Below are 115,343 nucleotides of genomic sequence, written 5' to 3' on the forward strand. Positions count from 1 at the left end.
CCGACCCGTCGCGCGACCACGTGATCGTCGCGGCCTGGCCGTCGGCGAGCCCGACGAGCCTCGGCTCACCACCGGCGGCGCTCACGACGTGCACCGGCGCGCGGAAGGTCAGGTCGGCGTCGCGGTCCGTGGCCGCCGCGAAGGCGAGCCGCGTGCCGTCCGGTGACCACGCGGGCGGGCCTGCGTGCCAGTCGCCGCTGGTGAGCTGCCTGACCTCGCGGCCGGCGAGCGTGAGCACGTGCAGGTGGCTGCGGACCGTGCGCAGGAACCCGGCCCCGTCGGCCTTGTAGTCGAGCCGGTCGGCCACGACGGGTGCCTTCGCGTCGCCCTCGTCGACCGGTGCGCTGAACGCGACCGCCGTGCCGTCCGGGCTCCACACCGGTGCCCCCGCACCGAGCGGCAGGGTCGTGAGCTGCTCGGGCTCGCCGCCGTTCGCGGGCAGCAGCCACAGCTGGGCGGGACCGTCCTGGGCGCGCAGGAACGCGATGCGCGCGCCGTCGGGTGAGAACGCCGGTGCGACGTCGGCCTCGCCCCTGGTGAGCCGGCTCGGCTCGCCGTCCGCTACGCGCCACAGCGACCGCAGGTCGCGGTCCCGCTCGCGGTCGGTGGTGCGCAGGACGTACACGACCTCGCTGCCGTCGGGGGAGATCGCGGGCTGCTCGGGCAGCGCGAAACCGTACAGGTCCTCGATGGTGGTCACGGTGCAGATCCCCTCGTCAGTGGTTCGGCTTGCCGAGCTCGGCGCGGAACAGGTCGAGCACGTTCGCGCCGAGCACCAGCGCGATGTCGTCGTCGGGCCACCCGCGCTCCTGCAGCGCCTCGGTGACCAGCGGCAGCCCCGCCGGCCCTTCGAGCCCGGGGAGGAACCGGTCGGTCGGCACGCCCTCGATGAACTGCGCCTCGCAGCACGGGGGAGTGACGTCCTCCAGGACCTCCTTCACGAAGTCCGGTCCCAGGCCCACGTGCCGGATGCCCATCACGCCCGCGATGTGCTCGATGTGGTCGACCAGCCGCTCGATGCGGAAGTCGGTCTCGTGCAGGAACGGCGCGAAGAAGTTCACGCACACCACGCCGCCGTTCGCCGCGATGGCCCTGAGCTGGTCGTCGCTCAGGTTGCGGTGGTGGTCGCGCAACGCCCGTGCCGACGAGTGCGTGGCGATCACCGGCCGGGTGGCGAGCTCCAGCACGTGCTCGACACCGGCCACGCCCAGGTGGCTGACGTCGAACATCATCCCGAGCCGTTCCATCTCGGCCACCGCCGCGACGCCCGCCCTGGTCAGCCTGCCGCCGGTGGCGTCCTCACCGCTGCCGTCGGCCAGCGCGGTGCGGCCGAAGTGCGCGAGCGACGCGATCCGCACGCCGAGCCGGAACAACGTCTCCAGCAGCTCGACGTCCTCACCGACACCCGGTGCGCTCTCGAGTGCGAGCACGAGCGCGATGCGGTCGTCCGCGAGAGCGGCGTCGACGGTGGTGCCGTCGTGGCAGAGCGCGACGGCGTCCGGGTTCGCCTCGGCGATGCGGTGTGCGGCCTCGATCATCCGCAACGTCTGACGCAGCGCCCCCTCCGGCCGGAACACGTCGTCCACGAACACCGGCAGCACCTGCAGGTTCACCCCGCCCGCCCGCAGCTGCGGCAGCCAGCGCTCGCGGAAGTGCGGCACCCAGCGCTCGACGGGCCGGTGCGCGATCGCGTCGAGCAGGTCGTTGTGCGTGTCGGCGACGACGCAGCGGTCGTGCAGATCCATCAGTACGCCTCCAGCAGTTCACGGGTGTAGTCGTGCCGGGGCCGCGCGAGGACCTGGTCCGCCTCGCCCTCCTCGACGATCCGGCCGCCGCGCATCACCGCGATCCGGTCGCTCACGTACCGCACGACGGCCAGGTCGTGGGAGATGAACAGCATCGACAGGCCGAGCCGCCGTTGCAGGTCGCGCACCAGGTTGAGCACCGCGCCCTGGACGGACACGTCGAGCGCGGAGGTGATCTCGTCGGCGATGACCACCTCCGGCCGCCCGGCGAGCGCCCTGGCGAGCGCGACCCGTTGCCGTTGCCCGCCGGAGAGCCGGGCGGGCAGCGCGGTCGCGCGGTCGGGGTCGAGGTGCACGAGCTCCAGCAACCGGGCGACCTCGGCGCGGCGGTCGGTGCCCCTCGGCATCGCCTCCGCGATCGACTCGCCGATGCTCATCCGCGGGTCGAGACTGGAGTACGGGTCCTGGAACACCATCTGCAACCCGCGGTCACGCCGGCGGAGCCTGCGGACGTCCACGCCGCCGAGCGAGATCGTGCCGGAGGTGGCGTCGACGAGGCCGACGGCGGTGCTCGCCAGGGTGGACTTGCCGGAGCCGGACTCGCCGACGAGGCCGACGACCTGCCCGGACGGCACGGTCAGGCTGACGTCGTCCACGGCCAGGTGCCCGGTCCTGCGGTGTCCGTAGTGGACGGACACGGACTCGAAGCGCAGCTCGCTCACGTGGTTCCCCCTCGGCTCCCGGCAGACTCGGCCAGTGCCGACCGCTGCTGCTCCTCCACCCGCCAGCACGACACCCGGTGTCCCGCCGCGACCGCGGTCAGCACCGGCTCCTCCGCGCGGCAGCGGTCGTCCGCCAGCGGGCAGCGCGGAGCGAACGGGCAGCCCGCCACCACCTCGGCCGGCTCCGGCGGCCGTCCGGGGATGACCGCGAGCGGCTGGTCGCGGTCGGTCTCCAGCGTCGGCACCGCCGCCAGCAACGCCGTCGTGTACGGGTGCCGTGCCGCGGTGAACAGCTCCGCCGTGGGCAGCTCCTCGACGATCCGCCCCGCGTACATCACGAGCACCCGGTCGCAGGTCCGCTGCACGACGCTGATGTCGTGGCTGATCAGCAGGACCGCCGTCGAGCGCTCGTCGCGGATGCGGCCGAGCAGCCGCAGCACCTCGCGCTGCACCGTGACGTCCAGCGCGGTCGTCGGTTCGTCGGCGATCACCAGCCGGGGATCGCCCATCAGGCCCATCGCGATCATGGCGCGTTGCCGCATGCCGCCGGAGAACTCGTGCGGGTACTGCTTGGCGCGTTGCCCCGGCACCCGCACCGACTCCAGCCGGTCCGCCGCCCGCTGCCACGCGTCCTTGCGCGACATCCCCTGGTGCTGCTCGGAGACCTCGGCGAGCTGGCTGCCGATGCGCCGGGTCGGGTTGAACGACGTCATCGGGTCCTGGAACACCATGGCGAGCGACGTGCCCAGCTCGCGGTCCGGCGTGCCCTCCACCGGTTTCCCCAGGAACTCCAGGCGGTCCGCGGTCACCACACCGGGGTGCTCGACCAGCCGGGACACCGCGAGCGCGGTCAGGCTCTTGCCCGACCCCGACTCGCCGACCACCCCGACCACCTCGGCCTCGCGCACGGCGAACGACACCCCGCGCACCGGCGTGACCCAGCCGTCCGGACCGGGGAACGACACCCGCAGGTTCCGCACGGTCAGCACGCCCTCGTCCGCCACCTCGTCCACAGTGGACGGAGCAGGCACAGGCCGGCCGCGCCGCACCGGCGGTGGCCGGTGGCCCAGCACGGCCGCGGCCGCCTCGCCGAACAGGTTGAACGCCAGCCCGGCGACGACCACGGCGACCGCCGGTCCCAGCGCGGGCGCGGGGGAGACGTAGATCCGGTTCAGGCCCTCGCCGAGCAGCCGGCCCCAGTCGTAGGACGGTGCCTGCACGCCGATGCCCAGGAACGACAGTCCCGCGAACGCGGTCAGCGCCGACCCCGCCGCCAGCGTCGCGTTGATCACCAGCGGCTCTGCGACGTTCGGCAGCACGTGCCGCACCAGGACGCGGAACCGGCCGACGCCGCTCACCCGTGCCGCCGCGATGTAGGACCGGCCGCTCACCGACGCCGTCAGCGTCTGGGTGAGGCGGGCGAACGACGGCGCGAGGGCGAACGCGATGGCGAGCACCGCACCCGTCGTCCCGGTGCCGAAGACGACCGCGAAGAACAGCGCCAGCAGCAGACCGGGGAACGCCACCGCGATGTTGACCGCCGCCGTCACCACGCGCCCGGCCCAGCGCGGCAGCACCGCGGGCAGCGCGCCGAGCACCACACCCGTGCCCACGCCGACCACGGTCGCCAGCAGTGCCAGGCCGATGGTCAGCCGGGTCGCCACCAGCACCCGGTGGAGGATGTCGCGCCCCAACGCGTCCGTGCCGAGCGGGTGCGCCGCGGACGAACCCTGCTGCAGCGCGTCCGTGTCGATCGCGCCGGCCTGCTCACCCCAGAGCAGCGGGGCGAACAGGGCCAGTCCCGCGAGCAGGAGCAGCAGGACGGCGGACGCGGCACCGACCGGTGTGCGGGCGACTGCGAGCCAACGGCGCATCACGCCTCCCGGATCGTCGAACGGGGGTCGAGCAGGGCGAGGACCACGTCCACGGCCAGGTTCACCAGCAGCACACCGGTGCCGTAGACGAGAACGATGCCCTGCACCGCCGGGTAGTCCTTCTGCTGGATCGACCCGACGATCGTGGAACCCAGACCCGGCCAGGCGAACACGTTCTCCACCAGCACGGTCCCCGCCACCAGCGCGGCGAGCATCATCGCGCCGAGCGTGAGCGTCGCGGTCAGCGCGTTGGGCAGCGCGTGCCGCAGGTAGACCAGCCGCGCGGGCAGCCGCTTCGCCCTGGCCGTGCGCACGAAGTCGTTGCCCAGCACGGACAGCAGCTCCACCCGCACCATCCGCGCGAGCACCGCCGCCGGGCCCAGCGCGAGCGCCAGCACCGGCAGCACCCACGAGCCGGCGGCGTCGTTGCCCGCCACCGGGAACCAGCCGAGCGTGACGGCGAACAGGCTGACCAGCGCGACCGCGAGCAGGAACTCGGGGATGGCCGCGACCACCACGCTCACCGAGGTGAACCCGAGCTCGCCGCCGCGCCGGCGACCGCCCTTCGTGAGCACCGCCATGCCGACGCCCACCGGAACCGCCACCACGACCACGACCAGGAACGCCAGCACCGCGAGCTGCACGGTGGCGGGCAGCCGGTCGCCGATCAGGTCCGCGACCGGCGTGCCGCTGACCAGCGACACGCCGAAGTCGCCGCGGACCAGGTCACCCAGGTAGTTCCAGTACTGCACGAGCAGCGGGTCGTCCAGCCCCAGCGCCTCCCGCCGCGCGGCGACCACGTCGGGCTGCGCGGTCAGGCCGAGCGCCTCCCGCACCGGGTCACCGGGGATCAGGTGGATCATCAGGAACGCGGCCGTCACCAGCGCCCACAGCGAGGTCGCGAACCGCACCGCCCGCCGCCGCGCGAACGGCAGCCACGAGGCGCCGCTCGAAGCCGTCGAGGTCGTGGCGGTGGTCACGAGGCGAGCATCCGGATCGAGGCCGGGTCGAGGCCGTCGCTCATGGTGAACCTGGCGCCCTTGACGAACGTCGGCACCACGGCGTCGAAGTACGGCAGGAGGTCGGCGTTCTTCACCAGCGCGGACTCGGCCCTGTTCCAGTTCTCGCAGCCGGCGCTGCCCGCCTTCGTCGCGGCGAGCTTCGTCTGCTCGGCGTACTCGGGGTTGGTGATGGCACCGAAGTTCACGCCCTGCGGCGGCACCGGGCCGGCCGCGAACGGCACCAGCTGGCTGGGCAGCCCGAGCGTGATCGGCGCCATCGAGACGTCCCACGCGCCGGTGCTGAACAACGCCTGGTTGAGCCCGGCGGAGTCGACCGGCTGGATGGTCACCCGCACCCCGATCTCCTGCCAGGCCTTCTGGATGAGCTCGGCGGTCGCGGTCAGCGTCGGCCCGAGGATGGTCGGCTGCATCAGCCGGATCGTCAGCGGCTTGGTGTCCTTCGACCACCCGGCGGCCTTCAGCGCGTTCTCGGCGGCGGCCTTGTCGAACTTCGGCAGGTGCGCGCTCACGTTGTCACCGGTGCACGGCCGGGGTTCGACGGTCACGAAGCTCTGCGACGGCTTGCCCTTGCCGCTCGTGAGCACCTTGCCGACCTGCCCCAGGTCGAGCGCCTGCAGCAACGCCCTGCGCACGGCCGGATCGCTGCCGGGCAGCCCCTGCGCGTGGTTGAACGCGAACATGCCCAGCGGGGTCGCGTAGTCGACGTGGTCGACCTTCTGCGCCAGCAGGCGTTCCTGGTCGGGACCGGCGACCGTGGCCGCGGTGAGCTGACCGGACAGCAGCAGGTTGACCGCCGTCGTCTCGTTCGGGATGACCCGCAGGACCACCTTGTCCGGCAGGCCCTGCTGCTCCTGCTGCCAGTCGCCGGGACCCCACGCGTAGTCCTTGCGGCGGGTCAGCGTGTAGTGGTCGTTCGGCACGACCTCGGAAATCGTGAACATCCCGGTGCCCTGCTCGCCCTTCGCGAGCAGCGACCGGTCGGCCATGCCCTTCGCGCAGACGATCGGCAGCGTGCCGACGTTGGTCAGCAGGAACGCGTCCGGCGCGCCGCTGGTGACGGTGACCGTGCGGGTGGCCTCATCGGCGGTGGCCGTGGTGCCGGGGGCGACCTGGAGGCCGGCCAGCGGCGACTTGTTCTGCGGGTCGCCGACGAAGTTGATGTTCGCGGCGACGTCGGCCGCGGTGAGCGGCGCGCCGTCGGCGCACGTGACCCCGGAGCGCAGCGTGAAGGTCGCCTTGCTGACGTCGGCGTCCCACTTCTCCGCGAGCCCGGACACGACCTCACCCGAGCGCGTGGGTTCGACGAGGCGGCCGTAGAGGAACCGGCCGACCTGGCGCGCGACGGACAGCACCGTGAGCGCCGGGTCGAGCGTGCCCGGATCGGCGCCGACGGACAGGGTGAACGTCCCGCCCTGCGCCAGCGCGCCGGACGAGGTGCCGCCGGAGCCGCAGCCGGCCACCAGGGTGATTCCCGCTAGCAGAGCGATCGTGCGCTTCATGAGGTGCTCCGGAGGTGGTCGACGGCGAGGCGTCCGGCGCGGCCGATGACCGCGTCGACGGCGGGCTGGCGCAGGACCGCGGAGTCCGCGCGGGTGAACACGGCGACCGCGTAGTCGCGGCCGTCGGGGTACGTGACGACGCCGGCCTCGTTGCGGACACCGGGCAGCGTGCCGGTCTTGGCCGCGACCCGGACGTCGGAGGGGAAGCCGGAGCTGAGCCGGTGCGGCCAGACCTGCCTGGCCATGATCGACCGAACCCGTTCGCACGCCTGCGCGACGGCGGCGCGGTCGGTCCAGATGGCGTCCAGCAGCGCGGTGACCTCCCGCGGCGTCGAGGAGGTGGTCCGCTGCGGGTCCACTATGGACAGGTTCCGCACGACCTCCCACGTCGGTGCCCCCAGCACCTCCTCCGCCTGCTCCACGCCCATGGCGAGGTCCGCGGTCATCGAGGCGAACAGGTCCTCGCAGCAGCCGATGATCCGCGTGCGGTGCAGGCCGAGGCGGTCGAGCACCCCGTCGACCGCGGCCTGTCCGATCCGGTGGAACAGCACGTCGGTGGCGGCGTTGTCGCTCATGGTCATCATGAACAGCGCCAGGTCCCGCCAGCTCATCTCGACGTCGTCGGCACACCCCGCGGTGCCGATGCCGCCGATCCGGTAGCGGGACGTGACCCGCGTGCGCTCGGTCTCGTCGAGGCGCCCGGCGGCCACCTCCGCGGCGTAGGCGACCGCCACCGGGATCTTGAACACCGACGCGAGCACGACCTGGTCGTCCGCGCCGACGCACACCTCGGGCCCGCCGGTCACGCCGACCTCGCGGGCGTGGACGAACCCCTCGGCACCGGCTTCGGCGAACGCGGCCCGGATGCGGTCGGAGATCGCGCTGCCGGTCACCGCGCCGTCCGCCACCGCGCTGTCCGTCACGGGGCCACCCGGCGGTCCGCGCGGCCGGTGTGCAGGTACAGGGCCCGGCCCTGGCCGTCGTCACCGACGAACGCGTGCGGCAGGTAGATGCCGAGCGTCGGCTCCGCGGCCACGAGCGTGTCGCCCTCCCACGGGAACAGCTCGGTGCGGCCGGCGCGTTCCGGGCTGAGCTCGGCCATGATCCCCTTGGGCACGAGCTCCATCCAGATCCGGCCGTCGTCGTCCTGCGTCACGACCCGTTCGCCGACCGAGGACGTGTAGGTGCCGACGAACCGCGCGCCGTCGGGGCGTTCGGCGGCCTGCGCCGGTTCTGGCATGGCGGGCAGGTCGACGCCGGCGAGCTCGCGCAGGACGTGCCCGACGACCTCGCGGTACAGCTCCAGCGTGTTGCCGCCGTTGGTCAGCAGGCTGACGGCGACGCCCTGCTCGGGGACCAGGCGCAGGAAGGCGTTCTGCCCGATGGTGCCGCCGTCGTGGCCGACGACCGTCGCACCGGGCAGGTGGAACAGCTCCCAGCCCAGACCCCAGGTGTCGCCCATGACCGCGAGCTTCGGCACCTCGACCTGCACCTGCTGCATGGCGGCGACGCTCTCCGGCGACAGCACCCTCGTGCCGTCCTGCGCGAGGCCGCCGTCGAGGTGCATCCGCGCGAACGCGAGCAGGTCGCGGGCGCTCATCGCGAGCATCGACCCGGCGGGGGCGTTCGAGCGCACGAGCGCCCAGACCGGTGCGAGCTGCGGACCCTGCCCGGGGTCGTGCGTGAGGTGCCCGGCCGCGGCGCGGAACAGGATCGCCTCGTAGGCGTCGGTGGCCGCGTGGGTCAGGCCGAGCGGTGCGAACAGGTGCTCGTGCAGGCAGCGGTCGTAGTGCTTGCCGCGCACCACCTCCACGACCCGGCCGAGCACGGTGTAGCCGGCGTTGTTGTAGCTGAACATCCCGCCGGGTGCGAAGAGCTGGGGCGTGTCGTGCAACGTCGCGATGTACTTCTCCACGGAGTCGTCGCCGCGGCCGGTGTCGGTGAACAGATCGCCCTCGAAGCCCGCCGTGTGGTTCAGCAGCTGCCGCACGGTGATCCGCTGCGCGGCGTCCTCGTCGGCGATGCGGAACTCGGGCAGGTAGGTGCGCAGCGGGGCGTCGAGGTCGACCAGGCCCTCGTCGACCAGCTGCATCACGAGCGTCGTCGTCCAGACCTTGGTGATCGACCCGATCTGGAACAGCGAGTCGGTGGTGGTCTCCACACCGGTCTTCTTGTTGAGCACCCCGGCCGCGGCCTCGACCAGCTCGTCGCCGGCGAGCACGGCGGCGGTGGCTCCCGGCACGCCGTGCCGTGCGACCAGCTCGGGCAGGTTCTGCTGCAACCAGTCGTTGATCTCGTTCAGCCTCGACATGCACGTGCCCCGTTCACCTCGACGTGACTCCGGTCGCGGGCAACGCTAGGTTCGGCGGCCCCGCGGACACCTCGTGCGGGCCGACGAATCTGACACCCCGGGTTCGTCCGCTCCGACGAACGCCCTGGCGTGGTGGAGCAGGCTCCACCTCCGGCCGGGCAGTCTGCGTGATCGTTCCGAAGGGGTCGCCGAACCTACGTTTCTCCTGCAAGCAGGACCTACCGAGGAGAACGTGATGAGGGCAGACGCGCTGTCGCTGCAGGCGGTGCGCAAGGTGTACGGCACCGGGGGTGGTGCGGTCACCGCGCTGTACGAGGTGACGGTCGGCATCGGCCGGGGCACCTTCACCGCCGTGATGGGGCCGTCGGGATCGGGCAAGAGCACGTTCCTGCACTGCGCGTCCGGCATGGACAAGCCGACCTCGGGACGGGTGCTGCTCGGCGACACCGACCTGGGCGCGCTGAAGGAGGCCGCGCTCACGAAGGTGCGCCGCGACCGGATCGGGTTCGTCTTCCAGGCCTACAACCTGCTGCCGTCGCTGACCGTCGAGCAGAACATCACCCTGCCGCTGCGGCTGGCCGGCCGGTCCACCGACCGCAGGTGGCTGCACGAGGTCGTCGAGCGGGTCGGGCTGGGCGACCGGCTGGGGCACCACCCCGCGGAGCTGTCCGGCGGGCAGCAGCAGCGGGTCGCCATCGCGCGGGCGCTGATCGCCCGGCCCGAGGTCGTGCTGGCCGACGAGCCGACCGGTGCGCTGGACTCGCGCACCGCGCACCAGGTGCTGACCCTGCTGAGGTCCATTGTGGACTCGATGGGGCAGACGGTGCTGATGGTCACGCACGACCCGGTGGCCGCCTCGGCCGCGCACAGCGTGCTGTTCCTGGCCGACGGACGGCTGGCCGGCGAGCTCGTCGCGCCGACGCCGGAGAAGGTCGCCGAGCGCATGACGCACCTCGGGGAGTGGTGAGCCGTGCTGATCCTGGCCTGGCAGACCGTCAAGGCCCGCACCGGCGGGTTCATCGGCGCCTTCGTGGCGATCCTGTGCGGCACGGCGCTCGTCGCGGCGTGCGGCGTGCTCATGGAGTCCGGGTTGCGCGGTGGCGTGCCGACCCAGCGGTACGCGGCGGCGGACGTCGTCGTCAGCGGTGACCGGATCGTGCGACCGGAGGGTGGGGACGTCCTCGCGTTCGAGCACGCCAGCGAACAGCCGCCGGTCGCGGCGGGGCTGGTCGACAAGGTCCGCGCGGTGCCGGGTGTGCGCGCCGCGGTCGCCGAGCAGACCTTCCCGGCCACGGTGGTCACCGCGGACGGGCAGGTGCTCGCGGACAAGCCGTCGTTCGGCCACAACTGGGGTTCGGCGGTGCTCTCGCCGTTCACGTTGAAGTCCGGGCGGGCCCCGGCGGCGGGCGACGAGGTGGTGCTCGACGCCGGGCTCGCGGCACGGGTCGGGGACGAGGTGCGGATCGCGACCCGGTCCGTGCCGGTGACCTACCGGGTCGTCGGGGTCGCGGAGGGCGCCGGGTCGAGGCAGGCGTCGGTGTTCTTCACCGACGCCGAGGCCGACGAGCTCGCCGCCCATCCCGGCAAGGTCAGCGCCATCGGCGTGCTCGGCAGCGGCGGGGACGCCGCCGGGCTCGCCGACCGGGTCGAGGACGCCCTCGCCGCTGACCACGTCTCCGTGGCCTCCGGTGCCGACCGCAGCGCAGCCGAGTTCGACGACGTCAGCCAGACCAAGTCGATCCTCGCGATCATCGCCGGTTCCTTCGGCGGTTACGCCGTCCTCGTCGCGATCTTCGTCGTCGCCAGCACGCTCGCGCTGGCCGTCGAGCAGCGACGCCGCGAGTTCGCCCTGCTGCGCGCCGTCGGTGCGACCCCGCGCCAGGTCCGCAAGCTCATCGGCGTCGAGACGCTGGTGGTCGCGGCGGTCGCCGGTGTGCTGGGCAGCGTGCTCGGCATCGCGGTCAGCCAGGGGCTGCGCAGCGCGTTCGCGCAGATCGGTGTGGTGCCGGCGGACTTCGAGCTGACGATCAGCCCGATCCCGCTCGCCGCCGCACTCCTGATCGGACTGGGCGCGGCCCGCGTCGCCGCCTGGAGCGCGGCGCGACGGCCGTCCTCGATCAACCCGGTCGAGGCGCTCGGCGAGGCCTCCCTGCAGAAGCGCGACCTCGGCCGGGTGCGGCTGGTCGTCGGCTGGGTCACCCTGGCCGTCGGCGTCGGCGCCACCGCGGTGCCGCTGTTCGTCCGCGGCCAGCTCGGCGCCGCGATGTCGGTGATGGCCGCCCTGGTGATCATCATCGGTCTGTCCCTGGTCGGGCCGCGCGTCGTGGGCGGGCTGGTGCGGCTCGTCGCACCGGGGCTCGGCCGGCTCTCCCGGGTCAGCGGGCACCTGGCAGCCGCCAACGCGCTCAAGAACTCCCGCCGCATGGCCGCCGCCGTCACGCCGCTGATGCTCGCGATCGGGTTCGCCGTCGTGAACTTCTACAGCCAGACGACGTTCACCGCCGCGGTGCAGCAGGAGACGACCAGCTCCATCACCGCCGACCACGTCGTCACCGGCGTCGCCGGGGTGCCCGCGGAGCTCGCCGGTGCCGTCCGGGACCTGCCCGGCGTGACCGGGGTGACGCCGCTCGTGCGCACCGAGGTCATCACCGCGCGCAGGACCGGTGACAGCACGGAGGTCAACCGCGGTCCCGCCCACGGCATCGACTCCGACGCCGCCGTCGACCTCGGTGTCACGAGCGGGACCATCGGGGACCTCACCACCGGCACGGTCGCGCTGAGCGACTCCTACGCGTACTGGAACGACAAGAAGATCGGTGACACCGCCGAGTTCTGGTACGCCGACGGCCAGCCCGCGCGGCTCAAGGTCGTGGCGACGTTCAAGCACGACCTCGCGTTCGGCGACCACGTCATGTCCGCCGCCGACGCTCGCGCGCACACCAACGCGGGCATGGACAGCGCTCTGCTGGTGCGCACCGACGACGCCGCACGGCTGACCGACCTGGTCGGCCGCTACCCCGGCCTCGCGCTCACCGGTGCGCTCGACGGACCGGACCGCAGCGACCAGCGGGCGCAGTTCCTGCTCAACCTGGTCGCCGTCGGCGTGATCCTCGGCTACGTCGCCATCTCGGTGTCCAACACCCTGGTGATGTCGACCGCCCAGCGCCGCCGCGAGTTCGCGTTGCTGCGCCTGGTCGGCACCGGTCGCCGGCAGGTCGTGCGGATGATGCGGGCGGAGGCGCTGCTCACCGTCGGGATCGCCGTGGTGCTCGGCACGCTGGTGGCGGCGTTGCCGCTGACGTTGCTCGCGCTCGGCGCCACCGGCACACCGCTGCCGGCCGGGCCGGGGTGGGTGTTCCCGGCCGTGCTCGCCGGTGCGGTGCTGCTGGGCACCGCGTCCATCGCGGTCGCGACCCGGTTGTCGTTGCGCGCCAAGCCGATCGACACCATCGGCATGCGCGAGTGATGATCAGTGGCCCCGGCCGGGTGCGCATCCTCTTCTCGTGCCGCCCGGCCCACGGCCACCTCCACCCGCTGGTGCCGCTCGCCAGGGCGGCACCGGCACCGTGCTCGGCGCGCTCGCGGCGGGCCTGCCCCAGCTGGTGCTGCCGCAGGGCGCCGACCAGTTCGTCAACGGCGACGCGCTGTCCGCGGCCTTGAACACCGAACGGGCGCGCCACCTCCTCGGCGACCCCACCACGCGGGAGGTCGCCGGGGAGGTGGCGCGGGAGAGCGCGGCGATGCCCGGTCCGGCGGCGGTGGTCAGGCAGCCGGCCGCGCCGGCGTCCTGGGGGCGGGCTCCACCTCCGGTTGCAGGTCCATGCCCGCGGGCAGCGAGGCGCGGTAGATCGGCATCGCGGCGGCGGTCGTCAGGATGGCGACCGCCACCAGGATCGCGAACATCTCCGGCGTCACCAGGTTGTAGGCCAGGCCGATGTTGATGAAGATCAGGATCATCAGCCCGCGCGCGTTCATCAGGCCGCCCACCGCGGAGGCGTAGCGCCACGAGTAGCCCTGCGCCCGCACGACCAGCCCGCAGCCGAGGTACTTGCCGACGAAAGCGGCCAGCATGACCACGGCGAGCTGCCACCACAGCGCCCCACCCGACCCGAACCCGGACACCTGGGTGTTGAGACCGCTGAACGCGAAGAACACCGGCAGCAGCAGGATCGAGTTCAGGTCGGTCAGCTTCGTCTCCAGCTCCCGGCGCAGCACCGGCGACTTGGGCATCGCGAGCCCGGTGATGAACCCGCCGAACACCGAGAACACCCCGATGAAGTCGGTGAACCAGCCGGCCACCAGCACGACCAGCAGGATGACCGCCATGGCGTCGCGGCTGAGCTCGCCGGTGCGCTCGGTCTGCTCGCCCAGCTTCGCGAGCCACCTGCGGCCGATCGTGAGCATGACGACCGCGAACACCGCCGCGCCGATGATCGTGCGCAGCGCACCGCCGGGGCTGCCCGACGCGCCGACCGCGATGATCAGCGCGAGGAACGCCCACGCCACCGCGTCGTCGATCGCCGCGGCCACCAGGGTCAGGCCGCCGATCGGGGTGTTCGCGATGCCGCGCTCCTGCAGGATGCGCGCCAGCATCGGGAACGCGGTGATCGACAGCGCGCCGCCGACGAACAGCATGAACACCCACAGGCTCGACCCCTGCGGGCTGAGGGAGTCGAAGAACAGCATCGCCGCGCCCGCGCCGAGCAGGAACGTCGGCACGATGCCGGACACCGCGAGCACCGACGCCCTGCGCGCGTTGGCACCCGTGGTCAGGCCGTGGTCCAAAGAGGACCCGACCAGGAACATGTAGAACGTCAGCCCGATCGTGCTCAGCACGTACAGCGTGCTCTTCACGTCAGCCGGGAACAGCTGGGCCTGCAGACCGGGGGCGACGGCACCGAGCAGCGCCGGTCCGAGCAGCACGCCCGCGACCATCTCGCCGACGACCCTGGGTTGCTTGACCAGCATGGCCAGCCGCCCGCACACCGTGGTCGCGACCAGCACGACGGCGAGCGCTGCGAAGACCTGCAACGCGAAGTGGATCTGGTTCACCGGGGATCTCCTGGGGTCAGTGGCGGACCGGGCAACCCTGCGGGTCGTTCGTCTCGAAGTAGCGCCCCGCCAGCCGCAGCCGGCGGGCGTGCACCACCATCACGGTGCCGAGCACGAGCTGGACGACGCTGCGCCAGACGTCACCCCAGCGGTCGCGCACGCGCATCAGGGCGAGCCGCCGCCGGGGCACCGGGCCGGTGCGGACGAGCAGGCACGGGCCGCGGCTGGGCAACGAGCGGGTGTGCGCCACCGGCGAGTGCGGGGTGACCTGCCGCAGGACCTCCCTGGCGGCCGCGCGCATCGCGATGGGGGAGAGCCGCCACGCCGGGCACGGCCGGTTGGCGGCGACGCCGAACGGGATGTGGTGCTCGCGGCGGGCGTTGGTGCGCTCCCAGCGGGACGGGTCGAACGCGTGCGGGTCGTCGTAGCCGGTGGCGTGGTAGGCGGGGTAGTCGAAGCACAGCACCGAACCGGCGGGGAACGACGTGTGCTCGTCGAGCACGACGTCGGCGGTCGTGATGCGGTGGGCGATGCCGAACAGCGGGTAGAGCCGGAACGTCTCGTCCAGCACGTGGCCGAAGTACCGGTCGTCGTCCGCCCGCCGGGCCGCCTCGGGGTGCTGGGCCAGTGCGAGCAGCAGGTGCGCCATCGCCTCGGACATCTGCACGACCGCGGTGTTGAAGTAGGTGCCCTGCAGGTAGTGCACCTGCTCGGTCTCCGACAACGTCTCCGGCAGCGGGTGGCGGACGTCCGCGAGCCGCACCCGCAGGTACCGGCTCAGCCGCTCCCGGCGGGCGGGGTGGCGCAGCCCCGTGCACTTCAACGCGCTCACGACGTCGTCGGCGTGCTCGACGACCAGGTCACGCGCGTACCGAGGGCAGGGTTCGCCGAACACCAGCTCGTAGAAGTACTCGGCCCACACCGGCATCATCAGGTCGCGCAACCGCACGTGCGTGACCGGTCCGGTCAGCACCTCGCCGAGGACCTTCGCCGTGCAGCGGGTGGCGAGGTCCGCGAGATCGGCGCTCGGCCCGGCGAGGAACGTCCGCGTCACGCGGGCCACGTCGTCGTAGCGCGGCCCGTCCTCCAGGTGTTCCTGGTGCACCTCGGGACCGGGGGAGAGCCAGTACCAGAACAGGTCCGACAACCCGGCGCCCCTGCTGCGGCCGTTCACGGCGGGGTGGCCGTAGAGCTCCTGGAACCGGTCGGGGCCCACCACGTCGTTCGGGAACGTGATGGCGTTGTCGCCGTTGACCTTCTCGAACACCTTGGCGCGCAACGCGACCACCCGCCCCGGCAACCACCTCAGCACCGGGTCACCACCATGTCGCCGCTCAGCTCGCCCCCGCACAGCGCCAGCACGTGCAGGTACTCGTCGCGCAGCACGTCGAGCACCCGCCGCACCCCTGCTTCGCCGTCGGCGGCGAGCCCCCACAGCACCGGCCGGCCGATGCCGACCGCGGACGCTCCGAGCGCCAGCGCCACCGCGATGTCCCCGCCGCCGCGCACACCACCGTCGAGCACGACGGGCACCCGCCCGGCGACCGCCTCGACCACCGCGGGCAACGCGTCCAGCGCCGCCGGCACGACGTCGAGCTGACGGCCGCCGTGGTTGGACACGAAGATCCCCGCCACCCCGTGCTCCACCGCGAGCACCGCGTCCGCCGGGTGCAGAACCCCCTTCAACCACACCGGGAGCGAGGTCCGCGCACGCAGCCGGTCGACGTCCTCCCACGTGAACGCCGCCATCTCGATGTCGCGCAGACCGGTGGCACCGGCGAGGTCGCGCATGTTCTCCGCCGCCAGCCCCGGTGGCAGGTCGTGGAACCCGTGCGCGATGTCCCTGCGGTGCCGGCCGAACACCGGCGAGTCGACGGTGACGACCAGCGCGGCGCAGCCGGCCCGTTCCGCCCGTTCCGCCAGCGCCTCGGTCACACCGGGGGTGGGCTGGAGGTAGAGCTGGAACCACACCGGCCCGCTCGCCGCCGCCACGACCTCGGCGATCGGCACCGTCGAGGCCATGCTGGACACCAGCACCGCCTCCCCGGCGGCACGCGCCGTCGCCAGCTCGCCGTCGGGGTGGGCGAGCCGGTGGAACGCCGTCGGCGCTACCACCACCGGGAAACCGGTGCGCACCGCGCCGCCCCGCAGCACCCTGGGCAGCAGGGCGCGCCGGGCGAACGCGGCCTCGTTCTCCGCGAGCACGACCTCGTCCCCGACCCCGCCCGCGAAGAAGTCGTAGTGGACGGGGTCGAGCACCGCGCGTGCCTTGTCGTGCAGCTCCGCGAGCACCGGGTTCACCGCAGGTACTCCCGCAGCGGCGCCCTGTGCACCGTCTCGCTGTCCCACTCGTTCTCGAGGTTCTCGGTGAGGTGGTGCTCGTCGACCAGCTCGCCGGCGCGGAACCGGCGCACGACCGGGTGCAGGTAGCGGCCGTCGAGCCCGCTGGTGTCGTCCTGCGAGGTGCGGCCGGCGGAGATGTCGAACGGGTTGACCTTGTCGTGGTCTGCGCCGTACTCCAGCGTCACCACCAGGTACGACTCCACGTCGCCGAACTCGCCGCGGGCCACCGCCTCGTGCAGGTGCGCGACCGGCACCTCCTCGACGTAGCGCACCGTGCCGTCGGCGCCGAACAGCACGACGTCGGACATGAACGCGAACAGCTGCCACAGCGCCGAGGTCCGGTTGACCCGCTCGATGATCGCGTCGGTCACGCCGTCGGCCGCGATCTCCCGGCTGGGCCAGTCCACGCCGTGGTAGCGGTGCTCGATGATGCGGTGCAACGCGCGCACGCCGTAGCGGAAGCCGTGGATGAACCCGCTTGTGGACTTCTTGAAGTCCCTGGCCTGCGTGATCGTGCCGGCGAAGAACAGGTCGGGCACGTTCACCGACTCCCACGCCGCGGTCTGGTCGGGGAAGCGGTCCTTGATCGTGAGCTGCGGGCGGCACTCCGGCGCGAAGATCGAGGCGTCGAACCGGAACCCGGTCGCGAGGATCACCCGGTCGTACCGGATCTCCTTCACCACCTCGTTCACCCGCTGGAAGCTGACCTTCACCCAGTAGTCGTCGCCGTCGCGCCGGATGCCCGCGATGTGCCCGTCCAGCACCGCGTTCTGCGACTTGAGCTGGTAGGTGTCGAGGAAGTTGTTGTTCACCGCCCGCAGGTGGCCGACGAAGTGCGTCTGCCAGGCGAGCTTCAGCGAACCGGGGCCGGCGACGTGGATGACCGCGGCGGTCTCGACCAGGTTGTCCGCGGTCTCGAACGCCGAGTTGCCGCGCCCGATGATGAGGACCTTCTTGCCGGTGAAGTCGGCCGGGTCCACCGACACGTCGTAGTAGGGCTCTGCGTGCTCGACGCCCTCGATGTCGGGGACGTACTGCTTCGAGACGCCGGTGGCGACGATGAGCCGCTTCGCCCGGTACGTGCCGCCGTGCTGGTCGTGCACCACGAAGTCGTCCGGCCGGGTCACCGAGACGACCGTGGTGTCGTAGCGGATCGGCAGGTCGTTCTTCACGGCGAAGTCGCCGAGGTAGCGGACCATGTCGTCGGCACCGGGGAAGTAGCGCGGGGTGTAGGCGGTGAACAGCAGGTCCGGGTCGTCGGTGAGCAGCGAGTTCCAGTCGGTGCGCAGGTTCAGCTCTGGGTCGTCCCAGCCGGTGTGCACCTTGTTGATGGAGATCAGCATCCGGTGGCGCGGGAAGCGGGTGAAGAACGTCCCGGCCGCCGCACCGGACTCGAGCACCAGGTGGTCGCGTCCCGCCTGCTTGAGCAGGGCGGACGCCTGCAGCCCGGCAGGACCGGCGCCGATGACGAGACAGTCGGTGGAAACCTCGCTGGACAAGGGTTTCTCCTTCACGCGGTGCCGACCGGTTCGACCAACCGGCGCTTGTCGGGTTTGCCGCTCGGGGCGACGGGGGGTTCGGCGATGGCGGTGACCCGCACCGGAGCGCAGGCGGCGCCCAGCCGTTCGGTCACCAGGTGCCGCAGCTCGGCGAGGGCGGGCACGCGGTCGGCGCGGGGGACGACGAACGCGTGCACGGCCTCGCCGGTGTCCTCGTCCGGCACGGCGACCACGTAGGCCTCGGCGACGTCCGGGTGTTCGGCGAGCACCTGTTCTATGGGGCCGATGTGGTGCAGGTTGGCGTTGACGATCACGACGTCGCGGGCCCGCCCGGTGAGGTGCAGGAAGCCATCGGCGTCGAGGTGGCCGAGGTCGCGGGTGCGGACCCAGCCGTCGACGAACACCTCGGCCGACTCGGCCGGGTTCGCCCAGTAGGAGCCGGCCTGGCCGGGTGTCCGCACGAACAGCTCGCCGTCGCGGACCTCGACGTCGACCGGTGGCCGGCCGACCGTGCCGGGCGGGTCGGCGGGCGTGGCCATCGAGATCATGCCGGTCTCGGTCTGGCCGTAGCCGTGGAACAGCACCGGTCCCAGGACCTCCAGTGCCTCGCGGTGGCGTTCGGCCGTCAGCGGTGACCCGGAGACGAGCAGCGCGCGCAACGCCGACAGGTCAGCGGGCCGCTCGCGCTGGCCGCGCACCAGCTTCGCCAGTCCGGGCACGGTGATCACCCGCGCGGTGGCGCGGTGGCGGGTGATCGACTCGACCGGCGCGGGGGTGTCGGCGACGACGACCGTGCCGCCCGCGGTGAGCGTGAGGACCGCGTACTCGAACATGACCTGGCTCGACAGCGACCCGAACACGAGGTAGCGGTCGAGGCGGCCGGCCAGGTCGCGGATCGCCGGTGGCCACGCCTCGGGCCGTGCGGTCCACGCGCGGGTCATCGCGGCGTAGGTCTGGGCACAGGCCTTGGGCGCACCCGTGCTGCCGCTGGTGTGGATGAGCCGGGCGACGTCGTCCGGGCGGCCGGCGCAGGTGAGCTCGGCGCTCCCGTGCCGCCGCAACGCGTCCACGTCGGCGTCTTCGAGGACGAGCGCGATGTCGAGGCCGAGCAGGTGCCGGACCTGGGCGTCGGTCAGGCCCGGCCGCACGCCCACGACCCGCGCGCCCACCGCGTGCCCGGCGAGGATCGTGGCGAACGCCTCCGGGGTGACGCCGAGCAGCAGCGCCAGCCCGTCACCGGGACCGATGCCGCGGGAGCGCAGTCCGTGCGCGATCCGCGCGGTGAGGTCCAGCAGCTCGTCACCGGTCACCACGCGGGTGCCGTGCTCGAAGACCGGCCGGTCCGCGGCGACGGCGAGCACGTCGAGCACCGCCCGCGGGAACGGCCCGGCCTCACGCGCCGGCAAGGCATTCCTTCACGAACACGGCCAGCGGCTGCTGGTGCACGCTCGGCACGTCCCAGTGGTTCTCCAGGTTCTCCGCCAGGTGGTGGGTCGCGACCAGCTCGCCGTTGCGGTGGTAGCGGACCACCGGGTGCAGGTAGCTCGCGTCGGCGGCGTGCGCGGCGTCGTTCTCGGCGACGCGGGGGACGTCGATGTCGAACGGGTCGACGGTGTCGTGGTGCGGGCCGTACTCCAGCGTCGCGACGAACCGGTGCTCGGCCGCGTCGAGACCGCCGTCGTGGACGTAGGCGACCGGCACCTCCTCCTCGTACCGCGCCGTGCCGCCGTCGACCGTGACGGCGTCGCCGATCACCGCGAACTGCTGCCACAGGCACGACGAGCGGTTCAGCCGGGCGATGAGCGCGTCGCTGATCGACTCCGGAGAGGCGTCGACCTCCCGCCCCGGCCACGGCGTGCCGTGGTTGCGGGCGGAGAGGATGCGGTGCAGCGCGCGGGCGCCGTAGCGGAAGCCGTGGATGAACCCGCTGGTCGACTTCTTGAAGTCGCGCGACTGCGTGATGGTGCCGGCGAAGTACAGGCCGGGCACGGTGGTCGACTCGAACGCCGAGGTGAGCTCCGGGAACCGGTCGTCGACCACCAGCCGCGGCAGTGCGCTGCCGGCGAAGATCGAGCTGTCGAACCGGAACCCGGTGCAGGCGATGATCCGGTCGTAGTCCAGCTCGCGCAGCTGCTCCTGCGTGCGCGCGTACCGGAACCGGATCCGGAAACCGCCTTCCGGCCTGCGGTCGATCTGCTCGATCGTGCCGTCGAGGACGGCGTTCTCCGACTTGAGCTGGTAGGTGTCGAGGAAGTTGTTGTTCACCGCCCGCAGGTGCCCGACGTAGTGCGTCTGCCAGGCCAGCTTCACCGAGTGCGGCCCGGCGACGTGGATGACGGCGGCGTGCTCGACGAGCGCGTCGGCGGTCTCGAACCCGGAGTTGCCCTTGCCGATCACCAGCACCCGCTGGCCGGTGAACCCCTCCGGGTCGGTGTCGAAGGTGTCGTAGCGCTCGACGTGCTCGATGCCGGGGATGTCCGGCACGTGCAGCTGCGACACACCGGTGGCCACGACCAGGTGCGCGGCCTGCCACGTCCGTCCGCTGTGGTCGGTGACGACGAACGCGTTGCCCTGCTTGGCGATCCGGGCGACCTCGACGTCATAGTGCACACGCAGGCCGGTGGCGACGTCTTCGAGGTAGCGGACCATGTCGTCGGCCGCGGGGAAGTACCGGGGGCTGTACCGGGTGAACAGCAGGTCCGGATCGTCGAGCAGCAGCGAGTTCCAGTCCATCCGCATCCGCTGCTCCGGGTCTGCGTACCCCGAGTGGACCTTGTTGATGGAGATGAGCTTGCGGTGCCGCGGGTAGCGGGTGAAGAACGCGCCCGCCCTGTTGCCGCGTTCGAGGACGGCGTAGTCGCGACCGTCGCGCTCCAGCAGTGCCGCGAGCTGCAACCCGGCCGGTCCGGCCCCGATGATCAGGTAGTCGTGCGCCATGGCCGAGGAAGCTACCCACGCGATCTCAGAACTCTCTGAGATCGACTCCCTACCTTCGACGCCGTGACCACGACCGCTTCCCGCACCACCGTGGACCTCGCCTCGCCGCTGACCGGCGAGCACCTCCTCCGCGCGGCCGCACCCGTGGAGGTGCTCGTCGGGCCGACCGTCGCGCAGCGCCTGCACCGCGGCCGCGACCACCTGCGCGGGGTCCTGGCCGACGACGAACGCCCCGTCTACGGCGCCAAGACCGGTTTCGGTGCTCTCGTGGGCTTCGCCGGTCGTGCGTCCGAGGCGGACCAGTGCGACAACACCCTGGCGCACCTCGGTGCGGGCCAGGGTCCCGACCTCCCGCCGGACGTCGTGCGCGCGGCCCTGCTGGTGCGGACCTGGTCGCTGGCGCAGGGCCTGTCCGGTGTCTCGGCGCACGTGGTGGACGGGCTGGCCGCGATGTTCGGCACGTCCTTCGTGCCCGCCGTGCCGCGCTACGGGTCGGTCGGTGCCAGTGGGGACCTGATCCCGTTGGCGTACGCGGCGCAGGCGTTGCGCGGCAGGGGGTTCGCCTACCTGGACGGCGTGCGGGTGCCCGCGGCCGAGGCGCTGGCCGAGGCCGGGCTGACGCCGTTGTCGTTGGACGGACGCGATGCGCTGGCGTTGGTGAACGGCACCTCGGTCACCACTGCCGCGCTCTCGCTCGCGTTGTCGTCCGTGCGCGCGTCGCACATCGCCGTGCAGGACCTGACCTGTCTGCTCGCGGACGTCCTCGGTGCCGACCCCGGTTTCGTGAACCCGCGGCTGATCGACGCCTACGGACACGACGGCGCTCGGGTTGTTGCCACGCGCATGCGTGCTCTGCTGGACGGCATCCGGCCCAGCGGCGACCGCCCGTTGCAGGAGCCGTACAGCCTGCGCTGCTCACCGCAGCTGCTGGGCGCGTGCGAGGACGCCCTGCGGTACGTGGACGGCGTGGTCCGCTCGGACCTGGCCGGGGTGAGCGACAACCCGCTGTTCTTCCCGGACGACGACCTCGTGGCGCACGGCGGCAACTTCTTCGGCCAGCCGGCCGCGTTCGCCGGTGACGTGCTCGCCATGGTGACGACGTCGCTGGGCAACCTCGCGGAACGCCAGCTCGACCTGCTCGTCGACCCCGTGCGCAACACCGGCCTGCCCCCGATGCTCGCGGCGGGACCCGGTCAGCAGCACGGGTTGCAGGGCGTGCAGCTGGCGACCACCGCGTTCGTCGCGGAGATGCGGCGCGGCACCGTGCCCGCGTCCACTCAGAGCCTGCCGACGAACTTGCACAACCAAGACGTGGTGCCGTTCGGGACGCAGGCCGCGTTGCGCGCCTACGACCTCGCGGAGCTGCTGCGGTTGCTGTGCGGGTCGCTGGCGCTGGGGCTGCGGCAGGCGGTGCACGTGGGCGGGCGGCGGCCGACGGCCCCCGGCTGCGCCGACCTGCTGGACGCGCTGGCCGGGGCGGTCGAGCCGGTCGACCCGGACCGCCCGCTGGACGAGGACGTGCGGGTGGCCGCCGACCTCGTCACGGGCACGCGGTCGCGACCCGCGGCGGGACCGAGCGCGGAGACGCACCCGCCATCGGGAGGAACAGTGTGAACCGCGCACCCCGTCCCAGGTTCCCGGCGGCCTCGACCGCGCCGCCGTGGCTCGTGACGATCTCCCGCACCAGCGCGAGCCCCACGCCGAACCGCTGCTCGCCCGCACCGTGCCGGAACCGCTCGAAGATCCGGTCCGCGTCGGCGGGGGCGAACCCCTCGCCGGTGTCGGCGACCTCCACCACGGCGTACCCGGCACCCGACCCGACCCGCACGTCGATCCGCCCGCCCTCCGGCGTGTGCCGCACCGCGTTGGCCAGCAGCTCGTCCACGGCCCGCCGCAACGCCGTCTCCACACCGGTCACGACCACCGGCTCGGCGGGGCGGTCGACCGCGAGCCTGATCCGCCGTTCCGCGGCGCGGTCGCCCTCGCCGGTCACCGCCGCGTCCGCCACGGCGGCGAGGTCCACCGGCCGTCCGTCGAGCTCACGGCGCAGCCGCGCCGACAGCAGCAGGTCGTCGACCACGTCGCCGAGACCGCGGATCGACTCGGCCAGCTTGCCGAGGCTGTCGCGGTGGTCGTCGGGCAGGTCGTGCGCCGCGGCCAGCCGGACGAGCACCTGCGCCCGCGTGTACGCCCGCGCGATCGGCGTGCGCAGCTCGTGGCTCGCGTCGGTGACGAACCGCCGTTGCCGCGCCAGCGCCTCGGCCAGCGGCGCGACCGTCCGGCGGCTCACGCCCAGGCCGACCAGCGCCGCGGCGACGAGACCGGCCAGCTGCGCGATCCCCAGCGCCTGCAACAGGTGCCGCCGGTCGGCGAGCTGGTACCGGGTGTCGAACACCGCCTGCACCGCCGCGCCGTCGCGGCCGGACCGGGTGAGCACGAGGTACTCGGTGCCGTTGGCGGCGACGGCGCGTTCGACCGGTGCGCCGGACGCCCGCACCGCCGCCAGGTCGTCGTGCAGCGGGAAGCCGTGCGGCACGTCGAGCACGCCGAGGTCGAGCTCACCGCCGCGCAGCGTGAACACCCAGGCGCACCGCGGCGCGGTGCCGGGCACGCCGAACTCGGCGTTGTACCGCAGTTCCCTGGCCACCAGCGACTTCTGGCCCTGCTCCATGACGACGTACGCGATGCCGCCGACGAACGCGATCATCAGCGAGATCGCCACGCCCACCAGCAGGCTGATCCGCAACCGCGCCCGCCGCAGCTCCGCGCGCTCCGCCTCGGCCCACGCCCTCACAGGGCCCCCAACCGGTAGCCGACGCCCTGGACCGTTCGGACGACCGAGCGCCCGACCTTGCTGCGCAGGTAGTGCACGTACGTGTCCACAATGGAGGGTGAGGGGGCGTCCTGGAACACCGTGCGGCGCAACGCCGCCCGCGTGTGCACCGTCTCCGGGTGGCTCGCGAGCGCCCGCAGCAGCGCGAACTCCCTGGTGGTCAGCGGCACCCGTTCCCCGTCGGGCAGCACCACCTCGTGCTGCTGCAGGTCGAGCTGACCGGACCCGATCCGCAACACAGCGGCCAGCTCCACCGCCCGCCGGCACAGCGCCCGCAGCCGCGCGCTCAGCTCGCCCAGGTCGAACGGCTTCACCAGGTAGTCGTCCGCACCGGCGTCGAGCCCGTCGATCCGGTCGTCCACCCCGCCCATCGCGGTCAGCACCAGCGCCGGCGTGCGCACGGACCGGGACCGCATCCGCACCACCAGGTCCAGCCCGTCGATCACGGGCAGCCCGCGGTCGACGACCACCACGTCGTAGGCCTGGGTGAGCGCGAGGTGCAGCCCCCGATGCCCGTCCCGCGCGACGTCCACGGAGTACCCTTCACCGCGCAGCACGGCGGCGAGCAGCTCGGCCAGCTCCCGGTCGTCCTCGACGAGCAGCAGCCGGAACGGATGTGCCTGCCAGGACCTGGAGTTCCCCCGCATTTCGCCAGAATCGCACGCAGCGGGGGAGACGGACAGATCACCGACCCGGTGCCGAGCTGTCGATCTCCGCGACCGATCGCGGCGGCGCGGGCATTCGACCACGTGAGCGCACGTGCCCGCTTCTGCGAACTGTGTTCACCGGCATATTCACGGTGAACGGCGGCAGCGGCGTGACCTGCGCTCGTGGGTGGACGGTCAACGGTGATGCCGGTTTTCCCGGTCCTTTCGTCTCGATTCGCGTTGAAGTCCAATGGTTTTCGAAAACGCGAACCAGAACGTGAACCCACCGGTGGGCTGACCGGCACCCGTCCGTTCGCGCGAATGTGCATCGGGACGGTAACGACCTGGCCGCCGGGGGAGACATCAGCCGTGGTGTCCGCGCGACGTGAGGTGTGCCGATGAAGATCGACCTGTTCAACGAGATCCAGAACCCCGGTGCCGCTCCCGAGCAGTTCCGCTTCCGCCAGGCCCTCGACCAGGCCCGTCTCGCCGACGAGCTCGGCTATGGCTGTTGGTGGCAGGTGGAGCACCACGGCGCCGGCGAGTTCAGCCTCTCGTCGGCTCCCGAGCTGATGCTCGCCGCGCTGTCCCAGCAGACCTCCCGCATGCGCCTCGGCCACGCCGCCGTCCTCGCGCCGGGCCGGTTCAACCACCCGATCCGCGTCGCCGAACGCGCCGCCACCCTCGACCACCTCAGCGGTGGCCGTGTCGAGCTCGGCCTGACCCGGTCGACGATCCCCGAGTGGAACCTGTTCGGCATCGAGCCCGCCGACGCCCGCGCGCAGACCGCGGAGGCGTTCGAGATGATCCCGAAGATGTGGACCACCGACCGCTTCTCGCACACCGGTGAGCACTACGACATCTCCGACGTCTCGATCGTCCCCAAGCCCCTGCAGCGCCCGCACCCGCCGCTGTGGCAGGCCGCCGCGTCCCCGACGTCGTTCGAGGAGGCCGGTCGCCGCGGTGTCGGCGTGCTCGGCACCACCATCTGGGAGTCACTCGACCGGGTGGCCCGCATGATCGACCTCTACCGCGCCGCCGCCGCGCAGTGCACCGCACCCGTCGGCGAGTTCGTCAACAACCAGGTCGCCTACTTCACCTTCGTGCACTGCGCCGAAACCGACGAGCAGGCCATGCGCAACGGCGCCGCCGCGGCCGCCGCCTGGTACACCGTCACCGCGCTGCGCTTCTTCAACGCCGCCGCCGAGTTCGCCGCCACCATGCAACGCCACCAGGACATCCTCGCCACCGGCGGCACCGGCCTCACCGGCGAGTTCCTGCGCGCCGAGGCCGACGCCGCCCCCACCGGCGCGCAGCTCGTGATCGGCCGGATCCTCCAGGGCGAGGACGTGCCCGACGACGAGCTGTTCGAGGTGCTCTCCGCACAGCAGTCGCTCATCGTGGGCAGCCCGGACACGTGCCGCAAGAAGCTGCGCGAGTACGCCGACCTCGGGATCGACCGGTTGATGTGCCTGCAGCAGATCGGGCCGATCGGGGCGGACGAGGTGATGACCAGCATCCGGTTGGTGGGGGAGCTGATCCCGGAGTTCGACCAGGCCTGACCGCCGACCCTGCTGTCGCCCAAGGCATCTGCAAGCACCACCAACACATGATCAAATCGCCGCTGACTACCACCAACCTGTTCGCCACTCGCCGAACCAGTCCTAAGTCCTTCGGGCGGGTGGAGGCGCTGTTGGTAGTAGAAAAGTGCCCGTTGATGTTGAGTTGGTGGTACTTGCAGATGCCATCAGAGGCAGGGGAGACGGCTCAGGCCGTCATGGGCCTTGGAGCAGGCTCACCGCCCTGATCGCCGAGGACGAGCTGCCCTCCTACCGCGCCGTCGTCCGCGCCGCGCGGTCCGGGCAGGTGGCGGTCGAGGGCCGCGAGGAGCTGCTGGACACCTTCCTGCGCGCCTTCACCCGGCCCTGACCGGGAAGGCGGCAAGGTGATCAAGGTGGACCTGGACCGCACGACCGCCCACCTCGCCACCCGCTGGAACCTCACCCTCGGCCCCCCGTTCGACGGCGGCTCGTCGGCCACCGTCGTGCGCTGCCGCTGGTCCGACGGCACACCCGCCGTGCTCAAGGTCAGCGAGGACCGCTCGCTGATCGCCGCCCAGGCCGCCGCCCTCGCCCTGTTCGCCCCGTCGGGCAAGGTGCCCGCCGTGCTGGCGGCCGACGAGGAGGCCGGTGCCCTCGTGCTGGAGGAGGTGCTCCCCGGCACGCTCGCGGAGGACCTGCCCGCCTACGCGCTGCCCGCGCTGTGGGCGGACCTGCTGGCCGGGCTGCACGCCACCGACCCGCCCGCACACCCGCTCGGCACGCTGCGGGCGCGGTGCGAGGAGGCCTTCGCCCGCATCGGGCGCCGGCTGCACGACCCCGTCGTGGCCGCGCGCATCGGGCCGATGGAGTGGGCGCGGGCGATGCAGCAGTGCGCGCGCTTGCTCGACACGACCGGCACGACCGTGGTGCTGCACGGCGACCTGCACCCCGGCAACGCCCTCGACGGCGGTCCCGCACGCGGCCTCGTGGCGGTCGATCCCAAGGCGTGCCTGGGAGATCCCTGCTTCGACGCCGTCGACCTCGTGCTCACCGGCGCTGGCCGGGAGGGCGTCACGGCCAGGTGCGCGGCGGTCGCGGGTGCCTGCGGGCTCGACGGCGACCGGCTGTTCGCCTGGGCGCGCACGTTCGCCCCGTTCTCCGTCGTCGCCCACGTCGCGAACGGCGGTCCCGAACCGGTCGTCGACGAGCTCGTGCAGCTGCTGCACTAGGGCCGCGTCAGCCCCGGGCGGCCACGACCAGCTCCTCGCCCTCCCACCGCCTGCGCAGCCACCGGTCGTGGCTCGCGACCACGACCGCCCCCGGACCCGGCCCCAGCGCGTCCTCCAGCTCGTCGCACAGCGTCGGCGACAGGTGGTTGGTCGGCTCGTCGAGCAGCAACAGCTGCGGCGGGTCGGCCACCAGCAACGCCAGGGCGAGCCGGCGGCGCTGACCGACCGACAACGTGCCGACCGCCTTGCCCAGGTCCCGCCGGTGCAGCAACCCCAGCGACTCCAGCGGGACCCGCGCCGCCCGCTCCGCCCCGAGCGCCCGCCCGTAGGTGGCACGGGCGGTGCGCCGCGGGTGCTCGAACACCGTGTCCTGGTCGAGCAGTCCGACCCGCAGATCGGGACGTCGCCGCACCCCCGTGACCGCCAGGCGGCCGGCCAGGGCGAGCAGCAGCGTGGACTTGCCGGAACCGTTGGGACCGCTCACGAGCACCCGGTCGCCCTCGCGCACGTCGAGCCGGTCGAGGTCGAGCCGGCCGGGCACGTGGACCTCCCGCAACGACACGAGGACCTCGTCGGCCGCCGACGTCGGCTCGGCGTGGAACCGCAGCGGGGGCGGGGGAGCGGGCACGGCCCGGCGTTCCAGCTCCTCCAGCCGCCGCGCGGTGGTGCGGACGCGGCGGGAGATCTGGCTCTGCACGCGGTTCGCGCGCACGCCGTAGCCCATCTTGTCGCTGTCGCGCATCGCCCGGTTCGGCGCGACCCGGTGCGCGGTCAGCTCCAGGTCGGTGCGCAGCCCGGTCAGCTCCTCCTGCTCCTCGGCGTACCGCCGTTCCCAGCGCTCGCGGTCGGCCCGCTTCTGCCCGACGTACTCGCTGTACGTGCCGCCGAACCGGACCGGGCCCTCCACGGCCGGGTCGAGGTCGACCAGGTCCGTGCACACCGCGTCGAGGAACGCCCGGTCGTGGCTTGCGAGCACCACTGCGCCGGGCAACGCGCGCAGCTGCTCCTCCAGGAACGCCGCCGCCGCGTCGTCGAGGTGGTTCGTCGGCTCGTCCAGCAGCAACGCCGCCGGCCGCCGCACCACCAGCGCCGCCAGCGCGAGCCGCCGGCGCTGCCCGCCCGACAGCGAACCCAGCGTGCGCTCCCACGGCACACCGCCCAGCCCGAGTCCACTCAGGACGATCTCGGCCCTGCGGTCCGCGTCCCACGCCTCGTGCCGCTGCGCCACCTCCAGCTGGTCGGCGTACGCCGCGAGCAGCTCCACGTCGTCGGGCGCGGCGGCCAGCAGCGCACCGAGCCGGTCCAGCGAAGCGAGGTCCTCGCGTGCGTCGGCCAGCGCGTCGCCGACCACCTCGGCCACCGTCGCCGACGCCGGGAACGGCATCTCCTGGTGCAGGAAACCCAGGTCCCGCGGCCGGTCCACCCGGCCGCCGTCGGGCTCGTCGACCCCGGCGAGCAGCCGCAGCAACGTCGACTTGCCCGCACCGTTCTCCCCGATCAGGCCGATCCGCCGGCCGGGTGCCGCGGTGAGCGACACCCCGTCGAGGACCCGGCGCCCACCGAACCCGCGCACCAGCTCGTGCGCCACCAACGCCTGCGCCGGCACCGCCTCAGCCACGAGCGGCCTCCAGCAGCTTGCCGCCCTCCAGGCGCAACCAGCGGTCGATCCGCACCTCGCCCAGGAACCGCTCGTCGTGGCTCACGACGACGAACGCGCCCTGGTAGGCGTTCAACGCGCTCTCCAGCTGCGCGGCGCTGACCAGGTCGAGGTTGTTCGTCGGTTCGTCGAGCAGCAGCAACTGCGGTGCCGGCTCGGCGAACAGGACGCACGCCAGCGTGGCGCGCAGCCGTTCGCCACCGGACAGCACCCCGACCGGCAGGTGGGCCCGCGCGCCGCGGAACAGGAAGCGCGCCAACAGGTTCATCCGGTCGGCCTGCGGCATCGCCGGTGCGGCCGCGGCCAGGTTCTCCGCCACCGTGCGGCTGTCGTCGAGCAGGTCCAGCCGCTGCGACAGGTACGCGATCCGGCCGTCCGCGCGCTTCACCTCACCGGCCTCGGGCGTGAGCGAGCCCTCGACCACCCGCAGCAGCGTCGACTTGCCCGCGCCGTTCGGTGCGGACAGGGCGATCCGCTCAGGGCCGCGGATCGCGAGGTCGGCGTCGTCGAACAGGTCCCGCACCCGGATGCCGGTGCCCAGGAACAGCGTGCGCCCGGCGGGCACGGCGGTCTGCGGCAGCTCCAGGCTGATCCGCTGCTCGTCCTTGAGCGACCGCTCCGCCTGGTCGAGGCGGGTCTTCGCGGCGCTGAGCCGGGCGGCGTGCGTGCCGTCGGCTTTGGCGGCGGACACCTCGGCGTTGCGCTTCATGGTGCCCGCGAAGATCTTCGGCAGTCCGGCGCTGGAGAGGGTGCGCTGGGCGTTCGAGGCACGCCGGGCCGCGCGTTCGCGGGCCTGCTGCATCTCCCGCTTCTCGCGTTTGACCTCCTGCTCGGCGCTGCGGATGTTCTTCTCCGCGACCTCGCGCTCGGCGGCGACGGCCTCCTCGTAGGCGCTGAAGTTCCCGCCGTGGAACCGGATCTCGCCGGCGTCGAGCTCGGCGACGCGGTCCACCCGGTCGAGCAACGCCCGGTCGTGGCTCACCACGAGCAGGCAGCCGCGCCAGTCGTCGAGCACCGAGTAGAGCCGGTGCCGGGCGTCCAGGTCGAGGTTGTTGGTCGGTTCGTCGAGCAGCAGCACGTCCGGCTGCTTCAGCAGCTGGGCCGCCAGCCCCAGCGACACGACCTGGCCGCCGCTGAGCGTGCCCAGCTTCCGGTCCAGCGCCAGGTCGCCCAGACCCAGCCGGTCGAGCTGGGCGCGGGTGCGTTCCTCCAGGTCCCAGTCGTTGCCGATGACGGTGAAGTGCTCCTCGTCGACGTCACCGGACTCGACGGCACTGATGGCGCGCAGCACCGCCGCGACGCCGAGCACCTCGGCCACGGTCACGTCCGCGGTGAGCGGCAGGTCCTGCGGCAGGTAGCCGAGCACGCCGTCGACGGTCACGCTGCCGCCGGCCGGGGGCAACGCACCCGCGATGAGCTTGAGCAGCGTCGACTTGCCGGCACCGTTCGGGGCGACCAGACCGGTGCGGCCGCCGGGGAAGGAGACGGACAGATCGTCGAAGACGACGGTGTCGTCCGGCCACGAGAAGGACAGGCCGGACACGACGACGTAGGCGTCGGAAGACATGGTGAGACCTCGGGAGGTGCGAACGCGCGGGCCACCCGCGCGGGTGGAAGAGGGGACGACGAAACGGCCATCGGAGGCGATGGCCTGTCACACCCCGGGCTCACCCGGAGATGTCGTCTTCACCCACCAGCACGTCGAGCTCCTTCGAGGAGGTTGATCTCTACCCGGTCAACGGTAGCAGCTCCCGGCGTTGCTCCGCTCGGCAGAAAGCGGCGCGACGAGCGGTTACCTTGATCGCGTGGACTTCGACGAGTACCGCGAACACGATGCCACCGGGCTGGCGCAGTTGGTCGCTTCCAGGCAGGTGTCGGCGGCCGAGCTGCTGACCGTGGCGCGGGAACGCGCCGCCGCGGTGAACCCGCGGCTCAACGCGATCGTCAGGGATGTCCCCGCGACACCCTCCGACGACCTCACCGGTCCGTTCGCCGGCGTGCCGTTCCTGATCAAGGACCTCGGCCAGGACTACGCGGGCCTGCCGACCTCGAACGGGTCGCGGTCGCTGCGGTCGTTCCCGGTCACCGAGCACTCCACGGTCGTGCGGCGCTGGCTCGACGCCGGCCTGGTGATCTTCGGCAAGACGAACCTGCCCGAGTTCGGCGCCAAGGCCATCAGCGAGTCGGCCGTGTGGGGTCCCGCGCGCAACCCGTGGAACCTCGACCACACGCCCGGCGGCTCCTCCGGCGGTTCGGCGGCCGCGGTGGCGGCGGGCATCGTGCCGTGCGCCGGTGCGAACGACGGCGGCGGCTCGACCCGCATCCCCGCGGCGTGCTGCGGCCTGGTCGGGCTGAAGCCGGGGCGCGGGCTCACGCCGTTCGGACCGGGCACCGCCGAGATGATGCACGGCGCGGCGGTGCAGGGCGTCGTCTCGCGCACGGTCCGCGACACGGCGGCGATGCTCGACGTGATCTGCGGCGGTGAGCCGTACGGGCCGTTCACCCCCGGCATGCCCGAGGCGTCCTACGCGTCGTGCGTCACCGAGGAACCCGGCAAGCTGCGCATCGGCGTGCGCGTGCCGTCGGCGATCAACCCGAACCCGCACCCCGAGGCACGCGCCGCGGTCGACGGCGCGATCGAGGTGCTGACGTCGCTGGGCCACGAGGTCGAGGAGCTGCCGGAGGCGCCGTTCGACGACGCCGCGCTGGCCCGCGACTTCCTGCTGACCTGGTTCGTGAACCTGGCCTGGAAGGTCGGCGACGCGAAGCGGCAGACCGGTGCGCCGGACATCGCGTTCGAACGCGACACGCTGCTGATGGCCGCGCTGGGCCGGGCGACCAGCAGCGTCGACTACGTGGACGCGGTGCAGCGCCGGCACGAGCACACCCGCCGCCTCAGCACGTTCTTCGACACCTACGACCTGCTGCTCACGCCGTCGCTGGCCACCCCGCCGCCCAAGATCGGTGCGTTCGACCTGCCGGTGAACCTGCAGCGCATCACCGACGTGCTGCTCAAGACCGGCACCGCGCGGTTCCTGCGCAACACCGGCATCGTGGAGAACATGATCCGCGACAACCTCGGCTGGGTGCCCTACACCCAGCTCGCGAACCTCACCGGCAGGCCCGCCATCTCGCTGCCGCTGCACTGGACCGCCGACGGCCTGCCGCTGGGCGTCCAGTTCGTCGCACCGCTGGCCGGCGAGTCGCTGCTGATCAGGCTCGCCGCCCAGCTCGAACAGGCGCTGCCGTGGGGTGACCGTGTCGCTCCGATCTGAACCCGTCGCGCCGCTCGTGCGCGGTGCCGCCGAACTGGAGCAGACCGACCGCGGCCTGCGCCCGCACCGCCTGCCCGCGTGGGTGCGCGAGCGGTACCCGGACCCGCAGCTGCTGTCGGTGGAGAGCCACCCGTCCGGTGTGCGCCTGGTCGCGGAGACCGAGGCGCGCACCGTCGAGCTGGTCCTGCACCCGACCTGCACCGCCTACGCCGGACTCGACCGGCCGCGCGGCAGCGTCGACCTCGTGGTGGACGGGGTGCCGGCGGCGAGCACCGTGCTCGCCGCCGGCGACGTCAAGGAGGTCGACCTGCGCACCGGTGAGGCCCGGTTGGTCCCCGGCCGGCCGCACACCGAGCGCCACGAGTTCCCCGAGGGCACCAAGGTCATCGAGTTCTGGTTGCCGCACAACGAGGTCGTCGACCTGGTCGCGGTGCGCGCCGACGCCCCGCTGCGCCCGCACGACCCGGGCCGGCGGATCTGGCTGCACCACGGCAGCTCCATCAGCCACGGCTCGAACGCCGCCACGCCGACCGCGATCTGGCCCGCCGTCGCCGCCCGCCACGGCGGTGTCGAGCTGCACAACCTGGGCCTGGGCGGCAGCGCGCTGGTCGACCCGTTCACCGCGCGGGTCCTGCGCGACCGTCCGGCCGACCTGATCAGCGTCAAGCTCGGCATCAACGTCGTGAACTTCGACGCCATGCGGCTGCGCGCGTTCGTGCCCGCGGTGCACGGGTTCCTCGACACGATCCGCGACGGCCACCCGGACACGCCGCTGGTGCTGATCTCGCCGATCTTCTGCGGCATCCACGAGGACATGCCGGGGCCGGGCGCGATCGACCTCGACGCGCTGGCGTCCGGGCGGCGGCTGTTCACCGCGACCGGGGTGCCCGAGCCGGGCCGGTTGACGCTGCGGGTGGTCAGGGAGGCGCTGGAGTCCGTCGTGGAGCGCAGGGACGACCCGAACCTGTCCTACCTGGACGGTCTGCGGCTGTACGGCGAGCAGGACGCGGCCGAGCTGCCGTTGCCGGACGCGCTGCACCCGGACACCGCGGCACACCGGCGGATCGGGGAGCGGTTCGCGGAGCACGCCTTCGCGCCGGGTGGTCCGTTCAGCGAGGACCCGGCCTAGCGCCCGGTGCGGCAGCCACCGCGGCCTGCCCTGGCAAGATGCCGGTCGTGGACACCGACGACGTGCTCACCGGCGTGGGGCCGCGGCTGCGCGCCCTGCGCCGGCACCGCGGCATCACCCTCGCCGAGCTTCTCCACGACCACCGGCGTCTCGGAGAGCACCCTGTCACGGCTGGAGAGCGGGCAGCGCAAGGCCACGCTGGAGCTGCTGCTGCCGTTGGCGAGCACGTACAACGTGCCGCTGGACGACCTCGTCGGCGCCCCGCGCACCGGTGACCCGCGCATCCACCTGACCCCGATCCACCGGTTCGGGATGACGTTCATCCCGCTGTCCCGGCGCCCCGGTGGCGTGCAGTCGTTCAAGATGCTCATCCCGAGCGGGCTCGCCGAGCCGACCCCGCAGACGCACGACGGGTTCGAGTGGCTCTACGTCCTCAACGGGCGGTTGCGGCTGCTCCTCGGCGACCTCGACCTGACGTTGCCGCCCGGTGAGGCCGCCGAGTTCGACACCTCTCAGCCGCACTGGCTGGGCAGCGCGGACGGGAACGCGGTCGAGCTGCTGATCCTGTTCGACCCGCAGGGACTGCGCACCCACGTCCACGGGCCCGGCCACTCCGGCCGGTCCGGTCAGGGGACGTAGACCTGGCCGGTCTGCCGCCCCTCGATCGACCGCACGTACGCCCGCACCACCTCGGCCAGCGGCACCGGCCTCATGCCGGGGAAGAAGTCGCCGTAGGTGTCGAGCGCCTCGGTGAACACGGTGGGGCTCACCGCGTTGATCCGCCGCGGTGCGATCTCGATGGCGGCGGCCCGCACGAACGCCTCCACCGCGCCGTTGACCAGCGACGCCGCCGCCCCGGTCACGATCGGCTCGCGCGCGAGCACGCCGGTGATGAGCGTGAACGAGCCGTCGGCGGTGACGTGCGAGAGGCCCTCCCGCACGAGCGACACCTGCGACAGCACCTTGCCGGTGATCCCGGCCTGGTAGTCGGCGGTGGTCAGGTCGGTCAGCGGCTTGAACGGCACCGAGCCCGCCGCCGAGGCGACGGCGTCGACCTGTCCGACGGCCGCGTACAGGTCGGCCACCCGGTCCGGGTCGGTCACGTCGTACCGCAGGTCACCGCCGGTGCGGGACACGGTGACGACGTCGTGCTTGCGTGCAACGAGCTCCTCGTGCACGGCGGTGCCCAGCAGTCCGGTGGCTCCCACGAGCAAAATCCTCATGCCGACGACGCTAGGCCCGTTCCGCGCGCCGGTGAAATGCCGATCGTGCAGCACTTATGATCGGCAGTCATGAATGTCGAGCTGCGCCACCTGCGGGCACTCGCCGCCATCGGCGACCACCGGTCGATCACCGCCGCGGCCCGGTCGCTGCACGTCACCCAGCCCGCGCTGTCCCGCACGCTCGACCAGCTCGAACGGCGGCTGGGGGTGCGCCTCGTCGACCGCACCACCCGCCACGTGGCGCTCACCGGCAGCGGGCAGCGGCTGTGGGAGCACAGCCACCGCATCCTCACCCAGCTCGACAGCGCGCTCGCCGAGGCCGTCCGGCCGCAGCCGTTGCGGCTGACGTTCGCGTGGGCGGCGCTCGGCCGGTTCACGATCCCGTTCCTGCGCGAGTGGCGGGCCCGGCACCCGGACGTGCTGGTGCGCATCCGCCGCGCCGACGACCCCGAGGCGGCGCTGCGGCGCGGTGAGGCGGACATCGCCGTGCTGCGCACCCACCCGGTGTCACCCGACGTGGAGCACGCGGCGTTGATCGAGGAACCGCGCGTGGCCGCCGTGGCGGACGACCACCCGCTCGCCGCCCGCACCGCCCTCACCCTCGACGACCTGGTGGGGGAGGCGGTGGCCGTGTGCGAGACCGCGGCGACGACCACCGCCGACCTGTGGCCGTCCGGTGCCCGCCCGCGCACGGTGGACGTGCCGGGCGTGGAGGAGTGGCTGACCTCGATCGCGACCGGGGCGACGGTCGGCGTCACGGCCGCGGGCACGATCCACCACCACCCGCACGCAGGCGTCACGTACCTGCCGCTGACCGACGCCGACCCGGTCACCGTCCACCTCGCCTGGCCCGCACTGCCCGCGCACCCGTCCACCGCGGCGTTCGTCGAGCTGGCGCAACGCCACCTGCGTCACGCGTAGAGGCGCAACCCCGACAGCTGTCCCGCGGGCCAGCCGGTGTTGCCGCTGAACACCAGCCGCACGTACCGGACCTGGCTGCCGGGCAACGTGATCGTGGCGCTGTTGCCGCTCGCCGGGTCGAACACGCGCCCGCTCGCCCCGGCCAGCGGACCGAACGCCTGCCCGTTCACGCTGCCCTCGACCGCGACCACCTGCGTGCGCCGTCCCCAGGCCGGGTCGGGCGGCAACGTCAGCACCGTCCGCCGCACCGCCACCGCGGACCCGAGGTCGACCTGCACCCACTGCGGGAACGCGTGGTTCGCACTCTCCCAGTAGGACCTCGGGTCGCCGTCGACCACGTTGCCGCTGCCGTAGTGCTGGTTCTGCGAACTTTGCGCGGTCGGCCGGCCCGCCGCCAGGTCCACGTCCGGCGCCGGCGGTCCGCCGACCCACGGCACGGTCGGGCGGGTGGCGGTCAACGCGAGCTGCCCCTTGAGCATCCGGCCGCCGTCACCGGTGAGCCGCAGGTAGTAGTCGGCCGAGCAGCGGGTCCCGTCCTCGTCCAGTGCCAGGAAACCCGACCCCATCGGCACGTCGGCCTGCGACTCGGCGGTCTTCGCGATCTGGTTGCCCTCGTTGTACTCGTCGAACATCGAGATGTAAATGCCTTGTGCGCCAAGGCGGACCATGTTGTAGAACTGCCGCCACATGAAGTCGCCGTGGACCCGTTGCCGCGCGTTGAGGTCACCGGGCAGCACGCACGGCTGGTAGTCGATGCCCCGCGCGTTGCACTCGGCCTGGTCGGGCAGGTTCACGTTGGTGTGGAAGCGGTCCGAGTCCGCGGCGGTGCCGATCCGGCCGACCATCCACGGCGAGATCATGTCGAACGAGCGGTAGACGTTCCCGAACCCCTGCCGGGAGTCCTCGACCTCGGTGCGCCAGTGCGTAGGGACGCCGCCCATGACGTAGCAGCCGCGCGCCTTGAACCAGTTCACCACGTCCTGGCAGGGCTCGGGTCCCCACGGGCGGCCGGGGTCGTTGAAGCCGAAGCCCCAGATGCCGACGACGGGCTTGCCGTTCTGCCGCGCGTAGGCCGGCGACGAGGTGTGCGCCGCCATCTTGGCCTGCCAGTCGGTCTTGATCTCCGACTGCATGTTCTGCCAGTTCGTGACGTCGTACATGATGTAGAACTTGCGGCCGGTGGCTTCGGCGGCGGCCCGCACGTGCGCCGTGACGGCGTCGCGGACCGGACCCTCACCGCCGGTGGGGTTGAACCGTTGCAGGGCGGCGGTGTCGCAGCCGTTGTCGCGCATCCAGGCGAAGTGCACGTCCACGGTCTGCCGGTCGTGGTTGGAGAACACAGCGGCGGGCCGGCCGTCACCGAGGTTCGCGAACGCGGTCGGGTAGGTGCGGGCGTAGTCGCGCACGTCCGGCCACACCTTGACCGAGCTGGTCGCCGGGGCGGGCGGTCGGCTCCAGTCGTCGTTCCAGTGCCACCAGCCGTCGATCGGCGAACCGTCACCGCGGCAGGCGAACCAGCCCTGGTAGCCGACGGTGATCTTGCCGACCACGTCGCCCGGCGGGCTGGCGGCACGCGCCGCAGTGGGCAGGAGGCCGAGCGCGGGCACGGCGAGGGCGGAGCTGAGCAGGGTGCGACGAGACAGGGACATCGCGAACTCCTTTGTCGGCGATCCGACATCAGGGTGCAACTCTGAATCAGAAGTCCGCAAGATGTTGACTGAGATGTGCAAAAGACCGGTACGTCCGGCGATCAACTACCGTGCGGGCAACGGTTGGAGGAGGACCCGATGCTGGACCTGAGCCCGCGGCCCGGTGACCTGGAGCCGATCGAGACCGCCTCGGTCGACGAGCTGCGCGCGGTGCAGCTCGAACGGCTGCGGTGGTCGGTCCGGCACGCCTACGACAACGTGCCGCACTACCGCGCCTCCCTCGACGCGGCCGGCGTGCACCCCGACGACGTGAAGTCGCTGGAGGACCTGGCCCGCCTGCCGTTCACGACCAAGGCCGACCTGCGCGACAACTACCCGTTCGGCATGTTCGCCGTCCCGCGCACCGACGTCCTGCGCGTCCACGCCTCCTCCGGCACCACCGGCCGCCCCACCGTCGTCGGCTACACCAGGGCCGACCTCGACACCTGGGCCTCGGTCGTGGCCCGCAGCATCCGCGCCGCCGGCGGCCGCGCCGGTCACGTGCTGCACAACGCCTACGGCTACGGCCTGTTCACCGGCGGCCTCGGCGCCCACGCCGGCGCCGAGCTGCTGGGCTGCACCGTCGTCCCGGTCTCCGGCGGCATGACCGAACGCCAGGTGCAGCTCATCCGCGACTTCGAGCCGGACGTCATCATGGTCACCCCGTCGTACATGCTCTCGATCATCGACGAGATGGAGCGCCAGGGCATCGACCCGCGCGGCACCTCGCTGAAGGTCGGCATCTTCGGCGCCGAGCCGTGGACGAACGACATGCGCGCGGAGATGGAACGCCGCCTCGACATGCACGCCGTCGACATCTACGGCCTCTCCGAGGTCATCGGCCCCGGTGTCGCCAGCGAGTGCGTGGAGACCAAGGACGGCCTGCACGTGTGGGAGGACCACTTCTACCCGGAGGTCATCGACCCGGTCACCGGCGAGGTGCTGCCCGACGGCGAGGAGGGCGAGCTGGTGTTCACCTCCCTGACGAAGCAGGCCATGCCGGTCCTGCGCTACCGCACCCGCGACCTGACCCGCCTGCTGCCCGGCACGGCCCGCACGATGCGCCGCATCGAGAAGATCACCGGCCGCACCGACGACATGATCATCCTGCGCGGCGTGAACCTGTTCCCGACCCAGATCGAGGAGCTGATCCTGCGCGTCCCCGCGCTGTCACCGCACTTCCAGTGCGTGCTGAACCGCACCGGCAACCTCGACGACCTGACCGTGGTGGTCGAGCACCGCGAGGACACCGGCCCCGGTGCGGCGGGCGAGACGTTGCGGCAGCTGGTGAAGAGCTCGATCGGCGTGACGGTGGCCGTCGAGGTCGTGGCGCCGGGCGGGATCGAGCGGTCGGTGGGGAAGATGAAGCGCATCGTGGACCGCCGCCCGAAGCGCTGACCGTCCCGCGGCGTCGGCGAAGCCGTGCACGGCCAGCGCTTCGGCCCACCCCCGGCACCGCCTCTGGAGCTCCACCGCAGCACACCACGCGGCGCGTACCCCAACCGCCGCAATGCGGGGCTACCGGTGGGTGGGGGAGAACAGGCCGGCGCGGCACCACCACTCCTGACCCGGCACGCTCTCACGGTGCCAGCGCGGCGGCCACCCGTGCCGAGCGGTCGGCCGGCAGCGCGAAGTGGTTGGCGGGGTTGCGGAACGAGTACCTGCCGTTGTTCGCGGAGAAGCCCGTCGTCCAGCGCACGGGGCCCGAAGCCCCCTGCCCCTCCAGGAGAAGAGCGGCAAGGGCCTCCGCGTCCTCGACGGCGGTGAGGGCGCGCAACGCGTCCGCCAGCCGGTCGGTGGCGTCGGCCGGCACCGCGTCGTCGCCGAACGCCGGCAGCAGGAGCAGCAGGCGCTCACCGGGATCGGACGTGCTGCCGCCGGGCGTGGTGTCCACCGCGGCGACGAGCTCGGGCCAGGACAGGGCCGGACCCGTGAAGTGGCCGTCGGCCTGGGCGAGCAGCTCGGCGCGATCCCAGTCGCGGTGGTGCAGCAGGTAGTCGACGCCGGGGTCGTCCTCGAACGTGCGGTAGACGACGTGCAGGCGGTGACCGGCGGCGAGCGGGATCGTGAACGCCGGCCACTCCGCCCGCTCCCACAACCGCCGCTGGTATTCGCCGGCAGCGTCGTCGTCCGCCCCGAACAGCAGCTCCTCGGCCTCCTCGCTGTGCACGCAGGAGTAGAGGTGCCCCAGCCAGAACAGCGGCTCGCCGAGCAGTTCCGGCTGGTGCATCAGAGGGCCGCCGTCGTATCCCGGGATGCGGGCGGGACACAGGTCGGCGTCGTTCGTCACGTGGACATCATGCCGGGGGTCAGTCGAGCAGCTCGACGTACCCGTCGGTCCCGTTCACCCGGATCCGCTGGCCGTCCCGGATCAGCCGGGTGGCGTTCTCCAGCCCCACCACGGCCGGCAGCCCGTACTCCCGTGCCACCACCGCGCCGTGCGTCATCAGCCCGCCGACCTCCGTCACCAGCCCGGCGATCGCCACGAACAGCGGTGACCAGCTGGGATCGGTGTGGGCGGTGACCAGGACGTCGCCCGGTTCGAGGTCGGCCTCCGCGAGGTCCAGCAGGACGCGCGCCCGCCCCTCGACCGTGCCGCCGGACACCGCCAGGCCGACCAGCGCGCCCGCGGGCAGGTCTGACCGCCGGTAGGTGCCGGTGACGGCCTCGCCGTCCGACGTCAGCACCCGCGGTGGCGTCAGCGCCTCGAACGAGCGGAACTCCTCGCGGCGCCTGTGGATCAGCGCGAGGTCGGCCTGCCCGGTCAGCACGACGTCGCGGAACTCCGGCAGCGTCAGGAAGAAGATGTCCTCTTCGGACTCCAGCACGCCGGTGAGGCGGCGGGCCTCCGCCAGCAACGCCTTCTTGTACACGAAGTACCGGCTCACCATGAAGTACTTCGGGTACTCCCGGTAGCCGATGAACGTCCGCACGCGGTCGATCATCCGCTTGGTCTCCGCGGCCTTGGCCTCGCCGTCCGGCAGCGCGCGCAACCGCTCCAGCAGCTCCTGCTCCTTCGCCCACGCCTCCTGGCGGCCCTGCTCGAAGCGCTGCTCACCGGCACCGGGCGCGAAGTTGCGGACGTTGGTCAGGATGATCGGCACCAGGGTGGACGGACGCTCGCTCCACCGCGGCCGGGTGATGTCGATCTCGGCGACGCAGCGCATGCCGTACCGGTCCAGGTACCCGTTCAACGCGGCGAGGGCCTCGGCGCCACCGGGCACCTCGGCCAGGCCGTCGAGCGAGTCGGGGCTCTTCTCCAGGAACGCCACGACCTCGGGGTGCGGGCGGATCGCGTCGGCCACGTCGAGCAAGGCCAGGCCCATCTCCGAGGTCACGTTGTGCGGCGCGGACAGGCTCAGGGCGTCGGCGGCGTTCGTCTCGCCCAGCCACTCGTGCAGGTGGCCGTTGAGCCACCAGCTCGCCTGCATGCCGGCCATGATCACCTGGGTGCTGCGCGCGTCGAACAGGACGCGGCGCAGCTCCTGGAAGTCCGCGAGGACGAAGTCGACCAGGTCCACACCGGACAGCGGCGCGATGTCGCGTTCCAGTGCGGCGACAGAGGCCTCGGCGGCGGCGATCAGCTCGGTGACGACCGCCGGGTCCGTCTCGATCGTGGCCGGGGTCGCGCCGGGGATCGGTGGCACCGGCGTGTCGTCCGGTGCGGGCAGGAAGCCTTCGCGGTCGACGACGGTCTGCAGCGCGTCACCCATCAGCGGGTCGGACTTGCCCGCCACGCCCAGGAACGCGGCACGGCTCGCCGGTGCGGTGACGATCGGCGTGACGTCGACGAACAACCGGCCGCCCGCGACGACCATCGGGCGCGGTGTCGTCAGCTGCCACACCGACAGGCCCAGCGGCTTCATGGCGTCGGTCATCATCTGCTGGTGGCCGACGGACACGAAGACGCGGTTGCCGTCGCCGTCGCCGCCGGGCACCGGGAACAGCGTGGTGATCGGGCGGCTCTGCACCACCTGGAACCCGTCGTCGGCCAGGCACCACTCGACGTCCTGCGGGCGGCCGAAGTGCGCCTCGATCCGCCGGCCGAGCCGCACGAGCTCCACGACCTGCGCGTCGGTCAGCGCCGGCAGCTCGCGCCGCGCCGGGTCCACCGGCTGCTCGCGGGTGCCGCCGGACGGCAGGGCCTCGACGGCCACGTCCTTGGCGGCGATCGACCGGCTGAGCACCTCGCCGTCGCGGACCCGGTAGACGTCGGTGTTGACCAGGCCGGAGACCAGCGCCTCACCGAGGCCGAAGGTGGCCTCCACGCACGCGACCTTGCGGTTCGAGGTCGTGGGGTCGGCGGTGAACAGCACGCCCGCCGCCCGCGGGAACACCATCCGCTGCACCACCACGGCCATGCGCACCCGGTGGTGGTCGAAACCGCCGCGCAGCCGGTACGTCACGGCCCGCTCGGTGAACAACGACGCCCAGCACCGGCTGATGTGCCGGACCACCTCCTCCGCACCCACCACGTTCAGGTAGGTGTCCTGCTGGCCCGCGAACGACGCCGTCGGCAGGTCCTCGGCCGTGGCGCTCGACCGCACGGCGTAGGCGTGCTCGGCGCCGAGCCGGGTGACCGCGCCGGTGATCGCCGCGGTCACCTCGTCCGGGACGGCGACGCCCTCCAGCACCCGTCGCACCTCGGCGCTGCCCCGGCGGATCTCCTCCCGGTCGTCCGGTGAGAGGCGGGCCAGCCGGTCCAGCAGGTCACCGACCGCCGCGTCCCGCACGACGCGTTCGAACGCCTCCGTCGTCACGCAGAAGCCGGCCGGCACGCGCACCCCGTCGATGCGCGTGAGGGCGCCGAGGTGCGCGCCCTTGCCGCCGACGACCGCGACCTGTGCCTGGTCGACCTCGTCGAGCCCGAGCACGAAACTGCTGTACGTCAACTTCGGTTCCCCCGTTTCGCCTGCGGGGCTCCAGCATCCTGCCGACGCCGGATTTCCGCAGGTCGTGACCTTCGACGGGAGAGTGTGCTGCACACGGGGGGTCTTGCGGCAAGACCCCCCGTGCGCTATACGTTGGTAGTGGCGGGCAGTACGTGTGCGCCCGTGCGGTCCGTGCTCAGGCACAGCGAGCAGACCTCACCGCCCTGCGCACTCGCGGTCATGTCCGGCCGTTCGTAGGACTCACCGCAGACCACGCAGTCGTACCTGCTGCCGCTCGGGTTGCCGTCCGCGTCCAGCAGCGGCTCCGCGATCCCGTCGTCGGTGCGGCGCAGGTAGAACCGGCCTCGCGTGAGCACCGCCATCAGCGGCGTCACCACGACCGGGACCACCACGGCCACGACCGGCGAGTACGGCTGGACCGCCGGCCCGAACAGTCCGAAGTAGACGCCGATCGACAGTCCCGAGGACGCCAGGAACGACACCACGCCCACCGGGTTGACCGCGTGGAGCATGCCGCGCCGGAACTCCGGCTGCTTCGGCGACAGCTTCAGCAGGTACTTGTTGACCGCGATGTCGGTGGCGACGGTGACGACCCACGCCATGGCGCAGTTGGAGTAGAAGCTCAGGATCTTGTTGAGGAAGCTGAACATGTCCGCTTCCATCAGCACCAGCGCGATCGCCAGGTTCACGCACACGAACACCAGCCGCCCCGGATACCGCTTGGTGACGCGCGTGAACGAGTTCGTCCACGCCAGCGACCCCGAGTAGGCGTTCGTGACGTTGATCTTCACCTGGCTGAGCACCACGAGCACCAGCGCCAGCGGCACCACCAGCCACGTCGGCATGAACTGCTTGAACACGCCGGTGAACTGCTCGATCGGCTCGACGGCCGCCACGGCGCCGACCGCGTCCAGCACGTAGACCGCCATGAACACGCCGATGGCCTGCTTGAGCGCGCCGAAGACCACCCAGCCCGGTCCGGCGAGCACCACCGACGTCCACCACACCCGCTTGTTCGCCGCGGTGCGCGGCGGCATGAACCGCAGGTAGTCGATCTGCTCACCGATCTGGCCCATCAACGACAGGCAGACACCGGCCCCCAGCACCACCGCGGCGGTGCCGACCCCGTTGCCGCCGCCGTCGTAGGAGAGGAACCGCCGCACCGACTCCGGCTCGGTGACGACCAGGAACAGCAGCGGCGCCACCATCAGCAGCAGCCACAGCGGGTTCGTCCAGCTCTGCAGCTTCGCCAGCACCTTCATCCCGTAGACCACCAACGGGATGATCACCAGCGTCGACAGCAGGTAGCCCAGCCACAGCGGCAGCCCGAGCGCGTACCGCAGGCCCTGCGCCATGATCGAGCCTTCGAGCGCGAAGAAGATGAACGTGAAGCTCGCGAAGATCACGCTCGTGAGCACGGACCCGTAGTAGCCGAACCCGGACCCGCGCGTGATCAGGTCGAGGTCGATGTTGTACCGCGCGGCGTAGTACGCCAGCGGGAAGCCGGTCACGAAGATCACGAGTGCGGCGAACCCGATGGCCAGCAACGCGTTGCCGGTGCCGTGGGTCAGCCCGATGCCCGCGCCGATCGAGAAGTCCGCCATGTAGGCGATGCCACCCAGCGCCGACGCACCCACCACCCCTGGCGTCCAGCGGCGGTAGGTGCGCGGCGCGAACCGCAGGGTGTAGTCCTCCAGGGTTTCCCCCGAGGTACCGGAAGTCTGGCTGCGCTCCACCACGTCAGCTGTCACGACCGGCAACGCTAGGAAGCCCGCGTTTCGCCCAGGGGAGAGCTTTGTGACCGCCGTGTTACCCGCTTGGCCGACTACGACGGGAGGACATGTCCGACGTCACCCGCACCCAGGGGCTCGCGCGGCTGTGCGAGCCCGGTCAGCAGGTGGGCTCCGCGGGCCAGGCGTCCTGCCGAGTACTGCTCGCGCAGCTCCTGTTCGACGTCCGGGCGTTCGAACTCGGGAGCGAGCACCACGGAGTGGTTGAACCGGGCGTCTCCGGAGATCTCCAAGGCGTCGACGTCGTGCAGGCAGACCGCTTGGTGCCGCCAGAACGCGGGAATGAAGATCATGTCCCCTGGTCCCGACACCAGTGCCACCTCCCACGTGCTCTCGTCCGGTGCGGCGAGCAGGGTCACGGCCGTTCCGGAGCGCATGACGACGATGCGGTCGTCCTCGTGGTAGTGGGGGATCACCTGCCGATCGGGCGTCAGGGCCACGCTGTAGGCGGAGAGGTCGGAAGCCCCGCACAACCCGTCGGTCGCGACGGCGCGGAAGAACTGCTTCTGCGGGCCCTCGACCACCGCACCCCGCTGGTTTCCCGCCAGGCTGATCTGCCAGGTGGCAGTGGCCGACCGGGTGGTCGACGACGGCCGGACCTCGTTCAACTGAGTCATTGTGGAGCTCCCGGTCAGGAGGTGGGGAAAACGCTGGGCGAACAGTTCTCGACGTGCTGCGAGATGAAGCCGGCCAATCTGACTAGTCCGGTGCGCAACGCCTCAGGCGTGACCGAGCTGATCGAGATGCGCAGCTGGCGACGCGGTCTTCCGTCGCCGTAGAACCGGTGGATCGGGACCCACAGAACTCCGTGCTCCGCAGCGCACTTTTCCGAGAACTCGTCCGTGGTTTCGAACGGGACGTTCACCACGATGAAGAACCCACCGCGCGGCGCGGACCAGGTGACCTCCGGTTCGGAGCCCTCCGGGAACAGTTCGGCCAGGGTGTCCAGTGCGACGGTGAGATTGCGGTGGTAGTGCCGGGCCACGGCGAGATTGGCTTCGCGCAGGCTGAAATCGTGGTGGAGGAGCTTTCCTCCGATGACCGCTTGTGCGATCGGCGAGGTGTTCAGCGTGACCATGTTCTTGATCCGGGCGAGCTCGTCCGACAACGTCTCGCCGGGGGCGCCGCCGGTGACCGGCTGGTCGGCCACCACGTACCCCACCCTGGCGCCGGGAACACCGGTCTTGGCGAACGAACCGCAGTAGACGACCTGCTTGTCCCGGTCCATCGACTTGATCGTGCGCGGGTGCGCGCGATCGGTGGACAGCAGCCCGTACGCGTTGTCCTCCACCACCAGCAACCCGAGCCGGCCTGCGAGCTCGAGCAGTCGCTGCCTGGTGTGCACGGGCATGGTCGTACCGGTGGGGTTCGCGAAGTCCGGCACGACGTAGACGGCACGGGGCCGGAGACCGGCCGCGACCGCCTCGGCGGCCACGTCCGCCAGGTCGTCCAGGTCGATCCCGTCCGCGCTGTCCTTCACCGGCAGCACCTTCAGATCGGCGAGCTCTGCCGCGCCGGTGAAGCCGAAATAGGTGGGGTGGACCGCGAGAACCGCGTCCCTGTCGGTGCGGCGCACTGCCCGCATCACCAAGAACAGCGCCTCTTGGCCGCCCACCGTCACAACAATGGAATCCGCGTCCGCGGTGATCTGTTCGTCGACCTCGAGGTGCCGGGCCACGAGGTCGTTGATCACACCTTTGACGCGGCCGTATTGAAGAATCGTCCTGGTCGCGTCGCGCTCGTCCCCGCCGTAGCTGTCCGCGAGGTGTCGGTGGAAGAGTTCCAGATGACTTCGCACGGTGTTCAGGTCGAAGTCGCTCTCGTCCGGTGTGCCGGAAGCGAGCGAGATGACATCACCCGATTTTCCCGACGTGACCCGGCGAAGAGCGGTCGCGTCGACGAATGGCATGCTCTGCGTTTCATGGAGGTCACTCAAAGCGACCGTGAAGGGTCCCACCCGCATCGCCCCGAATCAACTGGCAAATGAGCATGCGGAGGGTATGGCGGATGTCCATTGGCAAGCAATGAGACGCCGTCCGACAATGACCGCCTGGGCGCCGCCTCGACCCTTTCGAACATGCGGTTCCGAGCGTTGGGACGTCTTCTTGCCCGCAGGGCCGGTGGACCGGGTCAGCCCGTGACCAATGCGGCCACCCGGTCGCGCAACGCGTGCGCCACGGCGTCGAAACCCTGCTTCACGTAGGCACCCTGAGCGGCCACCACGGCGTCGGCGTACTTGCCGTTGAAGGTCTCACAGGTGTGGTAGCTGCACCGGGCAGGGCCCAGCGGCGTGATCCACTGGTCCCGCACCCCGAGCAGCCCCGGGAACGTGTCCCCGGTGTCGTAGCGCAACAACCTCGGTGGGACGACGGAACGCACGAACTCCCGGCTCACGAACGTGCCCGGCGAGCCGTCCGGCCGCGGCAGGGTGAGGTCGATCGGCGAGTCCACCTCCAGCGTCGTGGCCACGCTCAGCGTGTACGGGTTCCACTGCGGGTAGCCGGCGTAGTCGACCAGCACCTGCCAGACGAACTCGGCGGGTGCGCCGATCTCCACGACGACGGACTCGATCAGGTGGGTCATGCCGGCATGTACTCCCCGCCGTTGACGTCGAGCGTCGCACCGGTGACCTCGGAGGCCAAGCGGGACAACAGGAACAGCACCGCACCCGCGCACGCCTCGTCGGTGGGGATGCGGCCCAGCGGGTTGCGGGCGGCGATCTCGTCGTAGACGTCCTGCTCGCTCACGCCGCGTGCATCGGCGGTGAACTTCAGGTAGAACCGCACGCCGGGGCCGTCCAGCCAGCCCATGACGGCCTGGTTGGCGCGGATGCCGTGCTCGCCGAGCTCCAGCGCCAGGAACTGGGTCGCGGTGGCCATCGCGGCCTTCGCGATCGCGTAGCCGCCTTCGCCGCGCATCGGCTTGCGGGTGGTCATCGTGCCGATGTTCACGATCGAGCCGCGTCCCGCGGCCTTCATGTGCGGCACGACCTCGCGGGTCACGTTCAGCGCGCCGTGCAGGATGATGTCCATCGACCGCCGGACCGCCTTCTCCGGCGTGTCCAGCAGGTCGGCGAAACCGGGGTGGCCGAACGCCGAGTTGACCAGGCCGGTGATCGTGCCGAACCGGTCGACGGCGGTCTCGACCAGCCGCGCCACCTGGTCGGGCCTGCGGACGTCGCAGGACACCCCGACGGCCTCGCCGCCGGCAGCCGCCACGTCCTCGGCCACCCGGTCCATCACGCCGGTGGAGCGGGCGGCCATCACGACCTTGGCGCCCTCGGCGGCGGCGCGGAGTGCGAGCTTCGAGCCGAGGCCCGGTCCGACGCCGGTGATCACGACCACCTCGTCCTGGAGCATCACGGGTAGACCTCCGTGTAGAAGGCGAAGTCCCGTTCGAGGCGGTCCTCGGTCAGGCCGAAGTCCTCCGGGGCGTAGGAGTGCGCGCCGTGCCGTTCGGCGCGGTTCTGCCGCAGGTAGGCGGCGAACGCCTGGTCGTCGGCCGGGCCCGCGGGCAGGCCGAGCTCGCCGAGCACGACGTGGGCGACGACGAGCGGTTTGGCCACGGTGTCGGCGAACCGGACGTCCACGAACCGCTCGGGGCGGGCCTGCCGGGCCGCGGCGAAACCCCGCAGCGTCTGCGCGAACCGGCCGGACCAGTACGGGCCGATCCACAGCGGGTCGACGTTCTCGCTGTACTGCGACGACATCGTGCGCACCATCGAGGCGTACGACGGCACGGCCCGCGCGGGTGAGCGGTGGGTCATCACGACCTTGCAGCCGGGGAAGGTGTCCAGCACGGTGTCGACCGCGGTGAGGTGGTGCGGCGACTTGAGCACCCACGGCCGGGTGCGCCCCTCCTGCTGCCACTGCAACACCTGCAGCCACTCGCGCAGCTCGCGGTAGGCCGGCGTCTGGTCGGCGGCGCGCAGCCAGTCGCCGTAGGACGGCACCCGGTAGAACGAGTCGAAGCTCATGGACACGAACGTCCGGTCCAGCAGCAGCACGTCCTCCTCCGGCCCGTCCCACACGACCGTGTGCAGGTCGCCGAAGTCGGGGGAGAGCTGGGCGAAGGCCCGCATGCGTTCCTGGGCACGGCGTTTGCGCTCGGCGGCATCGGGCCCCTCCCCGGGGAACGGCACCGGGTAGGCGACCTCCCACGACAGCGTCGAGGTGAGCTGCGGCGACGCGGCCAGCAACCGGTGCAGCAGCGTGGAACCGGTGCGCGGCAGGCCGCAGATCTCCGCGGCGACCCGCACCTCGACGTCGAGGACCTCGGGGTGCTCGCGCTGCAGGGCGCGCAGCCGCAGCCGGTCGGCCAGCAGCGCGGTGAGCCGGTGCCGGGTGAGCCGCACCCCCGGCGGTGACAGGGAGGCCTCCGCGTTGAGGCTCGCGACGAGCACGCCGAGCGGTTCGCGGAACCAGTCGTCGCCGAAGTCGTCCAGGCCGGTCTTGGCAGCGGCCCCGGTCAGCAGCTCGTCGACGTCGAGCGCGGTGGTGACCGTCATCGGAGCTCCTCCAGGGCGACGACACGGCACTTCGGGATCGGGTGTTCGGTGGCGCCGAGCCAGCGCAGCAGCGCGGTGCCGGAGGTGTGACCGCAGGTGTCGATCCAGTTGCCCACGCCGGGATCGCGCTCGGCCACCACGATCGTGAGGCGGCCGGTGCGGTCGAGCACGGCCGTGTGCTTGTTGACGGTGATCTTGCGGCGGTGGTCGAGCGACTCCATCCACCAGTTGCCCAGCTGGAAGTTCCAGTACGGGCAGTCAGGCACGTCGGTCTCGACCACCCAGGCCTCGCCGGGCCGCAGCGTCCAGTAGCCGTGCAGGTAGACGATCTCCGGGTCGCCGCCCGCGCGCTGGAACACCTCCTGGCCGAAGTCGGGCAGCTCGTTGGGGCGGGCCATGAACGTCCGGGTCCAGTGCGCGAACGTGGCCGCGGTGCCGTGCACCGACAGGGCCGCCCGGTGCAGGGCCTTGGCGAGGAACTCGGGCGTCAGCGGGGCCGGCTCGGCAGGCCCGCCGACCTGTTCCACGTGCCACTGACCGGGCACCTCGGTCGTGCGGTCGAGGTAGGTCTGCCGGACCACGAGACCGGTCGAGTCGGGGGCCAGCGGCAGCCAGTTCGGCCCCTGCTCCTGTGCGCTCGCGATGATCTCGACGGTGCCGTCCGGCGCGGTCACGAGGTCGGCACCGGACAGCTCACCGGTGGAGGCCATCGTGCCGTCCTTGGCGTAGCGGTTGGCCTTCGAGCCGATGCTGAAGTAAGCGATGCTGCCGCGCGTCCCGGTGATGCGGTAGGTGCGGTCGCCCCGGATGTTCGCGGACAGGTAGACGTTGTCCGGGTTGTCGGCGCCGATCTTCACCAGGTCGAGCTCGTGGAACCGCGGGAAGTCGGGGTCGGCGTTGTCCAGGCAGGAGTACAGCATCTCGCGGGTCAGCCGGGCGAGGTAGCGGTAGCCCTCCGCGCGGTCGAGCGGGGTGTCCGGCGCCTGCTCCGACAGCACCACCCGGCCTGCCTCCTCCAGCGCCCGGCAGAACCTCGACCACGCCTGATCCGGCACACCGACCTCCCGATTAGAACGTGTTCTAGTTGAAGATACCCGATTCTGGACAACGTTCAACAGACGCCGAGCGCACGCAGTCCCGCCAGCATCCCGTCCACGGCGGCCTTCGGCGTCAGCACCGCGGTGTCGATCCGGACCTCCGGTCGTTCCGGTTCCTCGTAAGGGGAGTCGATGCCGGTGAAGTTCGGCAGCTCACCGCGTCGGGCCTTGCGGTACAGGCCCTTCGGGTCGCGCTGCTCCGCCACCGCCGGCGGGGTGTCGACGAAGACTTCATAGAACTCGTTCTTGCCGACGAGGTCCCGTGTCAGCGCGCGCGTTCGGTGCGGAACGGCGAGATGAACCAGACCGGCACGATCAGGCCCGCGTCGACCATCAGCGCGGCGACCTCGGCGATCCGCCGGACGTTCTCCGCCCGGTCGGCGGCGCTGAACCCGAGGGCGGAGCTGAGCCCGTGCCGCACGTTGTCGCCGGTGAGTCAGGAGCGGTCCGCGATCCCCCGCGCGATCTTCAGCTCCACCAGGTCCTGCGGCCGCAACCGCAGCTGGTCCGCCGTCTCCCGCGCCTGGTCCCGGTCACGCTTCAGGATCGCCGCCGCCAGCTCCGGCGAGATCACGGCGAGGTAGCTGTCCGGCGTCACCCACGTCCGGTCCGGTGCCGCGAACGCCAGCGCACCGCCCGATCCGCCCTCGCCGATCAGCAGCGTCGTGACCGGGGCGGACGCCGACGCCACTGCCGTGAACATGTCCGCTATCGCCGGCCCGGCCCCGGCCTCCTCCGCGGCCAGGTCGTTGGCCGCGCCCGGTGTGTCCACCAGCGTCAGCACCGGGATCGCGAGCCGGTCGGCCAGCCGCACCAGCCGTGCCGCCGTGCGGAAGCCCGCGGGACGGGTGGCCGTGCCGCACTGGGCCGCGAACGCGACGGCAGCGCCCTCGCGGAACCCGAAGCCGCACAGCACACCCGGATCGACGCCACCGCAGCGGTCGCCGCTGATCGGTTCGTACCAGTCGAAGTACGCCGCGAGGTACTCGGCGGCACGGGGACGGTCCGGCGCGCGGGCGTTCTCCACCGCCTCCCATCCGGTCCGCGGCAGCGTCGCCGAACCCAACGCCGGCGGCACCGCGGCGGGAACGGGCGACGGGGTGGTCAGCAGGCGCAGCCACCGCTCCAGGCGCGGCCGGAGCTCGCCCGGCGGCACCAGCTGGTCGACCGAACCCGCTGCGAACTGCTGGGCCACCGCGTAACCCGGAGGCCGCACCCGCGAGCCCGCGAACCCCACCTGCGCGTCCTCCAGGCCCAGCACGACGTCCGCGCCCGCGCCGAGCGTCGCCCAGCCACCGCCGGTCGACGGGTCGCGCAGGACCGAGAGGTGCGGCAGGCCAGCGGCGCGGGTGAGGACGAGCTGGCGCGCGATGCGGTGCAGCTGGGTGAGCGCGACGGTGCCCTCCTGCATGCGGCTGCCGCCGGTGGCAACCAGGGACACGACCGGCAGGCCCGACGAGCGGGCGTGGGAGAACGCCTGCTCGATGCGCGTGCCGGTATGGGTGCCCAGCGAGCCGCCGAGGAAGCCGAACTCGAACGCCACGACCACCGCGCGGACGGCACCGATCGACGCGACGCCGCACACGACGGACTCCCGTTCGCCGGTGCGGTCCGCGGCGGCGGTCAGCGAGGAGCCGTAGCCGGGCCACCCCAGCGGACCGTCCGACACCCCGGGCAGGTCGCCGGGCAGCTCGGTGAACGACGTGGTGAGCGCCGCGATCAGCGCCCTGGCCGGTTCACGGCCGGAGGGCACGCTTCATCACCTTGCCCATGTCGTTGCGCGGCAACGACTCCACGAACCGCACCCGCCGCGGGCGCTTGTGCGGGGTGAGCAGCCGGGCGACGTGGTCGGCCAGCTCGCGTTCGGACGGCGCGGCACCGGCCGGCACGACCCAGGCGACGATCCGCTCGCCCAGGTCGTCGTCGGGCTCGCCGGTCACCGCCACCTCCTTCACCGCCGGGTGTTCGAGCAGCGCGTTCTCGATCTCGCCGGCGCCGATCTTGTAGCCGCCGCTCTTGATGATGTCCGTGGCCTTGCGGCCGACGATCCGGTAGTAGCCGTCCGGGTCGCGGGTGCCGACGTCACCGGTGCGGAACCAGCCGTCCGCGAACGCCTCCGCCGTCGCGTCCGGGCGGTTGAGGTACTCGGTGAACAGGTTCGGGCCGCGCACCTGGATCTCGCCGATGGCACCGGTCTCGTCCAGCACGGCACCGCCGTCGTCGACCAGCCGGACCTCCACACCGGCCAGCGGCAGGCCGACCGCGCCGGGTTTGCGGTCGCCGTCGGCGCGGACGCTGGTGTTCATCAGCGTCTCGGTCATCCCGTAGCGCTCCACGACCCGCTGCCCGGTCGCCGCCGCGATGCGTTCGTGGTCGCGCACCGGCAACGCCGCCGAACCCGACACCAGCACCCGCGCACCCCGCAGCGCCGCCGCCAGCGCCGGGTTGTCACCGACCTCCTCGGCGATGCGGTGGTACATGGTCGGCACGCCGAACATCATCGTGCCGTCACCGGACAACGCCTCGGTGAGCGCGGCGGTCGAGAACTTGCCCAGGTGCACGAGGGTCCCGCCGCGCCGCAGCGGCCCGAGCACGCCGAGGATCAGGCCGTGCACGTGGAACAACGGCAACGCGTGCACCAGCACGTCGTCCCCCGTCCACTGCCACGCGTCGGCCACCGCGTCCAACGTGGACGTGATGGCGCGGCGGGGCAGCACCACGCCCTTGGGGGACCCGGTCGTGCCCGAGGTGTAGACGATCAGCGCGGGCGCCTCGTCACCTGGCTCGGCGAACGTCTCGGCGGAAGCACCGCCGAGGGTCACGTCGAGCCGCGGCACCGACCGCAGGCCCGGCGGCAGCTCGACACCCGGCGCCGCGAGCACCGCGGCCGGTGCGCTGTCCGAGACGATGTGCGCCAGCTCCCGTTCGCCGACCTTCGGGTTGAGCGGCACGGCGGGCACCCCGGCGAGCAGCGCCGCGACGACGGCCACGCACGTCTCGATCGTCGAGGTGGCCCACACCGCCACCCGCGGCAGGCCGGTGAGCCGCTGTGCCAGGGCGCCCGCGCAGGACGCGAGCTCGGCGTGGGTCAGGGCTTGGTCGCCGAAGCGGAGGGCGACGCGGTTCGAGGGCGACGAGAACAAGGCACTCACCAGATTCCGGGGACGACGAGGGCGAGCCAGACCAGCGGCGGCGCCGCCGCGACCATGATCCCGCCGTAGACCATGAGCTGCTTGAAGAACTTGTCGCGGTCCACGTCCTGCGCGCCGGCGAGCACCAGCGCGCCGTTGGTGGAGAACGGGCTGACGTCGACCACGGTCGCCGACACCGCGAGTGCCGCGATCAGCCCGACCGCGCTGACCTCGCCCTGGAGCAGGAACGGCACGGCGAGCGGGATGAGCGCGCCCATGATGCCGACCGACGAGGCGAACGCCGACACGATCGCGCCGATGTAGCAGATCAGCAGCGCGGCGACCAGCGGTGCGCCGACACCGGCCACCGAGTCGCCGGCCCACTTGATCGTGCCCATCGTCTGCAGCACGGCGACGTAGGTGAGGATGCCGCAGATCAGCAGCACGGTCGGCCAGGTGATCTGGTTGATCGCCTGTTTGCTCTGCTCCGGCCACACCACGCTCAGCAGCACCGCCACGGTGATCGCGGCCAGGCCGACGTCGAGGTCGAACACCAGCGCGGCCACGACGAGCGCGACCAGGCCGGCGAGGGTGGCGATCCGCGGCGCGGTGAGGGTGGTCCGCTCCTCGGTCCCACCGCTGTCGCCGGGGACGTCGCCACCACTGCCGGTCCGCACCAGCGCGGGTGTCTCCAGCGGCTGGCGGGCGAGCTTCAGGCCGCCGCACACCACGAACACCACGGCCGCGATGAGCAGGTTCACCACGAGACTGGCCAGGAACAGCACGACCTCGTTGCCCGGCAGGCCTTCCTTGGCCACGATGCCGTTGACGATCGTGCCGTAGATGCTGATGGGGGAGAAGCCACCGGCCTGCGCGCCGTGCACGACCATCACGCCCATGAGCAGCGGGTTGATCCGGTACTTGGCCGCGAAGCCCATGGCGATCGGCGCGATGATCGCCACCGCCGCCGGGCTCACGGCACCGATCGCCGTCAGCACGCCGGTGATCGCGAACATCACCCACGGCATCAGCGCGATCCGCCCGCCGACCACCCGGATCGCCTGGTGCACCAGCCAGTCCGTGGTGCCGTTGGCGCGCGCGATGGCGAACAGGAACGTCACGCCCACCAGCACGACGAACAGGGAACCGGGGAAGCCCTTGAAGATGTCGTCGGCCTTCATGCCGGCGACCAGCGTGCCGACCCCGAAGGCCGCGGCGAACGCGAGCGCGCCCATGTTGACCGACCGGGTCGTGGCGATCACGAACACCACGACCAGCACGAGGATCGAGATCAGTTCGGCGGACATGCGGGGCTCCCGTCGTCGGTGCTGTCCGAGCTGGGCCGGTGGTCCGGGTCAGTGGCCGAGTGGCTCAGCCACTTTCCGCCCGCGGTCCACCGGCTGTCAAGAGGTGGCCTAGTGGCTGAGCCACTTGACCGGTTACCCTGGGCAGATGTCCGAGGCGCTGCGGCCGGTGGTGAAGTCCCGCCTGTACGAGCAGGTGCTCGAACGCCTGCGCGCCCACGTCGCCGAGGCGGGTCTGAAGGCGGGGGACAGGCTGCCGCCCGAACGCGACCTCGCCGCCGGCCTCGGGGTGAGCCGCGCGTCGGTCAAGCAGGCGATCGTGGTGCTGGAGGTACAGGGTCTGGTCGAGGCCCGCCACGGCGGCGGCACCTACCTCGTGCGCGACACCCTCGACGTGGAGCCGGTCGAGCAGCTCGTCGAACGCCGCAAGCGCCTCCCGGACGTGCTGGAGGCCCGCGAGGCCATGGAGACCAAGCTGGCCGAGCTCGCCGCCGAACGCCGCACCGCCGCCGAGCTGGAGGACATCCGGCTGGCACTGGACTTCATGCGCGACGAGATCGCGGACGGCGGGGCCGGCGTGGAGGGCGACCGCCGGTTCCACGCCGCCGTCACCGCCGCGGCGCACAGCGCGCTGCTGGCCGAGTTCATGCGGACCATCGCCACGCAGATCACCGAGAGCCGCACCGAGTCGCTGCGCCAGCCCGGCCGCCCGTCGCGGTCGCTGGCCCAGCACACCGCGATCTACGAGGCCATCGCCGCCGGTGAACCGAAGAAGGCGGCGATGGCCATGCGCAGGCACGTGCGGACGGTCGCGAAGGTCAGGCTCCTGGACTGGGTCCCGGAGGACTGACCGTCAGCGGAGGTCGACCACCACCCGCCGGTGCGCCGACTTCGCCATCGCCTGTACGGTGCGCGTGGTGCCGTCGGCCCTGTGCACGACGACGGTCCAGTCCCGCTGGGACACCTTGCCGGGGAACCAGCCGCGCGCCGGGTCGATCGTCACCTTCCCGTCCTCGTGCTTGATGCGCGTGCGCGCGGACAGCTTGCGGTCGTCGTCCTCGTAGAGCGAGAACTCACCGCGAGCGCCTTCCGTGACGTGCACGGTCAGCGCGTCGGCCTTGTTCTGCACGTGGTTGGCGACGTTCCCGGTGCGCTCCACCAGCAGGCCGCCCGAGCGCAGGAACACCGGCATGGTGTCGAGGCCCGCGCTCACCGTCGCCCAGGTGTTGCCCTGGTACACCCGGCCGGTGAAGTAGTCGGTCCACTGGCCCGGCGGGAACCACACCCGCGTCTCGCCGACCTCACCCGGGGTGGTGATCGGTGCGACCAGCAGGTCGGACCCCAGCAGGAACTGCGTGTCCACGGTGGAGTACGCCTCCGGGCTGCTCGGGTACTCCAGGTACGCGGGACGCACCATCGGCACACCGGTCCGGTTGGCCTGCTCCGCCAGCGTGTAGAGGTAGGGCACGAGCCGTTCGCGCAGGTTCAGGAACTTCGTCGCCGAGGCCTGCGCCGCCGGCCCGTACTGCCACGGCAACCGGTCGCCGTGGTTGCTGTGCAGGCGCGTGATCGGCTGGAACGCGCCCAGCTGCACCCACCGCGCGTACAGGTCGTCCGGCAGCTTGGTGGTGTGGCGGAGCTGGCCGTTGTCGAGGTAGGTCTCCGAGCCGCGCAGCCCGGTGGTGTCGTTGTGACCGCCGATGTCGTGGCTGATGTTCGACATGCCGGTCGCCACGCCCTCCGCTGAGGTGAGGCCGATGGTGCCCTTCATCGCACCCCACGTCGACGAGGTGTCGCCGGTGAAGTGCAGGGTGTGCCGCTTCTCCGCCCACGGACCGGTCGGCAGCGGGCCGGACCCGCTGTAGCCGCCCGCCTGCAGCGAGCCGTAGCCGCGGGAGAACGCGAACCCGCGGTCCAGGGTGGACAGCTTCGCGTACTCCTCGTTGATCAACGTGTCCGGCGTGACGCCGCGTGCCGACGAGCCGGAGCCGTCGCAGCACCAGTCGAGCCACCAGAAGTCCGTCTTCATCGGCCGGTGCAGGTCCAGGTACGCGCGCAGCTGGTCGGGGTCCGCCCAGTCGAACGCGTAGCTGTCGACACCGCCGCGGCTGCCGTTCTTCGCCAGCTTGCCCTTCGCGGTGGCCTGGGCCTGCGCGAAGTCGGGGTCGTCGGCCTGGATGCTCGGGTGGATGTTCAGCGTGCTGTGCAGGCCCTGCCCGTGCACCCAGTCCTGGAAGTCGGCCGGGAACTTCGCCGGGTCGACCCGCCAGCCGTTCCACGCGTTGTGCGCCTTGAAGTCCGTGTCGATCACGAGGACGTCCAGCGGCACGCCGTTCGCGCGGAACGCGGGCACGATCCGGTCGCGGAAGTCGGCCGCGGTCCGGTCGATGTACTCCGAGTACCAGACGCCGTAGGCCCAGCTCGGCAGCAGCTTCGGGCCACCGGTCAGCGTCGCCAGGTCACCCAGCGCCGCCTTGTAGTCCTGGCCGTAACCGAAGACGTACCCGTCCTGGTAGGGCTGTGCGCCCCGGTCCGGCCGCACGGCCCTGGTGGCGAGAGCGGAGGTCGTGTCGTCGAGCAGGTACCAGCCGTCGCGGTGCAGCAGACCGGCGTACAGCCTCGGCGGGCCGTCGTTGCCGGAGTAGCCGTCGAGCGAACGCCGGTAGCCGCCGAGCTGGAGGTGCTGCGACGTCGAGGCGATCCCGATGGTGTCGAGGTTGACGTGGCAGCCGGTCGCCGGGCACGTGACGGCGAGCTCCGAGCTGCCCGCCGGCAACGGCACCTGCGCCGTCACCGTGCCCCAGGTCGCCCAGTTCGCCGTGGCCGGCAACGAGACCGCCGTGCCGTTGACGAACACCGTGCGCGCCTCGTGCTTGCCGTCGCCGCCGACGCCGTTGGCGTAGCGCAGCTGGACCGCGTGGGTGCCCGCCGCCGGGACCCCGCCGACCCGCTGCCTCACGCTCCTGCCGCCGACCAGCTCGGCGACGAACCCGGTGCCCGCGTACCCGGCGTGCTCGTCCGCGATGTCGGCGTCGGTCACGCCGTTCTCGGCCTCGCAGGTGGTGCCGAACCGGCACTCGTCGGTCGCCCGCTGCGTCGGGAACGCCTGGCCGGCCGTGAGGAGCGCGAGGCTGTCAACGTTGACATTGCCGGAGTCGGCCGCTCCTCGCGTCAGTGCGACGCGGTGCTCGCCGGCGGTGAGGTCGACCTCGGTCTCGGCCAGCTGCCAGTCCCGCCAGTCCGCGGTCCTGGGCAGCGTGACCTGCTTCGGCGCCTTGCCGTCGACGCCGATCCCGAGCGTGCGGCTCTCGTGCCTGCCGTCACCGCCCTGCCCGTTGGCGTAGCGCACGACGATCCGGTGCTTGCCCGCCGCGGTGGCGCGGACGGTCGCCGTGACGCCGTTGTTGAGGTACTGGAACCCGGCTGCGAACCCGCTGCCGGTGTGACCGGGGTGGTCGGCCGCGATCAGCAGGCCCTCGCGCTGCTGGTCCTCGACCTCGCAGAGCTGCCCGGTCGCGCACACGACCCGCCGCCACGGGGACGCGGTCGTGCTCGCCGTCTTGACCTCCAGGTTGTCCGCGCGGAACGGCCCGGAGTCGACGCGGTAGCGCAGCGTCATCGCCGAGGTGGTGATGACCAGCCAGCCGTTCTCGGTGCGCGAGCGGTAGGCAGTGCGGGGGAAGCCGGCGCGGTTTACAACGTTGTAAGTGGCCGCGTTCTCGAAGCGGCGGTCACCGGCGTACTCGGTGCGCACCAGGGTGGGGGAGAGGACCTGGAACCTGGCCTGCCCGGACACGACCGTGTCCGTCGGCTGTGCGGTCGCCGGAATCGGCAGGACCAGGCCCAGTAGTGCCAGCAGAGGTAGTGCTGTCGTGCGTTTCCGCATCGGGTCTCCTCGTTGACAACGTTGGCGTGCGAGGGTCGTTCAGGTTCTTGCACACACCCTGGCCTGCCGGGGTGGACCGATCAAGAGGGAATTCGGCCTGACATGATGCCGCCGTGCGCACAGCGGAAGCGATCTTGCGGGACACCGGCTGGGACGACCTGGAACACGCCTGCGGTCCCGCCTCCGACGCCCCCGGTCGGCTGGCGGCCCTGCTCAGCGAGGACCCGGAGGCCTGCGGAGACGCCCTCGGCTTCCTCGACTCGGCGCTGCTGCACCAGGGTTCGGTCTGCTCGGCGACCCTCCCGGCCGCCGAGTTCGTGGCCGCGGTCCTCGACGACCCGCGCGTGGGTGTCCCGTGTGAGAGCGCTCTGCCGTGGGATGAAAGAGAACGCCCGCTGCGCGCCGCTCTGCTGGAGTGGCTCGGCGCGTTCGCGGAGTCGGTGACGTGGGACGACGAGGACGAGGACGACGAAGAGGACGAGGACGACCCGTGGGTGGCCGGCCGGCTCCTCCTGCCGGACCTCTTCGACCGGGTCGCGCCGTTCCTGGACGACACCGACCCCGCCGTGCGCCAGGCGGCCACCGGTGCCGTGGCGCACCTGCTCCAGGCCGACGAGCTCGCCGACCGGCGGGGCGCCGTGGCCGACCGGTTGCTGCGTGCGGCGCAGGACGCGTCCCCGGCGGAGCGCGCGGGCATCGCGCTGAGCCTGGGCGGCTGGGGCATCCCGGCCCTGCTGACCGACGACCACCCCGGCGTGCGGGCGTGCGCGGCCGTCACCACCGCGCACGACGGCGATCCCGCGGCGCTCGCGGAGGTCCGGGCGGCGTTGCGCGACCCTGAGGCAGCCGACGACCTGCTCGGCGAGCACCCGCCCCAGCTGGAGGGAAAGCTGCGGTTCCAGCTGGTCGCGGCGCTGTTGCGGCGCACGACCGAGTTCGACCAGATCGCCGACGAGGCCGTGGCGGTCGCCCGGATGACCAACGAGTACACGGTGGACGCGGACTGGGGACCGCTGCTGCTCAGGGCGTTCCGCGGCGGTCCAGGTGATCGGCTCTCCGAGGCGCAGCGGCGCTTTCTCGGCGCGGTGGTGGACAACGACCGCTGCTGGGGCTCGATCGCGAACCGGGTGCTGTGGCTGCGCAGGGCCGGTCTGCCCGCCGACCGCGACGGGCTGCGCGCACTGCTCTGATCGGCCGTGGCGGGCAAGGGCCTGACCTCACCACCGTGCAGCGGCTGGTCAGGCGGAGTCCCGCCTGATCAGCGGAGCGGCGCCCAGGGCCGTCTCCAGCTGCTCCCAGCGCGTCACCAGGTCCGACATCATCACCATGAGCACGTCGGGGAACGCGTACAGGAAGCTCTGGTACCGGTAGTGGTCCAGGTAGTACACGACCACGTCGTCGGTCAGCGCCGTCGCGGACGTGGTGCGGGCGTTGAAGAACAGGTCGTGGTGGCCGAGCAGCGCGCCCCTGCCCAGCCGCGCGCGCTCGTAGATGCCGCCGAAGTCGACCTCGACCTCACCGGCGCGCACCAGGAACACGCCGTGGGCCGGGTCGTCCTCGCGGAACAACCGGTCACCGGCGCCGAACGGGATCTCGTCGAACATCGACGCCAGCGTCTCCAGTTCGGCGTCGGCCAGCGCGGTGAACAGGCGGACGCCGTGCGGGTCGGTGCTGTCGCGCAGGCACGCCACCCGTTCGGTCAGCTCGGGCTCGCTCAGGTGCGTCATCCGCATCCGCACGAACCGCAGCATCCGGTCGACGTTGCGCGTCTGGCGGCGCGGCGTGCCGGCGCTCGGCGGTGCGAACAGCGTCGCGTCACCGCTGATCCTGGCTGCCTCGCGCCGCCCGGACTCGTAGGCGCTGTGCACGCAGCCCCAGTGGTAGGGGTTCGTGCCCTCGCCGGCGAAGTGCAGCCAGTCGCCGACCGGTTCGGCGAGCGCGGCGACGTCCTTCGACGACGAGCCGACGCCGATGCACGTGTAGGAGCCGCGGGCGAACGGGTCGGCCGTCCACGCCGTGCGCGAGATGTGCTGCGGTGCGGGCACGTCCGGGCCGAAGACGTCCCGCACCACCGTGGTCGCGTACGCCTCGACGTGCTCGTCGGTCCACGTCTCCAGCTCCCGGCCCAGCGACGCACCGAGCAGCATCACCAGGATCGGCTTGCCGTGCGACTTCCACATGCTGATGACGACGGTGGGGTAGCGGTCGGTGTCGCGGCACAGGTAGCCGAACACGTACTGGTCGCGCGGCCAGAACGGCTCCGGGTAGTGCAGCGCGATCTTGTTGAGCGTGCCGAAGCCGAGCTTGTCGATCGCCGTCCGCTTGTCGCGGGGCAGCGGCGGGTCGAACCGCACCGCCCGCGCCTTGAGGACGCCCAGCGGCAGCGTCACCAGGACCCTGTCCGCCTCGAACACCCCCTGCCCCGTCGTGACGCGGCCCGGTTCGACCAGCGAGACCACGTGGCCGAGCCGCACGTCCAGCCCCTCGGCCAGAGCGTCCACAACGGACTGGTAACCCCGGTGCAACGTGCTGTCGCCGTAGCCGTACACCAGGTAGCCCTCCTCCCAGTGCTGGAGCGACAGCCGGTCCGGGTCCTCCGCCGCGTCCTCGCGCAGCAGCACGTTGAGGTGGTAGCGGACCGCCTGCTCGTCCTCGGCGGACAACGCCCTCCCGGCGAGGACCTCGCGCAACGCCTGGCCGAGCGCGACGTCGGGCAGCTCGTCCCTGCGGGCGAGCGCGGCGCGCTGTTCGAGCTCGTGCAGCACGTCGTCGGCCAGTTCCAGCGTGCGGCTCTTGTAGCGGTGGCCCACGACCCGGTTGTCCGCGCCGAACAGGTCGAGGCTGTCGAAGCCGCCGGTGTAGGCGCTGTCGCCGCCGACGTAGCTGTACGGGATGCCCAGGTCCTCGACCAGCTCGGTGACCGGGTTGCCGTCGGTGCCGTGGATCCAGTGCGCACCCAGGTCGACGCCGTGCCCATCGGTCCAGATCCGCCCGCCGACCCGGTCGCGCGCCTCCAGCACCGTGACCCGGTGCCCCCGGTCGTGCAACGCGCGCGCCGCGGCCAGCCCCGCCATACCCGCTCCGACCACGACCACGCTGGCTCTCTCCGGCATCGCACGATTGTGCGGTCGGTGGGTTGAGCCCGAACATTCCTCGATCGTGTACTTGCGTCGCAGGTCTTGCCGATACAGCAAGTTCTCGTGCCAGAACGGCCGGTCCGCCACAAGACTCCCCGGCATGATCCGCGCTCTCGTCCTCGTCCTGGCCCTCGTCACCGCCTGCGCCTCACCACCCGCCGAAGTCCCCGAGCACGCTGCTGTCACCCACGACGACCCGGTCTTCTCCCGCACGTTCCAGCACGGGTTCGCCGACGTCGACGGCATCCGCATGCACTACGTGACCGGCGGTGAGGGCACCCCGGTCGTCCTGCTGCACGGCTGGCCGCAGACCTGGTACGGGTGGTGGGAGGTCATGCCCGCGCTCGCCGAGCACCACACCGTCTACGCCGTCGACCTGCCCGGCCTCGGCGACAGCACCGGCACGCCGGCGAGCTACGACAAGGCCACCCTCGCGCGTTACGTCCACACCCTGATGACCCGGCTCGGCGTCCGCGACGCCACCGTCGTGGGCCACGACCTCGGTGCCGCCGTCGCCTTCCAGTACGCCGCGCAGTTCCCCGCCGACACCGCCCGCCTCGGCTACCTCGACCTGCCCCTGCCCGGTCCCGCCGTCGACGCCGCCGCCTACCGCTCCCTGAGCTGGCACATCGCGTTCCACATGCAGCCCCGCGTGCCGGAGGCCGTGGTGGGCAACGACGTCCGCGACTACCTCGCCCTGTTCTACCCGCAGGTCTCCTTCGGCGGCAGCGCGTTCGGCGGCACCGCGGACCGCTCGCCGTTCACCGCCGCCGAGATCGACGAGTACGCCCGCACCTACCGCAGGCCCTCGGCCCTGTCCGGCGGCTTCGACCTGTACCGCACCCTCGACCGCGACGTCCGCGACACCACGGCAGCCGCACCCGTCACCACGCCCGCACTGGTGCTCGCCGCGCAGGGGCAGGTCGAGGCCATCCGCGGCACCGCGGCGACCCGGATGACGAACGTCGTGCGGGCGGTGGACGTTCCGCGGGCCGGGCACTGGCTGGTGGAGGAGAACCCGGAGTTCGTGACCGCGGAGCTGCTGCGGTTCCTGAAGAGCTGACCACGGGAAATCGGTGGGAACGGGGAGCGGTGGCGTGGTCGAATGCGCCGGTGACCAGCAAGCGCTCCTCGACCACCGTCCGGACCCGGCACCACGCGCACCTCACCGCGCCACGACCCGGCGACGTGCTGAAGTCGGTGTCCGCGGGCCCGTCGGGCGAGGCCGTGGCGCTGTGGGTGGCGGCCGGTGACCTGCCGGAGGGCGCAGGACCCGCCAGCAGGGTGAAGCCCTCGGTGCCGGCCCACGTGACCGTGCACCAGCCGGACCAGGTGCTCACCGTCCGGCTCGCCGGCCTGAAGGTGGACTTCCCATCGGTGCAGCCGTTGCCCGGCGGCCGCTTCCTGGTGGTGGGTGCGCGGTGCCGGTGGCGGAAGAACGACCCGGAGCGCAACGCGTTCGTGTACGACGCCACCGGCGCGGTGGAGGCCGCGCACACCTTCGGCGACGGAATCGAGCACGTGCAGGCCACGCGCGACGGCGAGGTGTGGGTGGCGTACTTCGACGAAGGCGTCTACGGCAACTTCGGCTGGGGCGAAGCGGACTCCCCGGCGCCCGTCGGGTCCTGCGGGCTGATCCGGTTCTCCGCCGACCTCACCCGGCAGTGGCGGTACCCGTCGCACTGGGAAGACGAGTGGGGTGCCATCAGCGACTGCTACGCGCTCAACGTCGGCGACAGCGCGGCGTGGGCCTGCTACTACACCGACTTCCCGGTGGTGCGGATCGACGACGACGCCGTGTCCGGGTGGCACAACGAGGTGCGCGGCGCGAAGGCGCTCGCCGTGGCCGGTGACCGCATCGCCCTGTACGGCGGGTACGGACCGGACCGCCACCGGCTCGTCGTGGGGGTGCTGGCGAACGGCCGGGTCGAGGTGACCGGGAAGTTCCGGCTGGTCCTGCCCGACGGCCGGTCGCTGCCCAGGACGGCCGAGGTCGTCGGCCGGGGCTCGGACCTGCACGTGTTCGCGGGGGACGAGTGGTCGCGGCTCGGCGTCGAGGACATCGGGCGGTGACGGCGCGGGACGGTGGACCCGTGGACACGACCGAGGTTCTCGGTGCCGTGGCACATCCGGGCGGCCTGCTGGTGCACCGCCCGGAACTCGTCGTGGGTGTCGTGCGCGCGATCTCCACGCCCTGGGCCCTGGAGATCGAGCTGCAGGCCCGCCGTCCGCTCGACCACCGCGGCGCGGCCGAAGTCGCACCCCGCCGGTTGCTGCCCGCACACGACGAGGGCGTGGACCTGCGCGTGGCCTGGCTCGACGAGACCGGGCACGCGCACTGGGAGTACGCCCTCTCGTCGTGGTCCGACAGCGGCGACCACGTGGGCGGCACCTCCGGCCATCGGGTCGTGTTCCGCTTCCCGCCGGTGTTCGACGAGATGTCGCTCGTCCTCGCGTGGCCGGAGATCGGCTTCCCCGAGACAATTGTTCGCCTGCCGCTGCCGGACCGGGCCACCGTCGAGCGGACCACCACCTCGATCTGGCGGGCACCGCTGGACGTCCGGCCCCTGCCGCAGGGCCTGACCCACCACGTCGCACCGCACCACGACGCACCGGCCCTCGAAACGGGCACGATCGCCGCGCCACCGCTCGTGCTGCACCGCCGCGTCCACCGCGCCGCCGTGGTGCTCACCCGGTTGACCGTCGTGGGTCCCGTGCTGTCCGCGGAGCTGCTCTGCGTCGCCAGGGGCCACGCCGCTGACGTGGTCAACGAGCACGCCTTCTCCGATCGGCAGGACACAGCGCCGGACGACCCGGCCCGGGTCCGGACGAGTGGCCCCGGCGCCGCCGTGGCGGTCGTCCAGGGGAGCGGGGCGTTCTGGGTGCGGCGGGGGGAGCTGGTCGCCTCCGGTGGCGACCAGACGTTCTCCTGCCTCCAGCAGCTCGTCCTGCGGCGCCCGGAGGACGGGTGGCTCGACCTGGTGGTCGCGTGGCCGCTCGCCGGGCTCGGCGACGTGCTGGTGCGCGTCCCGCTCACCTCTGCCTGAAAGGTCGTCGTTTCCGCCGGTTCAGGCGAAGTGCGTACCGGCAGGTTCACACGACCGTGTGAAGGATTTGATCTTGGCGCCCGTCGTGCCCCACTCTGCCGCAATCCGACGACGTTGCGAGCGAGAGGTGCCATGGAGCACGAGGCGAACTGGTTCAGGGGCGCTGTCTTCTACGAGGTCCTGGTCAGGGCCTTCAGCGACTCCAACGGCGACGGCACCGGCGATCTGCGCGGCCTCGCGTCCAAACTGGACTACCTGGAGTGGCTCGGTGTCGACTGCCTGTGGTTGCCGCCGTTCTACGCTTCGCCGTTGCGTGACGGCGGGTACGACATCAGCGACTTCCGTGCGGTGCTGCCGGAGTTCGGCACGGTGGAGGACTTCGTCCACCTGCTGGAGGAGGCGCACCGGCGGGGCATCCGGGTGATCACGGACCTGGTGCTCAACCACACCAGTGACGCGCACCCGTGGTTCCAGGAGTCGCGGCAGAACCCGGACGGCCCGTACGGCGACTACTACGTGTGGAGCGACGACGACTCGCGCTACTCCGACGCGCGGATCATCTTCGTCGACACCGAGTCGTCCAACTGGACCTTCGACCCGGTGCGCGGGCAGTTCTTCTGGCACCGCTTCTTCAGCCACCAGCCGGACCTCAACTACGACAACCCCGCCGTCCAGGACGCGATGATCGACACCCTGCGGTTCTGGCTGGACCTCGGCATCGACGGGTTCCGCCTGGACGCGGTGCCGTACCTGTTCGAGCGCGAGGGCACCAACTGCGAGAACCTGGCGGAGACGCACGACTTCCTCCGCAAGTGCCGCAAGGTCGTCGACGACGAGTACCCCGGCCGCATCCTGCTCGCCGAGGCGAACCAGTGGCCGTCGGACGTGGTGGAGTACTTCGGTGACCCGGCGGTGGGCGGGGACGAGTGCCACATGGCGTTCCACTTCCCGTTGATGCCGCGGATCTTCATGGCGGTGCGGCGGGAGTCGCGGTTCCCGATCTCGGAGATCCTGGCGCAGACGCCGGCGATCCCGGAGAACTCGCAGTGGGGCATCTTCCTGCGCAACCACGACGAGCTGACGCTCGAGATGGTCACCGACGAAGAGCGCGACTACATGTACTCCGAGTACGCCAAGGACCCGCGGATGAAGGCCAACATCGGCATCCGCCGGCGCCTGGCGCCGCTGCTGGAGAACGACCGCAACCAGCACGAGCTGTTCACCGCGATGCTGCTGTCGCTGCCGGGCTCGCCGGTGCTGTACTACGGCGACGAGATCGGCATGGGCGACAACATCTGGCTGGCCGACCGCGACGCGGTGCGCACGCCGATGCAGTGGACCCCGGACCGCAACGCGGGGTTCTCCTCCTGCGACCCGGGCCGGATCTACCTGCCGGTGATCATGGACCCGGTCTACGGCTACCAGGGCCTCAACGTCGAGGCGCAGGCCCGCAGCCAGTCCTCGCTGCTGAACTGGACCCGGCACCTGATCGCGGTGCGCAAGCAGCACCGGGCGTTCGGCCACGGCGACTTCACCGAGCTCGGCGCGTCGAACCCCACCGTGCTCGCCTACCGCCGCACGCTCGGCGCCGACGTGGTGCTCTGCGTCAACAACCTCTCCCGCTTCCCCCAGCCCGTCGAGCTCGACCTGGCCGAGCACGTGGGCAGCGTGCCGGTGGAGCTCACCGGCGGCGTGCGGTTCCCGGCGATCGGGGAGCTGCCGTACCAGCTCACCCTGACCGGTCACGGCTTCTACTGGTTCCAGCTGACCTCCGACGTGGAAGGTGGCGACAAGAAGTGACGACGAGCGAGGCCGTCGAGGTCGTGCCGGAGCAGCTGGACCGCTGGCTGGTGACCCAGCCCTGGTTCCGCGGCCGCGGGCCGGTGGAGTGCGAACGCGTGACCGTGCTGCGCGACGGTGACCCGACGCTGGCCCACGTCGTGCTGGCGGCGGGCGGACGCCGCTACCAGCTGCTGCTGGGCGTGCGCGACGAGCTGCCGGAACGGCTGGTGCACGCCAGGATCGGCGCCGCGGGCGACCGCCAGGTGTACGAGGCGGTGTACGACCCCGAGCTCACCGCCGTGCTGCTGCGGCACTTCGAGGAGTCCGCGCAGGTGGCGGGCCTGCGGTTCCGCGGCGACCTGCCGCCGCGCTACACCGACGCGCCGGTGGGGAGGCCGTTCCCGGGCCTGCAGCGCAACTGCTCCATCGTCTACGGCCAGCGCCACGTGCTGAAGTTCTTCCGCGAGCTGGTCGCGGGCGACAACCCGGAGCTCGTGCTGCACACCGCCCTGCACTCCATCGACGACCCGCACATCGCACCGCCCCAGGGCGCGCTGGAGTCCGAGCTGGACGGGGAGCGCACCACGTTCGCGGTGCTGCACGAGTTCGTCCCGCTCGGCGCCCTGGGCTGGCCGATGGCGACCGCGAGCGTGCGGGACTTCCTCGCGAGCCCCGGCACGGACCCGCAGGCCGCGGGCGGTGACTTCGCCGCGGAGGCGCGCCGGCTCGGCCGGGCCGTCGCGCGGGTGCACGCCGACCTGCGCGAGACGCTCGGCGAGCAGACCGCGGGACCGGACGAGGAGGCCGAGTTCGTGGCGGCCCTGCACCACCGCCTGGACGCGGCACTGGCCGAGGTCCCCGCGCTGGCACCGTTCGAGGCGGGCCTGCGCGCCCGGTTCGACGCCGTCCTGGCCGCCGCGGAGCCGGTCCGCCTGCAGCGGGTGCACGGCGACCTGCACCTGGGCCAGGTGCTGCGCTCACCGCGCACGTGGGTGCTCGTCGACTTCGAGGGCGAACCCCACGGCGGTGCGGCGGAACGGGCCCGGCCACGCCCCGCGGAACACGACGTGGCCACCGCCCTGCGGTCCCTGCACTACGCGGCGGCACAGCTGCTGGTGGGCGCGGACGACGTGGCCACCCTGCTGCCGCGGGCCGCTCGGTGGCTGGACCGCAACCGCGGCGCGTTCTGCGACGGCTACGCCGAGGTGGCGCCGGACCGCCGTCCCGGTGGCGCGCTGCTGGCCGCGGTCGAGCTGGACCGGGCGGTGCTGGAGGTGTGCCACGAGCAGCGCTACCGTCCCGAGTGGACGGTCATCCCGCTGTCGGCGATCGCGGAGGCGGTGACCGGCGAGCCCGCCTGGCTGGTGTAGCCGGGTTTCGGACGGCGGCGGGCCTCAGCGGTCCGGCCGCCGTCCACGGCCGGCGTGATCGCATCGTCGGTGCGGTCGTTGTCGGCAAGCTCGTGGTGGGACCGCGAGCCAGGTCGTCGTCGGCTCTCCGCGTTCGGCACCGCCGCCCGCGGCTCAGCCGGACTTGAGCAGGTTCTGCGTGTCGCCCCGCCGCTGGGTGCCCACGGTCGCGTCCGTGCCGATCAACGGCACCGCCGTCGTCCGCACCGGTTCGAGCACCGGGGTGGCCTGGGTCCAGCTGCGCAGCAGGTGCCGGCACAGGGACGCCTCCAGGGCGATCGCGGCGGCAGCGGCGTGCAGGAGGTCCTGGGTCCGGCCGGGGTGGGCGGACAGGTGTTCGCGGCTCTCGTTCAGCATCCTGGCCCAGCGCTCGTCCGGCGCCTCCGCGACGGACCGGACCGGGCGGCCGCCGACGCGGTGCAGGCCCGCGGTGAGGCGGCGGTCGAACAGCAGCGCGATGCCCGCCGCCGCGGTCCGGTGGCCGATGGCCGTGGCGGTGGAGAGGGCCAGTGCGCTCATCGTGTTGTGGGCGGCGATGGCGACGGCGGGCACGCGGTCGATCGCGGGCTGCGGCTCGTGCAGCGACTTCGCGGTGACGAGCTCGCGCAGCTGCGTGGTGGTGGCCTTGGTCTCGATGAACGTGTACAGCGCGGTGTGGCTGCTGCGCATCAGGCTGATGAGGTGGTCGCCGATGCGGGCGGGGGAGGCGGTGTCACCGCCCGCGTCCCTGACCATCGGCGCGGTCATCTCCCGCAGGGCGGCCAGCCACCGCTCGCTCAGCAGCGCACGCCACCGCACGACCTCCGGCTCGGCCGCGCGCTCGGCGCCGACGCCGTCGAACTCGCCTTCGTGCAGGGCGATCCACAGGGCCAGCTGGAAGTCCGGGTCGGCCACCAGCCGCGCCGGCTCGTCGACCGCCGTGAGGGCGGGGGGTGCCGTGCGGACGTCGAGCAGTGCGGCGATGACGCCGGCGCTCAACGGTCCTCGGGCGGTGGGCAACAACATCAGTGCCTCCGACGGGGGTGATCGCGATCCCGTGATCACTTACCCCTCCCGGGGTTCGTCAAACGCCTTCCCGGATTCCGGTACCCGGACGTGGGTCCGCGCCCTGCCGCTGAGGCGCCGTACAGGGGCGGCGAGGTCGCGTTCTTCAGGTCGTGTCCGGCTGACCGGACACGACCTGAAGAACGCGCGAGCTGGAGCACCCGCAACCCCGATGACGGCAGGTCGGCGGTCATCTCCCCGGGGGACGACCGCCGCCGACCTCCCGGCCGACCCGGCTCAGGCCGTCCGGGACCCCAGCAGTTCCAGCATCTCCGGCAGGTCGAAGAACCGCGCCACGTCGAGCGCGGACCTCGGCCCGAGTGCCGGGTCCGCCCCGGCCTCCAGCAACAGCCGCACGGAGCGCTCGGAACGGCGGAACACCGCCGCCCCGAGCGCGGTCTGCCCGCGGTCGTTGACCCGCCCGGTGTCGGCGCCGCGCTCCAGCAGCGCGGCGACGGTGTCGGAGTGGTTGTGGTACGCGGCCAGGACCAGCAGCGAGTCACCGGCGCCGTTGGTGAGGTTCACCGGCACGCCCGCGTCGAGTGCCTCGGCCAGCCGCTCGGTGTCGCCAGTGCGGGCCAGGTCGAACATCGACTGCAGGAACGCGAGCTCCTCCTCCGTCAGCGCCCCGGTCATGCGATCGTCGCCGGGAACCGTTCCCACACGCGGTGGGCGCCGAGCAGCGTCATCAGCTCCGTGAACACCTTCGTCGCGTCCTCACCGGCCACCACGCCCGCGGCACCGGTGATCCCGGCGGCCTCCAGGGCAGCGCGGCCGGTGCCCCACGCGCCGATGGCCTTGGCGTGGCGGAAGCACTCCTCGACCATCAGCAGCACGCGCGGGTCGACGGTCGTGCCCGGCGCGCCCGCCTTCGCGTCCCTGGCCGGCACCGCGTCCGGGCCGGGCGGGGGAGCCGCGGCGAGCAGCAGGGCGTCGAACTCGATCGACCGGGCCGTGAGGAACGTGCGCTGCGCGACCAGGCCGGAGTCGCCGATGGGGCCACCGGTCGGCGCGATCAGCAACGGCACCATCCCGCCGGCCAGGATCGTCTCGCGGATGGTCCGCACGCCGTCGAGGTCGGCCGGGTCGACCACGATGCCGATGAGGCGGCCGTCGGTCGGCCAGGTCTTCCCGACCTGGGAGAGCGCCGGGCTCGGCGTGACCTTCCTCGGCCGCACGGTGGGTTCGGGCGCGGGCAGGCCGAGGCCGCGGGCGACCTCCGCGCACAGCGTCGGGTCGACGTTGGCGAGCACCCGCAGCTGGCGTTCCTTGATCGCCTGCTCGTAGCACTTGCCGAGCTCGAAGGTGAACGCGCGCACCACGTGCTCCTTCTCCACCGGCGACAGGCTCAGCCAGAACAGCCGCGGCTGCGTGAAGTGGTCGGAGAACGACACGGGCGACTGCCGCACCTTCGCCGACTTCGGCAGCGGCTGCGCCACCTCGACGAACGCCCGGTCCTCCACGCCCGCGGTGAACGGGTTGCCGCCGTCGAGCGTGTTCGGCCGGTACGGCGCCACCCCGGCGTGCACCGCGTGCTGGTGGTAGCCGTCGCGGAACATGTCGTTGACCGGCACGTGCGGGCGGTTGATGGGGATCTGGTTGAAGTTCGGCCCTGCCAGCCGGGTCAGCTGGGTGTCCAGGTAGGAGAACAGCCGCGACTGGAACAGCGGGTCGTCGGTGACGTCGATGCCGGGCACCAGGTTGCCGAGGTGGAACGCGACCTGCTCGGTCTCGGCGAAGAAGTTCATGGTGTTGCGGTTGAGCGTCAGGAGGCCGACCGGCTGCACCGGCGCGAGCTCCTCCGGCACGATCTTCGTCGAGTCCAGCAGGTCGATGCCCTCGAACGTCTGCCGCGGGGTGTCCGGGAAGATCTGCAGGCCGAGCTCCCACTGCGGGTACGCGCCGGACTCGATCGCGTCGGCGAGGTCGCGGCGGTGGAAGTCCGGGTCGAAGCCGTTGGCCATCTGCGCCTCCTCCCACACCAGGGAGTGCACGCCCAGCTTCGGCTTCCAGTGGAACTTCGCGAGCGCGGTCTCACCCTCGGCGTTGACGAGCCGGAACGTGTGGACGCCGAAGCCCTCCATCGTCCGGTACGAGCGGGGGATGCCGCGGTCGGACATGTTCCACAGGACGTGGTGGGTGGCTTCGGTGTGGGTGGACACGAAGTCCCAGAACGTGTCGTGCGCGCTCTGCGCCTGCGGGATCTCCCGGTCCGGGTGCGGCTTGCCGGCGTGGATGATGTCCGGGAACTTGATGCCGTCCTGGATGAAGAAGACCGGGATGTTGTTGCCGACCAGGTCGAAGTTGCCCTCCTGGGTGTAGAACTTCGTCGCGAACCCGCGGGTGTCGCGGACCGTGTCGGCCGAACCGCGCGAGCCCAGCACGGTCGAGAACCGCACGAACACCTGCGTCTCCACGCCGTCGCCCAGGAACGCGGCCTTGCAGACGTTGGCGGCCGTGCCATAGCCGACGAACACGCCGTGCGCGCCGTAGCCGCGTGCGTGCACCACGCGCTCCGGGATGCGCTCGTGGTCGAAGTGCATGATCTTTTCGCGCAGGTGGTGGTCCTGCAGCAACGTCGGGCCGCGGTCACCGGCCTTGAGCGAGTGGTCGGTGTCGTACAGCCGCGCGCCGGCCGACGTGGTGAGGAACTCGCCCTGCTGACCGTTGGCGAGCTTCGGGGCACCGGTGGGCGCTCCCGTCGGTGACACCGTCTCCGGACCGGTCTGGTCCTGCTTGGGCGGCAACGGGCCCCGCGGCTCGGTCGGCTCCTCGAGCGAAGGCGGCTCGCTGTTCGGCACGCCGGGGATCGGCGGGTTCACCATCTCGGTGACCTTGTCGACCGCCTTCTCCAACGCCGCCTTCACGCGCTTGCCCGGCTTCTGGGTCGCCACTTGCTTCCTCCTCGGAGCTTGAACGTCAGCCAGGCAGTACCCGCCTAAACGCCATCTATGCGTGACAACCCGTCCGAGTATTGGTCAGCGCCGCCGTTTCTTCTCCTTCGCCTTCTTCTCCTTCGCGGCGGGCGCGGGCACGATCCGCTCCGCGACCGCAGGTGGCGCGGCGGCCAGCCCCGGCCCGCCGGCCTCGACCCACTCGACGACACCGTCCACCACCTCGTCCTCCAGCACCGACCCGACCCACACCGGCCGGGCGCCCGCGGCCCGTTCCCGCGCGCCGGGCAGCACGACCACGACGTTGGACACCTCGCACGCGTCCAGGCAGTCGGCGACCCGGACACCGGACAGGCGGGAACGCAGGACCGCGAGCTGGTGGTCGTGGTCGACGTCGGGGTGCTTGCGCGCGGTACCGCAGCAGCACCCCCGGCAGACGGTGATCTTGGGCGTCATGCCCTGAGTTCTACCCACCGACCGGCCGCGAGGGGTGTGAACGTGCTGCGGTTCTCAGTCCCGCGATCCGGGCGACCGGCCGATAAAGTGCCGTACCCCTACGGATGCGGACCCTGATTGTTCCTCACCGGACACCGCCTGACAGTGATCGGCAGTGAACTGCCGCCGTCCCTGCCTGAAGGCGAGCGTTCCTGATCCGAGAGGAACTGAAGTGAACAGAACACCACGGTCCTGGGGTCTGCTGGCCCTGGTCGCCGCGGCGGCGCTGGCCCCGGTCAGCACCGCGCACGCGGCACCGGAGAACGCCCAGCGCACCGCCCCGGCGGCCACCTACCTCGGCGACACCGTCCCTGCGAACCTCGGTGACGTCTCGCCCATGTTCGCCGGCGGCCAGAACGCCACGGTGAGCGAGTTCCCCGGCATCGTCGCGGGCATCCGCGCCGGTGGCTCCCGGCCGGAGGGCCAGACCTGCACCGGCACGGTCGTCGCCCCGCGCAAGATCCTCATCGCGGCGCACTGCGCGGACGCGGAGGGGGAGAAGAAGTTCGTCTACGGCCTCGACGACCTCAAGGACTACCGGGGCGGCGCCGGTTCCGGGTTCGCCGTGAACGTCGTCAGCTACAAGAAGCACCCGCGGTACGTCAACTTCGACCAGGGCTACGACGTGGCGGTCGTGACCGTCGACCGCGACATCGCGCTCAAGGGCGGGGCGGCCTACCCGAAGTTCGCCACCTCGGCGGACGCCGGCGGCGCGGCACCGGGCAAGACGGGCCAGGGCTTCGGCTACGGCAAGAAGGACTTCAACGACACCTCGCAGGACGTCACGCTGGACAAGGCGGGCCTGCCGGTCGTCGACGGCGACCGGGTCTGCCAGGGCGTCGGCGCGGGCTTCAAGTCGGCGACCATGATCTGCGCCGGCTACTCCGACGGCCGCACCACGATCCTGCCCGGTGACAGCGGTGGCCCGCTGGTCGTCGACGGCAAGGTCTACGGCGTCGCGTCGTGGAGCCGGTCGGACTTCAAGTGGTACTCGATCTACGGCCGCCTCGACAACGACATGGGCGACTGGGTGAAGACCGAGGTCGGCGAGCAGCCCCCGGTCGGTGACTTCGGGCTGACCGTCGCGCCGGGCAGCGGTTCGGTCGCCGCCGGCAAGGCGCTGTCCGCCGCGGTCAACACGACCGCGGGCTCGGGTGGTGCGGAGAACGCGACGCTGTCCGCCTCCGGCCTGCCCAGCGGCGTGAAGGCGGTCTTCCAGCCGACGTCGGTCACCACCGGCGGCTCGGGCAAGGTCACGTTCGACGCGAGCACCACCGCTCCGAACGGCACCTACGAGATCACCGTCACCGGCACCACGTCGAGCGGCAAGACCGCGTCCGGCAGGTACTCGCTGACCGTCACCGGCGGCGGCGACCCGCAGCCGGGCGACTTCACCCTGGCGGCGACCCCGAGCAGCGTGAAGGCGGCCAAGGGCAAGTACGTCTCGACCACCGTCGGCAGCACCGGCGACGGCCAGACCATCACCCTCTCAGCCTCCGGCGTGCCCACCGGCGTGAAGGCGGCCTTCCAGCCGTCGTCGATCGCCGCGGGCAGCGCGGCCAAGCTGACGCTCGACGTCTCCACCACCGCGGCCGCCGGCACCTCGTCGATCACGGTCACCGGCACCGACGCGGGCGGCAAGACCGCCACCACCACGGTCTCGCTCACCGTCGAGGGCACCGAACCGCCGACCGGTGAGGTCACCGTCACCGCGACGCCGTCGTCAGCGACCGTCAAGCAGGGCCTGCTCGCGCAGACCCTGGTGAAGGCCGCCGGCGGCACCGGGAACCTCACGCTGACCGCGTCCGGGGTGCCCGCGGGCGCGCAGCTGTCGTTCAACCCGGCCACCATCGGCCAGAACGGCAGCAGCAACGTCTGGATCTTCACGAACTTCTCCACCCCGCCCGGCACCTACCCGATCACCGTCAAGGCCACCTCGGCGGACGGCAAGACCGGCACGACGACGTTCACGCTGACCGTCACCCGCTAGCAGCAACAACGACGTGTGGGGTGTGACCGCTTCCCGCGGTCACACCCCACACGTGTTCTCGCTGCTGAGCAGGTTGCCAGCTGTCGTGCCTTCGCCCCCGAGTTCCCGCCCCTGGCTCTGCCGGCGTCTGCAAGTACCACCAACTGGTACTTGCAGACGCCTTGGGCAAGCAAGGAGGGGAGGGGCGGACAAGACTTCTGGCCCCAGGTGTTCAGACCGTGAGAGTCCAGGAGTCGATGGTGCCGACGTCGTAGGTGTAGACGTCCTTCACCTGGAGCTTCCACGTGCCGTTGCGCGTCTCCGAGGAGAGGTCGACGGTGTAGGTCTCGTGGACCCCCGCCGAGGACGACGCGCCGCCGGCCTTCTTGAGCACGTAGGACCGGCCGGACGGGCCGACCAGGTCGATGGCCAGGTCACCGGTGTAGGTGTGGTTGATGTCGACCTTGACGGTTGCCGAGGCCGTGGAGTTGCCGGTGCAGCCCGCGATCGTGACCGAGGACGAGACCGCGGTGCCGTTGTCCGGGATGGACACGTCCTCGCCGTTCGTGCCGGGGCCGCACTCCGGTGCCGGGCCGCCGCCGATGAACCCGCTGTGGAGCAGCTTGTTCGGTGAACCCGAACCGGGGTTGGTGACCTTGCCGCTCGTGGCGCCGTTCACCAGCGCGTCGCGCAGGGCCTGGGGGCTCGCGGACGGGTTGGCCGACAGGTACAGGGCCGCGACCCCCGCGACGTGCGGGGTGGCCATGGACGTGCCGGACATGTTCGTGGCACCGCCGTTCAGCCCGAGCGAGGTGATGTTGTCACCCGGCGCGAAGATGTCGGTGCAGGTGCCGTAGTTGGAGAACGAGGCACGGGCGTCGTTCGACGAGGTCGCGTTCACGGTGATCAGCGCCGCGATCTTCGCGGGGCCGGTGGAGCAGGCGTCGGTCGAGCTGTTGCCCGACGCGACGGCCATCTGCACGCCCGAGCTCACCATGCCGGCGATGGCGTCGTTGCCGATGTCGGCGGTGTCGAACGTCCAGGAGGCGTTGACCACCGCGGGCTTGCGGGCGTTCGCTGTGATCCACTCGATCGCCTTGACACCCGCGGAGTCCGGGCCGTTGCCGGTGCAGCTGGTGCCCAGCATCCGCACCGACACCAGCTTCGCCTTCTTGGCCACGCCGTAGGTCTTCGACCCGACCGTGCCCGCCACGTGCGTGCCGTGGCCGGAGCAGTCCTGGCCGTTCTGGCCGTCCTCGATGAAGTCCGCGCCGACGGTGGCACGGCCCTCGAAGTCGGCGATGCCGGTCTTGATGCCGGTGTCGGTGACGTAGACGGTGACGTTCGACGCGCCCCCGTCCGGGTAGCTGAACCTCTTGTCCAGCGGGAGGTTCGCCTGGTCGATCCGGTCCAGGCCCCAGGTCGGGTTGCTCTGCACCTCGGTGGCCCGCGCCGTGCCGTCCTGGTAGACGGCCTTGACCGCGGGGTCGGCCGCGAGCCTGCGGGCCTGCTGCGAGCTCAGGCCCGTGACCTGGAACCCCTGCATGGCGCGGGAGAACACGGTGTCGAGGGTGCCGCCGTAGCGCTGGACCAGCGTGGAGGAGGCGGCCTGGACACCGGCCAGCGAGATGCCGCCGGCCGGTTTGAGGGAGACGATGAAGCTGTCGCCAGGGGCGGGGTTCTTGGCCCGGACGAAGTCGGCCTCAGCGGCGTGCGCCGCCGGGGCGGTGATGACCGAGAGCGACGCCAGCACGGCGAGCCCGAGAGCGGTGCGTTGCATGACAGGTCCTTCCGGGCGTCGTCAGAACGTCAGGGTCCAGGAGTCGATGGTGCCGCTGTCGTAGCTCCACACGTCCGTGACCTGCAGCTTCCACGTGCCGTTGCGGTCCTCCGCGGACGCGTCGACGGTATAGGTCTCGTGCACACCGGTCGTGGACGACGCGCCGCCCGCCTTCTTGAGGCCGTACTTCGCGCCGGACGGGCCGACCAGGTCGATGGCCAGGTCAGCGGTGTAAGGGTGGTTGATGTCCACCTTCACCTTGGTGGTGGTGGACGCCTTGCCGGTGCAGTTCGAGACGGTCACCGAGGAGGAGACGGCGGTGTTGGTGTCCGGGATGGACACGTCGTCGCCGTTGGTGGCCGCCGCGCACGGCTCGGGGTCGGGGCCGCCGCCACCGATGAAGGAGATGTTGAGCAGCTTGTTCGGCGAGCCCTTGGTGTCCGAGATCTTGTCCGGCGTCGAGTTGTTCACCAGCGCGTCGCGGACCTGGGCAGGGGTGGCAGAAGGGTTCGCCGAGAGGTACAGCGCGGCCGCGCCGACCACGTGCGGGGTGGCCATCGAGGTGCCGCCCATCGACGTGGTGCCGCCGCCGTTCTTCGTGGAGGTGATGTTCGAGCCGGGCCCGAAGATGTCGACGCACGAACCCCAGTTGGAGGCCTGGCCGCCGGTGTAGATCGAGCGCTTGTCGGCCGAGTCGCTGGCGGCCACCGTGATGGCCTCCGGCGTGCGGGCGGGGGAGGTCTGGCAGGCGTCGCCGTTGTTGTTGCCCGCCGCCACGCCGAACGTGACGCCCGCCGCGATCGCCCGCTTCACCGCGCTGTCCACAGTGGAGTCGGCGCCGCCGCCGAGGCTCATGTTCGCCACGGCCGGCTTCTTCGCGTTCTGGGCGACCCAGTCGATGCCCTTGATGATCTGCGAGTACTGCCCGTTGCCCGAGCAGTCGAGCACGCGCACACCGACGAGGTTGACCTTCTTGGCCACGCCGTAGGTCTTCGACCCGACCGTGCCGGCGACGTGCGTGCCGTGGCCCTGGCAGTCCGAGGCGTCCGGGTCGTTGTCGATGAAGTCGTAGCCGTCCTTGGCACGTCCCTCGAACTCCGGGTGCGCCTTGTAGATGCCGGTGTCGAGGATGTACGCGGTGACGTTGGAGGCGGTGTTCGGGTAGGTGTAGCGCTGGTCGAGCGGCAGGTTCGCCTGGTCGATCCGGTCGAGGCCCCAGGTCGGGTTGGTCTGGGTCTCTGACATGCGCGCCCAGCCGTCCTGCTGCACGTAGGCGACCTGCGGGTCGGCCGCGAGCCGCCGGGCCGCCGCCTCGTCGAGCTTCACCGCGAAACCGCGCACGGAGGCGACGTAGGTGTTGCTGACCTTGCCGCCGTGCTTGCGGGCCAGGGCGAGTGCCTTGGCGTTCGTGGTCGGCGCGTCGCTCGCCCCGTCCTTGAACACCACGATGTAGCTGCCCGCGACGGGCTGCGCCACCGCCCTGACCTCGGCCTGCTGGGCGAAGGCGGGGGTCGCCGCCGCAGCCGCGGCGCACAGGGCGGCCACACCGAGTCCGGCCGTGACCAGCCGGCGGGATGTGCGATCGAGTCGCATCTGAGGTTCTCCGTTCTGGGCCGCCTCGGCAGGGAGTGGGCGGCCACGTGCGGATCACCATCGGTCGCGTGCGCACCGCGAACAATCCGGATATCGCTACGTAGGGATACCCGTCTTTCGCCTAAGATCAGTCCGGATGAGTCGGACACCGAGCCAGCGCCGGCCCGGCCCCGCCGCACTGGTGCGGACCAGCTCCCCGGTGCTCGTGGGGCGGGGGGACCAACTCGGCACGCTGCGCGCCGCCGTGCCGAGGCACCCCGCCGTGGTCATGGTCGAGGGCGAGGCCGGTGTGGGGAAGTCCCGCCTGGTCCGCGAGCTGCTCGACTCCGACCTCGGTCCGATCGCCGTGCTGATCGGGCACTGCCAGCCGGTGGGGGAGCCGTTCCCGTACGGGGCGGTGCTGGAGGCGTTGCGCGACTGCGCCGAACGGCTCGCGCGCGGTCCGCGGCTCAGCCCGGTGACCGGTGTGCTGGGCGCGTTGCTGCCGGAGATCGCCGAACACCTGCCGCCGCCACCGCCGCCGACCGGCGACCCGCGGGCCGAGCGGCACCGGGTGTTCCGCGCGGTGCGGGAGCTGGTGAGCGTCCTCGGGCCGGTGCTGCTGGTCGTGGAGGACCTGCACTGGGCCGACGACGGGTCGCGGCAGCTGCTGCGGTTCCTGATGGGCGACCCGCCCGCGAACCTCTCGATCGTGGTCACCTACCGGCGCGAGGACGTGCCCGGCGGGGTGCCGCTGGGGTCGGCGTACCGGCCGCCCGGTGGGACCACCAGCGCGGTGCTGGAGCTCGAGCCGCTCGACGTGGCCGAGGTGCGGGCGCTGACCTCGGCCATCCTCGACGGCGAGCCGGTGTCCGCGGAGTTCGCGGCCAAGCTGCACGAACGCACGGCGGGCATCCCGTTCGTCGTCGAGGAGACCCTGCGCGCGCTGCGGAACCCGGCCGGTGCCGTGCACGCCGACGGTGCCACGGCGCGGCGGCTGCTCGACCACGTGGACGTGCCGGTGCTGCTGCGCGACGCGATGGCCGAGCGGCTGGCCGCGTTGCCGGTGACCGCGACCCGGCTGGTGCAGGCCGCGGCCGTGCTCGGGGTACCCGCGACGGCCGAGCTGCTCGGTGCGGTGGCCGCCATCGGGGAGAACCGGGTGCGCACGGCGTTGACCCACGCGCTGACGGGCCACGTTCTGCACGAGGCCGACGCACGCACCTACGGCTTCCGCCACGCGCTGGCACGCCAGGCCGTGTACGACACGTTGAGCGGACCGGACCGCCAGCAGCTGCACAGCCGGGCCGTCGAGGCGTTGTCGCAGGTCGAGCCGCTGCCGTTGGTGCAGCTGGCCGAGCACAGCGAACGCGCTGGTCACACCGCCGAGTGGCTGCGCTTCGGTGAGGCCGCCGCCGACCGGGCCGCCGAACGCGGTGAGGCCGGGACCGCCACGGCCCTGCTGCAACGGCTGCTGTTCGACCCGGCCGTGCCCGCGGCCGACGTGGACCGGCTCGCGATCAAGCTCGGCGAGGTCGCCCACCGCGGCCTCGACCAGCACGCCCCGACCGAGGCGCTGGAACGCCTGCTGTCCGACCGGCGGCTGTCCGTCTCGGCGCGCGGCGAGGTGCGCCTGTTCCGCGGCCTGCTGCTGATCCGCCAGGCCGGCGGCCTGGAGGAGGCCCGCGTCGAGATCGAACGCGCCGTCGCCGACCTGGGCGAACGCCCCGACCTGGCCGCCCGCGGCGCCGCCGTGCTGGGCCTGCCCTACCTCGGCACCACACCGGTCGGCGAGTGCATGCCGTGGCTGGACCTCGTCGAGGAGCACCGCGCGTCGACCGGCGACGCCGAGCTGCGGCTGTCGCTCTACGCCAACCAGCTCGGCTCGAAGATGCACACCGGCGACCCGTCCGTGCTGCGCGAGCTGGACTTCACCCCCGCCACGACCCCCGGCGAACTGCGCCAGCTCGCCCGCGCCCACTGCAACCTCGCCGACGCGCTGGCCACCACCGGCCACCTCGACCTGTGCGGTGACCTGCTGCGCGACGGCCTGCGCCTCGCCGCCGAGTGCGGCGCCCCGTTCGTGGTGAGCACCGCCCAGGCCACCCGCGTCCGCCTCGACTGGCTGACCGGCCGCTGGGACGGCCTCGCCGACCGCGCCCAGACCCTGCTCGACGAGTACCGCGACCTGTTCCCGGTGGCCAGCGAGCTGAACCTGGTGCTCGGCTCGCTGGCCACCGCGCGCGGCGAGTGGGCGGAGGCCACCAGCCACCTCACCGAGACCGGCGCGTTCGCCCCGGAGGAGTCGATCGCCCCGGTCGCCATCGCCGGCTGCGCCGCACTGGCGTGGACGGTGCTGTCGCAGGACGAGGTCACCCGCGCCTACGTGGACGTGGACCGCGGCCTCGCCGTCGTGCGCGCCAAGGGCGTCTGGGTGTGGGCCACCGAGCTGGGCCCGGTCGCCGTGGCCACGTTCCTCGCCGCCGGCCGCGAAACCGACGCCGAGACCCTGATCGCCGACATCGCCCGCGGCATCGAGGGCCGCGACGCACCGATGGCGGTGGCCGCACTGGCCCAGTGCCGCGCCCGCCTCGCCGAGGCCCGCGGTCAGCTCGACGTCGCCATGACGCTCTACCGGGAAGCCGCCGACCGCTACGCGGCGCTGCCCGCGCCGTACTTCACGGCCCTGGTGACCGAACGCGAGGCCGTCTGCCTGCTCCCGACCGACCACGAGAAGGCGACCGAGGTCCTCTCCGCCCTGGTGGACACCTTCGACGCGCTGGGCGCGACCCGCGACGCCGCCCGGTGCCGCCACCTGCTGCGCAGCATCGGCGGCGGCAAACCCTCCCGCCGCGGCCGCCGCGGCTACGGCAACGAGCTGTCCCCGCGCGAACAGGAGGTCGCCCGCCTGCTCGCCGCCGGCCACACCAACCGCAAGATCGCCGACGTGCTGTTCCTGTCGCCGCGGACCGTGGAACAGCACGCGGCCAGGGTGCTGCGCAAGCTCGGGGTGTCGTCGCGGGCGGAGCTGCAGGCGGAGGACCTGGGCTGACCGGTTGCGCGGTGGTGTTCAGCCGAGCAGCCTGGCGCACGCCCTGGCCATGCTGTCGCGGTCGCCCGCTGACAGGGCCCGTCAGCGGCTGTCAGGCCCTGCCAGCCGCACGTGCGCCCGGTGCCAGCGCCTCCCACCAGTCTTCTGGGCGTACACCCCAGAGCTGATCAGGAGTCCACCCCATGCACGTCACGATCACCGGCGCCGGTCTCGGCGGCCTCACCCTCGCCCGCGTGCTGCACGTGCACGGCATCGAGGCCGCGGTCTACGAGGCCGAGCCGTCACCGACCGCCCGCGCCCAGGGCGGCATGCTCGACATCCACGACTACAACGGCCAGCTCGCCATCACCGCCGCCGGGCTGATGGACGAGTTCCGCGCCATCGTCCTGGAGGGCCGCGAGGCCATGCGCGTCGTCGACCGCAACGGCACCGTCCTGATCGACAAGGCCGACGACGGCACCGGTGGCCGCCCGGAGGTGCAACGCGGCGAGCTGCGCACGTTGCTCATCGACTCGCTGCCCGAAGGCACTGTCCGATGGGGGCACAAGGTCAGCAGCGCGCGCACCCTCGACGACGGCCGCCATGAGGTCACGTTCGACAACGGCACCGTCATCGCCACCGACCTGCTCGTCGGCGCGGACGGCGCCTGGTCGCGCATCCGCCCGCTGCTGACGCCTGCGACCCCCGAGTACGCGGGCACGTCGTCCGTCGAGACCTTCCTGCTCGACGCCGACACCCGCCACCCGGGCGCCGCCGCACTGGTCGGCGGCGGCATGATGATGGCCGCCGCGCCGAACAAGGGCATCCACGCCCACCGGGAACGCGGGGGCACGCTGCACGTCTACGTGATGTTCACCGAAGCGCAGGAGTGGTTCGACCGCTTCGACTTCACCGACCCCGCCGCGGCCACCGCCGCGCTCGCGCGGGAGTTCGACGGCTGGGCCCCCGAACTGGTCGCGCTGATCACCGACACCGACACCCCGCCGCTGTGGCGGCCCCACTACGGCCTGCCCTCCGGCCACCGCTGGGAGCGCGTGCCGGGCGTGACGCTCGTCGGCGACGCCGCCCACGTCGCCGCACCGGACGGCGAGGGCGCCAACCTCGCGATGCTCGACGGCGCCGACCTCGCGCAGGCACTGGCCGCGCACCCGCACGACGTCGAGGCGGCGCTGGCGGAGTACGAGCGGAAGATGTTCGGGCGCGTGGAGGCGGGCGTCGACGAGGAGCAGCTGCTGCAAAGCCTGTTCGGGGAGAACGCGCCGCAGAACCTGGTGGACCTGTTCGCCGAGCACCAGGCGTCCTGACCCACGAGGAGCCGGTCCGTCAGACCAGGTCCGCCGGGGCACGGGCCGCGAGCGCCTCCGCGTCCGCCACCCCGAGCCGCCGTCCCCGGACCTGCCGTGCGCGGCCGGAACGCCGGTCGCACCCGCAGGTCTCGAAGCCCTCGTAGCGCAGCCCGGCCGCCAGCGCCGCGGCCACGGCCCTCCACCCGGAGTCGTCCGTGCGCCGCGGCGCCGTGAAGTCGTGGCCCGCGAACGCGTACCGGCACACGCCGCCGACGGTAGCAGGAGCCGCTCAACGTCCGAAGTGGACGAACCGCACCGCGGTGTGCAACGCCCGCGCCACCGGCTGAGCACGTCTTCACGACCGGCGACGTGCGCGGAGTCCACCACCCCGTTTCGGCCACCTGACCGGGTGAAGTTCCGCTCGAACGACGGCAGCGGCTGGCTTTTCGGCCGCGCGGTCCGGTAAGCCCTCCGGCGTGCGTTTGCCTCACGCGGTTTGGGTCGGCGGGCTGCTGGTGCCCGCCCTGCTCGCCGCCACCGGTGTGTTCGTCTACGGCAGTGGCGTCGAACGGTCGCTCGACGCCGATGTCCGCTCGGCGCTGACCAAGGCCGGCTACCACGGCGTCGTGGCGGTGGACGGGCGGTCGGTGGTGGTCAGCGAGGTGGCCCCGCGCGCGGCCGACGCCGTGCGCGCCGTGGTGTCCGACGTGGACGGTGTCGCCACCACCGAGATCCGCGCGGCCGGCCCCGAGCAACTGCTCGTGGCCGTGCGCGGCGCGGAGGTCCTGGTGTCCGGCGCGGTCGCCGACGACGCGGAACGCCGCGCGCTGGTCGACGCCGTCCAGACCCCCGGTCACCGGGTCACCGCGGCACTGCGCCTGGGAGGCACCCTGCCGATCCCGCCCGCGGTGGTCGGCCGGCTGGTGTCGGCCGCGTTGTCCGCCAGGGTGTCCGAGGTGACCACGACCGTCCACGGTGGACATGTCGCCGTGGCCGCCCGCGTGCCGGACGAGGAACGTGCCACCGCGGTCCGCGAGGCCATCCGCCAGGCCGCGAACGGCCTGCGGGTCACCGACCGCGTCGAGATCGGCCCGTCCACCACCGCCGGCGACCTGGACGTCGCGGCCCTGCACGACTCGATCAGCCGCATGGTCAACGGCAACGGTGCGATCCGGTTCGTGCAGGGCACCACCGCCTGGGAGGGCCACGGCCCGGTGCTCGTGCACCGCGTCGGCCGCATGCTCCTGGTCGCACCCCGCGCCTCCGTCACGCTGGTCGCCCACGGCACCGACCCGGTAACGGCCACCACACGCGGCCAGATGGTCCGCGACGAGCTCGTGGGCCAGGGCGTCTCCCCAGCCCTGATCGCCGTTGAGACCCGCCCCGCCCCCGACGGCGAGTACGACCCGGCCACCCGCCAGGTCGACGTCGTAGTCCGCTAGGAGTTCCCGTGCTCTGGTTGTTCTCGCAGATGTTCCTGCTGTGCCTGGCGTCCTTCGCCGCCGGCTGCCTGCTCACCTGGCTGGCCGTGCGCAAGCGCCACGCCGAGTCCCCGAAGCCCCGCCTCGCCCTGCCCGCACCCCGCACCGAGAACCCGATCGTGCGCCAGCAGCCGCTGCTCCAGGTCGCGGACGAACCCGTGGTGACGGTGCCCGCCGATGACGAGGAAGCGTTGCCCGTCAAGGGGAACTCGCGAACGATGGTCTACCACACGCCGGACTCGCCGTACTACCGGCGGATGAAGGGCGACGTGATGTTCGGGACCGAGACCGAGGCGCTGAAGGCCGGGTACCGGATGTGGACGACAAAGGCCCGCGTGAAGGCCTGATCGCACTTCTCCAGACCCCTCCGACGTCGAGGAAGGCCCCGTCGATCTGACTAGCAGGTAGTGACTTGCCGCACAAGCGCAGGTATAACTTGTTCTCATGCGGCAAGAGTGAGGATGATCACATGAACCACACAATGACGTGTGATAACGGTTTCAAGGGTCCCTCTCGACGTTCGTTCTTGACTGGAACAGGTTCTATTTTAGGTGGCATGGCCCTGGGTGCCGGTCTCGCACCGGCGGCCAGGGCGAGCACGATCGCCGACGCGGCGGTGGTTCCGGCGCTCGTCATCGGCACCGGGTACGGCGGGTGCGTCGCGGCGCTGCGCCTGGCCCAGGCCGGTGTCGACGTCCACATGGTCGAGCTGGGCATGGCCTGGGACACGCCCGGTTCCGACGGCAAGGTCTTCGCCAACACGACCACGCCGGACCAGCGCTCGTTCTGGCTGCGCACCAGGACGAAACAGCCTTTGAGCAACTTCCTCGGCTTCCCGATCGACAAGGCGATCCCGAGGTACACCGGCATCCTCGACGCCGAGGAGTTCGGCGGCATCACCGTCTACCAGGGCCGCGGTGTCGGCGGCGGCTCCCTCGTCAACGGCGGCATGGCCGTCACGCCCCGGCGCGAGACCTTCGGCGACGTGCTGCCCGGCGTGAACGCCGACGAGATGTACGGCACCTACTACCCGCGGGCCAACGCCGAGCTCGGCGCCGGGCTCGTCAACCCGGCCTGGTTCGACGGCACCGCGTGCTACCAGTACGCGCGGGTCGGCCGCAAGCACGCCCAGCGCAGCAACTTCCCGTACGTGTTCGTGCCCACCGTGTACGACTGGGGCTACATGGAACAGGAGGCGGCGGGCACCGTCCCGAAGTCCGCGCTGGCCGGCGAGATCCTCTACGGCAACAACCACGGCAAGAAGTCCCTGCAGAAGTCCTACCTGCCCAAGATCAGGGCGACCGGGCGGGTCACCATCTCGCCGCTGCACCGGGTCGCCTCGGTCCGGCCCACGACCGGCGGCTACGCGGTCACCGTCGAGCAGCTCAACACCACCGGTGACGTCATCGCGACCAAGTCGGTGACCGCGGCGAAGGTGTTCTTCGCGGCGGGCAGCGTCGGCACCAGCAAGCTGCTGGTGAAGCTGAGGGCCACCGGTGCGCTGCCGAACCTGAACGGCGAGGTCGGCAAGGGCTGGGGTGACAACGGCAACGTCATGTGCGGCCGGGCCAACCACATGTGGGACGCCACGGGCGCGCTGCAGTCGTCCATCCCGACGCTGGGCATCGACAACTGGGCGGCCGGGGGAGCGTTCGCGGAGGTGGCGCCGCTACCGACCGGGATCGAGACCTACGCCTCGTTCTACCTGTCGATCACCAAGACCCCGCACCGCGCCGCGTTCTCCTGGAACGCCGCCACGAACAAGGTCGACCTCAACTGGCAGACGGTGTGGAAGGAGAAGTCCATCACCGCCGCCAAGACGATCTTCGACAAGATCAACGCGAAGGAGGGGACGATCTACCGGACCGACCTGTTCGGCGTGTACAAGATCTGGGGCGACCACCTGACCTACCACCCGCTCGGCGGCGCGGTCCTGGGCAGGGCCACCGACGCCTACGGCCGCCTGCACGGCTATCCGGGGCTGTACGTCATCGACGGGTCGCTCATCCCCGGCACGACCGTGGTGAACCCGTTCGTCACCATCACCGCGCTCGCGGAACGCAACATCGAGAAGATCATCGCCACGGACCTGTGACCGGGTCTGTGAAGTCCTACGTGGACGCTCCCACCTGACTCGGCAGCACGCAGACCGCGTCGAGCCCGAGCACGTGGTTCAACCGGCCGAACGAGAGCCACGCGCCGATGCTCATGGTCAGCTCCACGATCTCCACCTGGCTGTACGACGCGGTCATGCGGGACCAGAAGTCCTCGTCGAGACCGTGGTGGTCCAGTGCGTACCGCTCGGCGTACTCGGCGGCCATCCTGGTGCGGTCGTCGAAGGCGTCGGTGGTGCGCCACTGGGTCACCGCGTCGAGGAACCCGTCCTCGACCTTCTGCCCGTCGCGCTCGGTCCGCCAGTCGAGGCAGAACAGGCACCCGTTGATCTGCGCGGTCCGCAGCCGGGCCGCCTCGAACTCGCGCAGCCCGAGCGTGGTGTGCTGGTAGACAGCGAGCGAGAAGTTCGCCGCGGCGACACCGATGCCCGGCACCATCTCGCCCCACACGTACCCGATGGGGTCCTTGCCCTGCGGGATGTCGACGTTCACCGCGCACTCCTCCCCAGCTTGCCCGCCACCGGTCGCAGCGGCACGTCCAACGCGTCATAGAGACCGGGTTCCGCCGCGGCCAGCCAGTCGATGGCGTTCACGAGCCGCCCGACCGCCGTCGCGTTGCCGCCCGCGGACCGGTTCTCGCCCTCGTCGTCGGCCTCGACGGACACCTCGATGCGCGGCCGGCCCTCGATGATCACCTTGTGCGCGCCGTCGCCGGAGGGCGGCATCGGCCAGTTCGGCGCGCAGGACGGGTGGATGCGCGTGACGTGCTCGATCACGATCAACGGCTCGCCGCCGACGACCCCCTGCACCTCGAACCGGATCGCGCCCTGCGTGCCCGCCTCGAACTCGCCCATGGTCCGCGTCGTCACCGTCTCGTCGAGCGCGCGCCGGTCGACGGTCTCGCGGATCTCGTCGACCTCCACGCCCAGCGCCCTGGCCATCAACCGGATCTGGCCGCCCCACACCATGGTCGGCACCGTGGGCATCAGCATCGGTGCCTGGTAGTCGAGCGGCTGGCCCATGCCGATCAGCCACCGCACCGCGTCGGGTTGGTCGTAGGTCGAGTAGTCGAAGATCTCCTGGCAGCGCACCGCGTTGATCCGGCTGCCCAGCCCGCTGATCAGCAACGGCAGCACGTCGTTGCCCCAGCCGGGGTCCACACCCGACACGAACAGCGACCCGCCGCCGTCAGCTATCGCCTTCAGCACCGGGTCGCGCAGCTCCGGAGGTGCACTGCGGTGGTCGTAGAGCGCGTACAGCGACGGCGTCACCACCACCGCGCCCGCCGCGATCGCCCTGGTGATGTCGGCGAGCGCCTCGGCCGGCCGCACGTCACCCGAGGCCGCGTAGACGACGGCCCGCGGACCCGTGGCGAGCACCGCGCCGATGTCGTCGGTCGCGACGATCCCTGTGTTGTAACCGGTTCCAGCAAGCTCACCGGCGTCGCGTCCCACCTTGTTGGCGTCGTGCACGACCACCGCGGTCAACTTCAACCCAGGATGAGCCTCCACGGCCCGAATTGCCGCACGCCCGACGTTGCCCGTGCCCCACACCACTGTGGCGATCATGCGCTGTAGCCTAACTAGAACACGTTCCAGTTTCTAGTGCAGTCCCGTTCCCGCTCCCAAATCCACCCGCGGGGCGTAACCCCCTGCCTTCCACGGCATCTGCAACAAGCGGGGTGGGGCTAGGGTTTGTGGAGTTGGACGGTCAGCTCCTTGCCTGGGTGCAGGAGAAGGGACACGGCCAGCGTTTCGCGTTCGACGAAATCGCGGTGCGTGTGAACGGCCGCCGCGACGTCCTCGGGTGCCGTCAGGACGACCTCGATGCGGTCGGAGACGTCGAACCCGGAGTCCTTGCGGGCCTGCTGCACCAGCCGGACCACGTCCCGCGCCAGGCCCTCCGCCTCCAGCTCCGGCGTGAGCGCGGTGTCGAGCGCGATCGTCACGCCCTGCTGCGCACCCACGACCCAACCGCTGCGCGGCGCCTCGGTGACCAGCACGTCATCCGGCGAGAGCGTGACGGACCCGGCCAGCTCGGCCGCACCCGTGGCGCGCAGGGCCTCCGCCAACGAGCGGGGGTCCGCGGCCGTGATCGCCGCCGCCACCTCCTGGGTGCGCTTGCCGAACCGCTTGCCCAGTACGCGGAAGTTCGGCCGCACCTCGATGTCGACCACCTCGCTCGCGGCGTCGAGCGGCAGCACGACCTTGACGTTGAGCTCGTCACCGACGTCGTCGAGCAGCTCCCGCGGCAACGGAACGCTGACCAGCGCGCGGCTCAACGGCTGGCGGATGCGCAGACCCGCGGACTTGCGCGCGGCACGGCCCAGCTCCGCGACCACGCGGGCACTCGCGACCTGCGCGGACAGCTCGGGGGAGACGCGGGCGGGATCGCTGACGGGCCACGTGGCCAGGTGCACCGAGTCCGCGGCGGCGAGGTCGTGCGGCCTGATCACCCGCTGCCAGACCTCCTCGGTGATGAACGGCACGAACGGCGCCAGCAGCCGGGTGAGCACCTCCAGGCACTCGTGCAGCGTCGTCAGCGCGTTCTCGTCGCCGCGCGAGAACCGTTGCCGCGACCGGCGCACGTACCAGTTCGACAGGTCGTCGACGAACCCGGCGAGCAACCGGCCGGCCTGCGCGGTGTCGTACTGCTCCATCGCAACGTCGACAGCGGCCACGAGCGCGTGCAGCTCGGAGAGCACCCACCGGTCGAGCACCGGCCGGTCGGAGCCTGCGGTCCACGTGGCACCCGAGGCGTGGAGGCTGAAGAACGAGGCGGTGTTCCAGTACGTCAGCAGCACCTTGCGCACGATCTCGTCCAGCGGCCCGGCACCGACGCGGCGTGCCGACCACGGCGAGCCCGAGCAGGCCATGAACCACCGCAACGCGTCCGCGCCATGCGTGTCCATCAACGGGATCGGCTCGATGATGTTGCCCAGGTGCTTGCTCATCTTGCGGCCGTCCTCGGCCAGGATGTGGCCCAGGCACACGACGTTCTCGTACGGCGACTTGCCGAACACCAGAGTGCCGATCGCCATCAGCGTGTAGAACCAGCCGCGGGTCTGGTCGATCGCCTCGCAGATGTACTGCGCCGGGTAGGTGGCCTCGAACGCCTCGACGCTGCCGGGCAGGTGCGGGTAGCCGAGCGAGGCGAACGGCATCGCGCCCGAGTCGTACCAGGCGTCGATGACCTCCGGCACCCGCGTGGCCACCTCGCCGCAGTCCGGGCAGGCGAACGTGACCGCGTCCACGAACGGCCGGTGCGGGTCCAGTGTGGACAGATCAGCCCCGGCCAGCCGCCCCAGCTCCGCCCGCGAGCCCACGGCCGTGACGTGCCCGCCGTCGCAGCGCCACAGCGGCAGCGGCGTGCCCCAGTAGCGCGTCCGCGACAGCGCCCAGTCGACGTTGTTGACCAGCCAGTCGCCGTAGCGGCCGTGCTTGATGTGCTCGGGGAACCAGTTCGTCGCCTCGTTCTCCCGCAGCAGCTCCGCGCGCACCTCGGTCGTGCGGACGTACCACGACGGCTGCGCGTAATAGAGCAGCGGCCAGTGGCAACGCCAGCAGTGCGGGTACGGGTGCTCGAAGTCCTCGTAGCGGAACAGCCGGCCGGTCCGGCGCAGCTCCTCGACCAGCACGGGGTCGGCGTCCTTGAAGAACGTCCCGCCCACCAGCGGCACCTCTGCCAGGAACCGCCCGTCCCGCCCGACCGGGTTGACCAGCGGCAGCCCGTTCTCCCTCGCCACGGCCAGGTCCCCGGCGCCGAACGCCGGCGCCTGGTGCACCAGACCGGTGCCGTCGGTGGTCGTCACGTAGCCGGCGAGCACCACCCGGTGCGCGTCGGGGATGTCGATGAGCTCGAACGGCCGCTCGTACCGCAGCCCGGCCAGCTCCGCACCGGTGAGCGCCGCCAGCACCTCGGCGTCGCCGAGAACGGCCTCGACCCGCGGCTCGGCCACCACGAACACGCCGTCCCCGGTGCGCGCGACCACGTAGGTGACCTCCGGGTGCACGGCGACCGCGGTGTTGGACACCAGCGTCCACGGCGTCGTGGTCCAGATCAGCAGCTCGGCGCCGTCGATGCCGTGCAGCGGCTCGACGAGGGGGAGTCGCACGTAGGCGGACGGGTCCGTCACCGTCTCGTACCCCTGCGCCACCTCGTGGTCGGACAACGTGGTCTGGTCGTTCGCGCAGTACGGCGTGACCCGGAAGTCCTCGACCAACCGGCCGTCGGCGTGGATGCGCTGCAACGACCACCAGACGCTGTCGACGTACTCCGGCGTCATCGTCTCGTACGGGTGCGCCAGGTCGATCCAGTAGCCCATCCGCTCGGTGAGCTGCTCGAACGCGCCGACGTGCCGCAGCACGGACTCCCGGCAGTGCGCGTTGAACTCGGCGACGCCCATCCGCTCGACGTCGGGCTTGCCGGACAGTCCGAGCTCCTTCTCGACCGCCAGCTCCACCGGCAGCCCGTGGCAGTCCCACCCGGCCCTGCGCGGCACCGAGCAGCCCTTCATCGTGCGGTAGCGCGGGAACACGTCCTTGAACACGCGCGCTTCGACGTGGTGTGTGCCCGGCATGCCGTTCGCGGTCGGTGGTCCCTCGTAGAACACCCACGCGGGCCCTTGGGCGGTCTGCTCGACGCTGCGGGCGAACACGTCGTTGTCCTGCCACCACCGGATGATCCGGCGGTCCAGGTCACCGAGGTCCACCTTGGACGGCAGCGGGCGGGCGTTCTCGCTCATGCCGGCCATGATCCTCCAGTCGCGCGGTCAGGCGCCGAGCGGCGTGCGGAGCTTCGCGGCCCTGGCTGCTCCGTACCTGGTGGTCAGCAGCTGGTCGACCAGCTGCTCGGAGGTCAGGCCCTCGCGGTTCTTCTGCTGGTTGAACGCCAGGTCGGAGAGGTCGAACAGGGCCGGCAGGTCGAACTTCCACACACCGTCCTCGAGGCCGAAGCCGATCATGCCCGACGCCTGCTCGCCCCGGACGGCGTAGCGGGCCAGCGCGACGCCGTTGTGGATCGTCGGCCGGCTCAGCGCGATGTCGCGGGCGTCGTCCGCGTTGACCAGACCCCGGTCGATGATCGTCTTCACGAGGTCCTGCGGCGAGCCGGTGCGCAGCACGGCGTGGTCGAGCTCGGCGCGCATCGCGTACGTGAGGAGGCGGGCGCTCGGCCGCTGGGTCGCGACCGTCTGCTCGGTGCCAGTGACCGCTTCCCGCCTGATCCCGTCGTAGATCTTGAAGGTGTTGCTCAGCAGCACGGGGAGGGCGGCGGCGCCGTCCTTGGTCAGCGCGGCTTCCCGGTAGGTCTCGAAGGCGGCGGAGATGGCCTGCGGATCACCGGCGGACGTCGGCACGGTCGTCGGCACGGTCGTCGGCGCGCCGCTGGACGCCCCGGTCGAAGGCGGTGTGGCGTCCGGAGCCGGGGTGGTGCAGGCGGCCGCTGCCAGGCACAGGACGGCCGCGATGAGTCGCTTCACGGGCGGAGCGTAGTCGACGAAGCAGGCCGGGACCGCCGGGTTTTGACAACGCAGGCTAATGGCATTAGCTTTTGGCTAACGACATTAGCCGAGGCTCTGGAGAACAGCGTGACCGAGCACCTGGAGATCGACGGCAACACCCTCGCCTACGACCTGATCGGGCAGGGGCCGCTCGTCGTGCTCGCCCACGGCATCGGCGACAGCCGCCACTCCTACCGCTTCCTCGCCCCGGCACTGGCCGCGCAGGGGTACCGGGTGGCGAACGTCGACCTCCGCGGCTGCGGTGACTCCGGCGTCGGCTGGGACGGTTACAGCCGCACCGACATCGCGGGGGACCTGGTGGCCGTCATCCGCCACCTGGGCGGCCCGGCGGTGATCATCGGTCAGTCCATCAGCGGCGGTGCGGCCACGATCGCGGCCGCCACCGCGCCCGACGTCGTCGCCGGTGTCGTGGAGCTCGCGCCGTTCACCCGCGCGCAGTCCTTCGACGTGGGCGGGCTGCTGCGGGTGCGCCGCTTCCGCGCCGGGTACGCGCAGCTCGCGAAGGTCATGATCGCGGGCAGCCTGCCGGGCTGGACGAGGTACCTCGACCTCGCGGTGCCGGTGAAGCCGGCGGACTGGACCGTGGAGCTCGCGCGCATCGAGGCCAAGCTGGGCGAACCCGGCCGGATGGGGGTGTTGCAGGCCATGTGCAAGACCAGCCCCGTCGACGCCGGTGCGCGGCTGGCCGACGTCACCTGCCCGGTGCTCGTCGTCATGGGCGACGCCGACCCCGACTGGGCCGACCCGCGGGCCGAGGGGGAGAAGGTGCTCGCCGGCCTGCCCCGGGGTCGCGGCGAGCTGGCCGTCATCGAGGGCGCCGGCCACTACCCGCACGTGCAGACCCCGGACGAGGTCCTCGCGCTGTGCCTGCCGTTCCTGGTCGCGACGCTGGCGGACCGCCCCGCCGAGCTGGGTATGTCCGACACTAGCCAGGTGTAGGCTCCCTGCATGCCCATGCAGATGAAGGGCCCGTTGGCCGCGCTGGACCAGTGGCAGCCGGACCGGTGCTCGATCGCGCTGGCGCTGGACGTCATCGGCACGAAGTCGGCGGTCCTCCTGCTGCGCGAGGCCTTCTACGGCACGACGAGGTTCGACGCGTTCGTGCGGCGCGTGGGCATCACCGAGGCCGTCGCGGCCAAGCGCCTCAAGGAACTGGTCGAGGCCGGCGTGCTCGCCAAACGCCCGTACCGGGAGCCCGGCGCGCGCACGCGGTACGAGTACGTGCTGACCGACATGGGCAACGCGCTGCTGCCGGTGGTCGTCGCCCTCATGCAGTGGGGCGACACCTACCTGCGCGAGGACGGCCCGTTGCAGGTGGTGGCCGCCGAGACCGGCGAACCGGTGAGCGTGCACGTCGTCCCCTCCGGCGCCGGGTCGCTCACGCCGGAGGGGTTGCAGGTGCGGATCAACCGAGGAGCAGGCACGTCGTGACGGCGTGCGCGATCACGCGGCCGGATGCGTCGGTGACGCGGCCCTCGGCCGTGGCGGTGCGGCGCCCGCTGGACACCACCCGGCCCTCGCACGTGAGCGTGCCGCTGCCGAGCGTGGCCGGGCGGGTGAACTTGATCGTGAGGTCCAGCGAGGTGTAGCCGGTGCCCGCGGGCAGCCTGCTGTGCACCGCGCATCCGAGCGCGGTGTCGGCGAGCGTCGACAGGACACCGCCGTGCACCGAGCCGATCGGGTTGTAGTGCCACTCGGCCGGTGTCAGCTCGAACCGCGCGTACCCGTCACCGATCTCGGCCATTCTCAGGCCGGTGGTCTCGGCGGCAGGGGGAGCGGGCAGGTCGCCGCTGCCGATCTTCTTGAGGAACTCGGCGCCGTCCAGCTCGCTCGCCGCCCGGGCGAGCAGCCGCGGGTCGCTCCAGCCGTAGGTGCGCGTCCGGTCCACCGTCAGACCCTCTCGATGATCGTCGCGTTGGCGAGTCCGCCCGCCTCGCACATGACCTGCAACCCGAACCGGCCGCCGGTCTGCTCCAGGGTGTTCAGCAACGTCGTCATCAGCCGCGCCCCGGACGCGCCCAGCGGGTGCCCGATCGCGATGGCGCCGCCGTTGACGTTGACCTTCGCCGGGTCCGCGCCGGTCTCCGCCTGCCACGCCAGCACGACCGGCGCGAACGCCTCGTTGACCTCGAACACGTCGATGTCGTTGATCGTGAGCCCGGCGCGGGCCAGCACCTTGTGCGTGGCGGGGATGATGCCGGTGAGCATGAGGACGGGGTCGTCGCCGGCGACGGCGAACGAGTGCACGCGGGCCCGTGGCCGCAGCCCGTGCCGCGCCGCCGCCTCCTCGCTGGTGACCAGCACGGCCGCGGCGCCGTCGTTGACCGGTGAGCTGTTGCCGGCGGTGATCCGCCAGTCCAGCTCGGGGAACCGCGTCTCCCAGTGCTCTGCCCGGAACGCCGGTCGCAGCCCGGCCAGCACCTCGGCGGTCGTGTCGGGGCGGATCGTCTCGTCCACCGCCAGGTCGGTCACCGCCACGACCTGCGCGTCGAAGAGCCCGTCCTTCCACGCCGCGGCGGCCTTCTGGTGCGACTCGGCGGAGAACTCGTCGAGCCGCGCCCGCGACAGGCCCCACCTCCGCGCGATCAGCTCCGCGCTGATGCCCTGCGGCACCAGCCCCTCCGGGTAGCGCGCGGCGACCTTCGTCCCGAGGAAGTCCCTGCCCAGCGCCTGCGACCCGATCGGGACGCGGCTCATCGACTCGACCCCGGACGCGACCACCACGTCGTAGGCGCCGGCCAGCACCCCCTGCGCCGCGAAGTGCAGCGCCTGCTGGCTCGACCCGCACTGCCGGTCCACGGTCACGCCCGGCACCGACTCCGGGAACCCGGCCGCGAGCGCCGCCCACCGCGCCGTGTTGCCCGACTGCTCGCCGACCTGGCCGACGGCGCCGCTGATGACGTCGTCGACCGCGGCCGGGTCGAGCCCGGTGCGGTCGACGAGTGCCTTGAGGACCGCGCTGTGCAGGTCCACCGGGTGGATCTCGGAGTACGCGCCACCGGGCTTGCCCTTGGCCAGCGGGGTGCGGACGGCGTCGACGACGACAGCCTGACTAGTGGAAGGCATAGTCAGGACGCTACCCCCTGACTGTGCTCAAGCCAAGCCAGGTTGCGAGGGAAACCGCTGTGCCGGATTTGGTTAGATCATCTCCGTGCGCCCGTTGCCGGGCGCGTGACTCCTGGGGGAAACAAGTTGAAGAAGCGCATTTGTGCTGCCGTCGTGGCGATCGCCGCCCTGGCCACGACCGCCTGCGGTGGTGAGCCGGCTGCGGCGCCGCCGGTCACGACGACCACCACGACGACGGCGCCGCCGACCGCGGCGGAGCTGGACCTGCGCGCCAAGGCGGCGATCGCCCCGCCCGGTGCGTTCGACGCCCAGGGCGGCAAGGTCGGGTCGAGCACACCCGCCACCGACACCGACCCCGGCCTGGAGGGCGAGCCGGTCACCTTCGTCTGCAAGACCAGTGAGCTGTTCGCCGACGGCATGTCGGTCTCGCGGACGCGCACCTGGGACGGGCGGGTGGACCTGTTCCAGCGGGTTCACGCCACGGCCGACCGCCCGGCGGCCACGCTGGTCGAGCGGGTGCGGACCTGGGCGCAGCAGTGCACCCAGTACCGCGGCGCCGACAAGATCAAGCTCGAGCTTCCCGCTCACCAAGCCGCAGGGCGTCGACGACTTCTACGCCTACTGCGAGACGACCGAGGACCCCGCGCTCATCGACTGGTCGTGCCACGCGGTCATGGGCCGCGGCACGCTCATCACGGTCGTGGTGGCGTTCGGTCCCACGCAGGCGGCGGCCGAGGCGCAGCTGACCTCCGCGGTGCCGATCTTCGCGGAGACGTTCGCGAAGGCGTGACCGTACGCGCCGGTGGTCCGCCACAGCGATGGCGGACCACCGGGTTGCACAACGCTCACATCGAAACTGTCGCGCAGATCTCGCCTGCTCAACAGCCACTAGCGCGGTGCCGTGCTCCATCCGGCCCTTGCTAAAACGTTAGCGCTCACAATCGTGGCAGATATCTGCCATCGGCTGCCCGCCCGCGCCCGGCGTGCTGGAAGGTGGCGGTGATCCGCGGGTGGCTCCCGGCCGGTTCGCGGGGTGAGCGAAGGGGAGAGCATGGGGAGCACAGCCGTGAACGCCGCGAGGTCGCTGGTCGCCCTCGCGGTGCTGGTGTCCGCCGCACTGCTGCCGGCCTCGGCAGGTCAGCTCCGCGCCTCCGCCGCCGTGCAGGAGACGTTCTACGTCGCACCGGACGGGAACGACTCCAACCCCGGCACGCTCACGGCGCCGTTCCGGACGCTGCCGCGTGCACGGGACGCCGTGCGCGCGGTGAACGCGAACATGTCCGGCGACATCCAGGTGTACCTGCGCGGCGGGAACTACCCGGTCACGAGCACCGTCGAGTTCACGCCGGGCGACTCGGGCACGAACGGCCACCGGGTCCTGTACTCCGCGTACCAGGACGAGGTGCCGGTGCTCAGCGGCGGCGTGCCGGTGACCGGCTGGACGCAGCACAGCGGCAACATCTGGAAGGCGCCGCTCAGCCGCGCGAACAAGCTGCGGGCGTTGTACGTCAACGACAAGCGCGCCTTCATGGCCACCAAGACGATCAGCTCGCAGGGCTGCTACGGCACCTACACCGTGACCGCAGGGCAGGCGCCGTGGGCGTGGGAGTCGGGCTCGCAGTGCGACGGCGCCCGCTACAACCCCGGCGACCTGCCCGCCATCACCCGCAACCCCGCCGACATCGAGATCGAGACCGCCACGACGTGGACGACGGCCATCGCCGGCGTCCGCCAGATCACCACGAGCAGCGACGGTGCGAGCCGGGTGGCGTTGTTCCAGCAGCCCGGCGGCGCCATCGCCCAGGGCGCGTTCAACGGCAACTTCCAGTCGGGCGGCAGCCACAAGTTCATGAACGCCTACGAGTTCCTCGACGCTCCGGGCGAGTTCTACTTCGACCGGTCGAGCCAGACGGTGTTCTACTACAAGGCCGACTCCGACAACATGGCGACCGCGTCGGTCTTCGCGCCCAACAACGTCTCGACGCTGCTGCGGATCGCGGGCACCTCCACGGCCAACCGCGCGCGCAACATCACGTTCTCGGGCATCACCGTGCAGCACTCGGACTGGAACCTGTTCACCGTGGCCGGGTCGTCGTTCAAGCAGGCCCAGCAGGGCAACCTCGGCAACACCGCCTACGCCAAGGGCAACTTCCACGTCTACTACTACCGCAACGTCGACACCGCACCCGGCGCCGTGCAGCTGGAGAACGCCGAAGGCATCGCGTTGCTGCGCAACAGGGTCCAACACACCGGCGTCGACGGCATCAGCATGGTCAACGACGTGCTGAACACCCAGCTGGTCGGCAACGTCACCAACGACGTCGCCGGGTCCGCGATCGTCGTCGGCCACCCGCAGCACGTCTACATCGGCGACCACACCTCGTCCAACCGCGAGAAGTACACCGCCCAGGCCGAGGGCCTGCCGAAGAACATCGAGATCAAGAACAACTACCTCTACGACAGCGCGGTGCTGTTCAACGGCCACAGCCCGATCTCCGCCTACTTCGCGGACACGCTGACGGTGCAGCACAACCGCATCGAGAAGGCGCCGTGGAACGGCATCACGCTCGGCTGGGGCTGGTGGAACTTCGACGGCTCATCGGGTTCCATCGCGCCGAACCGGCCGACGACCACGGCCCGCAACAACACCGTCAGCCACAACCACATCATCGACACGGTGCAGCGGCTCAACGACACCGCGCCCATCTACACGCTGGGCAGCCAGCCGGGCACCACGATCACGGACAACTACCTGCAAGGCGTCCCGTCCGGGCACAAGTACGGCCTGCACCCGGACGAGGGGTCGGCCTTCATGACCTTCCGCGACAACGTGCTCAGCGTCGACAAGAACGTCACCTGGCTGGTCAACTCCGACGACTTCGGCCGCAAGCACGACCTGAGCATCACGCAGACCTACGGGCCGATCAACAAGGTCTCGCAGAAGGTCCTGCCCAACAGCACCATCCACGACATCCTGGTGTCCTCGGACTACGTGTGGCCGGCCGCGGCCTACGGCATCGCCGTGCGCTCCGGCCTGGAGGACGCCTACCGCGACATCGTCCCCGCCGCCAACCTCTCCCGGCCCGACTACGCGCTGCCCGCCAGCACGTTCGTCGGCGCGGGCACGGCCTCGATCCCGATCCGCAGCACCGGTGACGCGACCAGGACCGTGTGGCTGGCGCCTTCCGGCACCACGAACTTCGCGGTGGGACCGACGATGACCAGGGCCGGTGGCACGGCGACGACCATCGACGTCCCGGCCACCAACGGCGACTACCGGCTGTTCGTCGTGGACGCGCAGGGCGTCCGGTCGGCCGAGTCGAAGTCGCTGGTGCGGCGCCAGGGCGGCGGCAGCCAGCAGAGCGGCACGATCGTGGGCGGCCAGTCCGGCCGGTGCGTCGACATCAACGGCGCGAGCACGGCCAACGGCGCCGCGGCCCAGCTGTGGGACTGCCACGGCAACACCAACCAGCGCTTCACCCTCACCTCGGCCAAGCAGTTGCAGGTGTACGGCACCAAGTGCCTGGTCGCGAGCGGCGGCGGCACCGGCAACGGCACCGCGGTCGTGATCGGGGACTGCGCGAACCAGACCAGCCAGCAGTGGAACGTCAACGCGAACGGCACGATCACCGGCGTGCAGTCCGGGTTGTGCTTCGACGCCAACGGCGCGGCCACCGCGAACGGCACCAGGATCATCCTCTGGACCTGCAACGGTGCGGCGAACCAGCAGTGGAGCCTGCGTTCCTGACCGGCTCGAAGTGGCCCCTTACGCGGCGGCGTGGGGGGCCACCAGAGTGGCAGCCATGACGAGAGCACCGATCTTCGACGAAGAAGCCCGGTCGAACGGATGGCCCAGGTGACCACCGTCGAACAGCGGACGAGCCTGAAAGCCCCCGGAATCCTGCTCGGGGTGGGCCTCGGCGGGTTCGCCGACGGCATCCTGCTGCACCAGCTCCTGCAGTGGCACCACATGTTGAGCAGCACGAACACCGACAACGCCGGAATCGACTTCTACGACCCGGACACCGTCTCCGGGCTGCGGATGAACACCGCGTGGGACGGCATCTTCCACACGGTCTGCTGGCTGGCGGTCCTGCTGGGGCTGGCCGTCCTGCACTCCAGGGTCACCGAGAACCGGCGCGGGACGTGGACCTCCCGCGCGCTGTGGGGGTGGGTCCTGGTCGGCTGGGGCACGTTCAACCTCGTCGAGGGCGTGCTCGACCACCACCTCCTCGGCGTGCACCACGTGCGCGGCGGGCCGCACCAGCTGTGGTGGGACCTCGCGTTCCTGGCCCTGGGCGCGGTTCTGGTCGTGGGCGGCTATCTGCTGCAACGCAGTCGGCGTGACTCCTGATGGACCACCACGCTCACGGTCCGAGCATCGGCGCGTGGCTGCCCATCGTCCCGTTGTTGTCGTGCGCGGTCGTCTACCTGCTGCTCGTCGGCCGCGCTCGACGGTCGAACCCGGTCCTGGGGTGGAGCCCGTGGCGCACAGCCGGGTTCCTCGGCGGCATCGCCCTGCTGGCCGTCGCGTTGCTGCCGCCGGTCGCACCATGGGCACACACCGACTTCCGCGGCCACATGGCGCAGCACCTGCTGATCGGCATGTACGCGCCGTTGGCACTCGTGCTGAGCGCACCGGTCACACTGCTGCTGCGAACGCTGCCGGTCCGTGCGGCGCGTCGGCTCGTCGCGGTGCTGCACAGCCCGCCGGCACGTTTCGCGGTACGACCGGCGGTCGCGTTCCTGTTGAGCACCGGCAGTCTCGTGCCGCTCTACTTCACGTCGCTGTACAACGTGATCACCGCCGACCCGGCGGGGCACTGGCTGCTGCACGCGCACTTCCTCGCCGCCGGGCTGCTGTTCGCCCACGTGATCGCCGGCCCCGACCCCGCTCCGGCCCGACCCGGCGTCCGCACCCGGCTGGTCTACCTCGGCTGCGCCATCGCGGTGCACGCCGTGGTCTCCCAGCTGCTCTACGGCGGCTTCTGGACCCGGGTCGACGCACCCGCCGCCGAGGTCCGCACCGGTGCGGAGATCATGTACTACGGCGGTGACATCGCCGAGCTGCTGCTCGCCGCGATGATCACACCGCTGCTCGGCGAGCGCCGTGCCCGGCGGACGAACCACCCGATCCAGCGACTGTCCACTCGGGCGCGTCGGCTCGTCAGACGCGGCACTCCTCGACAGGCTGTCACGGCACAAAGACCGGAAAGCCTGAGAGGACCGACGTCTCGATGATCCGAATCGTGCCTGCGAAGGACCAGCAAGTGCGGGTGACCTGGGCGCTGCCCCGGCACGAGCCGTCAGGACCCGTCAGCGTGGTCGGCGACTTCAACGGCTGGACGCCGGGCGTGACCGAGCTGCGCGCCCGGTCCAACGGCCGCCGCACCGCCGCCGTCGTCGTCCCGCGGGGCACCACCCTGCGCTTCCGCTACCTCGGCTCCGACGGCCACTGGTTCGACGACGAGGACGCCGCCGCCCGCGACGACCACGGGTGTCTGATCACGGTCTGAGCCCGCGACCGGGCACCTTCGGCGTGACCGGCGCGCAGCCCTGACCGCCTCGTGAGGCGGCGGCGTCAGGGTTTGGTCTGGTACTCGCGGGCGACGTCGACCAGCAACTGGTGCATCGCGAGCTCGGCCGGTGCGCGGAGCCGGTCCTGGCGGTGCGCGAGCAGCACCCGGCGGGCCGGCACGTCGCTGCCCAGTGCGAGGACGCGGACGTCCGGGTTCGGGTTGCGCACCGCGGTCCTGGGGGCGAGCGCGACGCCGAGGCCGACGCTGACCATGGCCTGCGCCTCTTGGTAGTCGTTGGCCTCGAACGCGATCCGCGGGGTGAACCCGGCCGCGCGGCAGCTGCGTTCGAGCACCTCGGCGACCGGGTGGTCGTGGGCGCGCACGATCCACTCCTCGTCGGCGAGCTCCGCCATGGTGGTGAACCTCTTGCGCGCCAGGCGGTGGTCGGCGGCGACGACCAGCACGGTCGGGTCGTCCAGCAGCGGCGTCAGCGAGATGTCCGGCACGTCGACCCGGTTCCACGCGTAGTCCCACAGCAGCGCGATGCCGACCGTGCCGTTCTCCAGCAGCTCGACCAGCTCGTCGAACCGCGTGCTGCGCACGTCCAGGCGCAGGTCCGGGTACTGGCGGCGGAACCGGCTGACGACCTGGGGGAGCAGCGCGCTCGCGACGGTCGGGAACACGCCCACCGCGATCGTGCCGCGGCGCAGGCCCGCCAGCTCGGCGAGGTCGGCCTCGGCGGCGCTGAGCCGGCGCAGCACGTGGCGGGCGTGACCGGCCAGCACCGCTCCGGCCTCGGTGGGCCGCACGCCCCTGGCCTGCCGGTGCAACAGCGGCTGACCGGCCTCCACCTCCAGCCGGCGCAGCTGCTGGGAGACCGCCGACGGCGTGTAGCCGAGCTGTTCCGCAGCGGCGGTCATCGAGCCCGTGTCCACCACGGCGGCGAGCAGTGCGAGGCGTCGAACGTCCAGCATGGGGCGCTCCTCGGCAGAAAAGTTCGATGCGGTCGTTTCACTGTGCGATGACTTCCGTACAGCTGTGCTTCAGGCTACCCATAGTGTTCGAACAGCGTTTTTCGGTCTTGATGCTGATCCTTGGGCGTTGATTGGGCCGATTGAGCGTGAAGCAATACTTCACGGGTATGCAGATTCTCGTGATTGTGTTCAACCTCAGCGCACGTCACGGTTGCCGTCATTCCCCGGTTGTCACGGCGGTGTTGCCACCGCCCGCGAAGGAGTGGCTGTGCGAGAGATACCGGCGACGTGGATGCGCGGAGGCACCAGCAAGTGCTGGGTGTTCGAGCGCGATGTGCTGGCGGTGCCCGGTCGCAGCGTGGACGAGGTCCTGCTGCGGCTGTACGGGAGCCCCGACCCGCGCCAGGTCGACGGTGTCGGCGGGGCGACGTCCACGACCAGCAAGGCCGTGGTGCTCGCGCGGAGCGATCGGCCGGGCATCGACGTCGAGTACACGTTCGCCCAGATCGGCATCGCCGACGGGCGCGTGGACTGGACGAGCAACTGCGGCAACTGCTCGGCCGTCGTCGGCCCGTACGCGCTGCGCCGCGGCTGGGTGACGCCCACCGGAGACGTGACGACGGTGCGGATCAACAACACCAACACCGGCCAGCTGATCGTGGTCGACGTGCCGACGCCGGCGGGCCGTGTCACCGAACGGGGCACCGACCGCATCCCCGGTGTCGCCCAGCCCGGTCTCGGCGTGCACCTGTGGTTCGTCGACCCGGCCGGCCGCACGACCGGTGCGTTGCTGCCCACCGGCAACGCCGTCGACGTGGTGGACGGCGTCCGCGTCACGCTCCTCGACGCCGGAGCACCGGTCGTCCTCGTGCCCGCCGACGAGCTCGGCGCGAACGGGGAGGCGTCCCCGGCCGCGCTCGACGCCCAGCCGGACCTGCTGGACCGGCTCGACCGCATCCGCCGCACCGCCGCCGTGCGCATGGGCCTCGCCGCCGAGGCCGAGCAGGCCGCCCGCGCCACCCCGAAGATCGCTCTCGTCAGCGCGGGCCGCCCCGGCCGCTCGGACGTGACCGTGCGGATGATGTCCATGGGCCGCACCCACCCCGCGCTGGCCGTCACCGGCAGCGTCGCCCTCACCGCCGCCGCCCGCACCGCGGGTACCGTCCTGTCCCGGTTCACCGCCGGTGACGAGGAGGTGCTGCGCCTGGACACCCCGGCCGGAGTCGTGACGACCCGCGCGGACACCCGCGACGGACAGCTCGCCATCGGGGTCACCCGGACGACGCGCCGCATCGGCGACGCGACCCTGGTCCTGCCCGATGACGAACCGCTGGAGCTCCCGCTCACGGAACTGGCCGCCCTGTCGGCCTCCTGACCCGACCGTCCTGCCCGGGCGGAAGCGTCGGGGCCGCATGACCCAAGAGGACAATGATGTCATCACAGCTGATCGCCATCCTGGTTCTGGGCGGCATGTTCGTCATCGCCACCGTGTTGCCCGTCAACATCGGGATCCTCGCGCTGGTCGCGTCCTTCCTCGTCGGCACGTTCGTGTTCGGCTTGGAGGACAAGGAGATCTTCGAGGGCTTCCCCGTTTCGCTGTTCATCACCGTCGTCGGCGTGACCTACCTGTTCTCCGTCGCCAAGCTGAACGGCACGATCGACCTGCTGGTGGAGGGCGGGATCCGGCTCGTGCGCGGCCGGGCGATCCTCGTGCCCTGGGTGCTGTTCGCCGTCGCCGCGACGCTGACCGCACTCGGCACGTTCACCCCGGCCGCGGTCGCACTGCTGGTGCCGATCGGCATGAGCTTCGCCTTCGCCTACCGCATCAGCCCGCTGATGATCGGCATGATGGTGATCTGCGGTGCCCACGCCGGCGCGTTCTCGCCGATGGCGGTGTCCGGCGCGCTGGTCCACGGCATCGTTGCGAAGTCCGGTCTCACGATCTCGCACGCCGCGTTGTTCTTCGCGAGCTTGGGCTTCAACGTGCTGCTGGCCGCCGTCACCTACGTGATGCTGCGCCGCCGTGGTGAGGAGAGCTTCGTCGAACGCCCGGACGACGTGGCCTCCGGCGGCGGGGTGTCCGGCGGCGGGGTGTCCGATGGTGGGGTGGCAGGGCCGACCGGTGGTGGCGTCGCCACGGCGGTCCGCCCGGAGGCGGTGGCGGTGACCTGGCGCCAGCGGGCCACCCTCGCTGCCCTGGTGGTGCTCGTGATCGGCGCGCTGGCGTTCCACCTGCAGATCGGCTTCCTCGCCCTGGCCGCGGGAGCCGTGCTCGCCCTGCTCGACCGCGAGCACCTCGGCAAGGCCGTCGAGGGCATCAGCTGGCCGACGATCCTGCTGGTCGCGGGCATGGTCACCTACGTGGGCGTGCTGGAGCACTCCGGCACCATCGACTGGGTCGCCCACGGCGCGGTCGGCCTCGGCGCCCCGCTGCTCGTGGCGCTGGTGCTGTGCGTCATCGTCGGCGTCACCTCGGCGTTCGCCTCCTCGACGGCCATCCTCACCGCCACCATCCCGATGGCGATCCCGCTGCTGCTCACCGACGCGCTGCCGGTCGCGGGCGTCGTCGCCGCCATGGCCATCTCCACCACGATCGTCGACGTCTCCCCGTTCTCCACCAACGGCGCCCTGGTCCTCGCCAACGCCCGCGGCGTCGACCGCACCCGGTTCTACCGCCAGGTCATCTCCTACACCTGCGTGATCGTCGGCCTCGGGCCGATCGCGGCGTGGGCGGTGCTGGTGCTGCCCGGCTCGTTCTGATCCGCAGCCCCCGGGCGGACGTCACCACGGCGTCCGCCCCGAGGGCTGTTCCGGTTCAGGCGCCTTCGTCGCGCAGCGCGTGCACCATGCTCCGCAGCACCCGGAACGCCTCCGCTCGCTCGCCCTCGGTCAGCCCCGCCAGCATCCTGACCTCCACCGCCCGCACCGCCGCCGACGCCTTCTCCAGGCTCCGCCGCCCGCGGGGGGTGAGCCGCGTGGGCAGCACCTTCCCGACCGGTGCCGCCGCGGGCCGGGTCACGTACCCGTCCCGCTCCAGGTTCTGCAGCAGCACGTTCATCGACTGCCGCGTCACGAACGCGCGGCGGGCGAAGCTCGGAGTTCGACAGGCCCGGCCGCTGGGCCAGCAGCTCCAGGCACGAGTAGTGCGTCACGGTCATCCCGAGCGGGCGCAGCACCTGCTCCATGGCCGCGCGCAGGACGCTCGACGCCTCCTTCAGCAGGTAGCCGAGTGACGTGTCGAGGTCGATGCCCGCGTCGTCTTGACTCATGTCAGGATTCTGACATAGCGTGGTGCGTGTCAGAAAACTGACACGTAGTGGAGGAGCCACGCCATGCCCGTCACCGGACCCGACTTCATCTCGCTGCAGGCCCGCGACCTCACGGCCTCGCAAGCGTTCTACGAGCGCTACCTCGGTCTCGTCCGCTCGCCGGCCGGGCCGCCGCACGCGGTGGTCTTCGAGACGAAGCCCATCGCGTTCGCGCTCCGCGACGTCGTCCCCGGCACCGACCTCGACGCCGTCGCCCAGCCCGGCATCGGTGCCGCGATCTGGTTGCACGCCACCGACGTCCAGGACATCCACGACGCGCTGGCCGCCGACGGGCACACCATCGTCGCCGCGCCGGTCGACGGTCCCTTCGGGCGGACGTTCACCTTCGCCGACCCCGACGGGTACCGGATCACGCTGCACGACCGCGGCTGACCGCCCGAGTCGCCGGGAGCGGACCCGTCGTCCAGGGTGGTGGGCGGACCGGCTTTGACCCTCAAGGCCCCACGACGACGGAAGGGTTCCGCGATGAACGTGCTGATCGTTCTGACCTCGCACGACGAGCTGGGGGACACGGGCCGCAAGACGGGTTTCTGGCTGGAGGAGTTCGCCGCGCCGTACTACCGGCTCAAGGAGGCCGGTGCGAGGCTCACGCTCGCGTCCCCGAAGGGCGGCCGGCCGCCGCTGGACCCCAAGAGCGACGAACCGGACACGCAGACCGACGACACCCGCCGGTTCGCGGCGGACCCCGAGGCCGAGGCAGCGCTGAGCTCGACCGTCGCGCTGAGCGCGGTCGACCCCGCCGACTACGACGCGGTGTTCTACCCCGGTGGGCACGGGCCGCTGTGGGACCTCGCGGAGGACACCGACTCGATCCGGGTCATCCAGGACACCCTGCGGGCCGGGAAGCCGGTCGCGCTGGTGTGCCACGCGCCGGGCGTGCTGCGGCACGTGACCGGCGAGGACGGTGAGCCGCTGGTGAAGGGGCGGTCGGTCACCGGGTTCACCAACGGCGAGGAGGACGGTGCCGGGCTGACCGACGTGGTGCCGTTCCTCGTGGAGGACGAGCTGAAGGCCAAGGGCGGCGACTACTCGAAGGGCCCGGACTGGGGTTCCTACGTGGTGCGGGACGGGCTGCTGATCACCGGCCAGAACCCGGCCTCGTCCGCGGAGGCCGCCGACGCCCTCGTCGCCCTGCTGCGCGAGGGCGCCTGACCGCCGCCGGGACGGCTCCGGCGGGGGCCGTCCCGGCAAGCCGGTGCTGCGCGACGGTGGTGCTCTTCAGAGCCGCCGCGGTCCAGGCCGACAGCGGCGGGACCGCCGCCACCGCCGTCATCCGGGAAGCTCCTCACCTGACCGTCAGCACCAGGCCGTCCGGCCCGCGAACGATCCGGCCGGCCGTCGGCGGCGGGAAGTGCGTGCCCAGCACGAGGGTGCCGGTGTCCGCGAGCGACTCGAGCAGCGCGCGCCGGGTGGCCTCGGCCTGGACCGGGTCGACGTCGGCGCAGCTGGTCACCTCCGGGTGCGCGACCTGCACCGGGTGGTGCAGGCAGTCGCCGGTGACCAGGGCGGTCTCGCCGCCGCTGGTCAGCTCCACCGCGACGTGCCCCGGCGTGTGCCCCGGCGTCGGGACGAGCCGCACCCCCTCGGCCACCTCTGCGCCGTGCGCGCCGACCTCGACCAGGTCCAGCAGGCCGGCGTCCTCGACCGGGTGCACGGAGTCGCGGAACACCTGCTGCCGCGGCTCGTCCAGCACCTGCCCGGCCCAGAACTCGCGCTCCAGCCTCGACGTGGCGTACCGCGCGTTCGGGAACAGCGGCACCCACTCGCCGTCCACGAGGTGCGTGTTCCAGCCGACGTGGTCGGTGTGCAGGTGGGTGAGCAGGACGAGATCGACGGCGTCGGGCGTGGTCCCGGTGTCCACGAGCCGGTCGTGGTAGCCGGTGCGCAGGTCGTGCCACGCGGGGTTGGCCCGCTGCTTGCCGTTGCCGACACCGGTGTCGATCACGATCCGCCTGCCGTTGCCGACGACGACGAAGCTGTGGGTCGCGAGCCGCAAGGCGCCGTCCGCCGCGGCGAAGTCGGGGTGCAGCCAGTCGTAGCGCTGGACGAGGTCGGGCGTCGCCGCCGGGAGCAGCCACGGTCCGGTCTCCGGTGGTGCGATCGCTTCGTCAACCCGGTGCACGGTCAGGTCCCCGACGGTCCAGGTGGGCACAGTCCGACCTCCTAAAGCTAATTCTTCGCGTTAAGCGGACGGTAGCCTTGGCATCGGCGTTAAAGCAACATCTTTGCTTTAGGCTGGTGTCGTGGACCGCAGAGGGACAGCACGTCCGGGTGGCCGGAGCGCCCGCGTGCAGGAGGCCGTGCACGCCGCCGTGCGAGAGCTGGAACCCGAGCTGGGACGGGAGAAGCTCACCGTTCCGCTCGTCGCCGCGCGGGCCGGTGTCACGCCCTCGACCATCTACCGCCGGTGGGGCGACCTGCAGGCGCTCCTGTCGGACATCGCGGTCGAACGCCTCCGGCCGGACTCGCCCCCGGAGGACCGGGGGAGCCTCATCGCGGACCTGCGGGCGTGGGCGGGGCAGTTCCTGGAGGAGATGTCGTCCGCACCCGGCCGCGCTTACCTGCGTGACGCGCTCATCGGCGATCCGGGCGTCAACGCCCTGCGGTGTTCCGACTACGCGGCCGACCAGATAAGCGTGATCCTCGGCCGTGCCGCCGCGCGCGGGGAACCGGCCGTCGACACCGAGACCGTGCTCGACCGCGTGGTCGCGCCGATCGTGTACCGGGTCCTGTGCCGTCCCACCGCGATCGGTCCCGGCTACGCCGAGGGACTGGTCGACGACCTCCTGCGGAGCTGAGGGAACGCCCGGTCGCCGCGAATACCATCTTCGGCCATGGTCCGCACCACTCCGCCGCGTCCCGTCGACGTCACGGCGCACTTCCCCGAACTCGCACCGCTGGCCCGCACCGCCGTGCGACTGCACCCGCGCCCCGGCGCACCGACCGCCGCGGACAGCTCCATCGGCGGCCCGCTGCTGTGGCCCGCGGGGGAGGAGTGGCCGGCCTGCGCCGAGCACGCCGGCCCCGAGCTGCACGGTGCGAGCGTGGCGGACGTGTTCGCACGGCGGCGGATTCTGACCGAAGCGTGGGCACGGCCGCGGGCCGAGGGCGTGAACCTGTTGACAGCGGACGAGAAGGTCGTCGTCGACCGGGTCGACCACGGCACCGGGATCGCGCAGGACGGGCCCGCACCGATGGTGCCGGTGGCCCAGCTGTACGCGCGGGACGTCCCCGGCCTGCCCCGCCCGGACGGTGCCGATCTGCTGCAGGTGCTGTGGTGCCCGTTCGACCACGAGGACGAGGGGTGCGCGCCCCGCACCGCGCTGCGGTGGCGGAAGGCGGCCGAGGTGACCGACCCGCTGGCCGAGGCCCCGCAGCCGGCCGCGGTCGAGGAGCACTACCTGCCGCAGCCGTGCGTGCTGCACCCGGAGGAGGTCACCGAGTACCCGGCCCCGCACTGCCTGCCCGCCGAGCTCCGCGAACGGGTGCGGCGGTGGGAGGAGCAGGAGGACCAGCACTACCAGTACGCGCTGTCCGTGTCCTCCGGCTGCAAGGCCGGTGGGCACGGTCCGTGGAGCTTCTCCGACCCGTTCCCCCTGTCCTGCCCGGACTGCGGCGGGGCCGTCACGCCGCTGCTGACCCTCGCCACCAGCGAGTGGGATGGCACCACGAGCTGGCGGCCGGTCGAGGACGCCGACGCCGGCGGTGCGCTGTTCCCGCACGACAACGAGCCGACGATGCTGTCGATCGGCCGCAGCTACAACCTGCAGTTCTACGCCTGCGCCGACTTCCCGGCGCACCGGCACGTCACGAACATGCAGTAGCCGACTCGTAGGATGACGCCGTGTTCGCCCTTCTGCGGTCGGTGTGGGACGAGCCCCGGCCGGTGCGCGGGGCCGCGCGGCTGTGGTGGGACTGGGCGCTGGTCGCCGTGCTCCTGCCGGTCGCGGTGCTGGAGGCGGTGCTGCGGCCGGATCTGAGCTGGCGGGCCGGTTCGGTGGTGCTGGCCGTGGTGCTGCTGCCGTTGTTGCTGGTGCGCCGCAGCAAGCCGTTGCTCGCCGCCGGTGCCGCGTTCGGTGTGGCCGCGGTCGCGTCGCTGGTGTTCTGGGGCGAGCCGGACCTCAACACCCTGGTGTTCCTGCTGCTGTTCCCGTTCGCCCTGTTCCGCTGGGGATCGGGGCGGGAGGCGGTCGTCGGGCTGGCGGTCATGCTCGGCAAGGTCGGCCTGTCGGTGGCGCTCGGGTTCCTCGGCGCGGGGGACGCGGTGGCGGGCAGTGCCGTGCTGGCCGCGGCGTGTGCGCTCGGAGCCGCAGCGCGCTACCGGGGACGGGCGCGGGCCCGTGAGCTCGACCAGGTCAAGCTGCTCGAACGGGAACGGCTGGCCCGCGACCTGCACGACACGGTGGCCCACCACGTGTCGGCCATGGCGATCCGGGCGCAGGCCGGGCTCGCGACGGCGGCCACCCGCCCGGAGGCGGCGACCGAGGCGCTCGTGCTGATCGAGTCGGAGGCCTCACGGGCGCTCACCGAGATGCGCACGATGGTGCGGGCCCTGCGCCGCACCGACTCCGCGGACCTGGCGCCCAGCCCCGCGATCGCTGACGTCGCCCTGCTGGCGAGCCCCGGCCGGCCCGGCCCCGAGGTGGCCGTGCTGATCGAGGGGGCGGCCGACGACCTGCCGAAGTCGGTGGGAACCGCGGTCTACCGGCTCAGCCAGGAGGCGGTCACCAACGCGCGCCGCCACGCCCGGCACGCCACCCGCATCGAGGTGCACGTCGACGTCGGCGGCTCGGCGGTGCGGCTGCGGGTCAGCGACGACGGCGACCCGGTCACCGCACGCACCACCCGCGGACACGGGTTGATCGGCATGGAGGAACGCGCGGACCTGCTCGGCGGCACCTGCGCGGCGGGCCCGAACCCCGGCCGAGGCTGGACCGTGACCGCCGTGCTGCCGCTCACGGGGGCCGCCCGATGAGCATCCGCGTCGTCGTCGCGGACGACCAGGAGATCGTCCGCACCGGACTCGCGATGATCCTCGACGCTCAGCCGGACATCGAGGTCGTCGGTGCGGCACCGGACGGGCGGCAGGCCGTGGAGCTCGCCAGGAACGTGCGGCCCGACGTGTGCCTGTTCGACATCCGCATGCCCGGCATCGACGGCATCGAGGCCACCCGCCTCCTCGCCGGCCCCGGTGTCCCCGACCCGCTCGCCGTCGTCGTGATCACAACCTTCGACCTCGACGACTACGTCTACGCCGCTTTGCGGGCGGGCGCGAAGGGGTTCCTGCTCAAGGACGCCGGCCCCGCGCTGCTGTCGCAGGCCGTCCACGCCGCGGCCGCCGGTGACGCCCTGATCGCCCCCAGCGTCACCGCCCGGCTGATCGAGGCCTTCGCGGACACCGGTCCCGCCGGTCCCGCCGCGCAGCTCGCCGACCCGCTCACCGAACGGGAGGAGCAGGTCCTCGCCGCCGTCGCGGGCGGGCGCACCAACGGCGAGGTCGCCGCCGAGCTGCACATCACGCTCAGCACCGTGAAGTCCCACATCGCCAGCCTGATGGCCAAGATCGGCGCCAGAAACCGGGTGGAGATCGCCATCTGGGCCTACGAGACCAGGCGCGTGCGCGGCGGTCTCCGGCAGCGGTCAGCCGAAAGTACGACGACCGCACCCGACCATCGGCCAGGATGACCGAAGACCTTCTCCCGATGAGCCGGCACCGCCTCCCGCGCCACGATCTGGGGCATGACCTCCACCACCCGGCGGGACCTGCTCGTCCCGGCCGCGATCATCCTGTTCAGCCTCGTCCCCGTGCTCGGCGGCGCACTGCGGCTGACCGAGCTCGGAACCGGCGCGGAGATCACGCCGGACAACGCGCGGTTCTTCGCCTCACCCGTGCCCGTCGTGGTGCACGCCGTCACGGTGAGCGTCTACAGCGTGCTCGGCGCCTTCCAGTTCGCTCCCGGTTTCCGCCGCCGCAGACCGGGGTGGCACCGCGTCTCCGGCCGAATTCTGGTCCTCTGTGGACTCCTGGGGGCGTTGTCGGGGCTGTGGATGACCGTGTTCTACCCCAAACCGGCCGACGTGGGCGCGTTGCTCACCGGCTCCCGGCTGGTGTTCGGCACCGCGTGGGCGGTGTTCCTCGTCCTCGGTGTCGCCGCGGCCCTGCGCAGGGACCTCGCCGGCCACCGCGCGTGGATGGTCCGCGCGTTCGCGATCGGGCTGAGCGCCGGCACGCAGGCCGTGCTGATGGGACCCTGGATCGCCTTCAGCGGCCCGCTCGACCAGCTCACCAAGGCGGTGCTGATGCTCGCCGCCTGGCTCGTCAACCTCGCCGTGGCCGAGTGGGTCGTCCGCCGCCCGGCGCGGTCCGCCCGTTCCGCGCTCGCGCTCGGGGTGACGCGGTGAAGGCGATCGTCCAGGACCGGTACGGCTCACCGGACGTGCTGGCGCTGCGTGACGTGGAACCGCCGTCGGCCGGCAGCGGCGAGCTGCTCGTGCGAGTGCACGCCGCCGCCGTCAACGCCTACGACTGGCACATCATGCGCGGAGACCCCTACCTCGCCCGCCTCACCGGGATCGGGTTCACCGCTCCCCGCGCCAAGATCCGCGGCCGCGACTTCGCCGGAACCGTGCAGGCGGTGGGCAGGGACGTGCGGCGCTTCCGCCCCGGCGACGAGGTGTTCGGCGACCTCGGTCCCGCCGACGGGGCGTTCGCGCAGTACGTGCGCGTGGCCGAGGACCTCGTCGAACCCAAGCCCGCCTGCCTGAGCTTCGAGCAGGCGGCCGCGCTGCCGTTGGCCGGGCTCACCGCGTGGAAGGGCCTGTGCGACAGCGGGGGACTGCGACCCGGTCACCACGTGCTGGTCAACGGGGCGTCCGGCGGTGTCGGGACGTTCGCCGTGCAGATCGCGAAGTCGGTGGGTGCCACCGTGACCGGCGTGTGCCGGACGCGGAACGCCGAGCTCGTGACCTCGTTGGGCGCCGACCACGTCATCGACTACACCGGCTCCGACTTCACCACCGGCAGCACGCGGTACGACCTCGTCCTCGACCTGGTCGGCAACCACCCGCTGGCCGCACTGCGCCGCGTGGTCCGTCCCGGTGGGACGGTCGTGCTGTCGGGCGGGGGAGTGTTCGAGGGCGGCAGTCTCGTCGGTCCGCTGCGGCTCCTGCTGAAGGCGAAGCTGCGGTCCGCGTTCGTCCGCGACCGGCTGCACGTGCTCACCACCGCGCCCGACCGGACGGTCCTCGCGGAGCTGCGGCGCCTGGCCGAGTCCGGTGCCGTCACGCCGGTCGTCGACCGCACGTTCTCGCTCGCTCAGGCGCCCGATGCGATCCGGTACGTGGAGACCGGGCACGCCCGCGGCAAGGTCGTGATCACCGTCTGACGCCCGCCCGCCGCCGCGACCGCCTCGGTGACCGCCGTGATCGCCGGACCGGCGGTGCCGGGCAGCCGGGCGACGAGGATTCACCGGACCTCCCGCGCTCCGGTGCCGAAACCCCGCGCGGCCACCCGGCCGCATTCCTATACTCCGGACCATCATGATCGGACTACTGGGGGCTGCGGTGAGCGGGAACAAGGTCTTGGTGGCAGGGGCGAGCATCGCGGGACCCGCGCTGGCCCACTGGCTGCACCGGTGCGGCGCCGAGGTGACCGTCGTGGAACGGGCACCCGCGCTGCGGCCGGGCGGCCAGGCCGTGGACGCGCGCGGCGTCGCCAAGGAGGTCATCCGGCGGATGGGCCTGGAGGACGCGGTGCGCGCGGCTCGCACGGACACCGCCGGCGCGCACACCGTGGACGCCGACGGCACCGTGCTGGAGACCTACCGCGCCGAGGACGACGGTGGGGACGGCTACATCGCGGACATCGAGATCCTGCGCGGAGACCTCTCCCGGGTGCTCCACGACGACACCCGCGACCACGCCGAGTACGTCTTCGGCGACCGCATCGCCGAGCTCACCCAGGACGCGGACGGCGTGGACGTGACGTTCGCGAGCGGCACCCGGCGCCGTTTCGACCTGGTGGTCGGCGCGGACGGCCTGCACTCGTCGCTGCGCGCCCTGGTCTTCGGGCCGCGCGAGCAGTTCCTGCGGCACCTCGGCCTGGTGCTGGCGTTCTACAGCGTGCCCAACGAGTTCGGCGTGGACCGCTGGATGATCGACCACCAGGACCGCGCCACCGGCCGCTCCGCCGGCCTGCGCCCCATCGGTGACGACACCAGGGCCATGGCGATGCTGTCGTTCCCCGCGGCCGACTTCACCGTCGACCACCGCGACGTCGAGGCGCAGAAAACCCTGCTGCGCGAACGGATGGCGGGCATGGGCTGGGTGACGCCGCAGATCCTCGCGCACCTCGACGACACCCCGGACTTCTACCTCGACCAAGTCGCCCAGGTCGTCATGGACCGCTGGTCGCACGGCCGCGTGGCGCTGATCGGCGACGCCGCGTTCAGCTCGTCCCCGATGTCCGGCGGCGGCACCGGCCTGGCGCTGGTCGGTGCCCACCTGCTGGCCGGGGAAGCTCGCCACCGCCGACTGGGACCCCGAAGCCGGGTTCGCGGCCTACGAGCAGCGGATGCGGCCGTTCGTGGAGGCCAACCAGGAGATCGGCCGCATGCACGTCCACAGCCTCCTGCCGCAGACCGAGCCCGCCCCCGAACCGGACATGGAGGCGTTCACCGCCCTGATCGACCGCGCGATCAACGGCGTCGAACTGCCCGACTACGCGTTTCCGGGAACGGTGAAGTGACGAGCCTGCTGCGCGTGTCCGTCGTGGCGCCGGAGCACTCCGCCTGGGGCAGGACCGAGCTGAAGCTCCTGGTGGACGACCGAGACCCGGTCGAACCGGTGTTCTCCGAAGGACCGCGGGAGGACCCCGACGTGCTGCTGGGGCCCACCAGCCCGCTGCTGCCCGGTGACGAGCCGCGTGAGGTGATGATCGCCGAGGCGGACTGCACGTGGGGGTGCTGCGGCGCGGTGTTCGTCCGCGTCCGCCGCGAGGGCGGCGAGGTCGTCTGGGACGGGTGGCGCAACCCCGACGACAACGGGCTGTCCCTGCCGGAGGTCCGCTTCGACCTGGCGCAGTACGAGGCCGAGCTCGCCCGCGCCGACCGCGACCGGTTCTGGGAGTGGCCCGGCCGGGAGGTGGCGCGGCTGGTGCGCGACGGGCTGCGCGAGCACCCCGCCGTGCTGGACCGGTGGGACAGCGGCGTCGACTGGGCGCAGTCCTTCCCCGGCACCCGCGACCAGGTCGACGTCACGTTCACCTCGCCACCGCGGCACGTCGTCGACAAGCACTGGAGGACGACCCGCGAGTCGTTGGAGCACAAGCAGTTCGTCCTGCGGTTCCCCGTGACCGAGGAGCCCGTCGAACGCCAGGCCGAGCACATCATCGCGACGTTGCGCGACAGCGACCCGCGAGCGAGCGCCGAGGTCTGCGGCGGGTACACCGCGCCGAAGTGACGAGTCCTGGGTGTGCCGCACCCAGGACCACCGCGTCCTGCCCGGGAAGCGAGAAGTGGCCGATCCTCGACGTCATGAGCAACGACGACAACATCGACGTGGTGGGCATGTGGGTCACGGCGGACGGCCACATCCGGCAGGAGCTGCGCGCCGACGGTCGTTACGACGAAGCCCGCGGTACCCGGCGCAGCGCCTACACCGGGTCCTACTCCGTGACCGGCGCGCACCTGGACTACGTCGACGACACCGGGTTCACCGCGACCGGCGACATCCGCGACGGCGTGCTGTACCACGAGCACCTCGTGCTGTACCGGGAGCCGGCGGCTGGCACGTGAGCAGGGCGTGGTCTTCGCGGCCTGGGTTCCCGCTGTGTGCCAAGTCGTCCACTCGGCACTGGGTTTCGCCCTGCCGCCGAGCGTGCCGGACCACCTGCACCAGTCCGAGACCGAGGTGCGGGAGACGGAGGACGGAGTCGTTGGAGGGTTCCGGTCGATCGACGAGCAGGAGTGGCTGAGCTTCTCCGAAGCCACCTCGCCCAGGGTGCGCAAGACCTCGCTGCGCGGCCTCGGCTTCCTGCGCTGACACCTCCCACACATCGGTTCTTTACGTGCTGCGGCATCTTCGCTACGGTCGGCTCTGGGAGCGCTCCCAGAATTGGGGTGGCGGCCTGTCCGTGACGCGCACGAAGGAGTGCTGATGTCGGGAACAGCCAAGAAGCGCCGTACCGTGCTCGCGGTGCTGGGGGCGGCGGTGGCCGTCGCGTGCACGGCCCTGACGGCGGTCGCGGGTGGCGCGAGCGCGGCGCCGTTCGGGTGCCGGGTCGACTACACGACCACCGACTGGGGCAGCGGCTTCAAGGCCGACGTGACCATCGCGAACGTCAGCTCGGCGGCGGTGGACGGCTGGACGCTGACCTACACCCACGCGGGCAACCAGACGTTGCAGCACGGCTGGAGCGGCACCTGGTCCCAGTCGGGCAAGAAGGTCACCGTCACCAGCATGAGCTGGAACGCCACCGTCCCCGCGGGCGGCAGCGTCAGCGCCGGGGCGAACTTCTCCTACAGCGGCAGCAACGCCAAGCCGACGGACTTCGCGGTCAACGGCACCGACTGCACCGGCACCGTGCCGACCACCACGACCACCCCGCCGCCCGACGGTTCCGCACCGGAGCTGCGCGTCTCCGGCAACAGGATCGTCACCGCGCAGGGCGAGCCGTACCGGCTGCTGGGGGTGAGCCGGTCCAGCGGCGAGTTCGCCTGCGTGCAGGGCAAGGGCATGTGGGACGGCGGCCCGGTGGACCAGGCGTCGGTGGACGCGATGAAGACCTGGAACGTCCACGCGGTGCGGATCCCGTTGAACGAGGAGTGCTGGCTGGGCGTCCACGGCTCGCCCGGCGGCGTCGCCTACCAGCGGGCCGTGAAGGAGTACGTGGACCTGTTGGTGTCGAACGGCATCAACGTGATCCTCGACCTGCACTGGACCTGGGGCGCCTACCCGAACGGCCCGGACTGGCACTGCAAGGACGAGCACGCGGTGTGCCAGAAGCCGATGCCGGACGCGCAGTACGCCCCGCAGTTCTGGACCGGCGTCGCCACCGCGTTCAAGGGCAACGACGCCGTGGTCTTCGACCTGTTCAACGAGCCGTACCCGGAGATCGCCAGCGACTGGAACAAGACCCTCGGCTGGCAGTGCTGGCGCGACGGCGGCACCTGCACCGGCCTGCCCTACGAGACCGCCGGCATGCAGGACCTGGTCGACGCGGTGCGGGCCACCGGCGCCACCAACGTGCTCATGCTAGGCGGCCTCGAATGGGCCAACGACATGCGGGAGTGGCTGGCCCACAAGCCGGTGGACCCGTTGAACAACATCGCGGCGTCGTGGCACGCCTACAGCTTCAACGCCTGCGCCAGCGAAGCCTGCTGGGACACCCAGATCGCCCCGCTCGCCGAGCAGGTTCCCGTGGTGGTGGGGGAGTTCGGGCAGGACAACTGCGGCTTCGACTACATGCAGCGGTTGGTGGACTGGGCGGATGCGCACGAGCTGAGCTACCTCGCGTGGACCTGGAACCCGTGGGGGTGCAGCTCCGGCGCCGTGCTCATCAAGGACTGGAACGGCACGCCGGAGCCCGGTGTCGGTGAAGGCTTCAAGGCCCACCTGCTCAGCCAGGACCCGTACGGCGCCCGGTAGAGCTCAACGCCCGAGCCTGGTCCACGAGCACGTGCTCGCGGACCAGACTCGGGCCTTTTGCGGCACCCGGCGGGATCAGCCCCGCACCACCGCGTCGAGCACGCCGGGGAACCGGCTGTCCAGGTCCTCGCGCCGCAGCCGCAGGTACAGGTACCGGCCCTCGCGCCGTTGTTCGACGACCCCGGCCTCCCGCAGCACTTTCCAGTGGTGGCTGGCCGTGCTCTTGGTGATGTCCGGCAGGATCTCCTGGCAGTTCAGCTCCTCCGCCGCCGCCAGCGTCCTGACCACCCGCAGCCGCAGCGGGTGGTCGAGCGCTGCGAGCACCGCCTCGATGGTGATGTCCCCGTGGGCAGGGCCCTCTTCGGTCTCCACGCACCCGATTGTACGACTTGACTCGAACTGTTACGGTTCGAATCAAATCGAACAGTTGAGGTGGGGCGTGATGACGACCGAACAGGTCAAGCAGGACGTG

General features: G+C 71.9%; 97 protein-coding genes and 4 pseudogenes (2 of these 101 only partly in view). 47 read left to right on the forward strand and 54 right to left on the reverse strand.

The window, feature by feature from the left end:
* From ACVDFE_RS24425 to ACVDFE_RS24460, 8 genes and pseudogenes are all read right to left on the reverse strand, one after another.
* A protein-coding gene (locus ACVDFE_RS24425; protein WP_458431993.1) for a serine hydrolase crosses the window boundary here: on the reverse strand, positions 1–700 show its start. It extends 2,519 nt beyond the left edge of the window; only the first 700 of its 3,219 coding nucleotides appear in the window; the start codon lies at positions 698–700; its stop codon lies off the left edge, out of view.
* A 16-nt stretch (positions 701–716) separates the two neighbouring features.
* The gene (locus ACVDFE_RS24430) at positions 717–1,745 is read right to left on the reverse strand and encodes a dipeptidase (protein WP_458431994.1); all 1,029 of its coding nucleotides are present in this window, start codon (positions 1,743–1,745) and stop codon (positions 717–719) included.
* Between the two features lie 5 nt (positions 1,746–1,750).
* Positions 1,751–2,467, reverse strand: a pseudogene (locus tag ACVDFE_RS24435) (ABC transporter ATP-binding protein); the annotation flags it as partial.
* Positions 2,464–4,341, reverse strand: coding sequence for a dipeptide/oligopeptide/nickel ABC transporter permease/ATP-binding protein (locus ACVDFE_RS24440; RefSeq protein ID WP_458431995.1), 1,878 nt, complete (start codon positions 4,339–4,341; stop codon positions 2,464–2,466). The pseudogene ACVDFE_RS24435 and the gene ACVDFE_RS24440, both read right to left, overlap by 4 nt.
* Complete coding sequence (locus ACVDFE_RS24445) at positions 4,341–5,321, reverse strand: ABC transporter permease (protein ID WP_458431996.1); 981 nt, start codon at positions 5,319–5,321, stop codon at positions 4,341–4,343. The genes ACVDFE_RS24440 and ACVDFE_RS24445 overlap by 1 nt, the downstream gene beginning before the upstream one ends.
* Positions 5,318–6,862 carry an ABC transporter substrate-binding protein gene (locus ACVDFE_RS24450; RefSeq protein ID WP_458431997.1) on the reverse strand — a complete coding sequence of 515 codons (1,545 nt, stop codon included), beginning with the start codon at positions 6,860–6,862 and terminating at the stop codon, positions 5,318–5,320. The genes ACVDFE_RS24445 and ACVDFE_RS24450 overlap by 4 nt, the downstream gene beginning before the upstream one ends.
* Positions 6,859–7,785, reverse strand: coding sequence for a serine hydrolase (locus ACVDFE_RS24455; RefSeq protein ID WP_458431998.1), 927 nt, complete (start codon positions 7,783–7,785; stop codon positions 6,859–6,861). The genes ACVDFE_RS24450 and ACVDFE_RS24455 overlap by 4 nt, the downstream gene beginning before the upstream one ends.
* Entirely contained in the window at positions 7,782–9,173 is a 1,392-nt protein-coding gene (locus ACVDFE_RS24460) for a serine hydrolase domain-containing protein (RefSeq protein ID WP_360388739.1), read from the reverse strand. Before ACVDFE_RS24460 ends, ACVDFE_RS24455 begins: the two co-directional genes overlap by 4 nt.
* Positions 9,174–9,408: 235 nt before the next feature.
* Here ACVDFE_RS24460 and ACVDFE_RS24465 point away from each other — a divergent pair, with 235 nt between their 5' ends.
* From ACVDFE_RS24465 to ACVDFE_RS24475, 3 genes and pseudogenes are all read left to right on the forward strand, one after another.
* On the forward strand, positions 9,409–10,140 hold the full coding sequence (locus ACVDFE_RS24465) for an ABC transporter ATP-binding protein (protein ID WP_458431999.1): 732 nt from the start codon (positions 9,409–9,411) through the stop codon (positions 10,138–10,140).
* A gap of 3 nt (positions 10,141–10,143) precedes the next feature.
* The gene (locus ACVDFE_RS24470; protein WP_458432000.1) at positions 10,144–12,639 is read left to right on the forward strand and encodes an FtsX-like permease family protein; all 2,496 of its coding nucleotides are present in this window, start codon (positions 10,144–10,146) and stop codon (positions 12,637–12,639) included.
* Between the two features lie 136 nt (positions 12,640–12,775).
* Positions 12,776–12,883, forward strand: a pseudogene (locus tag ACVDFE_RS24475) (hypothetical protein); the annotation flags it as partial.
* 52 nt (positions 12,884–12,935) lie between these two features.
* On the opposite strand, the gene ACVDFE_RS24480 reads toward ACVDFE_RS24475, so the two are convergent.
* The 6 genes from ACVDFE_RS24480 to ACVDFE_RS24505 are packed head-to-tail and all read right to left on the reverse strand — an operon-like array spanning position 12,936 to position 21,004.
* Positions 12,936–14,225: a cation:proton antiporter gene (locus ACVDFE_RS24480; protein ID WP_458432001.1), complete on the reverse strand. Its 1,290-nt coding sequence runs from the start codon at positions 14,223–14,225 to the stop codon at positions 12,936–12,938.
* Between the two features lie 16 nt (positions 14,226–14,241).
* Positions 14,242–15,537 (reverse strand): cytochrome P450, encoded by a 1,296-nt coding sequence (locus ACVDFE_RS24485; protein WP_360388727.1) that lies wholly within the window; start codon positions 15,535–15,537, stop codon positions 14,242–14,244.
* A complete protein-coding gene (locus ACVDFE_RS24490) occupies positions 15,531–16,526 on the reverse strand; it encodes an alpha-hydroxy acid oxidase (protein ID WP_458432002.1) in 996 nt (331 codons plus the stop codon). Before ACVDFE_RS24490 ends, ACVDFE_RS24485 begins: the two co-directional genes overlap by 7 nt.
* The gene (locus ACVDFE_RS24495; RefSeq protein ID WP_360388721.1) at positions 16,523–18,067 is read right to left on the reverse strand and encodes an NAD(P)-binding domain-containing protein; all 1,545 of its coding nucleotides are present in this window, start codon (positions 18,065–18,067) and stop codon (positions 16,523–16,525) included. The genes ACVDFE_RS24490 and ACVDFE_RS24495 overlap by 4 nt, the downstream gene beginning before the upstream one ends.
* 11 nt (positions 18,068–18,078) lie before the next feature.
* The gene (locus ACVDFE_RS24500) at positions 18,079–19,473 is read right to left on the reverse strand and encodes a class I adenylate-forming enzyme family protein (RefSeq protein ID WP_360388718.1); all 1,395 of its coding nucleotides are present in this window, start codon (positions 19,471–19,473) and stop codon (positions 18,079–18,081) included.
* Entirely contained in the window at positions 19,460–21,004 is a 1,545-nt protein-coding gene (locus ACVDFE_RS24505) for an NAD(P)-binding domain-containing protein (protein WP_458432003.1), read from the reverse strand. The genes ACVDFE_RS24500 and ACVDFE_RS24505 overlap by 14 nt, the downstream gene beginning before the upstream one ends.
* 63 nt (positions 21,005–21,067) lie before the next feature.
* On the opposite strand from ACVDFE_RS24505, the gene ACVDFE_RS24510 reads away from it, so the two are divergent.
* On the forward strand, positions 21,068–22,618 hold the full coding sequence (locus ACVDFE_RS24510; RefSeq protein WP_458432004.1) for an aromatic amino acid ammonia-lyase: 1,551 nt from the start codon (positions 21,068–21,070) through the stop codon (positions 22,616–22,618).
* Here the strand turns inward: ACVDFE_RS24510 and ACVDFE_RS24515 are convergent.
* Together ACVDFE_RS24515 and ACVDFE_RS24520 are read right to left on the reverse strand one after the other, a co-directional pair.
* Positions 22,545–23,798 carry a sensor histidine kinase gene (locus ACVDFE_RS24515; RefSeq protein WP_458432005.1) on the reverse strand — a complete coding sequence of 418 codons (1,254 nt, stop codon included), beginning with the start codon at positions 23,796–23,798 and terminating at the stop codon, positions 22,545–22,547. The two genes, ACVDFE_RS24510 and ACVDFE_RS24515, sit on opposite strands and share 74 nt — an antisense overlap.
* Entirely contained in the window at positions 23,795–24,484 is a 690-nt protein-coding gene (locus ACVDFE_RS24520) for a response regulator transcription factor (protein WP_360388706.1), read from the reverse strand. Before ACVDFE_RS24520 ends, ACVDFE_RS24515 begins: the two co-directional genes overlap by 4 nt.
* A gap of 398 nt (positions 24,485–24,882) precedes the next feature.
* Between ACVDFE_RS24520 and ACVDFE_RS24525 the strand changes: the two genes are divergently transcribed.
* The 3 genes from ACVDFE_RS24525 to ACVDFE_RS24535 all read left to right on the forward strand — a co-directional run bounded on the left by ACVDFE_RS24525 (position 24,883) and on the right by ACVDFE_RS24535 (position 27,254).
* The gene (locus ACVDFE_RS24525; RefSeq protein WP_458432006.1) at positions 24,883–26,046 is read left to right on the forward strand and encodes an LLM class flavin-dependent oxidoreductase; all 1,164 of its coding nucleotides are present in this window, start codon (positions 24,883–24,885) and stop codon (positions 26,044–26,046) included.
* A gap of 166 nt (positions 26,047–26,212) precedes the next feature.
* Positions 26,213–26,413, forward strand: a complete 201-nt coding sequence (locus tag ACVDFE_RS24530; RefSeq protein WP_458432007.1) for a hypothetical protein — start codon at positions 26,213–26,215, stop codon at positions 26,411–26,413.
* A gap of 16 nt (positions 26,414–26,429) precedes the next feature.
* On the forward strand, positions 26,430–27,254 hold the full coding sequence (locus ACVDFE_RS24535) for an aminoglycoside phosphotransferase family protein (RefSeq protein WP_458432008.1): 825 nt from the start codon (positions 26,430–26,432) through the stop codon (positions 27,252–27,254).
* Positions 27,255–27,261: 7 nt separating this feature from the next.
* Here the strand turns inward: ACVDFE_RS24535 and ACVDFE_RS24540 are convergent, their stop codons facing one another.
* Both ACVDFE_RS24540 and ACVDFE_RS24545 read right to left on the reverse strand, forming a co-directional pair.
* Positions 27,262–28,872 carry an ABC-F family ATP-binding cassette domain-containing protein gene (locus ACVDFE_RS24540; protein WP_458432009.1) on the reverse strand — a complete coding sequence of 537 codons (1,611 nt, stop codon included), beginning with the start codon at positions 28,870–28,872 and terminating at the stop codon, positions 27,262–27,264.
* Complete coding sequence (locus tag ACVDFE_RS24545) at positions 28,865–30,478, reverse strand: ABC-F family ATP-binding cassette domain-containing protein (RefSeq protein ID WP_458432010.1); 1,614 nt, start codon at positions 30,476–30,478, stop codon at positions 28,865–28,867. Before ACVDFE_RS24545 ends, ACVDFE_RS24540 begins: the two co-directional genes overlap by 8 nt.
* 238 nt (positions 30,479–30,716) lie before the next feature.
* On the opposite strand from ACVDFE_RS24545, the gene ACVDFE_RS24550 reads away from it, so the two are divergent.
* The 3 genes and pseudogenes from ACVDFE_RS24550 (at position 30,717) to ACVDFE_RS24560 (ending at position 33,954) form a co-directional block, all read left to right on the forward strand.
* Positions 30,717–32,186 carry an amidase gene (locus tag ACVDFE_RS24550; protein ID WP_458432011.1) on the forward strand — a complete coding sequence of 490 codons (1,470 nt, stop codon included), beginning with the start codon at positions 30,717–30,719 and terminating at the stop codon, positions 32,184–32,186.
* Entirely contained in the window at positions 32,170–33,315 is a 1,146-nt protein-coding gene (locus ACVDFE_RS24555) for a GDSL-type esterase/lipase family protein (RefSeq protein WP_458432012.1), read from the forward strand. Before ACVDFE_RS24550 ends, ACVDFE_RS24555 begins: the two co-directional genes overlap by 17 nt.
* A 38-nt stretch (positions 33,316–33,353) precedes the next feature.
* A pseudogene (locus tag ACVDFE_RS24560) lies at positions 33,354–33,954 on the forward strand (helix-turn-helix domain-containing protein).
* On the opposite strand, the gene ACVDFE_RS24565 reads toward ACVDFE_RS24560, so the two are convergent.
* The gene (locus tag ACVDFE_RS24565) at positions 33,942–34,538 is read right to left on the reverse strand and encodes a short chain dehydrogenase (protein ID WP_458432013.1); all 597 of its coding nucleotides are present in this window, start codon (positions 34,536–34,538) and stop codon (positions 33,942–33,944) included. The pseudogene ACVDFE_RS24560 and the gene ACVDFE_RS24565 sit on opposite strands and share 13 nt — an antisense overlap.
* A gap of 69 nt (positions 34,539–34,607) precedes the next feature.
* On the opposite strand from ACVDFE_RS24565, the gene ACVDFE_RS24570 reads away from it, so the two are divergent.
* Positions 34,608–35,459, forward strand: coding sequence for a LysR family transcriptional regulator (locus ACVDFE_RS24570; RefSeq protein WP_458432014.1), 852 nt, complete (start codon positions 34,608–34,610; stop codon positions 35,457–35,459).
* Here ACVDFE_RS24570 and ACVDFE_RS24575 read toward each other — a convergent pair.
* Positions 35,450–37,108, reverse strand: a complete 1,659-nt coding sequence (locus ACVDFE_RS24575) for a discoidin domain-containing protein (protein WP_458432015.1) — start codon at positions 37,106–37,108, stop codon at positions 35,450–35,452. The genes ACVDFE_RS24570 and ACVDFE_RS24575 overlap by 10 nt on opposite strands.
* Positions 37,109–37,246: 138 nt before the next feature.
* Between ACVDFE_RS24575 and paaK the strand changes: the two genes are divergently transcribed.
* On the forward strand, positions 37,247–38,545 hold the full coding sequence (paaK, locus tag ACVDFE_RS24580) for a phenylacetate--CoA ligase PaaK (RefSeq protein ID WP_458432016.1): 1,299 nt from the start codon (positions 37,247–37,249) through the stop codon (positions 38,543–38,545).
* Positions 38,546–38,726: 181 nt separating this feature from the next.
* On the opposite strand, the gene ACVDFE_RS24585 is transcribed toward paaK, so the two are convergent.
* The 14 genes from ACVDFE_RS24585 to ACVDFE_RS24650 all read right to left on the reverse strand — a co-directional run bounded on the left by ACVDFE_RS24585 (position 38,727) and on the right by ACVDFE_RS24650 (position 53,871).
* The gene (locus ACVDFE_RS24585) at positions 38,727–39,437 is read right to left on the reverse strand and encodes a hypothetical protein (protein WP_458432017.1); all 711 of its coding nucleotides are present in this window, start codon (positions 39,435–39,437) and stop codon (positions 38,727–38,729) included.
* 19 nt (positions 39,438–39,456) lie between these two features.
* Entirely contained in the window at positions 39,457–42,039 is a 2,583-nt protein-coding gene (gene rph, locus ACVDFE_RS24590) for a rifamycin-inactivating phosphotransferase (RefSeq protein WP_458432018.1), read from the reverse strand.
* 125 nt (positions 42,040–42,164) lie between these two features.
* Positions 42,165–43,790: a purine-cytosine permease family protein gene (locus ACVDFE_RS24595; RefSeq protein ID WP_458432019.1), complete on the reverse strand. Its 1,626-nt coding sequence runs from the start codon at positions 43,788–43,790 to the stop codon at positions 42,165–42,167.
* A 74-nt stretch (positions 43,791–43,864) separates the two neighbouring features.
* Positions 43,865–44,446 carry a hypothetical protein gene (locus ACVDFE_RS24600; RefSeq protein WP_360388663.1) on the reverse strand — a complete coding sequence of 194 codons (582 nt, stop codon included), beginning with the start codon at positions 44,444–44,446 and terminating at the stop codon, positions 43,865–43,867.
* Positions 44,447–44,460: 14 nt separating this feature from the next.
* Positions 44,461–45,738: an aminotransferase-like domain-containing protein gene (locus ACVDFE_RS24605; RefSeq protein ID WP_458432020.1), complete on the reverse strand. Its 1,278-nt coding sequence runs from the start codon at positions 45,736–45,738 to the stop codon at positions 44,461–44,463.
* A 221-nt stretch (positions 45,739–45,959) separates the two neighbouring features.
* On the reverse strand, positions 45,960–46,412 hold the full coding sequence (locus ACVDFE_RS24610) for an SRPBCC domain-containing protein (RefSeq protein WP_360388657.1): 453 nt from the start codon (positions 46,410–46,412) through the stop codon (positions 45,960–45,962).
* Entirely contained in the window at positions 46,409–47,188 is a 780-nt protein-coding gene (locus ACVDFE_RS24615) for an SDR family oxidoreductase (RefSeq protein WP_458434390.1), read from the reverse strand. Before ACVDFE_RS24615 ends, ACVDFE_RS24610 begins: the two co-directional genes overlap by 4 nt.
* The gene (locus ACVDFE_RS24620; protein WP_458432021.1) at positions 47,188–48,336 is read right to left on the reverse strand and encodes a sulfotransferase family protein; all 1,149 of its coding nucleotides are present in this window, start codon (positions 48,334–48,336) and stop codon (positions 47,188–47,190) included. Before ACVDFE_RS24620 ends, ACVDFE_RS24615 begins: the two co-directional genes overlap by 1 nt.
* Positions 48,333–49,391, reverse strand: a complete 1,059-nt coding sequence (locus ACVDFE_RS24625; RefSeq protein ID WP_458432022.1) for a DUF1214 domain-containing protein — start codon at positions 49,389–49,391, stop codon at positions 48,333–48,335. The genes ACVDFE_RS24620 and ACVDFE_RS24625 overlap by 4 nt, the downstream gene beginning before the upstream one ends.
* Before the next feature lie 56 nt (positions 49,392–49,447).
* Positions 49,448–49,639: an adenylyl-sulfate kinase gene (locus tag ACVDFE_RS24630; protein ID WP_458432023.1), complete on the reverse strand. Its 192-nt coding sequence runs from the start codon at positions 49,637–49,639 to the stop codon at positions 49,448–49,450.
* 59 nt (positions 49,640–49,698) lie between these two features.
* Positions 49,699–49,854 (reverse strand): adenylyl-sulfate kinase, encoded by a 156-nt coding sequence (locus tag ACVDFE_RS24635; RefSeq protein ID WP_458432024.1) that lies wholly within the window; start codon positions 49,852–49,854, stop codon positions 49,699–49,701.
* Positions 49,855–49,869: 15 nt separating this feature from the next.
* Complete coding sequence (locus ACVDFE_RS24640) at positions 49,870–51,186, reverse strand: carboxyl transferase domain-containing protein (RefSeq protein WP_458432025.1); 1,317 nt, start codon at positions 51,184–51,186, stop codon at positions 49,870–49,872.
* Complete coding sequence (locus ACVDFE_RS24645) at positions 51,170–52,585, reverse strand: acyl-CoA synthetase (RefSeq protein WP_458432026.1); 1,416 nt, start codon at positions 52,583–52,585, stop codon at positions 51,170–51,172. Before ACVDFE_RS24645 ends, ACVDFE_RS24640 begins: the two co-directional genes overlap by 17 nt.
* Positions 52,582–53,871, reverse strand: a complete 1,290-nt coding sequence (locus tag ACVDFE_RS24650; RefSeq protein WP_458432027.1) for an SLC13 family permease — start codon at positions 53,869–53,871, stop codon at positions 52,582–52,584. Before ACVDFE_RS24650 ends, ACVDFE_RS24645 begins: the two co-directional genes overlap by 4 nt.
* Positions 53,872–54,016: 145 nt before the next feature.
* Between ACVDFE_RS24650 and ACVDFE_RS24655 the strand changes: the two genes are divergently transcribed.
* The gene (locus tag ACVDFE_RS24655; protein ID WP_458432028.1) at positions 54,017–54,718 is read left to right on the forward strand and encodes a FadR/GntR family transcriptional regulator; all 702 of its coding nucleotides are present in this window, start codon (positions 54,017–54,019) and stop codon (positions 54,716–54,718) included.
* Between the two features lie 3 nt (positions 54,719–54,721).
* Here ACVDFE_RS24655 and ACVDFE_RS24660 read toward each other — a convergent pair whose 3' ends face one another.
* Positions 54,722–57,754 carry a TIM-barrel domain-containing protein gene (locus tag ACVDFE_RS24660; protein ID WP_458432029.1) on the reverse strand — a complete coding sequence of 1,011 codons (3,033 nt, stop codon included), beginning with the start codon at positions 57,752–57,754 and terminating at the stop codon, positions 54,722–54,724.
* A 113-nt stretch (positions 57,755–57,867) separates the two neighbouring features.
* Here ACVDFE_RS24660 and ACVDFE_RS24665 point away from each other — a divergent pair, with 113 nt between their 5' ends.
* Positions 57,868–58,944, forward strand: coding sequence for a HEAT repeat domain-containing protein (locus ACVDFE_RS24665; RefSeq protein WP_458432030.1), 1,077 nt, complete (start codon positions 57,868–57,870; stop codon positions 58,942–58,944).
* A gap of 48 nt (positions 58,945–58,992) precedes the next feature.
* On the opposite strand, the gene ACVDFE_RS24670 is transcribed toward ACVDFE_RS24665, so the two are convergent.
* Positions 58,993–60,945, reverse strand: a complete 1,953-nt coding sequence (locus ACVDFE_RS24670; RefSeq protein ID WP_458434391.1) for an FAD-dependent oxidoreductase — start codon at positions 60,943–60,945, stop codon at positions 58,993–58,995.
* Between the two features lie 46 nt (positions 60,946–60,991).
* On the opposite strand from ACVDFE_RS24670, the gene ACVDFE_RS24675 reads away from it, so the two are divergent.
* The 5 genes from ACVDFE_RS24675 (at position 60,992) to ACVDFE_RS24695 (ending at position 67,090) form a co-directional block, all read left to right on the forward strand.
* Positions 60,992–61,954, forward strand: a complete 963-nt coding sequence (locus tag ACVDFE_RS24675) for an alpha/beta fold hydrolase (RefSeq protein ID WP_360388629.1) — start codon at positions 60,992–60,994, stop codon at positions 61,952–61,954.
* 50 nt (positions 61,955–62,004) lie between these two features.
* Positions 62,005–62,964, forward strand: coding sequence for a hypothetical protein (locus ACVDFE_RS24680; RefSeq protein WP_458432031.1), 960 nt, complete (start codon positions 62,005–62,007; stop codon positions 62,962–62,964).
* Positions 62,965–62,984: 20 nt separating this feature from the next.
* On the forward strand, positions 62,985–63,938 hold the full coding sequence (locus ACVDFE_RS24685; RefSeq protein ID WP_458432032.1) for a hypothetical protein: 954 nt from the start codon (positions 62,985–62,987) through the stop codon (positions 63,936–63,938).
* A 132-nt stretch (positions 63,939–64,070) separates the two neighbouring features.
* Complete coding sequence (treS, locus tag ACVDFE_RS24690; RefSeq protein ID WP_458432033.1) at positions 64,071–65,738, forward strand: maltose alpha-D-glucosyltransferase; 1,668 nt, start codon at positions 64,071–64,073, stop codon at positions 65,736–65,738.
* The gene (locus tag ACVDFE_RS24695) at positions 65,735–67,090 is read left to right on the forward strand and encodes a maltokinase N-terminal cap-like domain-containing protein (protein ID WP_458432034.1); all 1,356 of its coding nucleotides are present in this window, start codon (positions 65,735–65,737) and stop codon (positions 67,088–67,090) included. Before treS ends, ACVDFE_RS24695 begins: the two co-directional genes overlap by 4 nt.
* 153 nt (positions 67,091–67,243) lie before the next feature.
* Here the strand turns inward: ACVDFE_RS24695 and ACVDFE_RS24700 are convergent, their stop codons facing one another.
* The 4 genes from ACVDFE_RS24700 to ACVDFE_RS24715 form a co-directional block, all read right to left on the reverse strand.
* Positions 67,244–68,134: a hypothetical protein gene (locus ACVDFE_RS24700; protein ID WP_360388616.1), complete on the reverse strand. Its 891-nt coding sequence runs from the start codon at positions 68,132–68,134 to the stop codon at positions 67,244–67,246.
* A 276-nt stretch (positions 68,135–68,410) separates the two neighbouring features.
* The gene (locus tag ACVDFE_RS24705; protein ID WP_458432035.1) at positions 68,411–68,809 is read right to left on the reverse strand and encodes an ankyrin repeat domain-containing protein; all 399 of its coding nucleotides are present in this window, start codon (positions 68,807–68,809) and stop codon (positions 68,411–68,413) included.
* Complete coding sequence (locus tag ACVDFE_RS24710; protein WP_458434392.1) at positions 68,806–70,998, reverse strand: catalase; 2,193 nt, start codon at positions 70,996–70,998, stop codon at positions 68,806–68,808. Before ACVDFE_RS24710 ends, ACVDFE_RS24705 begins: the two co-directional genes overlap by 4 nt.
* A 153-nt stretch (positions 70,999–71,151) precedes the next feature.
* Entirely contained in the window at positions 71,152–71,523 is a 372-nt protein-coding gene (locus ACVDFE_RS24715; protein ID WP_360388607.1) for a hypothetical protein, read from the reverse strand.
* 211 nt (positions 71,524–71,734) lie between these two features.
* On the opposite strand from ACVDFE_RS24715, the gene ACVDFE_RS24720 reads away from it, so the two are divergent.
* Complete coding sequence (locus ACVDFE_RS24720) at positions 71,735–73,552, forward strand: trypsin-like serine protease (protein WP_458432036.1); 1,818 nt, start codon at positions 71,735–71,737, stop codon at positions 73,550–73,552.
* Positions 73,553–73,763: 211 nt separating this feature from the next.
* On the opposite strand, the gene ACVDFE_RS24725 is transcribed toward ACVDFE_RS24720, so the two are convergent.
* Positions 73,764–75,311, reverse strand: a complete 1,548-nt coding sequence (locus ACVDFE_RS24725; protein WP_458432037.1) for a S8 family peptidase — start codon at positions 75,309–75,311, stop codon at positions 73,764–73,766.
* Between the two features lie 21 nt (positions 75,312–75,332).
* The gene (locus ACVDFE_RS24730; RefSeq protein ID WP_458432038.1) at positions 75,333–76,904 is read right to left on the reverse strand and encodes a S8 family serine peptidase; all 1,572 of its coding nucleotides are present in this window, start codon (positions 76,902–76,904) and stop codon (positions 75,333–75,335) included.
* A 136-nt stretch (positions 76,905–77,040) separates the two neighbouring features.
* Between ACVDFE_RS24730 and ACVDFE_RS24735 the strand changes: the two genes are divergently transcribed.
* Both ACVDFE_RS24735 and ACVDFE_RS24740 read left to right on the forward strand, forming a co-directional pair.
* Positions 77,041–79,935, forward strand: a complete 2,895-nt coding sequence (locus ACVDFE_RS24735; protein WP_458432039.1) for an ATP-binding protein — start codon at positions 77,041–77,043, stop codon at positions 79,933–79,935.
* A gap of 182 nt (positions 79,936–80,117) precedes the next feature.
* On the forward strand, positions 80,118–81,239 hold the full coding sequence (locus tag ACVDFE_RS24740; RefSeq protein WP_360388594.1) for an FAD-dependent oxidoreductase: 1,122 nt from the start codon (positions 80,118–80,120) through the stop codon (positions 81,237–81,239).
* Between the two features lie 19 nt (positions 81,240–81,258).
* On the opposite strand, the gene ACVDFE_RS24745 is transcribed toward ACVDFE_RS24740, so the two are convergent.
* On the reverse strand, positions 81,259–81,486 hold the full coding sequence (locus ACVDFE_RS24745) for a hypothetical protein (RefSeq protein WP_458432040.1): 228 nt from the start codon (positions 81,484–81,486) through the stop codon (positions 81,259–81,261).
* 211 nt (positions 81,487–81,697) lie between these two features.
* Here ACVDFE_RS24745 and ACVDFE_RS24750 point away from each other — a divergent pair, with 211 nt between their 5' ends.
* From ACVDFE_RS24750 to ACVDFE_RS24760, 3 genes are all read left to right on the forward strand, one after another.
* Positions 81,698–82,663: a hypothetical protein gene (locus tag ACVDFE_RS24750; protein WP_458432041.1), complete on the forward strand. Its 966-nt coding sequence runs from the start codon at positions 81,698–81,700 to the stop codon at positions 82,661–82,663.
* Positions 82,664–82,671: 8 nt separating this feature from the next.
* A complete protein-coding gene (locus ACVDFE_RS24755; protein WP_360388589.1) occupies positions 82,672–83,049 on the forward strand; it encodes a sunset domain-containing protein in 378 nt (125 codons plus the stop codon).
* Between the two features lie 209 nt (positions 83,050–83,258).
* Positions 83,259–84,797, forward strand: a complete 1,539-nt coding sequence (locus tag ACVDFE_RS24760; RefSeq protein ID WP_458432042.1) for a GMC oxidoreductase — start codon at positions 83,259–83,261, stop codon at positions 84,795–84,797.
* Between the two features lie 16 nt (positions 84,798–84,813).
* Here the strand turns inward: ACVDFE_RS24760 and ACVDFE_RS24765 are convergent, their stop codons facing one another.
* The 4 genes from ACVDFE_RS24765 to ACVDFE_RS24780 all read right to left on the reverse strand — a co-directional run bounded on the left by ACVDFE_RS24765 (position 84,814) and on the right by ACVDFE_RS24780 (position 90,295).
* Complete coding sequence (locus ACVDFE_RS24765) at positions 84,814–85,308, reverse strand: carboxymuconolactone decarboxylase family protein (RefSeq protein ID WP_458432043.1); 495 nt, start codon at positions 85,306–85,308, stop codon at positions 84,814–84,816.
* Positions 85,305–86,384, reverse strand: coding sequence for an NAD(P)H-dependent amine dehydrogenase family protein (locus ACVDFE_RS24770; RefSeq protein WP_458432044.1), 1,080 nt, complete (start codon positions 86,382–86,384; stop codon positions 85,305–85,307). Before ACVDFE_RS24770 ends, ACVDFE_RS24765 begins: the two co-directional genes overlap by 4 nt.
* Positions 86,385–86,503: 119 nt before the next feature.
* Positions 86,504–89,560: an isoleucine--tRNA ligase gene (gene ileS / locus ACVDFE_RS24775; RefSeq protein WP_458432045.1), complete on the reverse strand. Its 3,057-nt coding sequence runs from the start codon at positions 89,558–89,560 to the stop codon at positions 86,504–86,506.
* Between the two features lie 27 nt (positions 89,561–89,587).
* Positions 89,588–90,295 (reverse strand): hypothetical protein, encoded by a 708-nt coding sequence (locus ACVDFE_RS24780; protein WP_458432046.1) that lies wholly within the window; start codon positions 90,293–90,295, stop codon positions 89,588–89,590.
* A 108-nt stretch (positions 90,296–90,403) separates the two neighbouring features.
* Here ACVDFE_RS24780 and ACVDFE_RS24785 point away from each other — a divergent pair, with 108 nt between their 5' ends.
* Positions 90,404–91,276, forward strand: a complete 873-nt coding sequence (locus ACVDFE_RS24785) for an alpha/beta fold hydrolase (protein WP_458432047.1) — start codon at positions 90,404–90,406, stop codon at positions 91,274–91,276.
* A 9-nt stretch (positions 91,277–91,285) separates the two neighbouring features.
* Positions 91,286–91,768, forward strand: coding sequence for a winged helix-turn-helix transcriptional regulator (locus ACVDFE_RS24790; protein ID WP_360388572.1), 483 nt, complete (start codon positions 91,286–91,288; stop codon positions 91,766–91,768).
* Here the strand turns inward: ACVDFE_RS24790 and ACVDFE_RS24795 are convergent.
* The 3 genes from ACVDFE_RS24795 to ACVDFE_RS24805 all read right to left on the reverse strand — a co-directional run bounded on the left by ACVDFE_RS24795 (position 91,743) and on the right by ACVDFE_RS24805 (position 93,843).
* Positions 91,743–92,225: a PaaI family thioesterase gene (locus ACVDFE_RS24795; protein WP_360388569.1), complete on the reverse strand. Its 483-nt coding sequence runs from the start codon at positions 92,223–92,225 to the stop codon at positions 91,743–91,745. The genes ACVDFE_RS24790 and ACVDFE_RS24795 overlap by 26 nt on opposite strands.
* Positions 92,226–92,227: 2 nt before the next feature.
* Positions 92,228–93,403: a thiolase family protein gene (locus ACVDFE_RS24800; protein WP_458432048.1), complete on the reverse strand. Its 1,176-nt coding sequence runs from the start codon at positions 93,401–93,403 to the stop codon at positions 92,228–92,230.
* 77 nt (positions 93,404–93,480) lie between these two features.
* Entirely contained in the window at positions 93,481–93,843 is a 363-nt protein-coding gene (locus tag ACVDFE_RS24805; protein ID WP_458432049.1) for a hypothetical protein, read from the reverse strand.
* A gap of 611 nt (positions 93,844–94,454) precedes the next feature.
* Here ACVDFE_RS24805 and ACVDFE_RS24810 point away from each other — a divergent pair.
* The 4 genes from ACVDFE_RS24810 to ACVDFE_RS24825 all read left to right on the forward strand — a co-directional run bounded on the left by ACVDFE_RS24810 (position 94,455) and on the right by ACVDFE_RS24825 (position 98,919).
* Positions 94,455–97,151 (forward strand): ricin-type beta-trefoil lectin domain protein, encoded by a 2,697-nt coding sequence (locus ACVDFE_RS24810; RefSeq protein WP_360388561.1) that lies wholly within the window; start codon positions 94,455–94,457, stop codon positions 97,149–97,151.
* 108 nt (positions 97,152–97,259) lie between these two features.
* Positions 97,260–97,757 carry a DUF2243 domain-containing protein gene (locus ACVDFE_RS24815; protein ID WP_360388558.1) on the forward strand — a complete coding sequence of 166 codons (498 nt, stop codon included), beginning with the start codon at positions 97,260–97,262 and terminating at the stop codon, positions 97,755–97,757.
* Entirely contained in the window at positions 97,757–98,644 is an 888-nt protein-coding gene (locus ACVDFE_RS24820; RefSeq protein WP_458432050.1) for a cytochrome c oxidase assembly protein, read from the forward strand. The genes ACVDFE_RS24815 and ACVDFE_RS24820 overlap by 1 nt, the downstream gene beginning before the upstream one ends.
* Before the next feature lie 8 nt (positions 98,645–98,652).
* Positions 98,653–98,919, forward strand: a complete 267-nt coding sequence (locus tag ACVDFE_RS24825) for an isoamylase (protein WP_458432051.1) — start codon at positions 98,653–98,655, stop codon at positions 98,917–98,919.
* 65 nt (positions 98,920–98,984) lie between these two features.
* On the opposite strand, the gene ACVDFE_RS24830 is transcribed toward ACVDFE_RS24825, so the two are convergent.
* A complete protein-coding gene (locus ACVDFE_RS24830) occupies positions 98,985–99,896 on the reverse strand; it encodes a LysR family transcriptional regulator (RefSeq protein WP_360388550.1) in 912 nt (303 codons plus the stop codon).
* A 268-nt stretch (positions 99,897–100,164) separates the two neighbouring features.
* Between ACVDFE_RS24830 and ACVDFE_RS24835 the strand changes: the two genes are divergently transcribed.
* Positions 100,165–101,271 (forward strand): PrpF domain-containing protein, encoded by a 1,107-nt coding sequence (locus ACVDFE_RS24835; RefSeq protein ID WP_458432052.1) that lies wholly within the window; start codon positions 100,165–100,167, stop codon positions 101,269–101,271.
* Positions 101,272–101,327: 56 nt separating this feature from the next.
* Complete coding sequence (locus ACVDFE_RS24840; protein ID WP_458432053.1) at positions 101,328–102,656, forward strand: SLC13 family permease; 1,329 nt, start codon at positions 101,328–101,330, stop codon at positions 102,654–102,656.
* 55 nt (positions 102,657–102,711) lie between these two features.
* On the opposite strand, the gene ACVDFE_RS24845 is transcribed toward ACVDFE_RS24840, so the two are convergent.
* Positions 102,712–102,969: a MarR family winged helix-turn-helix transcriptional regulator gene (locus ACVDFE_RS24845; RefSeq protein ID WP_458432054.1), complete on the reverse strand. Its 258-nt coding sequence runs from the start codon at positions 102,967–102,969 to the stop codon at positions 102,712–102,714.
* Between the two features lie 259 nt (positions 102,970–103,228).
* Here ACVDFE_RS24845 and ACVDFE_RS24850 point away from each other — a divergent pair, with 259 nt between their 5' ends.
* Positions 103,229–103,597, forward strand: coding sequence for a VOC family protein (locus ACVDFE_RS24850; protein ID WP_360388539.1), 369 nt, complete (start codon positions 103,229–103,231; stop codon positions 103,595–103,597).
* Positions 103,598–103,690: 93 nt separating this feature from the next.
* Complete coding sequence (locus ACVDFE_RS24855) at positions 103,691–104,377, forward strand: type 1 glutamine amidotransferase domain-containing protein (protein WP_458432055.1); 687 nt, start codon at positions 103,691–103,693, stop codon at positions 104,375–104,377.
* 133 nt (positions 104,378–104,510) lie between these two features.
* On the opposite strand, the gene ACVDFE_RS24860 is transcribed toward ACVDFE_RS24855, so the two are convergent.
* Positions 104,511–105,377: an MBL fold metallo-hydrolase gene (locus tag ACVDFE_RS24860; protein ID WP_458432056.1), complete on the reverse strand. Its 867-nt coding sequence runs from the start codon at positions 105,375–105,377 to the stop codon at positions 104,511–104,513.
* A gap of 91 nt (positions 105,378–105,468) precedes the next feature.
* Here ACVDFE_RS24860 and ACVDFE_RS24865 point away from each other — a divergent pair, with 91 nt between their 5' ends.
* The 11 genes and pseudogenes from ACVDFE_RS24865 (at position 105,469) to ACVDFE_RS24915 (ending at position 114,871) form a co-directional block, all read left to right on the forward strand.
* Positions 105,469–106,023, forward strand: a complete 555-nt coding sequence (locus ACVDFE_RS24865) for a TetR/AcrR family transcriptional regulator (protein WP_360388532.1) — start codon at positions 105,469–105,471, stop codon at positions 106,021–106,023.
* Positions 106,024–106,059: 36 nt separating this feature from the next.
* The gene (locus tag ACVDFE_RS24870) at positions 106,060–107,049 is read left to right on the forward strand and encodes a hypothetical protein (protein WP_458432058.1); all 990 of its coding nucleotides are present in this window, start codon (positions 106,060–106,062) and stop codon (positions 107,047–107,049) included.
* Between the two features lie 20 nt (positions 107,050–107,069).
* Positions 107,070–108,200 (forward strand): sensor histidine kinase, encoded by a 1,131-nt coding sequence (locus ACVDFE_RS24875; protein WP_458432059.1) that lies wholly within the window; start codon positions 107,070–107,072, stop codon positions 108,198–108,200.
* Positions 108,197–108,910 (forward strand): response regulator transcription factor, encoded by a 714-nt coding sequence (locus tag ACVDFE_RS24880; protein WP_360388523.1) that lies wholly within the window; start codon positions 108,197–108,199, stop codon positions 108,908–108,910. The genes ACVDFE_RS24875 and ACVDFE_RS24880 overlap by 4 nt, the downstream gene beginning before the upstream one ends.
* A gap of 54 nt (positions 108,911–108,964) precedes the next feature.
* Positions 108,965–109,627: a DUF2306 domain-containing protein gene (locus tag ACVDFE_RS24885; protein WP_458432061.1), complete on the forward strand. Its 663-nt coding sequence runs from the start codon at positions 108,965–108,967 to the stop codon at positions 109,625–109,627.
* Complete coding sequence (locus ACVDFE_RS24890; protein WP_458432062.1) at positions 109,624–110,610, forward strand: NAD(P)-dependent alcohol dehydrogenase; 987 nt, start codon at positions 109,624–109,626, stop codon at positions 110,608–110,610. Before ACVDFE_RS24885 ends, ACVDFE_RS24890 begins: the two co-directional genes overlap by 4 nt.
* A gap of 154 nt (positions 110,611–110,764) precedes the next feature.
* Positions 110,765–111,971: pseudogene (locus tag ACVDFE_RS24895) on the forward strand (FAD-dependent monooxygenase).
* On the forward strand, positions 111,968–112,684 hold the full coding sequence (locus ACVDFE_RS24900) for a hypothetical protein (RefSeq protein ID WP_458432064.1): 717 nt from the start codon (positions 111,968–111,970) through the stop codon (positions 112,682–112,684). Before ACVDFE_RS24895 ends, ACVDFE_RS24900 begins: the two are co-directional and overlap by 4 nt.
* A 74-nt stretch (positions 112,685–112,758) precedes the next feature.
* On the forward strand, positions 112,759–113,019 hold the full coding sequence (locus tag ACVDFE_RS24905; RefSeq protein WP_360388508.1) for an Atu4866 domain-containing protein: 261 nt from the start codon (positions 112,759–112,761) through the stop codon (positions 113,017–113,019).
* Positions 113,020–113,053: 34 nt separating this feature from the next.
* Complete coding sequence (locus ACVDFE_RS24910; RefSeq protein WP_458432065.1) at positions 113,054–113,266, forward strand: hypothetical protein; 213 nt, start codon at positions 113,054–113,056, stop codon at positions 113,264–113,266.
* A 114-nt stretch (positions 113,267–113,380) separates the two neighbouring features.
* Complete coding sequence (locus ACVDFE_RS24915; protein ID WP_458432066.1) at positions 113,381–114,871, forward strand: cellulase family glycosylhydrolase; 1,491 nt, start codon at positions 113,381–113,383, stop codon at positions 114,869–114,871.
* A 75-nt stretch (positions 114,872–114,946) separates the two neighbouring features.
* Here ACVDFE_RS24915 and ACVDFE_RS24920 read toward each other — a convergent pair whose 3' ends face one another.
* Complete coding sequence (locus tag ACVDFE_RS24920; protein WP_458432067.1) at positions 114,947–115,243, reverse strand: ArsR/SmtB family transcription factor; 297 nt, start codon at positions 115,241–115,243, stop codon at positions 114,947–114,949.
* Between the two features lie 70 nt (positions 115,244–115,313).
* On the opposite strand from ACVDFE_RS24920, the gene ACVDFE_RS24925 reads away from it, so the two are divergent.
* Positions 115,314–115,343, forward strand: the 5' end (the start) of a protein-coding gene (locus ACVDFE_RS24925) for a nuclear transport factor 2 family protein (RefSeq protein WP_360388496.1). 357 nt of this gene lie beyond the right edge of the window; 30 of the gene's 387 nt are visible here — the first part of the coding sequence; it begins with the start codon at positions 115,314–115,316; the stop codon falls past the right edge of the window.

The organism is Lentzea chajnantorensis (assembly GCF_054300775.1).

Bases quoted from the DNA above. Each gene is read 5' to 3' on its own strand.
- ACVDFE_RS24545 (WP_458432010.1), bottom strand. From the start codon at position 30,478: ATGTCTTCCGACGCCTACGTCGTCGTGTCCGGCCTGTCCTTCTCGTGG.
- ACVDFE_RS24650 (WP_458432027.1), bottom strand. From the start codon at position 53,871: ATGTCCGCCGAACTGATCTCGATCCTCGTGCTGGTCGTGGTGTTCGTG.
- ACVDFE_RS24740 (WP_360388594.1), top strand. From the start codon at position 80,118: ATGCACGTCACGATCACCGGCGCCGGTCTCGGCGGCCTCACCCTCGCC.
- ACVDFE_RS24620 (WP_458432021.1), bottom strand. From the start codon at position 48,336: ATGACGGTCACCACCGCGCTCGACGTCGACGAGCTGCTGACCGGGGCC.
- ACVDFE_RS24810 (WP_360388561.1), top strand. From the start codon at position 94,455: ATGGGGAGCACAGCCGTGAACGCCGCGAGGTCGCTGGTCGCCCTCGCG.
- ACVDFE_RS24880 (WP_360388523.1), top strand. From the start codon at position 108,197: ATGAGCATCCGCGTCGTCGTCGCGGACGACCAGGAGATCGTCCGCACC.
- ACVDFE_RS24570 (WP_458432014.1), top strand. From the start codon at position 34,608: ATGAATGTCGAGCTGCGCCACCTGCGGGCACTCGCCGCCATCGGCGAC.
- paaK (WP_458432016.1), top strand. From the start codon at position 37,247: ATGCTGGACCTGAGCCCGCGGCCCGGTGACCTGGAGCCGATCGAGACC.
- ACVDFE_RS24710 (WP_458434392.1), bottom strand. From the start codon at position 70,998: ATGGTGAACCCGCCGATCCCCGGCGTGCCGAACAGCGAGCCGCCTTCG.
- ACVDFE_RS24440 (WP_458431995.1), bottom strand. From the start codon at position 4,341: ATGCGCCGTTGGCTCGCAGTCGCCCGCACACCGGTCGGTGCCGCGTCC.
- ACVDFE_RS24870 (WP_458432058.1), top strand. From the start codon at position 106,060: ATGGTCCGCACCACTCCGCCGCGTCCCGTCGACGTCACGGCGCACTTC.
- ACVDFE_RS24525 (WP_458432006.1), top strand. From the start codon at position 24,883: ATGAAGATCGACCTGTTCAACGAGATCCAGAACCCCGGTGCCGCTCCC.
- ACVDFE_RS24905 (WP_360388508.1), top strand. From the start codon at position 112,759: ATGAGCAACGACGACAACATCGACGTGGTGGGCATGTGGGTCACGGCG.
- ACVDFE_RS24855 (WP_458432055.1), top strand. From the start codon at position 103,691: ATGAACGTGCTGATCGTTCTGACCTCGCACGACGAGCTGGGGGACACG.
- ACVDFE_RS24565 (WP_458432013.1), bottom strand. From the start codon at position 34,538: ATGAGGATTTTGCTCGTGGGAGCCACCGGACTGCTGGGCACCGCCGTG.
- ACVDFE_RS24760 (WP_458432042.1), top strand. From the start codon at position 83,259: ATGGCCCTGGGTGCCGGTCTCGCACCGGCGGCCAGGGCGAGCACGATC.
- ACVDFE_RS24725 (WP_458432037.1), bottom strand. From the start codon at position 75,311: ATGCAACGCACCGCTCTCGGGCTCGCCGTGCTGGCGTCGCTCTCGGTC.
- ACVDFE_RS24715 (WP_360388607.1), bottom strand. From the start codon at position 71,523: ATGACGCCCAAGATCACCGTCTGCCGGGGGTGCTGCTGCGGTACCGCG.
- ACVDFE_RS24885 (WP_458432061.1), top strand. From the start codon at position 108,965: ATGACCTCCACCACCCGGCGGGACCTGCTCGTCCCGGCCGCGATCATC.
- ACVDFE_RS24830 (WP_360388550.1), bottom strand. From the start codon at position 99,896: ATGCTGGACGTTCGACGCCTCGCACTGCTCGCCGCCGTGGTGGACACG.
- ACVDFE_RS24605 (WP_458432020.1), bottom strand. From the start codon at position 45,738: ATGCCATTCGTCGACGCGACCGCTCTTCGCCGGGTCACGTCGGGAAAA.
- ACVDFE_RS24465 (WP_458431999.1), top strand. From the start codon at position 9,409: ATGAGGGCAGACGCGCTGTCGCTGCAGGCGGTGCGCAAGGTGTACGGC.
- ACVDFE_RS24505 (WP_458432003.1), bottom strand. From the start codon at position 21,004: ATGGCGCACGACTACCTGATCATCGGGGCCGGACCGGCCGGGTTGCAG.
- ACVDFE_RS24735 (WP_458432039.1), top strand. From the start codon at position 77,041: ATGAGTCGGACACCGAGCCAGCGCCGGCCCGGCCCCGCCGCACTGGTG.
- ACVDFE_RS24660 (WP_458432029.1), bottom strand. From the start codon at position 57,754: ATGCGGAAACGCACGACAGCACTACCTCTGCTGGCACTACTGGGCCTG.
- treS (WP_458432033.1), top strand. From the start codon at position 64,071: ATGGAGCACGAGGCGAACTGGTTCAGGGGCGCTGTCTTCTACGAGGTC.
- ACVDFE_RS24610 (WP_360388657.1), bottom strand. From the start codon at position 46,412: ATGACCCACCTGATCGAGTCCGTCGTCGTGGAGATCGGCGCACCCGCC.
- ACVDFE_RS24700 (WP_360388616.1), bottom strand. From the start codon at position 68,134: ATGTTGTTGCCCACCGCCCGAGGACCGTTGAGCGCCGGCGTCATCGCC.
- ACVDFE_RS24520 (WP_360388706.1), bottom strand. From the start codon at position 24,484: ATGCGGGGGAACTCCAGGTCCTGGCAGGCACATCCGTTCCGGCTGCTG.
- ACVDFE_RS24450 (WP_458431997.1), bottom strand. From the start codon at position 6,862: ATGAAGCGCACGATCGCTCTGCTAGCGGGAATCACCCTGGTGGCCGGC.
- ACVDFE_RS24575 (WP_458432015.1), bottom strand. From the start codon at position 37,108: ATGTCCCTGTCTCGTCGCACCCTGCTCAGCTCCGCCCTCGCCGTGCCC.
- ACVDFE_RS24730 (WP_458432038.1), bottom strand. From the start codon at position 76,904: ATGCGACTCGATCGCACATCCCGCCGGCTGGTCACGGCCGGACTCGGT.
- ACVDFE_RS24820 (WP_458432050.1), top strand. From the start codon at position 97,757: ATGGACCACCACGCTCACGGTCCGAGCATCGGCGCGTGGCTGCCCATC.
- ACVDFE_RS24800 (WP_458432048.1), bottom strand. From the start codon at position 93,403: ATGCCTTCCACTAGTCAGGCTGTCGTCGTCGACGCCGTCCGCACCCCG.
- ACVDFE_RS24770 (WP_458432044.1), bottom strand. From the start codon at position 86,384: ATGATCGCCACAGTGGTGTGGGGCACGGGCAACGTCGGGCGTGCGGCA.
- ACVDFE_RS24790 (WP_360388572.1), top strand. From the start codon at position 91,286: ATGCCCATGCAGATGAAGGGCCCGTTGGCCGCGCTGGACCAGTGGCAG.
- ACVDFE_RS24705 (WP_458432035.1), bottom strand. From the start codon at position 68,809: ATGACCGGGGCGCTGACGGAGGAGGAGCTCGCGTTCCTGCAGTCGATG.
- ACVDFE_RS24600 (WP_360388663.1), bottom strand. From the start codon at position 44,446: ATGACTCAGTTGAACGAGGTCCGGCCGTCGTCGACCACCCGGTCGGCC.
- ACVDFE_RS24655 (WP_458432028.1), top strand. From the start codon at position 54,017: ATGTCCGAGGCGCTGCGGCCGGTGGTGAAGTCCCGCCTGTACGAGCAG.
- ACVDFE_RS24850 (WP_360388539.1), top strand. From the start codon at position 103,229: ATGCCCGTCACCGGACCCGACTTCATCTCGCTGCAGGCCCGCGACCTC.
- ACVDFE_RS24915 (WP_458432066.1), top strand. From the start codon at position 113,381: ATGTCGGGAACAGCCAAGAAGCGCCGTACCGTGCTCGCGGTGCTGGGG.
- ACVDFE_RS24430 (WP_458431994.1), bottom strand. From the start codon at position 1,745: ATGGATCTGCACGACCGCTGCGTCGTCGCCGACACGCACAACGACCTG.
- ACVDFE_RS24840 (WP_458432053.1), top strand. From the start codon at position 101,328: ATGTCATCACAGCTGATCGCCATCCTGGTTCTGGGCGGCATGTTCGTC.
- ACVDFE_RS24460 (WP_360388739.1), bottom strand. From the start codon at position 9,173: ATGTCGAGGCTGAACGAGATCAACGACTGGTTGCAGCAGAACCTGCCC.
- ACVDFE_RS24675 (WP_360388629.1), top strand. From the start codon at position 60,992: ATGATCCGCGCTCTCGTCCTCGTCCTGGCCCTCGTCACCGCCTGCGCC.
- ACVDFE_RS24615 (WP_458434390.1), bottom strand. From the start codon at position 47,188: ATGCTCCAGGACGAGGTGGTCGTGATCACCGGCGTCGGACCGGGCCTC.
- ileS (WP_458432045.1), bottom strand. From the start codon at position 89,560: ATGAGCGAGAACGCCCGCCCGCTGCCGTCCAAGGTGGACCTCGGTGAC.